This is a genomic window from Herbidospora daliensis (assembly GCF_001570585.1).
GTDB classification, from domain to species: Bacteria; Actinomycetota; Actinomycetes; order Streptosporangiales; family Streptosporangiaceae; genus Herbidospora; species Herbidospora daliensis.
Window position 1 is genome coordinate 1 of sequence record NZ_BBXF01000009.1, and the last position, 113709, is coordinate 113709.

The 113709-nt window shown below is 70.8% G+C and carries 102 protein-coding genes, 2 rRNA genes and 1 pseudogene (1 of these 105 only partly in view); 55 read left to right on the top strand and 50 right to left on the bottom strand.

Annotated elements, in window-relative coordinates; genetic code table 11:
* From AW274_RS33935 to AW274_RS33960, 6 genes are all read left to right on the top strand, one after another.
* A 23S ribosomal RNA gene (locus AW274_RS33935) occupies positions 1–317 on the top strand; the annotation flags it as partial.
* A gap of 53 nt (positions 318–370) precedes the next feature.
* Positions 371–487, top strand: a 5S ribosomal RNA gene (gene rrf / locus AW274_RS33940).
* Positions 488–2718: 2231 nt separating this feature from the next.
* Positions 2719–2991: a hypothetical protein gene (locus tag AW274_RS33945; RefSeq protein ID WP_062441520.1), complete on the top strand. Its 273-nt coding sequence runs from the start codon at positions 2719–2721 to the stop codon at positions 2989–2991.
* A gap of 2 nt (positions 2992–2993) precedes the next feature.
* On the top strand, positions 2994–3221 hold the full coding sequence (locus tag AW274_RS33950) for a hypothetical protein (RefSeq protein ID WP_062441523.1): 228 nt from the start codon (positions 2994–2996) through the stop codon (positions 3219–3221).
* 586 nt (positions 3222–3807) lie between these two features.
* Positions 3808–4008 carry a hypothetical protein gene (locus AW274_RS33955; RefSeq protein ID WP_198169543.1) on the top strand — a complete coding sequence of 67 codons (201 nt, stop codon included), beginning with the start codon at positions 3808–3810 and terminating at the stop codon, positions 4006–4008.
* A 497-nt stretch (positions 4009–4505) separates the two neighbouring features.
* Complete coding sequence (locus tag AW274_RS33960) at positions 4506–5390, top strand: phenylalanine 4-monooxygenase (RefSeq protein ID WP_062441529.1); 885 nt, start codon at positions 4506–4508, stop codon at positions 5388–5390.
* Here AW274_RS33960 and AW274_RS33965 read toward each other — a convergent pair.
* A complete protein-coding gene (locus AW274_RS33965; protein ID WP_232320611.1) occupies positions 5380–6693 on the bottom strand; it encodes a phosphodiester glycosidase family protein in 1314 nt (437 codons plus the stop codon). The genes AW274_RS33960 and AW274_RS33965 overlap by 11 nt on opposite strands.
* On the opposite strand from AW274_RS33965, the gene AW274_RS42415 reads away from it, so the two are divergent.
* Positions 6686–6871, top strand: a complete 186-nt coding sequence (locus AW274_RS42415; RefSeq protein WP_232320612.1) for a hypothetical protein — start codon at positions 6686–6688, stop codon at positions 6869–6871. The genes AW274_RS33965 and AW274_RS42415 overlap by 8 nt on opposite strands.
* A gap of 86 nt (positions 6872–6957) precedes the next feature.
* On the opposite strand, the gene AW274_RS33970 is transcribed toward AW274_RS42415, so the two are convergent.
* The 4 genes from AW274_RS33970 to AW274_RS33985 form a co-directional block, all read right to left on the bottom strand.
* Positions 6958–7179, bottom strand: coding sequence for a hypothetical protein (locus tag AW274_RS33970; protein WP_034382748.1), 222 nt, complete (start codon positions 7177–7179; stop codon positions 6958–6960).
* A 93-nt stretch (positions 7180–7272) separates the two neighbouring features.
* The gene (locus AW274_RS33975; RefSeq protein ID WP_062441534.1) at positions 7273–8307 is read right to left on the bottom strand and encodes a DmpA family aminopeptidase; all 1035 of its coding nucleotides are present in this window, start codon (positions 8305–8307) and stop codon (positions 7273–7275) included.
* A complete protein-coding gene (locus tag AW274_RS33980) occupies positions 8304–9902 on the bottom strand; it encodes a PucR family transcriptional regulator (RefSeq protein ID WP_062441537.1) in 1599 nt (532 codons plus the stop codon). Before AW274_RS33980 ends, AW274_RS33975 begins: the two co-directional genes overlap by 4 nt.
* Before the next feature lie 26 nt (positions 9903–9928).
* Positions 9929–10678 carry a TetR/AcrR family transcriptional regulator C-terminal domain-containing protein gene (locus AW274_RS33985; RefSeq protein WP_062441541.1) on the bottom strand — a complete coding sequence of 250 codons (750 nt, stop codon included), beginning with the start codon at positions 10676–10678 and terminating at the stop codon, positions 9929–9931.
* Between the two features lie 54 nt (positions 10679–10732).
* Between AW274_RS33985 and AW274_RS33990 the strand changes: the two genes are divergently transcribed.
* The 3 genes from AW274_RS33990 (at position 10733) to AW274_RS34000 (ending at position 15010) form a co-directional block, all read left to right on the top strand.
* Positions 10733–12202, top strand: a complete 1470-nt coding sequence (locus tag AW274_RS33990) for an MFS transporter (RefSeq protein ID WP_062441545.1) — start codon at positions 10733–10735, stop codon at positions 12200–12202.
* Positions 12203–12269: 67 nt separating this feature from the next.
* Positions 12270–13547: an aspartate aminotransferase family protein gene (locus tag AW274_RS33995; RefSeq protein ID WP_062441547.1), complete on the top strand. Its 1278-nt coding sequence runs from the start codon at positions 12270–12272 to the stop codon at positions 13545–13547.
* Positions 13544–15010, top strand: a complete 1467-nt coding sequence (locus AW274_RS34000; protein WP_062441550.1) for a CoA-acylating methylmalonate-semialdehyde dehydrogenase — start codon at positions 13544–13546, stop codon at positions 15008–15010. Before AW274_RS33995 ends, AW274_RS34000 begins: the two co-directional genes overlap by 4 nt.
* 658 nt (positions 15011–15668) lie before the next feature.
* On the opposite strand, the gene AW274_RS34005 is transcribed toward AW274_RS34000, so the two are convergent.
* Positions 15669–17105: an MFS transporter gene (locus AW274_RS34005; protein WP_062442131.1), complete on the bottom strand. Its 1437-nt coding sequence runs from the start codon at positions 17103–17105 to the stop codon at positions 15669–15671.
* A gap of 1077 nt (positions 17106–18182) precedes the next feature.
* On the opposite strand from AW274_RS34005, the gene AW274_RS34015 reads away from it, so the two are divergent.
* Together AW274_RS34015 and AW274_RS34020 are read left to right on the top strand one after the other, a co-directional pair.
* Positions 18183–19337 (top strand): type 2 periplasmic-binding domain-containing protein, encoded by a 1155-nt coding sequence (locus tag AW274_RS34015; RefSeq protein WP_157520888.1) that lies wholly within the window; start codon positions 18183–18185, stop codon positions 19335–19337.
* Positions 19338–19425: 88 nt separating this feature from the next.
* Entirely contained in the window at positions 19426–20628 is a 1203-nt protein-coding gene (locus tag AW274_RS34020) for a saccharopine dehydrogenase family protein (RefSeq protein WP_062441557.1), read from the top strand.
* Positions 20629–20982: 354 nt separating this feature from the next.
* On the opposite strand, the gene gabT is transcribed toward AW274_RS34020, so the two are convergent.
* On the bottom strand, positions 20983–22329 hold the full coding sequence (gabT, locus tag AW274_RS34025) for a 4-aminobutyrate--2-oxoglutarate transaminase (RefSeq protein ID WP_062441561.1): 1347 nt from the start codon (positions 22327–22329) through the stop codon (positions 20983–20985).
* A 99-nt stretch (positions 22330–22428) separates the two neighbouring features.
* On the opposite strand from gabT, the gene AW274_RS34030 reads away from it, so the two are divergent.
* Positions 22429–23814 carry a PucR family transcriptional regulator gene (locus AW274_RS34030; RefSeq protein WP_062441565.1) on the top strand — a complete coding sequence of 462 codons (1386 nt, stop codon included), beginning with the start codon at positions 22429–22431 and terminating at the stop codon, positions 23812–23814.
* Here the strand turns inward: AW274_RS34030 and AW274_RS34035 are convergent.
* Complete coding sequence (locus AW274_RS34035; protein WP_232320613.1) at positions 23783–24448, bottom strand: TetR/AcrR family transcriptional regulator; 666 nt, start codon at positions 24446–24448, stop codon at positions 23783–23785. The genes AW274_RS34030 and AW274_RS34035 overlap by 32 nt on opposite strands.
* A 193-nt stretch (positions 24449–24641) precedes the next feature.
* Between AW274_RS34035 and AW274_RS34040 the strand changes: the two genes are divergently transcribed.
* Both AW274_RS34040 and ppk2 read left to right on the top strand, forming a co-directional pair.
* Positions 24642–26072, top strand: a complete 1431-nt coding sequence (locus AW274_RS34040; RefSeq protein ID WP_062441584.1) for an aldehyde dehydrogenase family protein — start codon at positions 24642–24644, stop codon at positions 26070–26072.
* A 66-nt stretch (positions 26073–26138) separates the two neighbouring features.
* On the top strand, positions 26139–27062 hold the full coding sequence (gene ppk2 / locus AW274_RS34045) for a polyphosphate kinase 2 (protein ID WP_062441588.1): 924 nt from the start codon (positions 26139–26141) through the stop codon (positions 27060–27062).
* Here the strand turns inward: ppk2 and AW274_RS34050 are convergent.
* Positions 27059–27985 (bottom strand): trypsin-like serine peptidase, encoded by a 927-nt coding sequence (locus AW274_RS34050; RefSeq protein WP_063813838.1) that lies wholly within the window; start codon positions 27983–27985, stop codon positions 27059–27061. The genes ppk2 and AW274_RS34050 overlap by 4 nt on opposite strands.
* 51 nt (positions 27986–28036) lie before the next feature.
* Positions 28037–29050: a trypsin-like serine peptidase gene (locus AW274_RS34055; protein ID WP_062441591.1), complete on the bottom strand. Its 1014-nt coding sequence runs from the start codon at positions 29048–29050 to the stop codon at positions 28037–28039.
* Between the two features lie 157 nt (positions 29051–29207).
* Between AW274_RS34055 and dxr the strand changes: the two genes are divergently transcribed.
* Positions 29208–30386, top strand: a complete 1179-nt coding sequence (dxr, locus tag AW274_RS34060; protein WP_083975308.1) for a 1-deoxy-D-xylulose-5-phosphate reductoisomerase — start codon at positions 29208–29210, stop codon at positions 30384–30386.
* A 133-nt stretch (positions 30387–30519) separates the two neighbouring features.
* Here the strand turns inward: dxr and AW274_RS34065 are convergent, their stop codons facing one another.
* Positions 30520–31602, bottom strand: coding sequence for a lytic polysaccharide monooxygenase (locus tag AW274_RS34065; protein WP_062441595.1), 1083 nt, complete (start codon positions 31600–31602; stop codon positions 30520–30522).
* A 327-nt stretch (positions 31603–31929) separates the two neighbouring features.
* On the opposite strand from AW274_RS34065, the gene ispG reads away from it, so the two are divergent.
* The 3 genes from ispG to AW274_RS34080 all read left to right on the top strand — a co-directional run bounded on the left by ispG (position 31930) and on the right by AW274_RS34080 (position 35755).
* A complete protein-coding gene (gene ispG / locus AW274_RS34070; protein ID WP_062340816.1) occupies positions 31930–33096 on the top strand; it encodes a flavodoxin-dependent (E)-4-hydroxy-3-methylbut-2-enyl-diphosphate synthase in 1167 nt (388 codons plus the stop codon).
* 90 nt (positions 33097–33186) lie between these two features.
* Entirely contained in the window at positions 33187–34878 is a 1692-nt protein-coding gene (locus AW274_RS34075) for an alpha/beta hydrolase (protein WP_062441597.1), read from the top strand.
* A 34-nt stretch (positions 34879–34912) separates the two neighbouring features.
* A complete protein-coding gene (locus AW274_RS34080; protein ID WP_062441601.1) occupies positions 34913–35755 on the top strand; it encodes a GNAT family N-acetyltransferase in 843 nt (280 codons plus the stop codon).
* On the opposite strand, the gene AW274_RS34085 is transcribed toward AW274_RS34080, so the two are convergent.
* The 5 genes and pseudogenes from AW274_RS34085 to AW274_RS42830 form a co-directional block, all read right to left on the bottom strand.
* The gene (locus tag AW274_RS34085; RefSeq protein ID WP_062441604.1) at positions 35736–36122 is read right to left on the bottom strand and encodes a DUF3037 domain-containing protein; all 387 of its coding nucleotides are present in this window, start codon (positions 36120–36122) and stop codon (positions 35736–35738) included. The genes AW274_RS34080 and AW274_RS34085 overlap by 20 nt on opposite strands.
* Positions 36119–36877 carry a HipA family kinase gene (locus AW274_RS34090; protein WP_062441607.1) on the bottom strand — a complete coding sequence of 253 codons (759 nt, stop codon included), beginning with the start codon at positions 36875–36877 and terminating at the stop codon, positions 36119–36121. Before AW274_RS34090 ends, AW274_RS34085 begins: the two co-directional genes overlap by 4 nt.
* Positions 36878–36971: 94 nt before the next feature.
* The gene (locus tag AW274_RS34095; RefSeq protein ID WP_062441609.1) at positions 36972–38288 is read right to left on the bottom strand and encodes an alkyl sulfatase dimerization domain-containing protein; all 1317 of its coding nucleotides are present in this window, start codon (positions 38286–38288) and stop codon (positions 36972–36974) included.
* 48 nt (positions 38289–38336) lie between these two features.
* A complete protein-coding gene (locus AW274_RS43090) occupies positions 38337–40382 on the bottom strand; it encodes a helix-turn-helix transcriptional regulator (RefSeq protein WP_369408691.1) in 2046 nt (681 codons plus the stop codon).
* Positions 40383–40517: 135 nt separating this feature from the next.
* Positions 40518–40940 (bottom strand): annotated as a pseudogene (locus tag AW274_RS42830) (ATP-binding protein); the annotation flags it as partial.
* A 204-nt stretch (positions 40941–41144) separates the two neighbouring features.
* Here AW274_RS42830 and AW274_RS34105 point away from each other — a divergent pair.
* Positions 41145–42023 (top strand): hypothetical protein, encoded by an 879-nt coding sequence (locus AW274_RS34105; protein ID WP_062441616.1) that lies wholly within the window; start codon positions 41145–41147, stop codon positions 42021–42023.
* On the opposite strand, the gene AW274_RS34110 is transcribed toward AW274_RS34105, so the two are convergent.
* Together AW274_RS34110 and AW274_RS41620 are read right to left on the bottom strand one after the other, a co-directional pair.
* Positions 42011–43660 (bottom strand): CHAP domain-containing protein, encoded by a 1650-nt coding sequence (locus tag AW274_RS34110; RefSeq protein ID WP_062441619.1) that lies wholly within the window; start codon positions 43658–43660, stop codon positions 42011–42013. The genes AW274_RS34105 and AW274_RS34110 overlap by 13 nt on opposite strands.
* Positions 43661–43794: 134 nt before the next feature.
* On the bottom strand, positions 43795–46062 hold the full coding sequence (locus AW274_RS41620) for a serine/threonine-protein kinase (RefSeq protein ID WP_062441622.1): 2268 nt from the start codon (positions 46060–46062) through the stop codon (positions 43795–43797).
* Positions 46063–46420: 358 nt separating this feature from the next.
* Between AW274_RS41620 and AW274_RS34120 the strand changes: the two genes are divergently transcribed.
* The 3 genes from AW274_RS34120 to AW274_RS34130 are packed head-to-tail and all read left to right on the top strand — an operon-like array spanning position 46421 to position 48684.
* Positions 46421–47029, top strand: coding sequence for a response regulator transcription factor (locus AW274_RS34120; protein WP_062441625.1), 609 nt, complete (start codon positions 46421–46423; stop codon positions 47027–47029).
* A 40-nt stretch (positions 47030–47069) separates the two neighbouring features.
* Positions 47070–47471 carry a hypothetical protein gene (locus AW274_RS34125; RefSeq protein ID WP_062441629.1) on the top strand — a complete coding sequence of 134 codons (402 nt, stop codon included), beginning with the start codon at positions 47070–47072 and terminating at the stop codon, positions 47469–47471.
* Between the two features lie 4 nt (positions 47472–47475).
* Positions 47476–48684 carry an alpha/beta fold hydrolase gene (locus AW274_RS34130; RefSeq protein ID WP_062441632.1) on the top strand — a complete coding sequence of 403 codons (1209 nt, stop codon included), beginning with the start codon at positions 47476–47478 and terminating at the stop codon, positions 48682–48684.
* Between the two features lie 9 nt (positions 48685–48693).
* Here the strand turns inward: AW274_RS34130 and AW274_RS34135 are convergent, their stop codons facing one another.
* A complete protein-coding gene (locus tag AW274_RS34135) occupies positions 48694–49479 on the bottom strand; it encodes an MOSC domain-containing protein (protein ID WP_062441634.1) in 786 nt (261 codons plus the stop codon).
* 12 nt (positions 49480–49491) lie between these two features.
* Positions 49492–50688 carry an MFS transporter gene (locus tag AW274_RS34140; protein WP_062441637.1) on the bottom strand — a complete coding sequence of 399 codons (1197 nt, stop codon included), beginning with the start codon at positions 50686–50688 and terminating at the stop codon, positions 49492–49494.
* 64 nt (positions 50689–50752) lie between these two features.
* On the opposite strand from AW274_RS34140, the gene AW274_RS34145 reads away from it, so the two are divergent.
* Positions 50753–51316: a CGNR zinc finger domain-containing protein gene (locus AW274_RS34145; protein ID WP_062441641.1), complete on the top strand. Its 564-nt coding sequence runs from the start codon at positions 50753–50755 to the stop codon at positions 51314–51316.
* Between the two features lie 6 nt (positions 51317–51322).
* Here the strand turns inward: AW274_RS34145 and AW274_RS34150 are convergent, their stop codons facing one another.
* Positions 51323–52288 carry a LysR family transcriptional regulator gene (locus AW274_RS34150; protein WP_083975314.1) on the bottom strand — a complete coding sequence of 322 codons (966 nt, stop codon included), beginning with the start codon at positions 52286–52288 and terminating at the stop codon, positions 51323–51325.
* Between the two features lie 115 nt (positions 52289–52403).
* Here AW274_RS34150 and AW274_RS34155 point away from each other — a divergent pair, with 115 nt between their 5' ends.
* The 3 genes from AW274_RS34155 (at position 52404) to AW274_RS34165 (ending at position 55103) form a co-directional block, all read left to right on the top strand.
* Positions 52404–53486 (top strand): saccharopine dehydrogenase NADP-binding domain-containing protein, encoded by a 1083-nt coding sequence (locus AW274_RS34155; protein ID WP_062441647.1) that lies wholly within the window; start codon positions 52404–52406, stop codon positions 53484–53486.
* A gap of 14 nt (positions 53487–53500) precedes the next feature.
* Positions 53501–54337: a class I SAM-dependent methyltransferase gene (locus tag AW274_RS34160; protein ID WP_062441649.1), complete on the top strand. Its 837-nt coding sequence runs from the start codon at positions 53501–53503 to the stop codon at positions 54335–54337.
* 91 nt (positions 54338–54428) lie between these two features.
* Positions 54429–55103 (top strand): ThuA domain-containing protein, encoded by a 675-nt coding sequence (locus AW274_RS34165; protein WP_063813840.1) that lies wholly within the window; start codon positions 54429–54431, stop codon positions 55101–55103.
* On the opposite strand, the gene AW274_RS34170 is transcribed toward AW274_RS34165, so the two are convergent.
* From AW274_RS34170 to AW274_RS34185, 4 genes are all read right to left on the bottom strand, one after another.
* On the bottom strand, positions 55071–55718 hold the full coding sequence (locus tag AW274_RS34170; RefSeq protein WP_062441657.1) for a MerR family transcriptional regulator: 648 nt from the start codon (positions 55716–55718) through the stop codon (positions 55071–55073). The genes AW274_RS34165 and AW274_RS34170 overlap by 33 nt on opposite strands.
* A 10-nt stretch (positions 55719–55728) precedes the next feature.
* A complete protein-coding gene (locus AW274_RS34175; protein ID WP_083975316.1) occupies positions 55729–56547 on the bottom strand; it encodes an SAM-dependent methyltransferase in 819 nt (272 codons plus the stop codon).
* Between the two features lie 211 nt (positions 56548–56758).
* Positions 56759–57700, bottom strand: a complete 942-nt coding sequence (locus tag AW274_RS34180) for an SIS domain-containing protein (RefSeq protein ID WP_062441660.1) — start codon at positions 57698–57700, stop codon at positions 56759–56761.
* Positions 57701–57712: 12 nt separating this feature from the next.
* Complete coding sequence (locus tag AW274_RS34185; RefSeq protein WP_062441662.1) at positions 57713–58801, bottom strand: hypothetical protein; 1089 nt, start codon at positions 58799–58801, stop codon at positions 57713–57715.
* Between the two features lie 122 nt (positions 58802–58923).
* Between AW274_RS34185 and AW274_RS34190 the strand changes: the two genes are divergently transcribed.
* The 3 genes from AW274_RS34190 to AW274_RS34200 are packed head-to-tail and all read left to right on the top strand — an operon-like array spanning position 58924 to position 61581.
* Positions 58924–59778 carry an ABC transporter permease gene (locus AW274_RS34190; protein WP_062441665.1) on the top strand — a complete coding sequence of 285 codons (855 nt, stop codon included), beginning with the start codon at positions 58924–58926 and terminating at the stop codon, positions 59776–59778.
* The gene (locus tag AW274_RS34195) at positions 59771–60550 is read left to right on the top strand and encodes an ABC transporter permease (RefSeq protein ID WP_063813844.1); all 780 of its coding nucleotides are present in this window, start codon (positions 59771–59773) and stop codon (positions 60548–60550) included. The genes AW274_RS34190 and AW274_RS34195 overlap by 8 nt, the downstream gene beginning before the upstream one ends.
* Positions 60547–61581, top strand: coding sequence for an ABC transporter ATP-binding protein (locus AW274_RS34200; RefSeq protein WP_083975318.1), 1035 nt, complete (start codon positions 60547–60549; stop codon positions 61579–61581). The genes AW274_RS34195 and AW274_RS34200 overlap by 4 nt, the downstream gene beginning before the upstream one ends.
* Positions 61582–61853: 272 nt before the next feature.
* On the opposite strand, the gene AW274_RS34205 is transcribed toward AW274_RS34200, so the two are convergent.
* The gene (locus AW274_RS34205) at positions 61854–62543 is read right to left on the bottom strand and encodes a TetR/AcrR family transcriptional regulator (RefSeq protein WP_083975320.1); all 690 of its coding nucleotides are present in this window, start codon (positions 62541–62543) and stop codon (positions 61854–61856) included.
* 108 nt (positions 62544–62651) lie between these two features.
* Between AW274_RS34205 and AW274_RS34210 the strand changes: the two genes are divergently transcribed.
* The 3 genes from AW274_RS34210 to AW274_RS34220 are packed head-to-tail and all read left to right on the top strand — an operon-like array spanning position 62652 to position 66372.
* On the top strand, positions 62652–64019 hold the full coding sequence (locus AW274_RS34210; RefSeq protein WP_232320614.1) for an NAD(P)/FAD-dependent oxidoreductase: 1368 nt from the start codon (positions 62652–62654) through the stop codon (positions 64017–64019).
* Positions 64020–64030: 11 nt separating this feature from the next.
* A complete protein-coding gene (locus tag AW274_RS34215) occupies positions 64031–65422 on the top strand; it encodes an aminobutyraldehyde dehydrogenase (protein ID WP_062441671.1) in 1392 nt (463 codons plus the stop codon).
* 50 nt (positions 65423–65472) lie between these two features.
* Positions 65473–66372 (top strand): alpha/beta fold hydrolase, encoded by a 900-nt coding sequence (locus AW274_RS34220; RefSeq protein WP_232320615.1) that lies wholly within the window; start codon positions 65473–65475, stop codon positions 66370–66372.
* Here AW274_RS34220 and AW274_RS34225 read toward each other — a convergent pair.
* Positions 66299–67033 (bottom strand): GntR family transcriptional regulator, encoded by a 735-nt coding sequence (locus AW274_RS34225; protein ID WP_232320616.1) that lies wholly within the window; start codon positions 67031–67033, stop codon positions 66299–66301. The two genes, AW274_RS34220 and AW274_RS34225, sit on opposite strands and share 74 nt — an antisense overlap.
* Before the next feature lie 136 nt (positions 67034–67169).
* Between AW274_RS34225 and AW274_RS34230 the strand changes: the two genes are divergently transcribed.
* The 5 genes from AW274_RS34230 (at position 67170) to AW274_RS34250 (ending at position 73023) form a co-directional block, all read left to right on the top strand.
* Positions 67170–68435 (top strand): extracellular solute-binding protein, encoded by a 1266-nt coding sequence (locus AW274_RS34230; protein ID WP_062441675.1) that lies wholly within the window; start codon positions 67170–67172, stop codon positions 68433–68435.
* Between the two features lie 97 nt (positions 68436–68532).
* Entirely contained in the window at positions 68533–69489 is a 957-nt protein-coding gene (locus AW274_RS34235; RefSeq protein WP_198169544.1) for a carbohydrate ABC transporter permease, read from the top strand.
* The gene (locus AW274_RS34240) at positions 69486–70310 is read left to right on the top strand and encodes a carbohydrate ABC transporter permease (protein WP_062441678.1); all 825 of its coding nucleotides are present in this window, start codon (positions 69486–69488) and stop codon (positions 70308–70310) included. Before AW274_RS34235 ends, AW274_RS34240 begins: the two co-directional genes overlap by 4 nt.
* A gap of 15 nt (positions 70311–70325) precedes the next feature.
* Positions 70326–71597 carry a beta-N-acetylhexosaminidase gene (locus tag AW274_RS34245; protein ID WP_062441682.1) on the top strand — a complete coding sequence of 424 codons (1272 nt, stop codon included), beginning with the start codon at positions 70326–70328 and terminating at the stop codon, positions 71595–71597.
* A gap of 13 nt (positions 71598–71610) precedes the next feature.
* On the top strand, positions 71611–73023 hold the full coding sequence (locus AW274_RS34250; protein ID WP_062441686.1) for a cellulose binding domain-containing protein: 1413 nt from the start codon (positions 71611–71613) through the stop codon (positions 73021–73023).
* Positions 73024–73077: 54 nt separating this feature from the next.
* On the opposite strand, the gene AW274_RS34255 is transcribed toward AW274_RS34250, so the two are convergent.
* From AW274_RS34255 to AW274_RS34270, 4 genes are all read right to left on the bottom strand, one after another.
* The gene (locus AW274_RS34255; RefSeq protein ID WP_062441690.1) at positions 73078–74052 is read right to left on the bottom strand and encodes a CU044_5270 family protein; all 975 of its coding nucleotides are present in this window, start codon (positions 74050–74052) and stop codon (positions 73078–73080) included.
* The gene (locus AW274_RS34260) at positions 74045–74632 is read right to left on the bottom strand and encodes an RNA polymerase sigma factor (protein ID WP_062441694.1); all 588 of its coding nucleotides are present in this window, start codon (positions 74630–74632) and stop codon (positions 74045–74047) included. Before AW274_RS34260 ends, AW274_RS34255 begins: the two co-directional genes overlap by 8 nt.
* Before the next feature lie 66 nt (positions 74633–74698).
* On the bottom strand, positions 74699–75382 hold the full coding sequence (locus AW274_RS34265) for a DNA alkylation repair protein (protein WP_062441697.1): 684 nt from the start codon (positions 75380–75382) through the stop codon (positions 74699–74701).
* Positions 75379–76032 (bottom strand): TetR/AcrR family transcriptional regulator, encoded by a 654-nt coding sequence (locus AW274_RS34270; RefSeq protein WP_062441701.1) that lies wholly within the window; start codon positions 76030–76032, stop codon positions 75379–75381. The genes AW274_RS34265 and AW274_RS34270 overlap by 4 nt, the downstream gene beginning before the upstream one ends.
* Positions 76033–76096: 64 nt before the next feature.
* Here AW274_RS34270 and AW274_RS34275 point away from each other — a divergent pair, with 64 nt between their 5' ends.
* From AW274_RS34275 to AW274_RS34295, 5 genes are all read left to right on the top strand, one after another.
* Positions 76097–77398 carry an alkaline phosphatase D family protein gene (locus AW274_RS34275; RefSeq protein ID WP_062441704.1) on the top strand — a complete coding sequence of 434 codons (1302 nt, stop codon included), beginning with the start codon at positions 76097–76099 and terminating at the stop codon, positions 77396–77398.
* A gap of 73 nt (positions 77399–77471) precedes the next feature.
* Positions 77472–78959: a glycoside hydrolase family 3 protein gene (locus tag AW274_RS34280; protein ID WP_062442156.1), complete on the top strand. Its 1488-nt coding sequence runs from the start codon at positions 77472–77474 to the stop codon at positions 78957–78959.
* A gap of 170 nt (positions 78960–79129) precedes the next feature.
* Positions 79130–79387 (top strand): hypothetical protein, encoded by a 258-nt coding sequence (locus AW274_RS34285; RefSeq protein WP_030450924.1) that lies wholly within the window; start codon positions 79130–79132, stop codon positions 79385–79387.
* A gap of 45 nt (positions 79388–79432) precedes the next feature.
* Positions 79433–79693 carry a hypothetical protein gene (locus AW274_RS34290; protein WP_062441707.1) on the top strand — a complete coding sequence of 87 codons (261 nt, stop codon included), beginning with the start codon at positions 79433–79435 and terminating at the stop codon, positions 79691–79693.
* 169 nt (positions 79694–79862) lie between these two features.
* Positions 79863–80675, top strand: a complete 813-nt coding sequence (locus AW274_RS34295; protein ID WP_232320617.1) for an ATP-grasp domain-containing protein — start codon at positions 79863–79865, stop codon at positions 80673–80675.
* On the opposite strand, the gene AW274_RS34300 is transcribed toward AW274_RS34295, so the two are convergent.
* Positions 80672–81433, bottom strand: coding sequence for a glucose 1-dehydrogenase (locus AW274_RS34300; protein WP_062441714.1), 762 nt, complete (start codon positions 81431–81433; stop codon positions 80672–80674). The two genes, AW274_RS34295 and AW274_RS34300, sit on opposite strands and share 4 nt — an antisense overlap.
* Positions 81434–81647: 214 nt before the next feature.
* Here AW274_RS34300 and thrS point away from each other — a divergent pair, with 214 nt between their 5' ends.
* From thrS to gad, 3 genes are read left to right on the top strand one after another with little or no spacing between them, the layout of a single operon-like run.
* Positions 81648–82853, top strand: a complete 1206-nt coding sequence (gene thrS / locus AW274_RS34305) for a threonine--tRNA ligase (RefSeq protein ID WP_062441717.1) — start codon at positions 81648–81650, stop codon at positions 82851–82853.
* A 43-nt stretch (positions 82854–82896) separates the two neighbouring features.
* Positions 82897–84114, top strand: coding sequence for an aspartate aminotransferase type Ic (locus AW274_RS34310; RefSeq protein WP_062441720.1), 1218 nt, complete (start codon positions 82897–82899; stop codon positions 84112–84114).
* Between the two features lie 36 nt (positions 84115–84150).
* Positions 84151–85521, top strand: a complete 1371-nt coding sequence (gene gad, locus AW274_RS34315) for a glutamate decarboxylase (protein WP_062441725.1) — start codon at positions 84151–84153, stop codon at positions 85519–85521.
* On the opposite strand, the gene AW274_RS34320 is transcribed toward gad, so the two are convergent.
* Genes AW274_RS34320 through AW274_RS34330 form a run of 3 tightly spaced genes read right to left on the bottom strand, consistent with a single transcriptional unit; the run spans position 85515 to position 89412 of the window.
* Positions 85515–86177, bottom strand: a complete 663-nt coding sequence (locus tag AW274_RS34320; RefSeq protein WP_062441728.1) for a 2-phosphosulfolactate phosphatase — start codon at positions 86175–86177, stop codon at positions 85515–85517. The genes gad and AW274_RS34320 overlap by 7 nt on opposite strands.
* Positions 86178–86194: 17 nt before the next feature.
* A complete protein-coding gene (locus tag AW274_RS34325) occupies positions 86195–87538 on the bottom strand; it encodes an extracellular solute-binding protein (protein WP_062441732.1) in 1344 nt (447 codons plus the stop codon).
* Positions 87535–89412, bottom strand: a complete 1878-nt coding sequence (locus AW274_RS34330; RefSeq protein WP_157520890.1) for a vWA domain-containing protein — start codon at positions 89410–89412, stop codon at positions 87535–87537. Before AW274_RS34330 ends, AW274_RS34325 begins: the two co-directional genes overlap by 4 nt.
* 224 nt (positions 89413–89636) lie before the next feature.
* Here AW274_RS34330 and AW274_RS34335 point away from each other — a divergent pair, with 224 nt between their 5' ends.
* On the top strand, positions 89637–90074 hold the full coding sequence (locus tag AW274_RS34335; RefSeq protein WP_157520891.1) for a hypothetical protein: 438 nt from the start codon (positions 89637–89639) through the stop codon (positions 90072–90074).
* Here AW274_RS34335 and AW274_RS34340 read toward each other — a convergent pair.
* Positions 90035–90403: a winged helix-turn-helix transcriptional regulator gene (locus AW274_RS34340; protein WP_232320618.1), complete on the bottom strand. Its 369-nt coding sequence runs from the start codon at positions 90401–90403 to the stop codon at positions 90035–90037. The genes AW274_RS34335 and AW274_RS34340 overlap by 40 nt on opposite strands.
* A gap of 112 nt (positions 90404–90515) precedes the next feature.
* On the opposite strand from AW274_RS34340, the gene AW274_RS34345 reads away from it, so the two are divergent.
* Positions 90516–91346: an NAD(P)H-binding protein gene (locus AW274_RS34345; RefSeq protein ID WP_062441745.1), complete on the top strand. Its 831-nt coding sequence runs from the start codon at positions 90516–90518 to the stop codon at positions 91344–91346.
* Here AW274_RS34345 and AW274_RS34350 read toward each other — a convergent pair.
* Positions 91340–92647, bottom strand: a complete 1308-nt coding sequence (locus AW274_RS34350; protein WP_062441750.1) for a glycosyltransferase 87 family protein — start codon at positions 92645–92647, stop codon at positions 91340–91342. The two genes, AW274_RS34345 and AW274_RS34350, sit on opposite strands and share 7 nt — an antisense overlap.
* A 114-nt stretch (positions 92648–92761) precedes the next feature.
* Here AW274_RS34350 and AW274_RS34355 point away from each other — a divergent pair, with 114 nt between their 5' ends.
* Positions 92762–93871, top strand: a complete 1110-nt coding sequence (locus AW274_RS34355; protein ID WP_157520892.1) for a molybdopterin-dependent oxidoreductase — start codon at positions 92762–92764, stop codon at positions 93869–93871.
* A complete protein-coding gene (locus AW274_RS34360; protein ID WP_232320619.1) occupies positions 93868–94251 on the top strand; it encodes a hypothetical protein in 384 nt (127 codons plus the stop codon). The genes AW274_RS34355 and AW274_RS34360 overlap by 4 nt, the downstream gene beginning before the upstream one ends.
* Here AW274_RS34360 and AW274_RS40850 read toward each other — a convergent pair.
* Genes AW274_RS40850 through AW274_RS34375 form a run of 3 tightly spaced genes read right to left on the bottom strand, consistent with a single transcriptional unit; the run spans position 94170 to position 96165 of the window.
* Complete coding sequence (locus AW274_RS40850; protein ID WP_062441759.1) at positions 94170–94877, bottom strand: class I SAM-dependent methyltransferase; 708 nt, start codon at positions 94875–94877, stop codon at positions 94170–94172. The two genes, AW274_RS34360 and AW274_RS40850, sit on opposite strands and share 82 nt — an antisense overlap.
* A complete protein-coding gene (locus AW274_RS40855; protein ID WP_062441764.1) occupies positions 94874–95500 on the bottom strand; it encodes a TIGR04282 family arsenosugar biosynthesis glycosyltransferase in 627 nt (208 codons plus the stop codon). Before AW274_RS40855 ends, AW274_RS40850 begins: the two co-directional genes overlap by 4 nt.
* Positions 95497–96165 carry a glycosyltransferase family 2 protein gene (locus AW274_RS34375; protein ID WP_232320620.1) on the bottom strand — a complete coding sequence of 223 codons (669 nt, stop codon included), beginning with the start codon at positions 96163–96165 and terminating at the stop codon, positions 95497–95499. The genes AW274_RS40855 and AW274_RS34375 overlap by 4 nt, the downstream gene beginning before the upstream one ends.
* Before the next feature lie 101 nt (positions 96166–96266).
* On the opposite strand from AW274_RS34375, the gene AW274_RS34380 reads away from it, so the two are divergent.
* The gene (locus AW274_RS34380; RefSeq protein WP_198169545.1) at positions 96267–96953 is read left to right on the top strand and encodes a response regulator transcription factor; all 687 of its coding nucleotides are present in this window, start codon (positions 96267–96269) and stop codon (positions 96951–96953) included.
* On the top strand, positions 96950–98059 hold the full coding sequence (locus AW274_RS34385) for a sensor histidine kinase (protein WP_062441774.1): 1110 nt from the start codon (positions 96950–96952) through the stop codon (positions 98057–98059). The genes AW274_RS34380 and AW274_RS34385 overlap by 4 nt, the downstream gene beginning before the upstream one ends.
* Here the strand turns inward: AW274_RS34385 and AW274_RS34390 are convergent.
* The 7 genes from AW274_RS34390 to AW274_RS40860 all read right to left on the bottom strand — a co-directional run bounded on the left by AW274_RS34390 (position 98037) and on the right by AW274_RS40860 (position 109224).
* Positions 98037–99074 carry an NAD-dependent epimerase/dehydratase family protein gene (locus AW274_RS34390; protein ID WP_062441778.1) on the bottom strand — a complete coding sequence of 346 codons (1038 nt, stop codon included), beginning with the start codon at positions 99072–99074 and terminating at the stop codon, positions 98037–98039. The two genes, AW274_RS34385 and AW274_RS34390, sit on opposite strands and share 23 nt — an antisense overlap.
* Positions 99075–99138: 64 nt before the next feature.
* Positions 99139–100056 carry an NAD-dependent epimerase/dehydratase family protein gene (locus AW274_RS34395; protein WP_063813846.1) on the bottom strand — a complete coding sequence of 306 codons (918 nt, stop codon included), beginning with the start codon at positions 100054–100056 and terminating at the stop codon, positions 99139–99141.
* Between the two features lie 321 nt (positions 100057–100377).
* On the bottom strand, positions 100378–104472 hold the full coding sequence (locus AW274_RS42835) for a PQQ-dependent sugar dehydrogenase (RefSeq protein ID WP_063813848.1): 4095 nt from the start codon (positions 104470–104472) through the stop codon (positions 100378–100380).
* Between the two features lie 8 nt (positions 104473–104480).
* A complete protein-coding gene (locus AW274_RS34405; RefSeq protein WP_083975325.1) occupies positions 104481–105956 on the bottom strand; it encodes a glycosyltransferase in 1476 nt (491 codons plus the stop codon).
* Complete coding sequence (locus AW274_RS34410) at positions 105953–108196, bottom strand: glycosyltransferase family 2 protein (protein WP_198169546.1); 2244 nt, start codon at positions 108194–108196, stop codon at positions 105953–105955. The genes AW274_RS34405 and AW274_RS34410 overlap by 4 nt, the downstream gene beginning before the upstream one ends.
* A gap of 53 nt (positions 108197–108249) precedes the next feature.
* Complete coding sequence (locus AW274_RS34415) at positions 108250–108672, bottom strand: GtrA family protein (protein WP_198169547.1); 423 nt, start codon at positions 108670–108672, stop codon at positions 108250–108252.
* Positions 108673–109035: 363 nt separating this feature from the next.
* Positions 109036–109224 (bottom strand): hypothetical protein, encoded by a 189-nt coding sequence (locus tag AW274_RS40860; RefSeq protein WP_157520893.1) that lies wholly within the window; start codon positions 109222–109224, stop codon positions 109036–109038.
* A gap of 260 nt (positions 109225–109484) precedes the next feature.
* Here AW274_RS40860 and AW274_RS34420 point away from each other — a divergent pair, with 260 nt between their 5' ends.
* The 3 genes from AW274_RS34420 to AW274_RS34430 all read left to right on the top strand — a co-directional run bounded on the left by AW274_RS34420 (position 109485) and on the right by AW274_RS34430 (position 111817).
* Positions 109485–110240 carry a GntR family transcriptional regulator gene (locus AW274_RS34420; RefSeq protein WP_062441785.1) on the top strand — a complete coding sequence of 252 codons (756 nt, stop codon included), beginning with the start codon at positions 109485–109487 and terminating at the stop codon, positions 110238–110240.
* Between the two features lie 270 nt (positions 110241–110510).
* Positions 110511–111107, top strand: coding sequence for a GNAT family N-acetyltransferase (locus AW274_RS34425; protein ID WP_063813850.1), 597 nt, complete (start codon positions 110511–110513; stop codon positions 111105–111107).
* A 32-nt stretch (positions 111108–111139) separates the two neighbouring features.
* Positions 111140–111817, top strand: coding sequence for a copper homeostasis protein CutC (locus tag AW274_RS34430; protein WP_062441788.1), 678 nt, complete (start codon positions 111140–111142; stop codon positions 111815–111817).
* Here the strand turns inward: AW274_RS34430 and AW274_RS34435 are convergent.
* From AW274_RS34435 to AW274_RS34445, 3 genes are all read right to left on the bottom strand, one after another.
* Positions 111803–112150: a MerR family transcriptional regulator gene (locus AW274_RS34435; protein ID WP_062441793.1), complete on the bottom strand. Its 348-nt coding sequence runs from the start codon at positions 112148–112150 to the stop codon at positions 111803–111805. The genes AW274_RS34430 and AW274_RS34435 overlap by 15 nt on opposite strands.
* Before the next feature lie 16 nt (positions 112151–112166).
* Positions 112167–112598: an Hsp20/alpha crystallin family protein gene (locus AW274_RS34440; RefSeq protein ID WP_062441796.1), complete on the bottom strand. Its 432-nt coding sequence runs from the start codon at positions 112596–112598 to the stop codon at positions 112167–112169.
* Positions 112599–112682: 84 nt separating this feature from the next.
* Positions 112683–113709: the 3' portion of a DUF6986 family protein gene (locus tag AW274_RS34445; protein ID WP_062441799.1), read on the bottom strand. The gene runs 107 nt beyond the window's last position; 1027 of the gene's 1134 nt are visible here — the last part of the coding sequence; the start codon falls outside the window, past its right edge; the stop codon is at positions 112683–112685.

Consider the following 113709-nt stretch of genomic DNA (forward strand, 5'->3'; position numbering starts at 1 on the left):
GTTTAGAACGTCGCGAGACAGTTCGGTCCCTATCCGCTGCGCGCGCAGGAGACTTGAGAGAGGCTGTCCCTAGTACGAGAGGACCGGGACGGACGAACCTCTGGTGTGCCAGTTGTTCTGCCAAGGGCACGGCTGGTTGGCTACGTTCGGAAGGGATAACCGCTGAAAGCATCTAAGCGGGAAGCTCGTCTTGAGATGAGGTCTCCCACCCTTTGTTGGGGTAAGGCCCCCGGTAGACGACCGGGTTGATAGGCCGGGAGTGGAAGCACAGTAATGTGTGGAGCTGACCGGTACTAATAGGCCGAGGACTTGACCATAAATGTTCGCGTCGACTATGCAACTCTCGAACCACAAGCAGGTTCGCTAGAGTTACGGCGGTTATGGCGGAGGGGAAACACCCGGTTACATTCCGAACCCGGAAGTTAAGCCCTCCAGCGCCGATGGTACTGCACCGGGGACGGTGTGGGAGAGTAGGACACCGCCGGACAATCTTTATACCGAGGGCCCCAGCCAGTGATGGTTGGGGCCCTCGACGTTTCAGGGGTTGTGTATTGAGCCCGGCCAGTGGCGGTCGGGCTTTCGTCGTTTCCGCAGGTGGATAAGCCCCGGCCGGGTGCGGCCGGGCTTTCGCCATTTCATGGGTAGTGTTTGCGGGCCTGCGCGGTGGTAGCGCGGGGTCCACGCGGTGGTGTCCTTGGCCCGACCATGCCGGTCGGGCTTTCGCTATTTCACTGGTGTGGATTCAGCCCGGCTACTACGGCCGGGCCTTCTTCATTTCGGGGTAGTGGAATGAGCTCGGCTACTGCGGCCGGGCTTCGTTGCTTCGGGCTGTTCTGCGGGCCTGCGTCGGCGAGGGCGTCGGGTTCCGCAGGAGGGTATTCACTGCGGGTGGTCTGCGGTCGGGCTTTTGTCGTTCCTGGATTGTGTTCGCGGGCTTGCGCGGGTGAAGAGCGGGGTTCCACGCGTTGGTGCTCTTGGCCCGGCCATGCGGTCGGGCTTTCGCTATTTCACTGGTGTGGATTCAGCCCGGTTACTACGGCCGGGCTTTCGCTGTTCCCCGGGTGGCGTTCTCGGGCCCGTGCTGGTGATGGTTCCGCGGGGGCGTATGGTCTGCCAGCTGTGCAGCCGGCCTCCGCCGGTTCGAGGGTTGTCGAATGAGCCCGGTCGGCATGGCTGGGCTTCCGTCGTCTCCGGGGCGTTCGCAGGCTTGCGAGGGTGGAAGTCGAGGTTCCGTGAGGGTGTGTTCTTAGCTCGGCCATGCGGTCGGGCGTCGCTACTTCACGGGTTGCAGATGTGACCGGCTACTGCGGCTGGGCCCTCGTTGTTTCCAGGCTGTTTGCGAGCCGGCGCCAGTAATGACGAGTCCGCGTGAGCGTTGTCTACCCAGGTTTGCGGCCGGCCTCCGCCGGCTCGAGGGTTGTCGAATGAGCCCGGCCGGCATGGCTGGGCTTCCGTCGCTTCCGGTGCGTTCGCAGCCTGGCGTGGGTGGTAGGCGAGGTTCTGCGAGGGTGCGTTCTTGGCTCGGCCATGCGGTCGGGGGTCGCTACTTCACGATGTGTGGAGTGAGTCCGGCTACCGTGGCCGGGCTTACGTTTTTTCCGGGCCCTTCTGCGCGTCTACGCCGGTGGTGACGCTTCCGCGTGCGGGTGTTGTCTGCCCAGCCTTGCGGTCGTCTTTCGTTGTTTCGAGGGTTGTGGGATCAGCCCGGCCGGCATGGCTGGGCTTCCGTTGTTTCCGGGCTGTTCTGCTGGCCTGTGCCGGTGACTAGGTCGGGCTCTCCAGAGGTGTTTCTTACTCGGCTGCCGTGGCAGGGCTTTGCCGCGTTGGGTTTCCGTGTGGACCTGGCGTTGATGGGTGGCGTCGGGCTCCGTGCCCGCGTGCTGGCTGCTCGGCCTCGCGGCCAGAGTCCGTCGTTTCACTGGATTGCGGCTGGTTACTAGCGGTTGGGCTCTCGTCTTTCCGTAGTGGTGTCCGCGGGGCTTACGCCGATGGCGGCGGCGGGTTCTGCGCAGGCGCATTTGCCCGGCTGCTGCGGCTGGGCTTTCTGCATTTCATAGGTGATCATGGGCCCGGGCAATCGCGCCGGCAGTCCAGTCGAGCGTCGGCTTAGTCGTGTACTGGTTCTGCGGAGGTGGTGAAGCCTAGGCGCCATTTCCAGGAGCTCTGGTCGGCAGGCGGGGAGCGAGATCTATCCCGACTGCGGTGAGGAATAGAAAGTTCCACCGGGTCGATCTCATGACGCGTCACCCAATTTCTGGGGTCTTTGAAGACCAATCCCACGGAGCATCTTCAAGAAATGGAACCCTTGGCGCTGACATCACCGCCCTGCTCCCACTCATATCCACTGCATGGAAGCTAATCGAAGATCAAACGGGGCGCTGATCTATCCGAAGTCGCAGGGGCGAAGTCACGGATGTTTTGGGGTGAGGTGCCCCATACCTCCATCCTTCGGTCGTTTTGGATTGCAGGACTGCCGTTGCCTTTGTAGAAGCCCGCCTGTGCGCTCACCTCGCGGCGATCCCTGGCACCGATATGTCCCTCCTGAAAGTCAACCTTTCGTCCGCGACATGGCGTATGTTCGCACCAGATGACGTGCTAGAGAAGCAGCTCGACGCATTGCAGTAGCACGGTGTTTTCGACGTAGACATACCGTCAATTCTCTTTTCCGTGGATTGTCCGAAGAGATCTACTTTCTACTCAAGCTCAGGAGCCACGGCCATGAGCATCTACTACACCGGGGCCCGAGCACTGGTCCACGGAGAGATCGAGGTTCCGGTCCATGTCTTCCATCACCGTTCAGCGACCCGACGAGCGAGCGTCGGCACCTGGACCGTCGACGTGACTGAGGGATCGCCAGACGCCCCTTTCCACGTGCTGAGTGAGACCGTGACGCTCCTGCTGGGGAGCGACGCCGAGGCTGAAGTTGTCGTGCTCGGCCTCTCACCCATCTGGCTCAGAGCCGTCGGCCCGCCGCTCGGCTGGGAGGACTGATCGTGACCGAGGAGCAGGAACCGCCGAGAGGGATCTCTGACAACGTCGCCAGGCTGAGCAACATACTTGAGGCCCAAGCTGCCATGAACTGGGCTTACCGCGGGAACCTCCCCCGCCTGCAGACGGCGCTCGCTCGGATGACGCCGGAGCAGCTCCGGGAACTATCCTCGGCCGCTGCCATGCTCAGCAGCACTGCAGACCGGGTGCTTGGCGAGAAGGCGCATGAATGATCATTGTTCATTCTGGTCTTCCTCTGCGGGTCACAACAAGTTTCTGGAGCCCTGGTGAACTGGCTGCTCACATCACCTTGATCAGTTCGGGTCAGTTGCTAATCGGCCACCTCATCTCCGCAGAAGCTTACGCAGAAAGATTGGATGACCAACTCCGCAACAACCCCCGAAGTCCTATCTCCGGCACGCGGGAGTCGACGCGCTGATGTCTAAGAACCAGCGAGAAGGAAAGGTGCGCAGAACAGCACACGACGGTAGGGATAAGTAGGACTACCTTGCGTCTCGCCGAATCGACAGGAACTAGCTCTCAGACCACCTATGGTGCATCTCTGTAGCCGATATGAGCGCCTCGACCGTATGCGGCATCTACCGGCTCGGGCGTTCCAAGCCGACACTCGCAGATTGAAGGCACGGCCAACCCGACCCATTCGGTTTGCCGTGCTCGCCCTTCACGCTTTTGTCACCCTGAACGGGCTGGGTGTTCACGGCGACTTTGATCTGGGTGACGTCCTATCGAGAAGGGCGCGATGAACCGATGAGTAGGCTCCGCAGCCACTCTGACCCGATCCCCCCGGGCCACGCGCTTGTGCTGCTCAACGTCGGAGACGTCTCCGAACTCGTCACTTCGCGGCACCCTGCCACCGCGCCGCTGCGCGTCCCGTCGGCCAGAATCGCGCAGCAGGCCGGGTTGCCCACCGGGGAGTTGCCCGGACGGACCTTTCGGGTGGATGCCATCAGCCAGGACGACTCGAACGGCTTCACGCTGTTGAACGATCCTCGGCGGTAGCTTTCGGGGCCGGTCTGCCCGGTGTCCCGTGATCTCGCCTGTGGGGTCATCCCCAAACGACGCTAGAACTCGTGAGGCCGTCGACCGACTCTGAGACGTTTCCTTGGTCGCGAGCCTCAGACGGCGGTGCCTTCTGGTCTGAGCCGCGGCCGGCACCGCCTCTCACCTGCTGTCCGACCGGTTCAGGGCTCACCCCGCAGACGCGCTTTCACCAGTGCGGCTCGGAGGGCATGACAGCCAATCTCGTTCGGGCTCTGGCCTCTGACAGGATGCGAAGCCGTCGTCGCGACACATACATATCAGCGGTCACGCCAGTCCCAATCCAGGACCGTTCTCGCCGCCGGTCGGCCCCGCTCGGAGCCGGGGCAAACGCGATCCCCCGTACACCCCGCAATCTGTCTACTCCCCACCCGGATCCACCACGCAGATTGACCGGATTGTCTAGGTTGAGCTGCGGATACTTGCTCTTCTGCCTCCCCTCTTGTTGTCATTTGTAGATGTTTGAGGAAGCGCAGTACTTCGCTCCTGTCGCCGCCAACGAGGACGGGTCCGTCACCGTTGAGCTGGCCAAGAGCCATCCGGGGTTCGCCGACCCCGTATATCGGGCGCGTCGCAACGCCATCGCCGGGCTCGCCGTGGGTTACACGCGGGGGGAGCCCATCCCGCACGCCGAGTACTCCGACGAGGAGCACGAGGTCTGGACCCTGGTGACCCGGGAGCTGGCCGTCAAGCACCGGAAGTACGCCGTCAGCCAGTTCCTCGACGCCTCCGAGGAGCTCGGGCTGCCCAAGGATCGCATCCCGCAGCTCGAGGAGGTCAGTGAGCTGCTGAAGCCGCTGACCGGGTTCCGGTATCTGCCGGCCGCGGGGCTGGTGCCGTTGCGGGAGTTCTACGGCGTGCTGGCCGACTCGTTCTTCCACTCGACGCAGTACATCCGGCATCACTCGGTGCCGTTCTACACGCCGGAGCCGGACGTCATCCACGAGGTCATCGGGCACGGCAACACGCTGGCGTCCGAGCGCTTCGCGGCGCTCTACCGGCTGGCGGGGCAGGCGGCGCGGCGGGTGGAGACGGCCGAGGCGCTGGAGTTCGTGTCGAAGGTGTTCTGGTTCACCCTCGAGTTCGGGGTCATGCGGGAGGGACGCGATCTCAAGGCTTATGGGGCCGGGATCCTCAGCTCGTACGGCGAGATCGAGGAGTTCCGGGGCATGGACATCCGGCCCCTCGACGTCACCGTGATGGGGACGACGGCCTACGACATCACCCACTACCAGGACGTGCTCTTCGAGGCGGCCTCGTTCGACCACCTCGAAGAGGTCGTCGGTCAGTTCTGGGCGTCGTGCGATGACGAGATGATCGCCAAGCTGCGCACTACGGCCTGATCAGCAGGGCGTCGCCGACCGCGCGCTCCGCGCCGTCGCTGGGCTTGTTGACGACCTTGCCCTTGACGACCATGGCGCTGGAGCCGCCGCCGTCGAGGTTGATGGCGTCGCGGGCGCCGAGCCACTGCATGACGCGGGCGGCCTCGTGGAAGGAGGCGCCGACGGTCTGGCCGGGGGCGCGGCCGTCGACGACGGCCAGGATCAGCTTGCCGTTGCGCGTCACGCCCGCGAGGGTGCGCGGGTGGCGGCGGACGATCATGTTGATGTTCGCCATGCCGTCGGTCGAGGCGGTGATCCAGGTCTTGCCGTTCTTCACCAGGCCGACGCCGCCGCCCACGATGTGGGTGTCGGGGGTGAGCGGAACGGTCCGCTTCTTGCGCAGGTCGGTGACCGTCGTCTTGAGCTGGACCTTGCCGCCCTCGGGGGCGTACGCGGCGAGCCAGTCGGCGCCCACGCCGACGCCCTGGAGCACCCGCATGCCCTTCATGATCTTGGCGCCCGGCGAGCGCACCGCCGTGACGACGCCCGAGGGGTCGATGACGACCTCGGTCGTGCCGACCTTCGGGGTGCTGGCGCCGAACTCCTCGGTGTAGAGGACGAGTTCGCCGTCCTTGCCGACCCGGTTCACGCCCGCGACGGGGGCGAGCGCGCCGCCGGCGGCGACGTTCACCGCCGACTTCAGTTCGGTGATGCGGGCGGTGCGGCCCTTCAGCACGACCGCCGTGCGGCCCTCGACGGCCTCGCTGAGCAGTTTGCCGCCGACGACCGAGATGCCCGTGGGGTCGCCCCGGTAGGCGGCGCCCGTGTGGATGTCGAAGAAGCCGCCGTTGACGCCGGCGATGGCGCCCGAACCCTTGGCCATGTCGGTGACGCGCTCCCGGACGGCCGTCTTCTTGCCGAGGCTGGCGGCGAAGCTGCCGCGGAACGACCTCGGGTCGACCATCAGGATCTTCATCGACCAGGGGCCCGCGGTGACGAAGCCGTCGTCGCCCGTGTAGTCGGCCTTGGAGCTGATCCCGGCCTTCTTGAGCTCCTTGACGACCTTGTCGGCCTCCTTCTTCTCGCTCAGAGGCCACTGGCCGATGCGGACCATCCAGTAGTCCTGCGCCGGGTAGTCGGCGATCGCCGGCCGGGTGAACTTCACCACCACGGGTTCGAACCCGGCCATCTGCACGGCGAGAGCCTGCTTCTCCGCCGTGCGCTGGGTGTACGCGTCGTTCGCGCCGGCCAGCACGCTGACGGTGTAGCCGTCCTTGTTCGTGCCGTGGCGCAAGGTGATGTATTCGATGCCCGGTATGACCATCTTCGAGGTCGTCTTCGCCAATCCGGGAACCCCCAGCGGAAAGCTCGACGACGGCAGTCCCGTGGTCTTCTGGCTGTCGGCAAAAACCGGCATAACCGGCAAAACGGATGCCAGTGCGGTGATTGCGACGGTCAGACGGCCTCTCATATGGTCTCTCCCCAATAGTGGTCGTGAGTGACCATCGTGGCGAGATTGGCGCTTATAAGTGGGCGAAACACGCCAACCGGTATGAGAAATCTCGACCGAATTGGGTATTTCGCCTGGTCAATAGCCGGTCGTCGCCTGACGTACGAACTCCTGCGGGGAGAGCGCCTCGATGAAGCCGATTCGCCCGTCGTCGAATCGGCGCAGGCCCCAGTAGTGGCCGGTGGCGGAGCCGTACCAGATGCTCCAGTGGGGGAAACGCGCCGACAGGGCGCGCACGATCGCGCGGTGGTCGGGGGCCGGGAAGGCGCGAGGCGGGGTCTCGGACTCGGTTATCGTCACGTAGCGAGACAATCACGCCCCGGAGGGTGAACCCGGAATGCCCGGTTCGTGGGGTGGGGCAGGTTTTACACCTGGTGGAAACGAATCCTTATCTCACCTTGTCGTGCGGAGGAGAGACGCCAGCCGGGCGCCGTCGAGGCCCTCGACGGTCAGGCCGGTGAAACCCGTCATCGTCTCCCCGGCCACGAGCGCGTTGACGATCGCCTCCTCGGTGGCCTCGATGACGGCGTGGTAGAGCGGGTCGAGGTGGTCGTCGGCCATGACGGTCACCTGATAGGTCTCCGGCACCTTCGCGTCGAGCACGTTGGCCGGGAGGGTGCGGTTGCCGACGCTGAAGCACAGGAAGCCGTCGCCGCTGGAGTTCTCGCCCGCGCCGCCGGTGCGGCCGACGCCGAGCCCGGCGCGCTTGGCCAGCCGGCTGCACTGGTGCGGCAGCAGCGGCGCGTCGGTGGCGACCACGCCGATGATCGACCCGGCGCCCTCGTGGGGCACCCCAGAGGGGCCCAGGTGGCGGCCCACGTTGACGCCGTTCACGGTGAGCCGCTCGCGGTGCCCGTGGTTGGCCTGCACGTAGACGCCGACCGTGTAGCCGCCGACGACCCGCGAGGCCGTGCCCGCGCCGCCCTTGAAGCCGTGGCAGATCATCCCGGTGCCGCCGCCGACCGCGCCCTCGGCGACCGGGCCGCCGGACGCGGCCGAGAACGCCTCGACCACGTGCTCGGCCGTCACGTGGCGGCCGGTGATGTCGTTGAGCGAACCGTCCCAGGTCTCCCCGACCACGGGCAGCGACCAGCCCTGGCCGCCGGGGTCGAGGGCCGACAGGGCGTCGCGCACCACGCCGACCGAGCCGGTGCTGGTCAGGCCGATGGGGGAGGCGAGCATGCCGAGTTCGCGTACGTAGGCCAGGCCGGTCAGTTCGCCGTTGCCGTTGAGCCAGTGGTAGCCGGCGAACACCGGTTCGGCGAAGGTGTCGCCGTCGTGCGGCAGGATGACCGTCACGCCGGTCCGGACCGACGCGCCCGAGACGAGCGTCGTGTGGCCGACCCTGACCCCCGGCACGTCGGTGAGGGCGTTGTGCGGGCCCGGCGGGAAGGTGCCGATCACGATGCCGTGGTCGCGGGCTCTCATCGGGTCTCCCTGAACGACTCCAGCGCCAGCAGCGCGACGTGCAGCGACAAGCAGGAGTCGACGTCGTCGAGGTCGGTCGACAACACCCGCTCCAGGCGGCGCAGGCGGTCGTAGAAGGCCGGCCGCGATAGGTGGGCGCGCTGGGCGGCGACCGCCTTGTTGCGGCCCGCCTCCAAATAGATGCGCAGGATGCGGGTCAGGTCGGAGTTGCGCTGGGCGTCGTGCGCCAGCAGCGGGCCGAGTTCCCGTTCGGCGAAGGTCTGCAGCCGGGCGTCGTCGCGCAGCAGGTGCAGCAGGCCCCGCAGGCGCAGGTCGGGCAGCCGGTAGTAGGGGCGGCCGTCGTGCTGGCGCACGGCCACGTCGGCGACCTGTTCGGCTTCGAGGAAGCTGCGGCGTACATCACGAAGAGAATCGACCGTCGAACCGGCGGCGAGGACCGCCCCGGCGGCGCGGAGCCGCTCGGCCAGGGTCGTGAGCGCCGACTCCGCGCCGACGCGGGGCGGCAGCGGGAGCAGCACGCCGACGTGGGCCTGGTCGAGGGCGCCCACCAGGGCGGGCAGCCGGGCGTCGCGGCAGGCGGCGGCGGTGAGGTCGGCCAGGTCGGCGAGCCGGGCCTGTTCGTCGAAGGTGCCCTCGCCGGGGGTGGTCGGCCTGATCACGACGCTGACCAGTTTGCGGCCGGTCAGCGGCACGCCCACCGCGCGGGCGCGGGCGGCGGCCTCCTCGGGGTCGGCGTAGGCGTGGCTGAGGATGCCGGTGAGGATCGTGCCGTGGGCCTGGCGCTCCAGCGAGAGCTGGTGGCGTTCGAGGAGACGTCCAAGAGCGAGGGTGGTGGCGGCCCGTTCGGCCAGCACGATGTCGCGCGGCCCCGGCGGGCGGTCGGTGAGCAGGATGAGCCGGCCCCAGTCCTGGCCGCGCGCGCCGACCACGGTGACCAGCCAGCCGGCGGCCTCGTCGTAGGCGGTGCGGCCCTCGGGGGAGACCGCGCGCGAGCGGGTCTCCCAGCTGGCCAGCAGCGCGCCGACGTCCTGCCCGGCCGAGTCGCAGGCGAGCACCTGGTGGGCCAGGTTCTCCAGCATGACCGGGCGGCCGGAGAAGCGGGCCACCTGGGCGAGCACCTCGGCGGGGGAGGCGCCCTCGACCGAGAGCTCGGTGAAGATCTCGTGGAGCTGCTCGGAGGCGCGCAGCTCCTGGAGCTGCGAGTCGATGATCATGTTGTGCACCGACTCGGTGATCTGCACGAACGGCGTCTCGCGGGCGAGCGTGATCAGCGGCAGCCCGTGCTCTTCGGCCGACGCGACGACGGCGGCGGGCAGTTCGCTGACGAACCGGCGGCCCAGTTCGACGACCAGACCCGACGCGCCGACCTGAGCCAGGTCGGCCACGTAGTCGGCCAGCTTGTCGGGCTCGGGCGGCAGCGCGACGCCGGTGGTGAGCACCAGTTCGCCGCCGCGCAGCAGGGGGGCGATGTCGGTGATCTCGCCCACGTGGACCCAGCGGACCCGGCCGCTCAGCCGGTCGGCGCCCGCCACCACGGTGGGGTCGCCGCGCCGGACCGTGTCGAGGGAGAGCACGTCCGCGACGGTGGGGAGCATGTCAGCGACATTAGCCGCTCAACGTCTCACTTTGTCAGGTGGTCGGCCGACATATCAGCACTTCGGGGGAGCCGCATGGACAGGCCGTCGAGCATGGAGACCAGCCCGAAGTCGAACGAGAGCTGCCGGTGCGCGATCGGGTCGATCGTGCTCTCGACGGCCTCCTGGAACCGCGCGTGGATCTCGGGGTGGGCGCGGGCGGCCTCCTCGACCGCGGGGGCGAGATCGCGCTGGGCCTGTTCCATGGTGATGCCCCGGCTCTTCAGGGCCGAGGTGTAGGCGGCCTCGGGGGCGGTGGCGCCGATGGTGTACGACAGGATCGCCGCCCCGGCGTAGTCGATGTCGTGCTTCTGGAAGCCCGCGCGCGCCAGGGCGGCGCAGAGCGTGGCCGAGCAGTTCATGGCGTTGGGGCCGAGAGCGGGCAGCGAGCCCAGCACGAAGGTGAACCAGGGATGGGCCATGATCGCGGCGCGCAGCCCCCAGGCCACGTTGCTCGTGACCTCCCGCCAGCTCTCCGAATCGGGGATGCGGACCGCGCCGAAGACCTCGTCCATGGCCAGTTCGAGCAGTTCGTTCTTGTTGGCGACGTGCCAGTAGAGGCTGGTGGCCCCGGCCCCGAGCCTGGCGCCGAGTTTGCGCATGCTGAGCGCCTCCATGCCCTCGGCGTCGAGCAGCTCGACCGTCGCCCGCACGATCTGCTCGCGGCTGAGGCCCTGCTGCGCGCGGCGCGGCTTGTGCTCCCGCGTCCACACGCTGGTGAAGCGCTGTTCCGGCATCTGTCCACAGTAATTCGCTCGCACACTGTTCGAGAATCGTCGTACAGTGTGCGAGTGACCTCGAACACTGTACGAGACCCCCGTCGTTGGTGGATTCTCGTCGCCCTCTGCCTGGCCCTGCTGGTTCTCGTGGTGGACAACACCGTGCTGAACCTGGCCATCCCGGCGCTCATGCGCGACCTCGGCGCCACGCCCGCCGACGTCCAGTGGATCATCGACGGCTACATCCTCGTCTTCGCGGGGCTGCTGCTCACGGCGGGATCCCTCTCCGACCGCTACGGCCGCCGCAGGTTCCTCGTCGTCGGCCTGGTGATCTTCGGCGCGGCCTCCGGGCTGGCCATGCTCGCGACCGAGCCCTGGCACCTCATCGGGGCGCGGGTGCTGATGGGGGTGGGCGGCTCGTTCATGATGCCCTCGACCCTGTCGATCCTCATCACGGTCTTCGACGAGGACGAACGCCGTACGGCCATCGCCGCCTGGAGCGCCGTCGCCGGCGTCGGCGTGATCGCCGGGCCGACCCTGGGCGGTTTCCTGCTCCACCACTACTACTGGGGCTCGGTCTTCCTCCTGAACATCCCCATCGCGATCGTCGCGATCGTCGCCGCGCTGCTGCTGATGCCCGAGTCGAAGGGCGAGCCCCGCGGCTTCGACCCGCTCGGGGTGGTGCTCTCGATCGTCGGTCTGAGCTCCGCCGTCTGGGTCGTGATCATGCTGCCGCAGCACGGGTTCGACCCGCTCATGACCGCCGTCGCGGTGCTGGCGATCGGCGGGTTCGTGTGGTGGGAGCGCCGGGCCAGCCATCCGCTGCTGCCGCTGGAACTGTTCCGCGACCGCTCGTTCGCCGGGGCGTCGTTCTCGATCGTGCTGCTCTCCTTCGGCGCGGGCGCGCTCATGCTGGCCCTCACGCAGTACCTGCAGTTCGTCCTCGGGTACGAGCCCCTCCAGGCCGGCCTCGCCCTCGTCCCCTACGTGGTGGCTTCGTTCCTCTTCAGCGGCCTGGGGGCGGCCCTCGGCAAGAAGGTGTCCAACAAGACCCTGATCGTGACCGGCCTCACCGTGCTGGCGGGTGCGTTCGGCCTGCTCTCGACGCTCGACGTCGCCGACGGGTACGGCTTCCTGATCACCTGCCTGATCGTCATGGGCGTGGGCGGCGGCCTGGCCGGCCCGGCCGCGTACGCGACCCTGATGGGCGCGGTGCCGCCCAGGCACGCCGGGGTCGGTTCGGCGCTCAACGACACCGTCCAGCAGGTCGGCGGAGCGTTGTCGATCGCGGTGCTGGGGAGCGTGCTGGCGGCGGCGTACACGGCGGCGATGCCGGCCGACGCGCCGGAGCCGGCCCGGGAGTCGATCAACGCGGCGCTGGACAGCGGCGTGCCCGGCCTGGTGCTGGCCGGCAAGGAGTCGTTCCTTTCGGCCATGTCGATCGGGTCGTGGGTGGGGCTCGGGTTCACCCTGCTCGCGGCCCTGGTCGCGCTGGTCGTGCTGCCCCGGAAGGCGCCCGTTCCCGAGCCCGTCACTGTGTAAGGGAACACATGGATGGTCCGACATGCTGCGGGTATGGCCAGCAGTTATGAGCCGGGATACTCAAGGCATGTCGGACCTTCTTGCCCGCCACCGCGCGGTGATGCCCAACTGGCTGGCCCTCTACTACAACGAGCCCATCGAGATCGTCAGCGGTAAGGGCAACCGCGTCGTCGACGCGAACGGGAAGTCCTACCTCGACTTCTTCGCCGGGATCCTGACCAACATGATCGGCTACGACGTCGCCGAGGTCCGCGACGCCGTGGAGCGCCAGATCGCCACGGGGGTCGTGCACACCTCGACCGTCTACCTGCTGCGCGGCCAGGTCGAGCTGGCCGAGAAGATCGCCCGCCTGTCGGGCATCCCGGACGCCAAGGTCTTCTTCACCAACTCCGGCACCGAGGCCAACGAGACCGCGCTGCTGCTGGCCACCTACGCCCGCAAGACCGACCAGATCCTGGCGATGCGGCAGAGCTACCACGGCCGGTCGTTCGGCACCGTCGCGGTCACCTCGAACCGGTCGTGGAAGAACAACTCGTTGTCGCCGCTGAACGTGCACTTCCTGCACGGCGCCGACCGCCACCTGACCCAGTTCCGCGGCATGAGCGACGAGCAGTACATCGCCGCCTGCGTCGACGACCTCCGGCACGTGCTGGCCACCGCCGTCGGCGGCGACGTCGCCGCGATCATCGCCGAGCCGATCCAGGGCGTCGGCGGGTTCACCATGGCCCCCGACGGCTTGTTCCGGGCCTACCAGGAGGTGCTGGCGGAACAGGGCATCCTGTTCATCTCCGACGAGGTGCAGACGGGCTGGGGGCGTACCGGATCATCGTTCTTCGGCATCCAGAACCACGGCGTCACCCCCGACATGATGACCTTCGCCAAGGGCCTCGGGAACGGCTTCGCCGTCGGCGGCGTCGTCGCGCGCGGCGACCTGATGGACAACCTGCACGCCGTCGGCCTGGCCACCTTCGGCGGCAACCCGGTCGCGATGGCCGCCGCCAACGCCACCCTCGACTACGTGCTCGACCACGACCTGCAGGCCAACGCGGCCAAGACCGGCGCGATCATCATCGACGGCCTGCGCGAGGCCGCTCCGCGCCTGCCGGTCGTCGGCGACGTGCGCGGCAAGGGCCTGATGTTCGCCGTCGAGCTGGTCGGCCCCGACGGTTCGCCGTCGCCCGAGCTGGCCGCGAAATTCATGGAAGAGACGAAGAAGCTCGGCCTGCTCGCGGGCAAGGGCGGCCTCTACGGCCACACCATCCGCATGGCCCCGCCCCTCACCCTGACCGAGGAGGAGGCCCGCGAAGGCCTGGGCATCATCGTGACCGCACTGGAGTCGCTGTGATCACCCACTGGATCGACGGAACCCGCCACGAGTCCGAACGGACCGCTCCCGTCTACAACCCGGCCACCGGCTCGGAGAGCGACCGGGTCGCCCTGGCCTCGCCCGCCCAGGTCGACGAGGCGGTCGCCGCCGCCAGACGCGCCTTCCCGGCCTGGCGGGACGCCTCGCTCGTCAAGCGCGCCCACGTGCTCTTCAAATTCCGGGAGCTCCTGTACGCCAACCGCGACGCCCTAGCCGCCCTCATCTCGGCCGAACACGGCAAGGTGCACTCCGACGCCCTCGGCGAGGTGGCGCGCGGCCTGGAGGTCGTCGAGTTCGCCTGCGGCATCCCGCACCTGCTGAAGGGCGGCTTCTCCGAGAACGTCTCGACCAACGTCGACTCGTTCTCCATCCGCCAGCCCCTCGGCGTCGTCGCCGGCATCACCCCGTTCAACTTCCCGGCCATGGTGCCGATGTGGATGTTCCCGGTGGCGATCGCCTGCGGCAACACGTTCGTCCTGAAGCCGTCGGAACGCGACCCGTCGGCGTCCCTGCTGATCGCGGAGTTGTGGAAGCAGGCGGGCCTGCCCGACGGCGTGTTCAACGTCGTCCAGGGCGACAAGGTCGCCGTCGACCGGCTCCTGACGCACCCCGACGTGAAGGCCGTCAGCTTCGTCGGCTCCACCCCGATCGCCCGGTACGTCTACGAGACCGGCACCGCCAACGGCAAGCGCGTCCAGGCCCTCGGCGGCGCGAAGAACCACATGCTGGTCCTCCCCGACGCCGACCTCGACCTGGTCGCCGACTCGGCGGTCTCCGCGGGCTTCGGCTCGGCGGGCGAACGCTGCATGGCCATCTCGGTGGTGCTGGCCGTCGACCCGATCGGCGACGAACTGGTCGAGAAGATCGCGTCGAGAGCCCGCAAGATCAAGATCGGTCCCGGCGACGACCCCGCCTCGGAGATGGGCGCCCTGGTCACCAAGGCCCACCGCGACAAGGTCGCCTCCTACCTCGACCTCGGCGAAGGCAAAATCGTCGTGGACGGCCGCGAGAACCTCCCCGACGGCGACGGCTTCTGGCTCGGCCCCACGGTCGTCGACCACGTGCCCCCCGGCTCCCGCACCCACCGCGAGGAGATCTTCGGCCCGGTGTTGTCGGTGGTGCGCGTGGCCTCGTACGAGGAGGGCCTGACCCTGATCAACGAGGGCGAATACGGCAACGGCACCGCCATCTTCACCAACGACGGCGGCGCCGCCCGCCGATTCCAGAACGAGGTGGAGGTGGGCATGGTCGGCGTGAACGTGCCGATCCCCGTTCCCATGGCCTTCTACAGCTTCGGCGGCTGGAAGGCCAGCCTGTTCGGCGACACCCACGTGCACGGGGTCGAGGGCGTGCACTTCTACACGCGGGGGAAGGTCGTCACATCACGATGGCTCGACCCGTCACACGGAGGCGTGAACCTGGGCTTCCCGACGAACGGCTGACCCGGGCGGGACGGCAGGCCGCATGTCGCAAACGGCGGCCTGCCGCTGACCGGCGACGACGCCTGCCGCGGCCTTTACGCAGCTCGCTTGGTCGCGGCGTCGTCGTTCGGTTTGCACGGTGCTCAAATGCTCGCCGTGGCCTGTCGGTGGCTTGTATCGTCGCGGCGCTCTGAGGGGCACGACCAAGGCCCCAGTGATGGTGTTCGCCATCAGAACAGCGCCGAACAGGAACACCGCCGTGCCCGTCGCGGTCTTCTCCACGGCTGGCCTTGTCACGTCGTCGTCTTGTGTTACGAGGCTCGCCTTCTCCGCGGCGTGGTGGGAGGACGGCTGGGGCCACAGCGATGGTGTTCGCCGCCGGGCGGCGTGGGCTGGGAACACTGCGCCGGGGCTTGTCGCGTGCTCCTCCGTGGGCTCGCGTCGTCATCGCCTCTTCGTCCGGCTATGACGCTCGTCGCAGCCTTCCCACAGCTCACATCGTCGTGGCTCGACTACTGCGCCTGTTCGCGGCCTACCTGCGGCACGCCGCGACAAGGCGTGACCGCTCGGCTTGGACCCAGGACGACCCCCGCCGCGACCTTTTCATAGCCGGCCTGGTCGCGGCGACGTCGTGCTACGTGGACGCCTCCTGTGGCTTTTCACGGCGTCGGACTTCTGGTTACGAGGCTGTGCCGACGCTGGCCTTTTCTGCGGCTCGTCTCGTCGCGGCGCGGTTGGGGAGGACGACCAGGGCCACCACGATGGTGATCGCCATCAGGACGGCGCCGATCAGGAACACCGCGCCGTAGCCGGCCTCCGGGGTGGGCATGGTCGCCGCCACCGTGGCCAGGCCCGCCAGGCCCAGGGAGCCGCCGACCTGGCGGGAGGCGCCGAGGATGCCGGACACCAGGCCCGACTCCGACCGGGCCACTCCGTTGGTCGCCAGGACTACCAGGGGGGTGAAGGCCAGGCCTGCGCCGCCGCACATCAGCACGCCCGGGATCAGGAGGCCGAGCACGTAGCCGTCGAGCACGGCCGACTGGAGCAGCATGCCCGCGATGCCGACGACGGTCGCGCCGATCAGGAGGGTGCGCGGGGTCATGCGGCGCAGCAGCAGCGGGGCCAGCCTGCCGGTGGCGATCAGGGTGAGCGCGTGGGGCAGGAACGCCAGGCCGGCCGTCAGCGGGGTGTAGCCGAGGTCGCCCTGCATGTGCAGCGACAGGAAGTACCACATCGCGAAGAAGATGGCCCCGGACAGCACCTGGATGATCGTGGTGCCGGCGACCGTGCGGCCTCTCAGCAGCGCGAGCGGCACCAGCGGGCTCGCCGTCTTCGACTCGACCAGGACGAACAGCCCGAGCCCCAGGATGCCCAGGATCAGCGGCACCAGTGCGACCGGGGAGGCCCAGCCGTGTTCGTGGGTCTCGACCGTGCCGTAGGCGATGGCGGTGAGCGCGCCGGTGACCAGCACCGCGCCGGGCAGGTCGAGGCGGGCCGACCCTTCGGGGCGGTCGCGGGCGATCACCCGCAGGCCGGTGATCACGATGGCCAGTCCGATCGGCACGTTGATCAGCAGCGTCCAGCGCCAGGAGAGCAGCTCGGTGAGGGTGCCGCCGAGGATGCCGCCCGCCGCGCCCCCGGCCGCGCCGACGGCGTTCCAGGCGGAGATGGCGGCGGTGCGGCGTGGTCCTTCGGAGAAGGTCGTGGTGAGGATCGTGAGGGTGGTCGGGGCCAGCACGGCCGCGCCGACGCCCTGCAGAACCCGTGCCGCGATCAGCAGCGCCGGGTCGGCCGCCAGCCCGCCCAGCAGGCTGGCCAGCGCGAACACGGCCACGCCGGTGAGGAAGACGCGCTTGCGGCCGAACAGGTCGGCCGCCCTGCCGCCGAGCAACATGAGCCCGGCGAAGGTGAGCGCGTAGGCGTTGACGACCCACTGGAGACCCGTCTCGGTGAAACCGAGCTCGGCGCGCATCGCGGGCAGCGCCACGTTCACGATCGACACGTCGAGCACGACCATGAACTGGCCCAGGCAGGCCAGCACGATGACGGCGACGGCGGTGCGGTCGAGCGGCGCGTCTTCGGCGGCGCCGGAGGCCGCGGAAACGGGAGCGGTCACGACGTCCACCCCGCGGCGACCCAGTTGTCACGGTGGCCGGCCCAGGACGCGGCCGCGCCGACGATGGCGGCCTTGGGAGCAGTGCCCGGAGCCGGCGCGGTCTCGGCGGGAGAGGCCTGGTGGATCGCCGTCAGCCGTGGCGAGTTCCCGGCCAGGCCGATCGTGCTCCTTCTTCGCGAGGGAAGGGGCGGGTTCTTCGCGGGCTCCCGGTGAATCGCCTTCGGGCTGTGCGGCGGAAGGGCGACGGGCTCTCCGCGAGTGGCCTTCAGGCTTCGTGGCGGAAGCGGCGCGGTCTCGCCGGACCCTCGGCGAGTCGCCTTCGTGCTCCGTGAGGAGAGGGCGTTTTCAGCGGCTTCCCGGCGCGGTGCCTTCGTGCTTCGTGACGGACGGGCCGCGTTCTCGGCGGATCGCCGTCGAGCCGCCTTCGGGCTTCGTGACGGAAGCGGTGCGGTCTCGGCGGGCTCCCGGCGAATCGCCTGAGAGCCGCGTGCCGGAAGGGCGGCAGGTTCCCGGCGAGTGGCCTTCTGGCCTCGCGGCGGAAGGGCGAGAGATTCGCTGCGAGTCGTCTTCGCGCTACGCGGCGGAAAGGCGAGAGATTCGCTGCGAGTCGTCTTCGCGCTACGCGGCGGAAGGGCGAGAGATTCGCTGCGAGTCGTCTTCGCGCTACGCGGCGGAAGGGCGAGAGATTCGCGGAGAGCGGCCTTGGTGCCTCGGGGCGGTCGCGGTGCGGTTTCGCTGGGTTCCCGGCGGATCGCCGTGGAGCCGCGTGCCGGAAGGGCGGCGGGTTCCCGGCGGGTGGCCTTCTGGCTTCGCGGTGGGAGAGGCGTGTTCTCAGCGGGTTCCCGGCGGGTCGCCGCTGGAGCCGTTCGGCGGATGCCGGGGGAGACGGCCGTGGTCATGCGCCGGACCCCCGGTGGAGCAGGGTGGTGATCCTTGCCGTGGTCGAGCGAGGTCGGAACGGGGTGGAGCTCATGGGCTCGACTCTACGGAGTCCCACCGACAGAACTCACTCGGATATTGGTCCTAGGACCTGCGAGTAGGCTTCCGGGGAGTCCGGTTCCAGGCCGTGGAGGATCGTTGGCGTCGCGTCGTCTCACCGCCCTCGCCGGGGCCGCCGTTCTGCTGCTGGCCGCCTGTGGTCAGCAGCTCGCCTCCGCGCCGACCCCCTCCTCCTCCGCGACCACCTCGCCGTCCGCCACGCCTTCGCCGTCGCGCACCCCGTCGCCGTCGCCCACCGCGTCCGGGACGGGGGAGGGGGCGCTGACCGTGCTGGCGCCTCGGGGGTTCGTCGAGTGGGGCGGCAACGACCGGAAGGTGAACTGGGTCGCGCCGTTCGAGCGGGAGAGCGGGTGCCGGGTCACCTACCGGCCGTGGGAGTACGTCGCGGGCAATCCCGTCAACGTCGACACCTTCGACGTGGTCGCGGCCGGGCCCGATCTGGCCGGGAAGCTCGTCGCCGACGGCGGGGCGGCGCGCATCGACACCGGGAAGGTGTCGGGTTACTCCGGGTTGCCGAAGTGGGCGCGTGAGCTGGTCGGCGACCACGGCGTGCCCTACGTGTGGGACACCACCGTGGTGGCGGTGAAGGACGGCGCGAAGGGGTCGATCTTCGCGGCCGACGGGCCGGTGCTGCTGCGCGACACCCCGCTGACCATCGCCGACGCCGCGCTGTCGCTCGGGGTCGACGACCCCTACCAGCTCAGCGCGGGGCAGTTCCGCGAGGCCGTGGCGCTGCTGGAGAAGAAGAAGGACGGGCGGGCCTACTGGCGCGATCCCGTCCAGGTCATCGAGGGGTTCGCGGGCGGGGCGACGATGGCGCAGGCCACGCCCTATGTGCTGGGCGGCATGGCCGGGGCCGGGGTCGGCGTCACGCGGGCCGGGGGGCCGGTCACGGGGTGGGTGATGTCGTGGATGGTGTCCGCCCGTGCGGCGCATCCCTCGTGTGCGGAGAGCTGGCTGGAATGGTCGCTGCGGCCCGACGTGCAGCGGGAGGTCGCCTGGTGGACGGGGACCGCGCCGGCGAACCCGAAGGCGTGCACGTACAAGATCACTGAGGATGCGCCGCCCGGTGAGGCGGCCAAGCAGGCGCGCGTGAAGGCGTTGTGCGACGGGCACTCCGACAAGGGTGTGGTGTTCGCCACCTTCCCGGCCGCCGACTGCGGCGGCGACGCGGGGTCGTGCACGGCCTATGACGACTGGATCAAGGCCTGGACCTCCCTGAAGGAGGAGTAGGTCCCCTCACGAGTTCACTGATTGGTGGACCAGTCGAATTCGGCCATCTTATTGAATGGTCAGTCAGTCAGCTGTTAGCCTGCTCTGCATGCGGATCCTCCTTGTCGGCGCTGGTGGCGTGGGTTCGGCCATGGTGGCCATCGCCTCGCGGCGCAGTTTCTACGACCACATCGTTGTTGCCGATTACGACGTGAACCGGGCCGTTTCCGCATGTGCCCGGATCGAAGACCCCCGTTTCTCCGCGATCGGGCTCGACGCCTCGAACGCGGCCGAGGTCGAGGCGGCCCTGCGGGCCCACGAGTGCGACGTGCTGTTCAACGCCGTCGACCCGCGCTTCGACATGCCGCTGTTCACCGCCGCCCTGAACGCCGGGGTGACCTACCTCGACATGGCGATGTCGCTCAGCGCCCGCCACCCCCAGCGCCCCTACGAGATGCCCGGCGTGAAGCTCGGCGACGACCAGTTCGCCCTGGCCGACCAGTGGGAGCAGCGCGACCAGCTGGCCCTCGTCGGCATGGGCGTCGAGCCCGGTCTCGCCGACGTGTTCGCCCGCTACGCCGCCGACCACCTCTTCGAGACGATCGAGGAGATCGGCATCCGCGACGGCTCCAACCTGCGCGTCGACGGCTACGACTTCGCCCCGACCTTCTCCATCTGGACCACCATCGAGGAGTGCCTGAACCCCCCGATCGTGTGGGAGGACGGCCGCTGGCACACCACCGAGCCGTTCAGCGAGCCCGAGGTGTTCGACTTCCCCGAGGGCATCGGCCCGGTGGAGTGCGTGAACGTCGAGCACGAAGAGGTGCTGCTGGTGCCCCGGTGGGTCGACACCCGCCGCGTCACCTTCAAGTACGGCCTCGGCAACGAGTTCATCGAGGTGCTGAAGACGCTGCGCAAGCTCGGCCTCGACTCACCCGGCACCGTGAAGGTGAAGGGCCTCGACGTGTCGCCGCGCGACGTCGTGGCGGCCTCGCTGCCCGACCCGTCGACCCTCGGCGACCGCATGCGCGGCAAGACCTGCGCTGGCACCTGGGTCAAGGGCGTCGGCAAGGACGGCCGGGCGCGCGAGGTCTACCTCTACCACGTGGTCGACAACGAGTGGTCGATGCGCGAGTACGGCTGCCAGGCCGTCGTGTGGCAGACCGCGGTGCACCCGGTCGTCGCCCTGGAGTTGCTGGCTAACGGGGTCTGGAAGGGCAAGGGCGTGCTCGGCCCGGAGGCCTTCGACGCGGTGCCGTTCCTCGACCTGCTCACCGACTACGGCTCTCCTTGGGCGCTCCGCGAGCAGTGAGCTGCCGCTCGCCGCGCCGGGGCACGACGGGAAGCAGGGCTTCGGCGCACTCGTCACACGCGTGGACGGTGGTGTCGTCGGGCAACCGGCCGACTCGGACGCGGGGGCGAGGCCATTTCTTGTGGCAGACCACACAGGCGTCTCCGTCGCGCTGGAGCGAGGTGAGACCTGCCGGGTCGAACGTCAGCAAACCTGTCCGCCTCCTCGGTCATGTGTCGGAACCGTTATAACGCGACTACCTGGTGTGATCGACTAGCTCGACGCCAAGTCAGGGTTAAATGACTGGCATCCGACAGGGCGTACAACAACAAAAGGGGCACCCGGCCACAAGCCGGGTGCCCGCTTTGTTGTGAATCACACCTCGCTGACGGCTTTTTCGAGGATGGTCAAACCCTCGTCGAGCAGGTGGTCCGGAATCACCAACGGCGGGAGGAACCGGAGCACATTGCCGTAGGTGCCGGCGGTCAGCACCACGAGCCCCTCCGCGTGGCACCGCTTGGCGATCTCCGCCGCCGCGGCCGGGTTCGGGTCCTTCGTGCCGGGGACGACCAGCTCGATCGCCGTCATGGCGCCCCGGCCGCGCACGTCGCCGATGATCCCCGAGCGCTCCTGGAGGGCGCGCAGGCGCGGCAGCATCACGTCGCCGATCGCGCGGGCCCGCTCGACCAGGCCCTCCTCCTCGATCGTCTCCAGCACGCCCAGGGCCGCCTCGCAGGCCACCGGGTTGCCGCCGTAGGTGCCGCCCAGGCCGCCGGCGTGCACGGCGTCCATGAGCTCGGCGCGGCCGGTCACGGCGGCCAGCGGCAGGCCGCCCGCGATGCCCTTGGCCGTGGTGATGATGTCGGGCACGACGCCCTCGTCCTCGCAGGCGAACATCTGGCCCGTCCGGCCGAAGCCGGTCTGGATCTCGTCGGCGATGAACACGATGCCGTTGGCCTCGCAGAACTCCTTGATGCGCGGCAGGAAGCCCTTCGCCGGCACGATGAAGCCGCCCTCGCCCGCGATGGGCTCGATGATCACCGCGGCGACGTTCTCGGCCCCGATCTGCTTGGTGATCTGGTCGATCGCCTGCGCCGCGGCCTCCTCGGCCACGTTCTCGCCCGGCCACCGGTAGGGGTAGGCGAGCGGCATGCGGTAGACCTCGGGGGCATAGGGCCCGAAGCCCTGCTTGTACGGCATGTTCTTGGCCGTCAGCGTCATGGTCAGCAGGGTGCGGCCGTGGTAGCCGTGGTCGAAGGCCACCACCGCAGGGCGGCCGGTCGCCAGGCGGGCCACCTTGACCGCGTTCTCCACCGCCTCGGCGCCGCTGTTCACCAGGAACGTGCGCTTCTCGTGGTCACCCGGGGTGATCGTGTTGAGCTTCTCGCAGACGGCGACGTACGACTCGTACGGCGTGATCATGAAGCAGGTGTGGGTGAAGTCGGCCACCTGCCGCTGGACCCGCTCGACCACCTTCGGGGCGGCGTTGCCGACGTTGGTGACGGCGATGCCCGAACCGAAGTCGATCAGGGAGTTGCCGTCGGCGTCGACCAGCACGCCGCCACCGGCCTTCGTCACGAAGACCGGCAGGGTGGTGCCCACGCCGGCGGGCACCGCCGACTGCTTGCGGGAGAACATCTCCCGCGACTTGGGGCCGGGGATCTCGGTGACGAGGCGGCGCTCCTGGGGAAGCCCCGGGCCGCCGTGGGCTGTAGTGGTCATGTGCTCGACGTTACGTGCCCCGGTGCGAAGTCTCGATGCTCCGACGTGGCAGAATCGAGGATCGCCACGTGCCGGAATGGACAACGAGGGGGCCGATAGGTGGCGCCGTCCCTGCGCAGGATCACCAGCATGGCCGGGCTGCGCGTGCTGGCCGGGTCGGGCGCGCTCGACCGCCCGGTGCGCTGGGTCGCGGTGAGCGAGCTGGAGGATCCCACGCCGTTCCTGGAGGGCGACGAGCTGGTGCTCACCACCGGGATGCGGACGGCCTCGTGGCGACCGTACATCACCCGGCTCGTGGACCGGGGTGTCGCGGGCCTCGGCTTCGGCATCGGCCTCAGCCACGCGCGGGTGCCCGCCGAGCTGGTCGCGGCGGCGGCCGAGGCGGGGTTGCCGCTGGTCGAGGTGGCCAGGGAGACCCCCTTCATCGCCATCGGGAAGGCCGTCAGCGACCTGCTGGCCGCCGAACACTACGAGGAGATCACCGGGGCCTTCGAGGCCCAGGGCCGGCTGACCAGGGCCGCCCTGCGCGGCGACGGCGCGGCGTCGGTGGCCGACCGGCTGGCCCGCGAGCTCGGCGGCTGGGTGGTGCTGCTCGACGAGACCGGCACGGTCCGCCACGCCACCCCGCCCGAGGCGGAGGAGCGCGCCGCCGGGCTGCGCAGCGAGTTCGCCCGGCTCAGGAGCGGCGCGGCGGCCGTCGCGCTGGCCGGGCCGCAGGAGAACGTCGTGGTCCAGCCCCTGGGCGGACGCGGCTTCTTCGCCGTCGGCGCCGGCCACCCCTTCACGCCGATCGCCCACACGATCGTCAACGCGGCGGCCTCGCTGCTGACCCTGGCGCTGGAGCAGGGCGCCGCCCCCGAGCGGCTGCGCTCGGCGGTGCTGCGGCTGCTGGTCGCGGGGGAGACCGAGACGGCCCGCGCGGTGTTGTCGGACGTCGGCGTGACGCTGCCCGCCGATCCCGTCGTGGTGCTGGCGGTCGCCGAGAGCGGCCCGATCAGGGCCTTCCACGCGCCCTACGGCGACGCGACCGTCGTGATCTGCGGAGAGTCGGAGGTGCCGGGCCTGCGCGACGCCTTCGACGGCGACGTCGGGATCAGCCTGCCCGGCCCGCTGACCGGCGTCGCGGCCGCCGTCGACCAGGCGATGCGGGCCTACCGGGCCGGGCGCGGGAAGCTGGGCTTCGCCGACCTGGCGGGCCAGGGCCTGCTCGACCTGCTCGACCCCGAGGCGGTGCGCGCCTACGCCGCCGTGCTGCTGGCCCCGCTCGACGAGCAACGTGGTGACCTGCGGGAATCCCTTCAGGCGTACCTCGCCTGCAACGGCCACTGGGACGCCGCCGCGCAGCGGCTGGGCGTGCACCGGCACACCCTGCGTTATCGCATGAAGAAGGCGGCCGACCTGCTCGGCCGCGACCTCGACGACCCGGCCGCGCGGGCGGAGTTGTGGATCGCGCTCAGTGCGCCTGGGCCACCACGAACTGGTTGATCGTGGCGTTGGTGACCACGGTGTAGGTCTGGGCGTCGGGCAGATGCCCGGCACGTTCCAGTGAGATCGCCCCCTGGGCGGCGGCCCACAACGCGTCGGCGATCTTGCGGGGCTGGGTCGGGGTCAGGTAGCCCGCCGAGATGCAGTCGGAGATCACCCGGTCGAACAGGTTGAGCGCCGCGCGGGCGAGGGTGCGGGCCCGTTCTGACGGGACGAAGCCCGGGATGGCCCGCTCGAACATCAGGCTGTAGTAGCCGGGCTCGGCCAGCGCCGCCTCGCGGTAGGCCGGGCCGAGCGACAGGAGGTATTCGAACGGGTCGGTGCGCGCCGGCAGGGCGGCCAGGCGGCGGCGGAAACGTTCGAAGCCTTCGAGGTAGAGCGCCTCGGCCAGGCCCTCTTTGCTGCCGAACATCGTGTAGATGACGGTGGTGGCGCACCCGGCCTCGGCGGCGATGCGCCGCACGGTCAGGCTCTCGGGCCCCGCGCTGATCAGCAGTTCGCTCGCGACGTCGAGGAGTTTGGTGCGTAGCTCGTCGTAGGTACTCCGCTGGCCGAGAGCGTACGCGCCCTGCAATCCGAGCGGGACCGGCGTGGCCATGAGCGACGAGCCCTTCTCATCAAGGGGCCCTCGCATCGGACCCGAACCTTGACTTAACCACGCCACTCAGCGTTCAAACCGCACCGCAATGGAAAACATCCCGAAATTGCGGCGCAACCGTGACATGGGGTTGGAACATGGGGACTTGTCCGCAATGGCCAGAAGATTGCAGCCGATTGTGCGATGCGGAGTAAGGCCCGTTACACGATAGTGGCATAGCGTCGGTTGCATGAGCGTTGCCATGCCTTTCTGGATCGCCGGCCGTCCCGCGAAGGGAGAGGCCGAGCTGATCGTCACCAACTCCCACGACGGCCGGACCGTCGGGGTGACCTCCTTCGCGACCCCCGATCAGGTGGAGGAGGCGGTGGCCGCCGCCCACGCGGTGGCGCGTCAGGCCGCGGCGCTGCCGATCCACGTCAGGGCCGAGGCGCTCGCCCACGTGTCGCGGCGCATCGCCGAGCGGGCCGACGAACTGGCCCGGCTGATCAGCGGTGAGAACGGCAAGCCGATGTTCTGGGCCAGGGGAGAGGTGAACCGGGCCGTCTCCACCTTCCGCTTCGCCGCCGAGGAGACCCGCCGGTTCAGCGGCGAGGTGGTCCGCCTCGACACCGAGGCCGCCGCCGCGGGCCGCATGGCCTACGTCTCCCGGGTGCCGCGCGGGCCCGTGCTGGCGATCTCGCCCTTCAACTTCCCGCTCAACCTGGTCGCCCACAAGGTCGCCCCGGCCATCGCGGTCGGCGCGCCGGTGATCGTCAAGCCGGCCCCCAAGACGCCGCTGTCGGCGCTGGTGCTGGGCGAGATCCTGGCCGAGACCGACCTGCCCGAGGGCGTGTTCTCGGTTCTCACGGTGCCCAACGACCGGGCCGCCGCGCTGGTCGACGACCCGCGCCTGCCGGTGGTGTCCTTCACCGGCTCCACCCCGGTCGGGTACGCGATCATGGACCAGGTGCCCCGCAAGCACGTCACCCTCGAACTCGGCGGCAACGCGGCGGCCGTGGTGCTCGCCGACGCCGACCTCGACTGGGCCGCCACCCGGATCGCGCTGTTCTCCAACTACCAGGCCGGGCAGAGCTGCATCGCCGTCCAGCGGGTGATCGTCGACGAACTGGTCGCCGACGCCTTCGAGGGCAAGCTCGTCGAGGCCGTGAACGCCCTGGTCACCGGCGACCCCGCCGACGAGAAGACCCAGGTCGGGCCGCTGGTCTCGGTGGAGGCCGCCGAACGTGTCCAGGCGTGGGTCGACGAGGCGGTCGCGGCCGGCGCCAAGGTGCTGGCCGGCGGCACCCGCGACGGCGCGACCTACGCCCCGACCGTGCTCGCCAACGTGCGCAAGGACGCCAAGGTGGTCTGCGAGGAGGTCTTCGGGCCGGTCCTGGTCGTCCAGCGCGTCAACGGGCCCGACGCGGCCTTCGCCGAGGTCAACGACTCGGCGTACGGCCTGCAGGCCGGCGTGTTCACCCGCAGCCTCGACCTGGCGTTCCGGGCCAACCGGGAGCTGGAGGTGGGCGGCGTGATCATCGGCGACGTGCCCTCCTACCGGGCCGACCAGATGCCCTACGGCGGCGTGAAGGACTCCGGCGTCGGCCGTGAGGGCCTGCGGTCGGCAATGAACGACTACAGCTACGAGAAGGTGATGGTCCTTACGGGCTTGACGCTCTGACGAATTTTGGGTGACAAAAACGGGCATAGGGGATTGGGTCTCCCTGATTAGGTAAAGGCTTCGGCCATGAAGGCGGACGATGTCGTGGACCTCCTGGGCCGCACCCCGGGACTGTGGGTCAATGACGAAGACGGCGACGACGATCCGGTGCTGCTGCGTTCCGACGGCAGCCCGGTGGACACCTGGCGTGAGCACTACCCCTACAACCAGCGTCTCGAGCGCCCCAGCTACGAGCGCGACAAGCGGCTGCTCCAGATCGAGCTGCTGAAGCTGCAGTACTGGCTGAAGGACACCGGCGGCCGCCTGGTCATCCTGTTCGAGGGCCGCGACGCGGCCGGCAAGGGCGGCACGATCAAGCGCTTCATGGAGCACCTGAACCCCCGTGGCGCCACCGTGGTCGCGCTGGAGAAGCCCAGCGAGCGCGAACGCACCTCGTGGTACTTCCAGCGCTACATCAACCACATGCCGGCCGCCGGCGAGATCGTGCTGTTCGACCGGTCGTGGTACAACCGCGCCGGCGTCGAACGGGTCATGGGCTTCTGCACCGACGAGCAGTACGAGGAGTTCATGGTCCAGGCCCCGATGGTCGAGAAGCTTCTCGTCCGCGACGGGATCAAGCTGGTCAAACTCTGGTTCTCGGTGTCCCGCGCCGAGCAGCGCACCCGGTTCGTGATCAGGCAGGTCGACCCGGTACGCCAGTGGAAGCTCTCCCCGATGGACATCGCCTCCCTCGACAAGTGGGACGAGTACACCCAGGCCAAGGAGCGCATGTTCGTCAGCACCGACACCGACGAGGCCCCCTGGACGGTCATCAAGTCGAACGACAAGAAGCGCGGCCGGGTCGAGGCGATGCGCCACGTGCTGAGCCTGTTCGACTACGACGACAAGGACACCACGATCGTCGGCACCCCCGACCCCCTGATCGTCAGGCAGGCCGCCGACATCGTCGACGAGGACCTGTCGGACGACACGAACGAGTTCAGCCTCTAGGCCTTCTCGGCCATGTCGAACACCTGCTTGGCGGCGCTGCCGAAGTAGGGGCCGTACATCATCGAGTTGTCGTCGCTGTACTTGAAGCTGCTGACCGATGTCACCGTGCCGCGTCCCGTGGCCGCGTCGAAGCCGGTCAGCCACGGGCCGCCGCTCGCCCCCGCCGTCAGGTCACACCGGAGCCCCTGGTCGTGGGTCTGGCTGTGGGGGTCGGGCCGGGCCGACCCGGCGCAGTACATGAGGCGCTCGCCGTCGTAGGGCGGGTCGGCCGGGTAGCCGAATCCGTGGGTCTGCTGGCCGCGCTTCACCCCGAAGCCGATCTCCAGGGCGCCCGCGGCGTCGTTGACGTGCCGGCCCAGCTGGGGGTTGAGGGCGACCATGCCCACGTCGTAGCTGTCGTCGGCGGCCCGTGACCAGGGCCCGGCGACGAACATGCGGCGGGCCGAGAACGTGCCCAGCGGGCGGGCGCCCTCGTCGTAGCCGGGCACGAACACCCAGTTGCGGGCCCACGCGCCGGTGCCGTCCTTGACGCAGTGGCCCGCGGTGACCACGACGTCGCGGTTGGCCGACCGGACCGACCCGGCCGAGCAGACGAAGTCGACGCCGTCCATGGTCAGGAAGACCCGGCCGGCGGCCCGCCCCACCAGGCCACCGGACTGCCACCGCGCCGAGGACACCGGCGCCCGCCGGGCCTGGCGCGTCTTCGCCGGGGCCGCCTGGCGTTTCCGCTTCGGCCCGAGGTTCTCGGAGAGCTGCCGCACCACTTCCAGCAGCCCGATGGGCAGGGCCTTCGCCATGCGCTCCGGCGTCCAGTAGCCGGCCGGCGCGGCCGCGGCCCAGTGGTGGACGACGTCGGGCGGCGGCACGGCGGCCGGGTTCAGCGAGGCGAGGACGAGCGTCAGCGCGGTCAGGACGGGGGTCATGGCCCCAGATTGTGGACCACTATCCGTGTTCGTATGACTACTTTTGGTAAATCAGGTGAGCGAGGTGCGCTGGGCGGCGTTGTAAAGCGCCTGGGCCTCGCCGCCGAAGTAGGGACCGAACATCCAGAAGCTGGCGAAGTTGTACTTGAAGCTGTTCACCGAGTTCAGCATGCCCGCGCCGGTCTTCTCGTTGAAGTTCGAGAACCAGGGCCCGCCCGACGAGCCGCCGGTCATGTCGCAGTTCAGGCCGAGGTCGTCCGACAGCAGGAAGTCGTCGAAGACCCGCCCGCTGCAGTAGGTCAGCTTCGAGCCGTTGTACGGCGCGGCGGCGGGGAAGCCGAAGGCGTACATCTGGCGGCCGCGCGGCTGGTTGAAGGCGATGCCCTGGCCGCCGACCACGTCGGTCAGGTACTCCCCGTCGAGCGGGGCCACCACGGCCGCCGCGAGGTCGTGGTTCATGTCCTCGCTGCGGCTCCACTGCGGCGTGGTCAGCAGGTCGGTGGCGACCCAGGTGCCGAAGGGGCGCTCGCCGCTGTCGTAGCCCGGCACGAACACCCAGTTCTTGTGGAACGCTCCACCGAGGCGCACGCAGTGCCCGGCGGTGATGACGACGCTCTTGTTGGCGCTCGTCACGGCGTTGCCCGAGCAGGAGGCGTTGCGCCCGGCCCCGGAGCCCGCGGCGACGGTGAAGAAGACCCGGCCCGTGGTCTTCACCACGGCGCCGCCGCCGTTCCAGGGGGCGCCGTCGGAGGTGGCCGAGGCGGCGGCGGGCTGCCCGGCGGCGGCGTCGGCGGTGAGGGTGGGCTTGACCGAGGCGGGCTTGGCGTCGGGCAGGTCGAGGAAGGCGGCCGCGCCGCTGGCGAACCGCTGGGCGCTGGCCGCCGGGGCGTCGAGCGGCTTGGCGGCCTCCATCTTGGCCTCGGTCCAGAAGTTCTCCACCGCGCGCTGCTCGCTCTTGGTGTCGGCGGCCGCCACGGCCACCGGCTTGGGCTCCGCGCCCTGGGCGACCGCGGCGGGCAACAGCGCGGCCACGATCGGGACGGTGACTAAGGGGGCCAATCGCATGCGTACCTCCGTTATCGGATGTCCTGACGCGCGAAATTAGCGACCCCGGTGTCCTGCTTTCTCCTTTATGTACATATGGATATAGCGGGATACGGGCATAGATTGCCTGGAATAACCCGAGGCTCAGGCGTACCGGGACGTGGCGCACAATGGTGCGGTGAACCGACCGGAAATCCCCTCACGTTCGATCACGGTGCTCGGCTCGACCGGCTCGATCGGCACCCAGGCTCTCGACGTCATCGCCCGCAACGGGTTCCGGGTGGCCGGGCTGGCCGCCGGCGGGGGCCGTCCCGACCTGCTGGCGCGACAGGCCGCCGAGTTCGGCGTCCCGTCCGTCGCCGTGGCCGACCCGGCGGCGCTGCCCGCGCTCCGCGAGGCGCTGAGCGCACGGGGGGCCGCGCCCGAACTGCTGGCAGGCCCCGAAGGGGTGGCCGAGCTGGCCTCCCGGCCCTGCGACATCGTGCTCAACGGGATCACCGGCGCGCTGGGGCTGACCTCCACCCTGGAGACCCTCAAGGCGGGCACCGCCCTCGCGCTGGCCAACAAGGAGTCGCTGATCATCGGCGGTCCGCTGGTCAAGCGGCTGGCCGCGCCGGGGCAGATCCTGCCGGTCGACTCCGAGCACTCGGCGCTGGCGCAGTGCCTGTGGGCGTCCGGTCCCGGCGGTTACCGGCCGGAGGCGGTGCGCAAGCTGATCGTCACCGCGAGCGGCGGGCCGTTCCGGGGGCGGCGGCGGGCCGACCTGGCCGACGTGACGCCCGAGATGGCGCTCAACCACCCGACCTGGAACATGGGCCCGGTCATCACGATCAACTCGGCGACCTTGGTCAACAAGGGCCTTGAGGTCATCGAAGCGCATCTGCTCTACGACATCGGGTTCGACCGGATCGAGGTGGTCGTCCACCCGCAGTCGGTGATCCACTCGATGGTCGAGTTCGTCGACGGGTCGACGGTCGCGCAGGCCAGCCCGCCCGACATGCGGCTGCCGATCGCGCTCGCGCTCAGCCACCCCGGCCGCTTCCCCGGCGTGTCGTCGCCGGTTGACTGGACCCGCGCCAACACCTGGACCTTCGAGCCGCTCGACGTCGAGGCGTTCCCGTCGGTGCCGCTGGCCCGCCACGTGGGGGAACAGGGCGGCACCGCGCCCGCGGTCTACAACGCGGCCAACGAGGTGTGCGTCGAGGCGTTCATGAAGGGCGCGCTGCCGTTCCTGGCGATCGTCGACACCGTGGCCGAGGTGGTCGAGGAGCACGAGGTCGGCCGGGCCGAGTCGATCGAGGAGGTCCTGGCGGCCGACGCCTGGGCCCGCGCGCGGGCGGCCGAACTGACCGCTTAGACGTCGCGGGCTTGGACGTCGCGGCGCCCGGCCCGCGCGGCCGGTCGGCGCCGGGTAGGCGGAGCCGTGACGGGAGAGGGCGTGAAAAGGCCCGGGGTGGTCAGAGCCCCGGGCCTTCTCAGATCACATCAGGTCACGCTGCGGTGCAGGTGAGGGTCGGGATCGGGTTGGTGCCCGACTGGGAGGCGAGGAAGCCGAATGTGGCTGAGGCGTTCGCCGCCAGGTTGCGGTTGTAGCTCTCGGGCACGGCCGTCACCTGGCCGCCCGATGAGGTATGGGTCGCGCCCCACATCTGGCTGATGGTCTGGCCGTTGGCGAAGGTCCACCTGACCGTCCATCCCGAGATGGCGGCGTTGCCGGCCTTGACCGTCACCGAACCGTTGAAGGCCCCCGGCCAGAAGCTGGCGATCGAGTACGTCGCCGTGCAGCCGCCGGTGCCGCCGCTGGGCGACGGGGTGGGGGTCGGCGTCGGGGTGGGCGTGGGCGTCGGGGTGGGCGTGGGGGTCGGCGTCGGCGTCGGGTTGGGCGACGGGCTGGAGGTGCCGCCGATGCCGGTCACCTGGCCGTTGCCGCCGTCGAAGACGACGTCGGAGCAGCCGTAGAACGTCTCGTTGCTGTCGGAGCGCTGCCACACCGAGTAGATGATGTGACGGCCGCTCTTGCCCGACGGCAGGTTGGCGTTCCAGTAGTAGTAGGCGTTCTCGTTGCCCGGGTTGCCGACGCTCGGCGGGTTGGTCGAGGAGTCGAACGGGGTCGACTCGAGGTCGCTCCAGGCGAGCGGGCGGGTCGGGCTCCACGAGTCCTTGGTGATGTACAGGCGGAACGTGCCCGGGTGGGCGGCCCACTTGTTGTACCGCATCTGGATGTTGGCGCCCGAGGTCAGGTGCGTGACCGGCCAGTCGTTGCGGGCCAGGTCGAAGCCGCTGAAGTTGTAGACGACCGCCGCGCCGGAGCACAGGGAGCCGTCGGGGATGAACCCGGACATCCGGCCCGCGCCGTCGGAGCGGAGCGTCGCGAACCAGTTGTAGAGGGAGTTGGTGCCGCTCTGGGCGACGGCCGCGGCGCAGGCCGCGTTCTTGGGCTGGATGGCGCCGTTGCCGTTGAGGCCGTCCTTCCAGCACAGGTACGTACGACTGCCCGGCACCATCAGCGCACCGTGGGCCTGGGCGGGGCTGGAGACCAGCATGGTCACCGCCGTGGCCGCCAGCGCCACCATCGCGGTGGTTATGGCGGTGATCCTGAATCTGAGCGTTCTACTACGTGGTTTGACCACGGATGTCCCTTTCACCTGGCGATGGCTGCTGCCAGCCTCGTTATGGGGCGGCCAAACGCCGCACTGCTGCGGGAGCGCTCACGCGATTCGGAATGTAAATCGGGCTTTCCGGCCTGCCCAGGTCACAGGGGTCGTTCGCGGCTTTTGCCCAGGTCGGCGATGAATGATTCATCGGAAGCTGGGGCAGCGGGTGGGCGCGCGGGTTTGGCCGATCCGCCGCCTGCCTAGACTGATGGACGTCAAGGACGACTCTTAGCGCAAGGTGCTGAAATGTCTGTTGATCTTGGGATTCCCTCCCTCCCGGTCAAGCCGATCTCCCCCCGGCGCCGCTCGCGTCAGATCATGGTGGGCTCGGTGCCGGTCGGGGGTGACGCCCCGATCTCCGTGCAGTCCATGACCACCACGCTCACCGCCGACGTCAACGCCACCCTGCAGCAGATCGCCGAGCTCACCGCGTCGGGTTGCCAGATCGTCCGGGTCGCCGTCCCGTCGCAGGACGACGCCGACGCCCTCCCCATGATCGCCAGGAAGTCGCAGATCCCGGTCATCGCCGACATCCACTTCCAGCCGAAGTACGTGTTCGCCGCCATCGAGGCCGGCTGCGCGGCGGTCCGGGTCAACCCCGGCAACATCAAGAAGTTCGACGACAAGGTCGGCGAGATCGCCCGCGCGGCCAAGGACCACGGGGTGCCGATCCGCATCGGCGTGAACGCCGGCTCCCTCGACCCCCGCCTGCTCGCCAAGTACGGCAAGGCCACCCCCGAGGCGCTCGTTGAGTCGGCCCTGTGGGAGTGCTCCCTGTTCGAGGAGCACGACTTCCGCGACATCAAGATCTCGGTCAAGCACAACGACCCGGTCGTCATGATCAAGGCCTACCGGCTGCTGGCCGAGAAGTGCGACTACCCCCTCCACCTGGGCGTGACCGAGGCCGGGCCGGCCTTCCAGGGCACGATCAAGTCGGCGGTCGCCTTCGGCGCGCTGCTGGCCGAGGGCATCGGCGACACCATCCGGGTGTCCCTGTCGGCGCCGCCCGTCGAAGAGGTCAAGGTCGGCAACCAGATCCTCGAATCCCTCAACCTGAAGCAGCGCGGCCTCGAGATCGTCTCCTGCCCCTCCTGCGGCCGGGCCCAGGTCGACGTCTACACCCTCGCCGACCAGGTCACCGCCGGGCTCGACGGGCTGAAGGTGCCGCTGCGGGTGGCCGTCATGGGCTGCGTCGTCAACGGCCCCGGCGAGGCCCGCGAGGCCGACCTCGGCGTCGCCTCCGGCAACGGCAAGGGCCAGATCTTCGTCAAGGGCGAGGTCGTCAAGACCGTGCCCGAGTCGCAGATCGTCGAGACCCTGATCGAAGAGGCGCTGCGGCTGGCCGAGGAGATGGGCGTCGACGTCGACCTCGACGACGACGACGCTCCTGGGCCGCAGGTCATCGTCCGGTGATGATTCGGTAATCCGCTTCGGCGACTCCGTGTGATCGCCCCGTCACTTGGGGGAAGCTGGCCTCTGTCGTGTGAGCAGAGGAGAGAGCGCGTGAAGCGAGTCGTCGGGGTGGTCTCCGGGGTCACCGTCCTGTCCGCCGGGCTGGTGGCAGGGGTGGTGGCGGAGCCCGAGGGGGCCGTTGCCGCCCAGGTCGTGCCCCCGCAGCGGATCGTGTGGGGGGCGTGCGCGACCCCCGGCCCCAAAGGCACTCCGCCCGCCACGCTGGCCGAGATCCTCAAGGAGCTGACCGGGAACGGCGGCGGCCTGGGCCAGGCGGTGCCGGCCCGGACCGCGGCCGGTCCCGAGTGCGCCAACGTCCGGGTGCCGCTCGACCCGGCGCAGCCCGCCGGGCAGCAGATCACCATCGCGCTCAACCGCTTCAAGGGCAGCGCGCCCCGCGACGGCAACCACCTGGGGCCGCTGCTGGTCAACCCCGGCGGGCCGGGGGCCTCCGGGCTCGCGCTGGCCCGCCACGTCGCCGCCTCGCTGCCGGCCGACGTGGCCGCCCGCTACGACGTGATCGGCTTCGACCCGCGTGGCGTCGGGGCCAGCAAGCCCACGCTGAGCTGCGTCGACCCCAAGCGTTACTACGCGCCGCCGCGCGCCGACAACGTGCCGGCCGACGAGGCCGCCGAGCGGGTGCTGCTGGGCCGCGCCGAGACCTACGCCGCCGCCTGCGGCAACCGGTTCGCGTGGATGTTGCCGTACATGACCACCGAGAACGCGGCCCGCGACGTCGAGGCGCTGCGCCGCGCCCTCGGCGAGGAGAAGATCAGCTGGCTGGGCTACTCCTACGGCACCTACCTGGGTTCGGTGTACGCCACCCTGTTCCCCGACCGGGTCCGCCGGATGGTGCTCGACAGCGTGGTCGACCCCACCAAGGTCTGGTACGACGCCAACCTCGACCAGAACGTCGCCTTCGACGAGCGCCACCGCGACTTCCTCGACTGGGTGGCCGACAACAACGAGCTCTTCCGCCTCGGCGAGACCGAGGAGGACGTCTCCTTCGCCTGGTACGGCATGCGCAAGCGCCTGGCCGAACGCCCCGCCGGGGGCGTGGTCGGCCCGAGCGAGCTCGACGACACCTTTACCGTTGCCGGCTACACCGACGCGGTCTGGGCCAGCTTCGCCCGCGCCTTCTCCGACTACGTCCGCAAGGGCGACGTCACCGCCCTGGTGAACGCCTACCGCAAGCACGGCGAGAACGACGCCGCCGACGAGAACAACTACGCCGTCTACCTGGCCACCCAGTGCCGCGACGCCGCCTGGCCGCGCGACTGGGCCACCTGGCGCGCCGACGCCCGCCGCATCTACGCCCGCTCGCCGTTCATGACCTGGAGCAACACCGTCTACAACCTGCCCTGCGCCTTCTGGCCGCAGGCCGGGGGCACCCCGGTGGCCGTGGGCGGGAACCGGAGCTTCGCGCCGGTCCTGATCCTCCAGTCGCGCCGCGACGCCGCCACCCCGCTGCGGGGCGCGCTGACGGTCCGCGACCGGTTCCCGTCGGCCCGGATGATGCTGGTCGGGGGCGGCAACCACGGGGTCAGCTTCGGCGGCAACCCGTGCGTCGACCGGCAGGTGGCGGCCTACCTGAAGGACGGCGTGCTGCCCCAGCGCCGCCGCCCGGGGAGCGAGCCCGACCTCACCTGCCCGGCGCCGGGGGCGCGGACGGCCGCCCGGATGGCCTCCACGGGAGGCGATTCGACCCACGAGACGTTGACCCGACTCCTCCTCGGTCGCTGACCAATCGGGGGGTCTGGCGTAGGCTGGGCGGGTGATGCTGCGTACGTCGGCGTCGCGCGTGCTGGACGACAACGATCGCGACGAGGTGCTCCAGATCCTCGACGCAGATCCGGTCGCCAACGTCTTCGTCGCCTCCCGGGTCAGGTCGGTCGGTCTGAGTCCCTCCCGGTTGGGCGGCCAGATGTGGGGGTTCGGCCCGCGCGGCGGGCTGACCTCCCTCTGTTACGCCGGCGCCAACCTGGTGCCGGTCAACGCCTCCCGCGAGGCCGTCCACGCCTTCGCCGACCGGGCCCGCAAGCAGGGCCGCCGCTGCTCCTCGATCGTCGGGCCCTCGGCCGCCGTGGAGCACCTGTGGGAAAGGCTGGAGCCCCATTGGGGCCCGGCGCGGGCGATCCGCTGGGCCCAGCCCGTCATGTCGATCAGCTCGGCCCCGCAGGTGGCGCCCGATCCGCTGGTCAGGCGGGTGCGGCCCGAGGAGTTCGGCACCGTCCTGCCCGCCTGCGTGGCGATGTTCACCGAAGAGGTCGGCGTCTCGCCCGACAACGGCGACGGCGGCGCGCTCTACCGGTCACGGGTGGCCGAGCTGATCCGCATCGGCCGCTCCTACGCCCGCATCGACGAGGGCCGGGTGGTCTTCAAGGCCGAGATCGGCGCGGTGACGCCGCAGGCCTGCCAGATCCAGGGCGTCTGGGTCGACCCTCTCTACCGGGGGCGGGGGCACGCCTCGTCGGGCATGGCGACGGTGGTCGAACAGGCCCTGAAGTACTTCGCCCCCGTGGTGACCCTCTACGTGAACGACTACAACGCACCCGCCCGAGCGGCCTACCGCCGGGTGGGTTTCCACGAGGTCGACACCTTCACCTCGGTGCTGTTCTGACCAAGCGGTCGAGCAGCCGGTTCAGCGCGGCCTCCGGGTCTTCCGTGAGGCCCGCGTGGACCGGGCCGGTGCGGACGATGGTCGAGCGCGGGGCGGTCAGCCAGCGGAATCTGCTGCCCAGGGACTCCGCGTTCAAGGGCCCCTCCTCGGCTGAGCAGCTCAGTTCGTAGGCCATCAGGGAGTGCAGCACGCCGGGCAGGTTCGCCGACGGGCAGAGGGTCTGGAGCCTCGCGGCGTCGAGGTCGGTGCGGGCGCACAGGTAGTCGCGCGGCTGGCAGTAGACGATCACGCCGGCGTTGATCAGTTCGCCGCGCTCGATGTCCGGGACGACCTGGATCAGCGCGTACTCGTAGACGTCGCGGGTCATGAGCGCCAGAAGCCGCCGATCGTGTTGGTCCGCACGGGAGTCTTGGGTGCCGCGGTCAGGTCGGGATGCCAGGCGATCGAGGCGGCTCTCGTCAGCAGGTGGTCGACGTAGGCGTCGCGGGGGTCGTCGCCGAGCCAATCGCCGGGGACCTGGGAGACCGCGTGCCGCAGCAGGTCTTCGCTCACCGGGAGCGGGATCACCTCGGCCGCGAACCTCGTCATCACGTGGTCGCTCGCGTCGAAGGGGCGCAGCGGGTCGGCGCGCGGCCAGTTGTGGTGGAACCACAGGGCCGCGCCGTGGTCGATCAGCCAGATCGCGTCGTGCCAGACCAGCAGGTTGGGGTTGCGCCACGACCGGTCGACGTTGTGGATCAGGCCGTCGAACCAGATCAGCTTCCCGGCGAACTCCGGGTCGGGGTTCCAGACCGGCGGGTCGAAGCCCAGCGCGCCCGGCAGGAAGTCGATGGCCAGGTTGTCGCCCGCGCTGGCGTTCAGCAGATCCTGGATCTCCTCGTCGGGTTCGCGGCGGCCCAGCTGCGGGTCGAGGTCGATCACCTTCAGGTCGGGGGTGGCGAAGCCGAGGCCCCGGGCCAGCTCGGCGCAGATCACCTCGGCGACCAGCACCCGGCGGCCCTGCCCGGCGCCCCGGAACTTGACGACGTGGGTGCCGAGGTCGTCGGCCTCCATCACGCCGGGGAGCGAGCCGCCCTCGCGCAGCGGCGTGACGTAACGCGTCGCCGTGATCCGTTCCAGCACGCCGGACAGGTTACCCGGCTGGGCGAGGGGTGGTGCGCCGGGCCGCTCGTGGGGGAGCCGATCGGCCCGGCGGCAGCACCTGCCCGTGAGGCGGTCAGCGGTCGTGGGCGGGGATCCACCACATCCGGCCGTCGGACACCTCGTGGTAAACGTCGAGCAGGTCGCAGCCGGTCACCTTGCTGCGTGACTCGGCCGCGGCCCAGGCATAGACCCCCCTGGCCATGGCCCCGGGCTCCTGCTGGACGCGGAGGGCGTACACCCTCGCCCTTATCTCATGGATCTTGTGGTCGTCGGGCTCCGCCTGGACGGCGAGCTCGGCCAGCTGGCAGGCCAGCCGAAGGTCGCCCTCCGCCGCGGCGACCACCGCGCGCCCCGCCACGGTTCCGGCGCCCGCCGCCAGGTCGGCGATGGCTCTGGCGAAGACGGCGTCCGGGGCGGGCTTGAGGCTCGCCGGGTTGCCGTCGTGCCAGCCGCCGTGCAGGCGCCAGATGTTGCGCACGATGAACTCGGGCTCGTCGTAGTAGGGCTGCAGGTAAGGGCGCTGCGACAACTCCAGCGGTGGCTTCACGGTGTGCAGGATCTCGTCGAGGCGCGCCCCCGCGTTCATCAGGTCGAGCGTCTGCTCGACCAGACTGTCGAGGTAGTCGGCCGTGTCGATCAGGGCCCGGCGCACCCGCATCGCGCCGGTGATCGGCAGGCCGTGGCCGGGCAGCAGGATCTCCGCGTCGAGCGTGGCCATCGTCCGCAGCGCGACCGCCCACTCGTCGGGGTAGCGCTGCACCCGCTGCGGATTCCCGGCGCTGGGGGTCACCCAGACGAACAGGTCGCCGGTCAGCAGGATGTTGCGTTCGGGGATGTGCGCCCACGTCGCGTCGTCGGTCTCGCCGCGCGCGTGGTGGAGCTCGAAGGTGACGTCCCCGAGCGTCAGGGTGAACCGGTCCTGGTAGGTCAGGTCGGGCACCCGGTAGGTGGCCGGCCACTGCATCTGCCCGAACCCGAACTGCCGCTGGTTGATGACCGAGTTGTAGCCGGCGGTGCGGGCGTACCGGGCGAACCGGTTCGCCACGCCCTCATGCGCGACGACGATGGGCCGCGTCCCATCTTCGTCGTCGAAGCACTCCATTCCCCCCACATGGTCGAAGTGCCCATGAGAGAACACGGCGTAGCGAACCGGTTCCTCCGACCAGGCCCGGATGGCCTGGTGCATCGCCGGGGCGTCGATGGCGTTGCCCGTGTCGAACAGCGCCAGCCCCGCCTCCCCCTTGACGGCGTACACGTTGCCGAAGGCCGGCCACATGGCGACGCCCTCGGTGACCTCCTGCACGCCGTCGGCCCGGAGCTCGGCGAGCGGCACCTCGTGTGCCCGCACCGCTCCGCGCCACACCTTGTCGGCGTACTCCAGGATCCCCATGGAGCCGATGGTGCCGTGCTGGCTTCGTTTGTCGCAGTAGGGAGCTCCCTACAGCTCGCCGCGCTCCACCGCGAGGGCCACTTCGAGGCGGGAGCGCAGACCCGTCTTCGCGTAGACGCGGCTCAGGTAGACCTCGACCGTCTTGCGGCTGTAGTGCAGCTCGTCGGCGATCTGCGGGTTCGACCGGCCCTCGGCGACCAGCTCGATGACGCGGCGTTCGGCCGGGGTGAGGGTGGCCGAGGGCGCGGGGGCGATGCCGGCCTCGCGCATGTGCTGGAGGGTGCGGTCGCGCCACGGGACCGCGCCGAGCGAGGTGAAGATGGTGTGCGCCTTGGCGAGCTGCGCCGGGTCGGCGTACAGACCGAGCATGAGACGGGCGCGGGCCTCCTCGTAGGGGAGGCCGCGCGCCTTGTCCAGCGCGGCGTGGGCGCGGTCGGCGTCGCCGAACGCCCACGCCATGGCCAGGTCGGCGGCCACCTTGGTACGCGGGGTGCCGTTGCGGGCCGACTCGTCGAGCCGCTCGGCGGCCGGCCGCGCGCCCACGGTCTCGCCGGTGATGGCGTGCCAGATCACCTCCACCGCCAGCACCCGGTGCAGCACCTCGGGCACCCCGGTCGCCTTGGCCAGCTCGATCGAGCGCCACGACGCCGCGCGGTCGCCGGTGCCGAGGAACAGGCGCGCGTTGTACATGTGCCGCAGGCCCGTCTGGGTCGCGCTCGCCGGCGGCGGGTCGGCCAGGATCGCCCGCGCCTCGTCGTAGCGGCCCTGGTCGAGCAGGATGTCGGCCTCGACGTTGCGCAGCAGCGCGTGGTTCTCCAGCAGGCCCGCCTCGGTCAGCGGCCCGGCCGAGACGCGGATGTCGGCCAGCGCCTTCTCCCACTCGCCGCTCAGCCGGCGGACCACGGCCGTGGTGCGGGCGTTCTGCCCGGCGATGTCGTGCCAGCCGAGGCCGCGGTGGATGTTCTCGGCCTCCTCCAGCAGCTTCAGCGGACGGGTCAGCTCGCCGCCCGTCGCCAGCACGTGGGCGGCCGACTCCAGCGCGGCCAGCCGCGCGCCGGGCGGCATCGCGGCCGCGAACGTCAGCAGGAACGACACCGCCCGCTCGGTCTGCGGCCAGTCGCCCTCGACCAGCGCCCACATGGCCAGCGCCCCGGCCGTGATGACGCGATCCTCCGGCGGGCAGCTCGGCAGGCCCGCCCAGGCCAGGCGCGCGGCGTCGTCGGGCGGGCGGCGCAGCTCGCCGAGCAGCAGCGCCCGCTGGGCCAGCATCGCGGTCGGGTCGTCGGCGCGGGGGAGCTGCCGGGCCAGGATCGCGAGGGCGACGTCGTACCAGCCCATCGCGTGGGCGGCGCCGACGGCCACGTAGGAGGTGCGGGTGTGGCGGCGGCCCGGCGGCAGCAGCGCCAGCGCCCGCTGCGCCGAGTTGAGCGCCAGGGCCGGGCGGGAGCCCTTCCAGTACGACAGCGCCTGTAACGCCATCAGCTCGCCCTTGTGCTCGGTGATCTCGGCGGCCCGGCCGTACCAGTGGGCGGCCGACAGCGGGGCGGTCCAGCGGGTCACCTCGGCGGCCCGCAGCATCGCCGTCCGCGCCTCGTCGGGGGAGCCGCCCTCGGCCATGTGGGTGGCCCATTCGAGCACCCGGCGGGCGCCGCTGAGGCCCTGCCGCTGGAGCATCGCGGCGATGCGGGCGTGCAGGCGGCGGCGTTCGCCCGCGTTGAGGTCGGTGTGCAGCGCCTCGGCCACCAGCGGGTGGGCGAAGGCGTAGCCGTCGCCGGTGTCGACCAGCACCTCGTCGCGCACCAGCGCGACCAGCGCGCGTTCGGCGGCGCGTTTGTCGAGGCCGGCGAGCTCGGCGACCTCCTCCAGGGTGCCCGGCGTGTCGATCGCGGTGGTGTCGCGGGTGCGGCCCAGCGTGGCCAGCACCCGCGCCAGGTCGCGGCCGGCCTTGTCGCGCTGGAAGATGCGGCTCAGGATCGCGCCGCGGCGGGCGCCCGGGTCGGGGGAGCGCACCGCCCCGCCCTGGACGAGCGCGAGCACCGCCTCCTGAACGAACCACGGGTTGCCCTGGCTCTCGGCCAGCACCCGGTCGAGCATGCTGTCGCTCGGCGCCCGGTCGAGCAGCGAGGTGATCAGGTTCCTGACCTCGGCCCGCGAGAGGGGGTCGAGGCGTATCGACAGGTCGACCTCCAGCGACGGCGGCCGCCGCGCGGTCACCACGATCGCCAGCCCCGGGCAGCTGCGCGGCAGCGTCTTGAGCAGCCGCAGGGTGTCGGCGTCGGCGTGGTGGACGTCGTCGACGGCGAGCAGGGTGCGGCCCGGCAGGGCGGCGATCAGCTGCGCGGCCAGCGCTCCCGGCGAGGCCACCGGATGGCCAGACTGGTGCCCCAGCGCGGCGCGGTCGATGGCGTCGTACAGCTCCCACAACCGCTGCTGCGCCTTCGGTTCGCGGCCGAGCGACTCCAGGGCGTCGACGAGCGGCGCGTAGGCCAGGCCCTCGTCGAGCTCGCGGGCCCGTCCTCTGAGCACGCGGAAGCCCGCCGCCTGGGAGGTCAGCTCACCCAGCAAGTGGGTTTTGCCGAGCCCCGCGGCACCCGTGATCAGGATGGTGCGCGGCGTTTCCCGCAGAGCCGATTCCAGCTCACGCAGGAGCTGGGCACGGCCGAGGCCCCTGTTGACGGGACGTCACCCCCTTCACGTGCGTCACAGAGCTGACGCGGTGATCCGGTTGAACGTTCACCCGATGTGTGCAGAAATCGTAGATTGCCACGGCGGTCGTGACCAGACCGGCGGCCTCACCGTCAGATTCGGCGATTAGTGACATGGCGGTCGGGTGCGCCGGAACGTACATAACAGATCGTGGCTTACACCGATGAGCAGCTCGGCCTGGCCGCCCAGGTGAGGGCCGCCCTCCTGGCGCCGCCCGCCGACGCGCGGCTGCCCGGCTGGGACGCGCTCGCCGCGACCGGATTCCTCGGGTGTTTGGTATCGCCGGCGTCCGGCGGGCTCGGCCTGCGGTTCGCCGACACGGTGCCCGCGTTCGCCGAGACCGGCCGCGCCGCGCTGCCCGGCCCGCTGGTGGAGACGTGCGTGCTCGGCGCGCTGCTGCTGCCGGAGCGGTTCCACGGCCCGCTCGCCCGCGGCGAGCTGCGGGTCTCGGCCCGCATCGGAGACGCCGTGTACGCCCCCGACGCCGACGCCGCCGGCCTGCTCGTGGTGGAACGGCCCGGCGGGGTCCTGGAGGCCCTCCCGCCCGCCTCGGTCCGGCTGACGCCCCGCCCCGGCCTCGACCCGGCCCGCCGCCTGTTCAGCGTGGCGACGGAGCGTCCCGGCCTGCCCCTGGGCACCCGGGTGTCGGCCCTGCCGGCCCTGCGGATCGCGACCGTCGCGGTGGCCGCCCAGCTCGTCGGCCTGGCCCGGCACCTGTGCGCGGTCGCGGACCTGCCGCCCGGCGCGGCCGACTGCGCGGGCTCTCTGGTGTACGACGCCGCGATCGTCGCCGGCGACCACGAGTCGCGGGCCGAAGGGGAGGTCGTGCGCGCGGTGAGCGCGGCCAAGGCCGCCGCCGGGGAGGCCGCCGCGGAGGCGGCCCACGCGATCCTGCGGCACGGATCGCGCGGGCACGACCTCTGGGTGGCACGGGTGTGGTCGCTCGGGTCGGCGTACGGAGACACCGGTCTGCACCGGGCGCGGCTCAGAGCGGCGCGCCTGGGGATCCCGGAGCTCTACCGCCGGTGACGGCCCCGGTAGTCCTTCGACGCCGAGGGCGCCGGGCGCCGGTGGCTGGCCAGGAAGGCCAGCGCCAGGAGCACCACCAGCAACGGCGCCACGAGCCCCTGCGCGCTCAGCGCGTGCGGGACCGAGGAGGGCGCCGGCCGGCTCGCGGCCACCGGGAGGGTGCTGATCTCCGGAGCCGGTGAGACGTGCACGAGCGGCGACTCCGCCGCCATCTCCTTGAGCAGGATCACCTTGGGCGTGGGCCCACGGGGCGCCTCAGAGGCGGTCTGGGCCTCTTCGGCGGTGTCGGCCCAGACGAGCGGACCACGGTCCGGACAACCGTTCTCGTCGCTTCCGGTACACCCGCCGGGACCGACGTCGGCAAGGGAGCCGGAGTCGGACGAGATCCCAGGAGTGACGTCGGCGCCGATGCCCGACCAGACGTGATGCGATCCGGGACTGGACCAGGTGTCCGACCCGATGCCCGACCTGAACCCGTTCCCGTCCTCGGAACCGCCACCGAGCCTGGTGTCGGGCCGGGGACCGATCTCGATCCTGGGCAGCCCATGCGGTCGGGCCCCACTCTCGGCCCCGTCGCGGTCAGGCCCGCGGCCGAAGCCCGCACTGGTGTCGGATCCATCGTGGGTGCCCGCGCCGGTCCGGCTTCCGCTTTCGGCGTCCGATCCGGTGTGGGTCCCGGTCTTGCCGTCCGTTCCGGCGTCGGTACCCGGGCCGGTGCGGCTCCCGGTCTCGGCGTCGGATCCGGCGTCGCTCCCGGGGCCGGTGCCCGTGCCGGCGTGAGTTCCGGTTCGGGCGTCGGAGTCGGCGTCGCTTTCGGGACTGGTGCCTGCGGTGGTGTCAGGTCCGTCGCCGCCATCCGATCCGGTGTCGTTACGCGAACCGGTATGGGTTCCGGTTCGGTCTTCGGAGTCGGTGACCGAGCCAGGGCCGGTCTTCGTGCCGTTGTCAGATCCGGACTCGGTGTCCGTGCCGGTGCCCGATGCAGGCCCGGATTCGGTGTCCGAACCCCTGCCGTGGCCGGGGCGGCCGTCGAAGCCGATGCCTGGTTTGTCCTCGAAGCCGCCGCCGGATCTGGTGTCCGGCCGGTCCCACGGGCGTGGGTGGGGGCCCATGCCGGGGCGGGTGCCGGTCTCGGTGTCCGAGTCGGTGTCGGTCGAGGTGTCGGTGCCGGTCTCCGGTGGGCCGGCGGTCTTCTCCAAGAGTTGTTCCGGGTAGCCGAACCCGACGACCGTCCCCTCGTCGTGGGTTCGTTCCTGGACCATGTTGCTGGTGTTGCCCTCGATCGAGGTGAACTGCGATCCGTTCACCTTCGTCACGAGTCCTACGTGATCGATACCGTCGACGCTTCCTCCGCCGTCCCAGTCGAAGAAGACGACCGCCCCCGGCTTTGCCTCGCGGCCCCAGGCCCCCTGCGCCTGAAACCACTCCGCGTGCGCGACGGTGTAGGAGAACTCTCCGAACCAGTCGCTGTAGCCGAGCTTGTTCGCCCCCCATGACAGGAACATGTCGCACCACGGCTGGTACGAGTAGTCAGCGTCGGTCTCGACGGCGTTGTACCAGTCCCCGAACTTGGTGTAGCCGCCGGATTGCTCTTGGTATCCGATCTCCTTCCTCAACAACGTGATGAGCTTCTGCATCTCTGGGGTCATATGTGACATCCATTACGCTTCGGGGTAAACCTGCGTGAATGGGATGTTCAACGACCTTTAAGGTACAGGTCAACTCACTTTACTCAAACATGACCAAACGGAACATATAGGATCTTCCCAGGTCAGAGGGCTCGACCGGGCTCCGACTCCGACGGCGGCGGGTTTTCCGGCTCCTCCTCCACCGGACAGGCGGGCGCGTCGAGCGTCACCGTCTGCGCGGCCGTGTCTCCTCCCGGCGACGCCGTCACGCTCACCTGGCGGACGTCCCGCGCCCCGCACGGGGCCTGCCGGTAGCCCGTCTGGAAGTCGCGGGTGTACTCCTTGTCCCCGCTCAGCTCGGCCGACGCGGTCGTCACGATCGGGTTGGTCTCCCGCTCGCCGACCCGGACCGTCCGGGTGAACGTCACCGTCAGCGTGATCGCCGCCGTGCTCCCCGAGGTCACCCGCACGGTCGCCACCGTGCCGTTCCACCCCGTCAGGGCGACCGACGGCGGGGCGCACTTCGGCCCGGTGACCTGTTTGCGGCTGGTCTGGACGCCGTTGGCCGCCGCCGGTTCGGTGGTGATCTGCACGACGTACGTCGCGGTCTGGCCGCAGGCCGGTTCGCCCAGGTCGGTGCGGGCGGTGAAGGAGTACTCCCGGTGCCCCGACAGGGTCGTGCTCGACGACTTGGTGAGCTCGCCGTCGCGGCCGAAGCGGGCCAGCACCTTCACCCGGCCGAGGCCGTCGGCCTTGAGGCGCACCCCGGCGGCCTTGCCGTCCCAGCCGGTGATCGTGACGTTCTCGACCGCCGGCGGCGGGCACGGGCCGCCCTTGACCGAGACGGTCTTCGAGGCCGCCTTGCCCGCTGAGGGCGAGGTCTCGACGGTGATGCGCCGGTAGGAGGTCGTACCGCAGGCGGGTGGGGTGAAGGCCTGCTGCACGACGGGGGCGTAGGCGGTCGCGCCCGCGAGCGGGACCACCTGCGGCGGCAGCGTGTCGAGCGCCGACTTGTCGGCGCCCTCGGCGAACCGGACCGTCATCGTGACCTGGGCCGGGGTGGTCGCCGCGAGCCGGATCGTGGCCGACTGGCCGTCGAACGACTGGATGCCCAGGCCGGAGACCTTGAGCGGCGGCGGGGGAGCGGGGGTCGTCGGGCCGGCCGTGGCGGTCGCGGTGGCGGTCGCGGTGACCGTCGGCGTGGCGGAGCCGGGCGGCAGGACCGTCGACGGCTGCTCGGTGGTGGTCTCCTCCGCCGGCTCCTCGGTCGGCGGCTCCTCCTCCGGCGTGGCCGGGGGCGGGCTCTCCTCCTCCGGTACGGCCGTCGTCGGCTCCTCCTGGGCCGGGGTCTGCGTGGGCGGGCGTAACGTCGTGCCGCCCGCGACGGGGGTCTGGCCGTTGGCCGCCACCACGATCGCGATCACCACGGCCGCCACCAGCGACCCGGCGATGGCGAACCTCGGCGCGAACCGGGTCAGCCGCTGGCTCAGGATCGTGCGCGCCAGCGAGGTGTTCACCTGCGGCGGGGGCGACGACGACTTGGCCAGCGGGAACATCAGCGCCATCAGCGTGGCCAGCTCGGCGAGGTGCCGCCGCCCGCGCTCCTCCCAGTCGCGCCCGTAGGCCGCCAGCGCGGCGAGCTCCAGGTCGGCGACGAACTGGTCGGCGGTCGGCGGCCGGGCCATTGGATCCTTGGCCATGCCGCGCCCGACCAGCGCCCGCACCGACGCCGGCACCTCCATCGTCGGGATCGGCGCCCCCTGGTGCTGCCGCCGCAGGGTGCCCACGTCGAGCGAGTGGAAGGGCCGGTGCCCGGTCAGGCACTCGAAGAACACGCAGGTCGCCGCGTAGACGTCGGTCGCCGGGCTGGCCGGGTTCCCGGCCCACTGCTCCGGCGCCATGTACGACGGCGTGCCCGTCGCCTGCCCCGCCTCGCCGACGTGGCTGGCGATGCCGAAGTCGGCCAGCTTGCTGGTGCCGTCGGCCTGGACCAGCACGTTCTCGGGCTTGTAGTCGCGGTGCACCACGCCGTGGGCGTGCGCCGCCGACAGGCCCAGCAGCGACCCCTTCAGCACCACCAGCGCCGCCTCGGGCGAGGTGTTGCCGTGCTCGGCCAGGATGCTCCGCAGCGACACCCCGTCGACGAGCTCCATCACGATGGCCGCCTCGCCCCGGGGCGACTGCACGTATTCGTACAGCCGCACCACGTTCGTGTTCTCCAGCTCGACCATGAGCCGGGCCTCACGCTGGAAGCTGGCCAGGAAGCCAGGGTCACGTCGCAGCGTCTCGCTCAGATACTTGATGGCGACATAGGCTCCGGTCGTCTCATAGGTCGCCAGCACGACCCGGCCGCCACCCCCGGCGCCGAGTTCGCGTACCTCCCGGTAGCCCGGGACCGTCCACGTGCTCAACTGCGAAGCCCCCTCCATCGGGCACCCGGCGCGAAATGTCACCTAACGCCGCGTACTCATACGAAGGTCTCACCGCATCGTCAGCTTGTCACCGGACTAGAAATGTCACCTTGTCGCTGCAAACCGGTTGGGCATAGGGCGTAACCGACAGTGGCGAAGCCCTGACCTGCGTCGTTGCCCTGACCTTGGCGAACAGGGCGCGAGCATTGATGTCCGTTGGCAATACTGGAGGGCAGAGGTGACCGGTATGCCCGGTCCGTATCGCGGACATGCGTAAATAGCGAAAAAGTTCGTCCGGATATCCCCTTGTCCAGGGCCGTATCGCGTGTCCAGAATCTAATTTTGGGGGTGGGACACCATGATCAGAGTCGCCGTTGCCGACGATCACCCGCACGCACAGGCCGGGATCCGCCGCCTGCTGACCCGGATGCCCGAAGTGGGGTCGGTCGTCACCGCCCCGCCCGCCGACGCCGAGATCGACGTCGTCCTCCTGGCCCTCTACGGCGGCGACCGCCGCCCGGCCCTCACCGAGATCGAGGGGTGGGCGCCCCGGGCCCGCGTCCTGGTCACCGCCGCCGCGGGCGAGCCGGCCGACGTCGTCGACGCCCTCCAGGCGGGCGCGTCCGGCTATCTGCCCAGGAACACCACGCCCGAGGAGTTCCGGCACGCCGTCCTCCAGGCCGCCGCCGGCGGGTTCGCGCTCGGCCAGGGCCTGGCCTCGGTCCTGCGCGGCCAGCTCGCCTCGGCCACCTCGACGCTCTGCCTGCGGCCCGCGTTGTCGCCGCGCGAGACCGAGGCGCTGCGGCTCATCTCCACGGGCTGCACCCACCCCGAGGCGGCCAAGGCCATGAACGTCGAAGAGCTCTCCGTCGACCAACTGGTCGTCCGTATCCAGGTGAAACTGGGTTTCGGCAACCCCCGAGACCTCCGCCGGGTGACCGAAGACCTGGGACTCCAAAGGCTCTGAGGGTTGCGTGTGGCTCGGCGTCGGGAAGACGCTGGGCCCAGTGGAACCGTACGAGAACGAGGAGCAGATCCGCCTGCACCTCGCGGCGATAGCCAGAAGAGCGGCCGGCCCCGAAGTCGTCGACGCTCTCCTCGCGCACGCCCGGGTCGCCCGTTCGCCGGCCTCGGTCGACGGGGCGGTCCGCGCCGCGCGGCTGCTGTGCGAACACGACGCCCTCGAACACGGGGGCACGCTGGTGCGCGCCCTCCGATCGGGCGCCGACACCCTGATCCGCCGCCCCGCCATGGCGCTCCCGCTGGCCGAGGAGGCCGTCTCCCTGGCCCGCGGCCTGGGCGGCCCGCCGCTGATCGTCTCCCTGGCGACCCTGTCACGGGTGCTCCGCGCGGCGGGGAAGGCGGCCGAGGCCGACGCCGCCGAGGCCGAAGCGGAGTCGCTATCGTGACGCGGTGACCGTTTCGCTGACCGACCACGTCTTCACCGTCCCGCTCGACCACGCCGATCCGTCCAAGGGCCTCATCGAGGTCTTCGCACGTGAGGCGGTCGACCCGAGACGCGCGGGCGACGACCTGCCGTGGCTGGTCTTCCTCCAGGGCGGCCCCGGCGGCAAGGCCCCCCGTCCGCTGGCCGGCGACGGCTGGCTCGGCCACCTGCTGCGCACCCACCGCGTGCTCCTGCTCGACCAGCGCGGCACCGGCCGCAGCAGCCCCGTGACGGCCAAGTCCCTCCCGCACCCCGACGGCCCCGAACTGGCCGCCTACCTGTCCCACTTCCGCGCCGACGCGATCGTCGACGACGCCGAGCACATCCGCCGCGCCCTCGGCGTCGACCGCTGGTCGACCCTGGGCCAGTCGTACGGCGGCTTCGTGACGCTGACGTACCTGTCGAAGGCCCCCGACTCCCTGTCGGCCTGCTACGTGACGGGCGGCCTGCCGGGCCTGCACGCCGACGCCGACGAGGTCTACCGCCGCACCTACCGCCGCGTGGCCGGCAAGCTCGACGGCTACTTCGCCCGCCACCCCGACGACCGCGCCCGCCTCGACGGCCTGCTCGCCTTCCTCGACCGCACCGACGTCCGCCTCCCCGACGGCGACCGCCTCACCCCCCACCGCCTGAAGTTCCTCGGCATGGAACTGGGCACCGGCAGCGGCGCCGAGTCCCTGCACTGGCTCCTGACCGAGGCGTGGGTCGGCGGCGAACTCTCCGACGAGTTCCTCTACCAGGTCATGGCCGACACGTCCTTCGCCGGCAGTCCCCTGTACGCGGTCATGCACGAGTCCATCTACTCCCAGGGCGCCCCGACGAACTGGTCGGCCCACCGCCTGGCCCCCGACCTGCCCCTGACCGGCGAGATGATCTACCCCTGGATGTTCGACGAGATCCGCGCCCTGCGGCCGTTCAGGGAGACGGCCCACTGCCTGGCCCAGATGACGTGGTCTCCCCTCTACGACCCGGAGCGCCTCGCTTCCAACGAGGTGCCGGTCGGCGCGGTCGTCTACTACGACGACATGTACGTGGACGAGGGCCTGTCGGCGCAGACGGCCCGCGAGGTCGCCAACGTGACGACGTGGGTGACGAACGAGTGGGAACACGACGGGCTGCGGGTGTCGGGGGACACGGTCATCCGGAAGGTGATGGGCCTGATCCAGCCCAGGTGAGCGGCGGGGTCACGGTTCGGGTTCCCCCCAGACGTCCACCCGCACCTCGTCGCCGACCGCTATCGCGCCGGGCTTCAGCACACCGAACTTCACGCCGAAGGCGATCGTGCCCCGAGCGGTGCGCCGGTAGCCGGCGAGGGTGCGCAGCGGTTCCGGGCCCGCCTTCGTCCCGGACGTCTGCTCGATCATGGTGACGGCGCAGCGGATGGCCGGCTTCACGTAGAGCAGTTCGGTCTCCCCGACGCTGACGCGGCGCGCCCGGTCCTCGGTGTGCGGTTCGTCCCAGCCGTCGATCACGATGTTCGGGCGGAAGCGGTCGAGGGGCAGCGGGGTGGCCAGCTTCGTGTTGAGCAGCCGGAGGCTGGACAGGGAGAGGGCGTGCAGGGCGGAACTGTCGGCGTAGCTGAAGGCGCCGGCGAGCGGTACGCGGACGAGCCGGCTGTGGGCGCCGAGCAGCTCCGACAACCACCGGGCCGCCGCCTCGCCCTGGTCGATGCCCCAGGAGGCGGCGCCGAACAGGTCGACCCGGCGCCGCGGACCGCGGACGTCCACGCGCACCTCCAGCGTCCCGGCGTCCGGGGCCTCAAGCGTGAGCCGTTCGCCGCCGTCGCCGACGGCCGGACGGATCACGGCCAGTCGTGGGTCCCGGCGCTGGCTGCGGTAGACGCCCTCGTCGCTGACGACCATGAAGCTGCGGTCATGCTCCAGCCCGGTGCTCGTCAGCGTCGTCCTGGTGACCGACGTGGCGGCGCATCCCTTGACGGGATAGCAGAGCAACTCGGCGACCTCGGGCATCAGCCGCTCCTCTCACGCACGTCGACCGGGCCGATAGGCGACGGCGGCCACGATGGTGCTCACCGCCGCAGCCGCCGAGGAGGCGGTGAACGCCGCCGTGCCGTCGTCGGAGGGCCCGGTCAGGCGGCCCGCGACGGCGGTGCCCAGGCCGTAACCGGTCCACATGAAGGTGTTGAGCCAGGCGAAGACCTCCGTGCGATAGCGGGCCGGGGCGTGTTCCGCCAGCAGCACGGGATGGATCGCGTCGCGGGGGCCCGTCACCAGCCCGATCGCGGTGACGAGCCCGGCCAGCACCAGGAGGTTCGGGGCATGGGCCCCGGCCAGCATGAGGGCGCCGTCCGCCAGGGGGATCACGATGAGCAGGCGTCTGCCGGAGACGGCCCACTGCCGGGCCCCGTAGCCGAGGGCGCCGACGAGCGCGCCGGCCGACAGAAGCCCCATCAGCACTCCCGCCGCCGGCGGCGAGCCGGACACGGTGGACTCGGCCACCGTGGCGACGCGCAGACAGCCGAAGGTGAACGTGCCGAAAGCGGCCAGTACCAGCACAGCCAGGGTGCACTGATCGCTGAGCGGGCCGATCAGCCGTGCCGTCCTCGACCCGTTCCGCCTGGACGGCGTGAGGACCGGCGCCCGGCGTACGGCAGGAGACAGGAGCGCGAGGAGGCCGCCGGCGAGCAGTGCCGCACCCGCCGCGGCGACCACCCCGTGCGCCGGCGTCACCAGCATCAGCGGCGGGACGAGCAGCGGGCCGAGGACGAACATCACCTCGTTGATCGCGTTGTCCATGGCGTAGGCGGTGTTCAACGACCCGGCGGGCACCAACATGGGCCAGGCGCCCCTGATGACCGCCGCGACGGGAGGGGTGGTCGCGCCCAGCAGGACGGCGGCGCCACCCATCGTCGCCGGCCCGGCCCGGTGAGCGGCCAGAAGCAGGGCATAGGCGGCGGCGTGGACGGCGAGGTAGGCCGCGAGCGTCCGGCGCGGGCCGTTCCGGTCGGCAAGACGGCCTCCGAGCGGCGCGCACGCGGCCAGGGCGAGGGCGTGTCCGGTGAGGACCAGACCGGCCGTCGCGTAGGAGCCGGAACGGTCGAGGGCGGACAACATCAGTGCGAGGCTGAGTACGGGAGTGCTCAACCGCACGAGGACCTCCACGGACAGCAGAAAAGGCACCCCCGGGCTGGACAGCACGCGGCGATAGGACGCGATCACGACATCCCCGTTACCATCAAGTCGGATTTTGCTCATGACAACACGGAGGGGTGTTACCGGTCAATTGGAAATAGCCTGTAACGTCACCCGGCAGGTTCCCCTGATCGCCGATCTGGTCAACATGGCGACCTCCCAGCGACGAGGGGGCGTCCCGACGCCGTGCCCGCGCGACGCTGACCTGGTGGCGGCGTTCGCCGCCGCGGCCGGTGACCGCGCCGGGACGGACCTGCGCGACGACCCCGCCGCGGGCGCGCAGCTCGCCGAGCTGGCCGGCGAACTGCGCGCTGCGTTGCTGGCGGAGCATGCCGCCGACCAGGCGGCGCGCATCAACGCGATGATCCGGAGATACCGCGCGCAGCCCTACCTCGTCGAGGACGTGGGTCAGCCGTTCCACCTGCACTTCCATGGGCAGGGCGGCACCCGAGTCCAGGCGATGGGCGGCGAGTTCGCCACCGCGCTGGCACTGATCGTCGATGGCTACGGCACCGGCAGGTTCGGGCAGTGCGCGGCCGACCGGTGCGATGCCATCTACATCGACCTCACGCGCAACGGATCGCGCCGATACTGCGGCGCCGCCTGCACCGCCCGTGCCAAGACGGCCGCCTACCGCGGGCGTCGGCGGGGCTGAGGGAGATCAGGTTCCGCCGGGTTCTCCGCCCACGTCGGTGAGCACGTCGGTGAGCACGTCGAGCAGCGCCGTCACGGCCGGGAGCCGGAACGGCGGTGCGAGGGCCGCCGCGTACAGCGCGCGGGGCGGAAGCGGGGGAAGGGGCGGCCGCAGCACCACCTCGGGATGCGCGGCGCTCCGCGCCAGCGTGGGTACGAGCATCACGCCGGACCCGCCCGCGACGAGTGCCTGCTTGCCGGACCAGTCGTCGCAGAAGAACCCGATCCGAGGCGGGCGGCCGAGTGCTTCGGCGAGCTGGGGCACCGGGCCGAAGCAGTCGGGGAAGCCCCCCTCGATCCACACTTCCTCCCGCAGGTCCGACAGCCGGACGTGGTCGTGCCCGGCCAGGCGATGCCCGGCGGGCAAGGCGACCTGGAAATCCTCCTCCAGCAGGGGGAGCAGGTCGACCGTGGTGAGCTCGCCGGGGTCCAGAGGCTTGGCGGCAGGGTCGTGCCTGGCCGCGGGCACGTCGGCGTACAGGTTCCAGGCGGTGACCAGGGCCAGGTCGATCCGGCCGTCCTCGATCGCGGGCAGCGCCCCCATGGGGTCGTCCTGCACCAGGCTCAGGCTGACGCCGGGATGGCTTCGGCTGAAGCGCCGGATGACCTCCGGCATGAACCAGGTGTTGGCACTGGAGAACGCCGACAGGCGGAGATGTCCGGCCTCGCCGTTCGTGAAGGCGCCGACCCGCAGTTCCAGCGCCCGCAGGCGCGCCAGGATGTCGCGCGCCTGCTCGGCGACGATCTCGCCGGCCGCGGTCGCCTTGACCCCGCGCGCGGTTCGCCGGAAGAGCCCTACGCCGAGCCTGCGTTCCAGGCCGCCGATCTGGCGCGACACGGCCGGCTGGGTCATCGACAGGGCCTCGGCCGCCGCGGAGAAGGAACCGCGCTTCGCCACCTCGACCATCACCTGCAAAGTCCAGGGGTCAAGCATGGATGAATCGTCCCATGCAGTGCATGCATGTCAATCATGAAATATCTGCAGTTGTGTGCATATCTGGGCCGCGCAAGCCTGAGGACCTCAACGTTTTTCCCCAAAAGGAATTCTCATGATCGGCATCAATGGCGGCAATGATGAATATCGGGACCGGCCCGGCACAGGTAAGCCGATCGTCGTCATCGGCGGATACGGGGCCGTCGGCGGCACGGTCGCGCGGCAGCTCGGCGTCTGGTTCCCGGGCTGGACCGTCGCGGCGGGCCGCGATCTGGCCAAGGCGGAGAGCCTGGCACGATCCACCGGCCACGCGGTCGAGGCGGCCCGGATCGACGTCGCCGATCCCGCCGACGTCGACCGGATGCTCGACGACGCGGCCGTGGTGGTGATGTGCGTCGAGCGGGCCAACGCCGAACTGGCCCGCGAATGCCTGAGCCGGGGGGTGCACTACGTCGACGTCACCGCCTCGGCTCCGGTGGTGGAGGCCGTCGCGTCACTGGACCAGCTCGCGAGACGGCACGGGGCGACGGCCGTGCTCAGTGTCGGTGTGGCCCCGGGGCTGACCAACCTGCTGGCACGCCACTGCGTCGAACGGTTGCCGTCGGCGGAGACGGTCGACATCAGCCTGCTGCTCGGTCAGGGCGGCGACCACGGCGTCGACTCGGTGCGCTGGATCGTCGAGAACCTGGTCCGGCCGGGCCGTCGTCGTGGCGCCCGCCCACTGCGCGTGACGCTTCCCGACTGGGGACGCCGGACCGTCCATCCGTTCCCCTTCTCCGACCAGGACGCGGTCAGCGCGTCGTTACCGGTCCGGGCCACGACCCGGATCTGCCTCGACTCACGGGTCCTCACCTCGGCCCTCTTCGGCCTCAGGGCCGCCGGGTTCTTCGGCGCGGTGCGCCGGCTGAGCGCGGAGTCGGCGTTCGTCTCGGCCTTCTCCCGCCTCCGGCTCGGATCGGACCGATTCGTCGTCCACGTGACCGCGTCGGACAACCGTGGGAACGCGGTGTCGAGCACCGTCATGGGCCGTGACGTCTGCCGCGCCACCGGGCTCGTGACCGCGCGGGTGGCCCGCATCCTGTGTACCGCTTCGGTCCCTCCCGGCGTCCTGCACATCGACCGGCTCCGGCCGGCCGGAGCCCTTCTCGACGAACTCGGCGAATACCTGCTGGCCGTGGAACACCAGCCGGCGTACTGATGGGAAACGATCTCATGGGAACCCCCAACATCGGGCAGGCGAACGCGTGGAACGGACCCGAGGGAGCTCATTGGGCCGATCACCAGGACCGCATGGTCGGCGGGAACACCGCGTTGCACCGGCTGCTGTTCGGGGCCGCGGCTATCGCCGAGACGGATCGTGTGCTCGACATCGGATGCGGCGCGGGCGAGACCACGATCATCGCGGCGGGTCTGGCGGCCCGCGGGGAGGTCGTCGGCGTCGATCTCTCCCGGCCGATGCTGGAGCGGGCCCGTGCCGACCAGGCCAGGTGGGGCTTTCCCCACCTGCGGTTCGAGGAAGGAGACGCCCAGATCCATCCGTTCCCCGGCGACCACTTCGACGTGGCCGTCAGCCAGTTCGGAACCATGTTCTTCGACGATCCGGTCGCCGCCTTCGCCAACATCGGCCGTGCCCTGCGTCCCGGCGGCCGTCTCGTCTTCGTCTGCCCGCAGGAAGCGGCCCGATGCGCCTGGTACACCGTGCCGAGCGTGGTGCTGCTCGGATATCCGCCGGAGCCGCCCGCCGACGCCTTCGCACCCGGGATGTTCTCCCTCGCCGACCGGGCCCGGATCCACCAGGTGCTCGGCGACGCCGGCTTCCGGACCATCACCACGACGGCGGCCGACGTGCCCCTCTACTTCGGCCGGGACGCCGGGGACGCGGCCGACTTCATGGTCGGCACCGGTCCGGTCCGCGCGATCCTCGACCGGGACCCGACCCTGACGGCCGCCACGGCCCGCACCGTTCTGCGGGTCACGCTGGAGCGCTTCACGGGTCCCATAGGGGTCACGCTGGGCGGGGCGTCATGGCTGGTCACCGCTCAGTGGTGAGCCGCCCGGACCGGCCCGTCCGGCTGGCGCCGGTGGAGGTCACCCGCTTGGCCATTCCCCGATCCTAGGGACGTGTGATGCAGTTGCGGGTATGGCGCGAAATCTCATTCTTTCCGGAGGTGTGGCCCACGACTTCGCGGCCACGTCACGCACACTGGCCGAGGTCCTCCTCGAAGCGGGCGTCGAGTCGGAGATCACCGACGACATCGCGGGCGCCCTGTCCGAACCTCCGCAGGTCGACCTGATCACCATCAACGCCATGCGGTGGAAGAACCAGCGTGGTCACTTCGAAGACCAGCGTGACCAGTGGCACCTCCCGCTCAGCGCCGACGCCCGCGCGGTCCTGCTCGACCATCTCGACAAGGGCGGCGGCGTGCTGGCCATGCACACGGCGTCCATCTGCTTCGACGACTGGCAGGGCTGGCCGCGGGTGCTGGGCGCCTCGTGGAAGTGGGGCAAGTCGCACCATCCGCCGATCGGCTGGACCACCGTCCACGTCAACCGCGACCACGTCATCACCGACGGGCTGCGCGACTTCGACGTCGTCGACGAGGTCTACAGCGACCTCGACGTGCTGCCCGACGTCACGCCGCTGGCGACCGCGCTGGGGCAGCCGGTGCTCTGGGCGCGGAACGTCAGAAGGGGTCGGCTCGTGTACGACGCCCTCGGGCACGACACCCGGTCCTACGACTCCCCGATCCACCGCACGCTGCTCTGCCGGGCGGCGCAGTGGTTACTTCGGCAGCCCGTCGGCATCTGCGAGTAGCCGGGCCGACTCCGACTCCTCGGCCAGGCGGCGCACGACGTCCAGGACCCGGCCGTAGAGCACGGTCCCGATCACGTGGGCCTCGATCGCGGTCTCGCGGGGGCCGTCGAACGGGATGCGCGACATCTCGTGGTCGCGCACCAGGCCGCCGACCGCGGCGGCGTAGGGGCGCAGGTCGGGCAGGGTGACCTTCTGGTCGAGGCGGCGGAGGGTGACGATGGTCTGGGCGAGTTCGTCGCGGCCGGGGGCCGAGGGGGCGACCCGCCAGCCGCGTTCGCGGATGAGCTCGTCGACCATGGCGCGGGCGTCGGCCCACTCCTCGGTGTCCTCGGGTTCGGTCTTCGGCGAGAGCGCGTAGTGGGCGGTGCCGAGCATCTCGTGGACGCCCTTCGACTCGTCGTCGACCGCCTCGATCACGGCCCTGATGGAGGAGATGGGCAGTTTGCCCACTTCGAGGAGGGCCCTGATCAGGCGGAGCCGCCGCACGTGGGGGGCGCCGTACACCGAACGGGTCGCGGAGACCTGTTCGCCCGGCGGCAGGAGCCCTTCCCGCAGGTAGTACTTGATCGTCGGGATGGGCACGCCGGTCGCTTCGCTGAGCTGGGAGATGCGCACGCTGGATATGCTAGCTATCCAACCGGCCCACTCCGGCGAGCCCGACCGCTCCGCCCGCCGCCATCGACGCTGCCGGCGCGGCTGAGTCGTCGGGACGCCAGTCGGCGATCTCGACCAGTCCCGGCTCGTCGAGGGTGAAGCCGTCGAACAGCGCCAGCACCTCGTCGTGGGTGCGGAAGGCGAGGCCGCCGGCCGAGCTCTTCGAGTAGATCTCCCGGCCCGCAGCCAGGTCGTCGCCGTCGGCGTCGCCGGGGCTCATGTGGGAGATGACCAGGTGGCTGCCGGGGGCCAGGGCGTCGCGGAAGCCGGCGACGTGCCGCCTGACCTCCTCGTCGTCGGTGAGGAAGTGCAGCACCGCGACCATCAGGACCGCGACCGGCTGGGAGAGGTCGAGGTGGGCGCGCACCTCGGGGTCGCCGAGGATCCAGCCGGGCTCGCGCAGGTCGCCCTCGGCCACGATGACGTTCGGGTGGTCGGCCAGGATCGCGCGGGCGTGGACCAGCACCATGGGGTCGTTGTCGACGTACACGACCCGGCAGTCGGGCGCGTGCCGGAGGGCGACCTCGTGGACGTTGTCGCGGGTGGGCAAGCCTGCGCCGACGTCGAGGAACTGGCGCACACCCTGATCGATCAGGTGGCGGACCGCCCGGCCCAGGAACTCGCGGTTGGCCCGAGCCAGTTCCTTCGCGTCGGGCGAGATCGCGTTGATCGCCTCCGCGGCCTCGCGGTCGACGGCGAAATGGTCTTTGCCGCCCAGGAAGTAGTCGTACATCCGGGCCACACTCGGCGTGAGAGGGTCGACGCCGGGGGGTGCCTTTTCGAGGGTCACGCCGCGATCCTAAACCGCATCAGACTCACCGGTATGCCGAAATATCGGATCACCGCTACCGGCACTTGAGTGTGAAATCGTCCGGGATTAGCGTGATTTGTGCCCGCCGGGACGGATCGCGCCCCGCCCCGGTGGGCCTCTATGAATTGGTGTGGAATGTCACTATTGAGCCACTTAAGGTCCGGGCAGCGCCGGAACACCGGTAGCTTTCCTACCCGTGCGCCCACCACGACGCGGCGACCAGCTCGGCCACGAGCGTCTCCGTGAAGAGCGCGACGCCGGGATCGTCGTCATGCCGGTAACGCACGCTCCCGGCCTGCCCGGCGACCTCGCCGCCGACGGTGACGACCGTGGAGCCCCGTTCCCTGACCCACTCCATCGCCTGCTCGTCGTAGGGCGACCCGGGGAACAGCAGCGCGCGGTAGTCGTAGGTCTTGGTGAGGTAGACGTCGACATGGGCCCAGTCGCCGGTCTCGCAGGCGGTGGCCTGGCGGCGCGGCCCCTCGCGCACCATCAGCGCCGACTGGTCGGCCGACGACAGTCGCTCGACGGGGGCGATCGTGTAGACGCCGTGGGGACCGTCGAGCAGCTCCAGGACGCCCGGCAGCCACTCGCCGCGCCGGTCGAGCAGGTCCTGCGTCGCCTCGGCGGCCCGTCTGACCAGCGCCCCTCCCGCGCTGCGGTCGATCAGGGCCAGCAGCAGGGCGAGGGTGTGCTGGAAGGTCCGGCACGCCACCCCGCCCTCCTCGGGGCCGGCCAGCATCGGGATGACGTGGTCGGCGCCCTCGGTGATCGCCGAGCCCTCCTTGTTGGTGAGCGCGGCCACGAACGACACGCCCCGGTGCCGGGCGACCGCGTCGAGGGTCTCGCGGCTGCCCCCGGTGGCGGAGATCGCCACGACCAGGGTCGCCGGGTCGGGCGGGTAGCCCAGGCCCGCCGAGGCGTAGTCGGCCACCGCGTCGACCCCGAGGGCGCGCAGGCGCAGGGCGGCGACGCGGGCGGCGTACCGGGAACTGCCCATGCCCAGGAACAGCACCCGCCGCACGGTGTCGGGGACGCCGTCGAACAGGCCGCCCGCGTCGAGCGCGGCGGCCAGCCGATCGAGCGACTCGGGCTTCTTGAGCAGGTCGTCGAGGAACTTTCCGGCGTCCATTCCAGCAGCCTCTCAGAACCAGGTCCGCAGCACGCCCATGGGGGCGTAGCGCCAGCGCTCCAGGAACCGGCCCGCGTAGATGAGCTCCCGGCACAACTGCTCGGCCTCGAACGGCCGCAGCAGCGACCGGTCGAGCAGGTCGCCGCGGCCCGCCTCCTCCAACCGCCTCGTGTACGCCTGCTCCAGCCCCTCGCGCGCCCCCCACACCCAGGCCGAGATCGCCTGGGGGTCGGCGCCGCGCCGCTTGATCGCCACCTGCCCGGCGTTCTCGACGCTGATCACGAGCTGGGCCAGGTCGCGCGCGGCCGGCTGGTAGGGCGAGGCGTCCGGCACGGTCGGGTTGCCGTCGAAGTCGATCAGCGAGAAGCCGCCCTCCCATTCGATGATCTGGCCCACGTGCAGATCACCGTGGACGCGCATGACCGGGGTCTCCCCGGCGACCTGCAACGGCGCGAGCTCGCGCCGCAGGTCGGCGACGTGGTCGGCCAGCCAGGCCGCGTCGGTCTCGTCGGTCGTCAGCGCCAGCGCCTCGTCGAGCGCCCGCGCGGCCCGCGCCGCCCAGCCGTCGGTGACCGGCATCAGGCGCACCGGATCGGCGACGACCTCCGACGGCGTCGCCATCGCCAGGTGGAGATCGGCCGCCAGGACGCCGATCTCCGCCGCGAAGGCGGTCCGGCCGGCGGCAGCCTCCTCGGCGCACCACTCCCAGCCGTCGCGGGCCCCCGGCAGGTACGCCGTGGCCAGCCCGGCCAGCGCCGGCCCGCAGAAGATCGCCGCGTACGGCTCCGCCGTGCGCGTGAACCCCGTCTCGGTCAGGTGGGTCAGCATCTCCAGACCGGGATGCGGGCCCTCCTCCGGATGGGGGAACCACTTCACGATCACCTTCTCGCCCACGACCACCGAACGGTGGGTCTGGTCGACGGTGATCGGACGTTCTCCTGCCGGGAAGTCCGGCAGCGGGCGCATCGCGCGCACCGCGAAGGGCGCCGGTGCGGCGCCCAGGTTCCGGAGGACCTGCTCGGTCACCCCGGGCCCCGCCTCAAGCTGCTCGCCGAGGCGCAGGACGACGTTCCCCGGCAACGCCCAGTCTGCGGACTCCACCGCGCTCTCCTGAATGTCGGTTCAACTGGAAACACAAACTCAGAGCTCACCCCGCGCGGCACAGTCTTGTCTAATTTGATGTCTCCTGCAACACTCGCCAAACATCAGAAGGGGGGCCCGGTATGTCGCGTGGGCGAGGTTCGAACCTCGCGCGGTTGATCTTCCTCGGACCTGGGCTGATCATGTTGACGCTGCTGGCCGTGGTGCCGATGCTGCTCATGCTCAGCACCATGTTCTTCCAGCGCGGTCGTTTCGGTGGCGTGGTGTACGAATTCACCACCGCCAACTTCAGCAGGCTGTTCCAGCCGCTCTACCTGAACGTGATCCAGGACAGCCTGGTCGTCGCGGGCCTGGTGACGGTGCTGGCACTGCTGATCGGCTATCCGACGGCATACGCCATCGCGCAGCTTCCGCCGAAGTGGAAGACGATCGCGCTGCTGGCCGTCATGTTGCCGTTCTGGACGAACTTCCTGATCCGGATGTACGCCTGGACGATCCTGCTCAGCGGTCCGGGACTGGTCAACGAGGCGCTCACCGGCATCGGGTTGATCGACAAGCCGCTCGACCTGCTCTACAACCGGGGCACCGTGGTCGTCGGCCTGCTCTACGGCTATCTGTCGCTGATGATCCTGCCGATCTACTCGGCGGTCGAGCGGCTCGACCCGCGCCTGCGGGAGGCCAGCGCCAACCTGGGCGCCTCTCCGGTCCGCACGTTCTTCAGCGTCACGCTGCCGTTGACGCTGCCGTCCGCGCTGATCGGGGCCGTGCTCGTGTTCGTGCCCAGCTTCGGGAACTTCGTCGTGCCGGAGATCCTCGGCGGCGGAAAGGCGATCATGGTGGGCAACCTGATCCGCGACCAGTTCCTCAAGGCCCGCGACTGGCCCTTCGGCGCCACGATCGCGCTGGTCATGATCGTGGTCACGGTGGTGCTGCTGCTCGCCCAGGCGGTCGTCTCGCGGAGGACCAGAAGTGCGTAAGAAGTCGTCGCGTCTGGTCTACCTGCCGCTGTGGCTGGTCTACCTGTTCTTCTACGTGCCCATCGCGGTCGTGGTCTTCATGTCGTTCAACGCGGGCGACAACCCGTACATCTTCGAGGGCTTCAGCCTCGACTGGTACGGCAAGCTCGCGGGCGACGAGACAATCCTCGAGGGGCTCGGCAACACGCTCATCGTCGCGGTCGGCACCTGCCTGGTCTCGACGGTCGTCGGCACACTCCTCGCCGTCGGCCTGGCCCGGCACACCCGCTCGAAGGTGATCGAGGCCATCGCCACGATGCCGGCCATCCTGCCGGAGCTGATGCTCGCCATCGGCCTGCTCATCTTCTACACGGCGATCGACTTCACGCTCGGCCTGACCTCGATCCTGCTGGCCCACCTGACCTTCGGCATCCCGCTGGTCGCGGTCGTCGTCAGGGTGCGGCTGGCGTCGATGGACACCTCGCTGGAGGAGGCCTCGACCGACCTCGGGGCGAGCCCGCTGCAGACGTTCTTCCGCATCACCCTGCCCGGCCTGGCCCCCGGCATCGCGGCCGGCGCCCTGCTGGCGTTCACCTTCTCGCTCGACGAGTTCGTGCTGGCCTTCTTCTCGGCCGGCCCGACCGACCCGACGCTGCCCATCGTGATCTACTCGATGGTCAGGTTCGGCGTGACCCCCGACATCAACGCCCTGGCCACCCTCCTGCTGACCGTCAGCGTCGTCGCGGTGCTCGCCGTCCAGCGCATGACCCGAATCACGGAGTCCCTCAAATGACACTGCTTTCCATCGAGGGGGTATCCCGGAAGTTCGGGAACGTCACGGCCCTCTCGGACGTCTCGATCGACATCCAGCAGGGGGAGTTCTTCGCGCTGCTCGGCCCGTCGGGCTGCGGCAAGACGACGCTGCTGCGCATCCTGGCCGGGTTCGAGACGCCCGACAGCGGGGGAGTCCGTCTCGACGGCGGCGACCTGCTCAAGCTGGCCCCGCACAAGCGGCCGGTCAACCTGATGTTCCAGTCGTACGCGCTGTTCCCGCACATGACGGTCGCCAAGAACGTCGCCTACGGCCTGGAGCGGGAGAACCTCCCCAGGGCCGAGATCAAGGCCCGCGTGGGCGAGGTGCTGGAGAAGGTCGGCCTGGAGCCGATGGCGAACCGGCGCCCGGCCCAGCTGTCGGGCGGCCAGCAGCAGCGCGTCGCGCTGGCCCGCGCCATCGTCAAGCGCCCCCGCCTGCTGCTCCTGGACGAACCCCTCTCGGCCCTTGACAAGAAGGTCCGCGCCGAGATGCAGCTGGAGCTCAAGCGCCTCCAGCACGAGGTCGGCATCACCTTCGTCGTGGTCACCCACGACCAGGAGGAGGCCATGTCGCTGGCCGACCGCATCGCCGTCATGGACCAGGGCCGGGTCGAGCAGGTCGACGCCCCGGTGACGCTCTACGACCGCCCGCGCACCTACTTCGTGGCCGACTTCATCGGCGCGAACAACCTGTTCACGGGCGCGATCCGCGGCGGCGTCTTCTCGGCCGAGGGCCTCGGCCCGCTGCCGTCGAAGGCGACGACGGCCGACGGCCCGTCGGCCCTGGCGATCCGCCCGGAGCGGGTCAGGCTGACCGAGCCGACGCCGGGCATGGTCCAGGGCGTGGTCGTCGACGTGAGCTTCTACGGCGGCGTCTCCCACATCGCGGTCGAGGTCACCGGCCTGGGCCGCAAGGTCCTGGCCGCGACGCAGGGCTCGGCCCGCATCACGCCGGGGACCGTCGTGGGCGTCACGTGGCGCCCGGAGGACGCGGTCCTCATCGCGAACTGACGAGAGCTTCAGATCTCACCACCGCCGCGTTCCGGCCAGTCCGGGACGCGGCGGCGCCGTTCCGGGCACGGACGCCGACAGGGCGGATGCGCCCCGCCCTGCACGGCCGGGCGCGCGGCGGCGCGTTTCCGCGTAGGGCGGATGCGCCCCGCCCTACGCGGCCGGGCGCGCGGCGGCGCGTTTCCGCGTCTCGCGGATCTGGCCGCCCGGGTCATGCGGGCACGGCCCATCATGGGCCGGGCGTGTCGTCTCCCAGCGGACCGGCGGAGACGTCAGGAGGCGTTCGGGGTCGTGCCCCGGGACGGGCCGCCGCTTCTGGGGCGGGGGGTGCGGGTCGTCTTCGGGCGGGCGGCCGGGATCTCCTTGAGCGGGTGGCCGGTCGACATGCGGGCGAAGTCGAGGATGAGGCCGACCGCCTCGTCGGGGCCGATCGAGTGGTGGCGGGCGATGATGCGGTAGCCGTAGGCGTCTTCGAGGGCGACCAGGTTGCGGGCGATCTGCTCCGAGTCGCCGGCCAGGGTGAAGACCCCCTGGGCCGCGCCGACCTCCAGGATGGTCTGGTACATCGCGACCTGGCGGTCGTAGAGCGTGGTCAGCAGGGTGCCGTAGACGCGGTTGCGGCCGGCCGCGCCGCCGAGCTCGCACAGCAGGCGCACGCCCGCGTCGTCGGGGCCCTCGGGCAGGCCCGAGCGGATCGTGGTGATCAGCTTCTGGGCCGGGTCGGCGATGCCGCTGATCTTCTTGACCCGCTGCTCGTAGAAGCGCTCCATGCCCGCGTGGTGGGCCTCGATCAGCAGGTCGCGCAGATCGGGGTAGTGGTAGAGCACCGCACCCGACGTGAGACCCGCCTCTTCTGCGATCTGGTTCAGATGCACGCCCTCGGCGCCGTGCTGGATCATCGCGCGCCTGGCCGCGTCGATCAGCTCGACCCGCCGGTCTGCCCTGCTCTTTCGCTGAGTCATCGCACCCCGCCCCGTATGGAGGATCTCACAACTAGTGTCGCAGCTCTTGACGTGGTTGCTCGATAAGTATTTGAATCACGATTCAACAAATATCGGTCGGAGGGGATCGTGATTACGGACGCACTGCCGAGGGTCTTCTGGACCGACCGGCCCGCTCCGGCCGCGTATCCGCCGCTGACGGGGACCACGACGGCCGACCTGCTGGTCGTGGGCGGCGGCTTCACCGGCCTCTGGGCTGCTGTGCTGGCCAAACAAGAAAACCCCGCCTGCGACGTCGTTCTGGTCGAAGCCGAACGTATCGCGTTCGGCGCCACCGGCCGCAACGGGGGCTTCATCGCCGACTCGATCACCCACGGCCTGACGCACGGCGCGCACCGCTGGCCTGGGGAGATCGATCTGCTGCTGGCGATCGGCCGCGAGAACCTGGCCGCCATCGCCGATTTCGTGGTCCACCACGACATCGACGCCGACCTGCGGCTGATCGGCAAGACCACGGTCGCGGTTGCGCCCCACCAGGTCACCGAATTGCGGACCGCCGAAAAGCGCCACCGGGACCATGGCGAGGACGCCACATTCCTGGACGCCGACGACATGCGGGTCGACGTCCACTCGCCCACCTACCTGGGCGGGCTGCGGCTGCGCGGCACCGGCGGCCTCGTCGACCCGGTGAAGCTGGCCTGGGGACTGCGCCGCGTCGCCGAGAACCTGGGCGTGCGGATCTACGAGCACACGCCGGTGACCGGCATGGAACGCTCCGGTTCGTCGGTACGCCTGCCCACGCCCCAGGGCCGATTCGACGCCCGCCAGGTGCTCATCGCGACCAACGCGTTCCCGTCGCCGCTCCGCCGGCTGCGCAACTACGTCCTGCCGGTGTGGGACTACGTGCTGGTCACCGAGCCCCTCGACGCCGGACGCCGGGCCTCGCTCGGCTGGGCCGAGGCGCAGGGCATCACCGACGCGGGCAACCAGTTCCACTACTACCGGCTGACCGCCGACGACCGCCTGCTGTTCGGCGGCTACGACGCGGTCTACAACTTCGCGGGCGGCGGCACCGACCAGCGCCCCGCCTCCCACGCCCTGCTCGCCCGCCACCTGCTGGAGACGTTCCCCCAGCTCGAAGGCGTACGGGCGACCCACCGCTGGGGCGGCCTGATCGACTCGACCAGCCGCTTCACCCCGTTCTTCGGCACCGCCCTCGGCGGCCGGGTGGCCTACGCCCTCGGCTACACCGGGCTCGGCGTGGGCGCCTCGCGCTTCGGCGCCCTCGCCGGGCTCGACCTGCTGGCGCGGCGGGAGACGCGGCGTACCGGACTGAAGATGGTGCGCCGCCGCCCGGTGCCGTTCCCGCCCGAGCCCCTCAGGTGGCCGGTGGTCGAGTTCACCCGCCGGGCCCTGGCCCGCGCCGACGCGAACGAGGGCAGACGCGGGCCGTGGCTCCGGGTGCTCGACCGCTTCGGCATCGGTTTCGACAGTTAGAAGACCTGCACATGACGACTCTGATCAACCCCGCGACCGGCCGGGCCATCGAGGACATCCCCGACAGCACCGACGTCCCGGCGAAGGTCGCCCAGGCGCGGGCCGCCTTCGAGCAGTGGCGCGAGGCGACCCCGTCGGAGCGCGCCCGGGTGCTGCTGCGCCTGGCCGACCTGGTCGAACGCGACGCCGACGAGCTGACCCGCCTGGAGGTCGAGGAGACCGGCAAGCCCGCGGCCGTCTTCCGCGACGGCGAACTGCCCTTCGCGGCCGACAACCTGCGCTTCTTCGCCGGCGCGGCCCGCTCGCTCGACGGCACCGGCGCGGGCGTGCTCAGCGCCGGCTACACCTCGGTGCTGATCCGCCGCCCGATCGGCGTGGTCGGCTCGATCGCGCCGTGGAACTTCCCGTTCATCATGGCCGTCTGGAAGGTCGGCCCGGCCATCGCGGCCGGCAACGGCGTGGTCGTCAAGCCCGCCCCGCGCACCCCGCGCACCACGTTGCGCCTGGCCGAGCTGATGGCCGAGGCGGGCGCGCCCGAGGGCCTGCTGGGCGTGGTGACCGGCGGCGGCGACGTCGGCCAGGCCCTGGTGACCGACCCCGGCGTCGACATGGTGAGCGTCACCGGCTCGACCGCGACCGGCAAGGCCGTGATGCGCGGCGCGGTCGACGGCCTGAAGCGCGTCCACCTGGAGCTCGGCGGCAAGGCCCCGGCGCTGGTGTTCGCCGACGCCGACCTGGAGGCCATGGCCTTCGGGGTGACCATGGGGGCCACGTACAACACAGGACAGGACTGCACAGCGGCGACCAGGGTCTACGTGGAGCGATCACGCTACGCGGAGGCCGTGGACGCCCTTGCGGCCGCGCTGGAGAAAGTGCGTCCGGGCGATCCCTGGGCCGAGGGGACCGACATCGGCCCCCTCATCTCCGCCGAGCACCGGGACAGGGTGCACGGCTTCGTCGCGCGGGCGTCGGGCCGGGTCGTCCGTGGGGGCGGCCCGCTCGACGCTCCCGGCTACTACTACCCGCCGACCCTGGTCGCCGACGCCGACCAGTCGTCGGAGATCGTGCAGGGCGAGGTCTTCGGGCCCGTCCTCGTGGCCCTGCCCTTCGACGGCGAGGACGAGGCGGTGCGGCTGGCCAACGACACGCCCTATGGGCTGGCGTCGTCGGTGTGGTCGACCGACGTGTCCCGGGCGCTGCGGGTGTCGCACCGGCTCGACGTGGGGGTGACGTGGGTCAACGACCACCTGCCGATCGCCTCCGAGGCGCCGCACGGCGGGGTGAAGGGGAGCGGGTTCGGCAAGGACATGAGCCAGGAGGCGGTCGGGGAGTACTCGGTGACGAGGCACCTGATGATCAAGCACGCCGCCCCGGCGGCCAGGGACTCCTTCCGCCCGGCCTGAGCGGCGAAAACAAGCGGACAATTTCGGGCGTTCATGGCAACATCCGTCGAATGCCCACGTTCTCCGCATTCGACGGCACCGTCCTGTCCTTCCGCGTCACCGGCCAGGGCGACCCCCTGGTCGTGCTGCCCGGCGGGCCGATGCAGGACGCCGCCTACCTGGGCGACCTCGGCGGCCTGCCGGCCCACCGGCGGCTGGTGACCCTCGACCTGCGCGGCACCGGGAACTCGGCCGCTCCGGCCGATCCCGCGACGTACCGGTGCGACCACCAGGTCGCCGACGTGGAGGCGCTGCGCCTGCACCTGGGGCTCGACCGGATCGACCTGCTGGCCCACTCCGCGGGCGCCAACCTCGCGGTTCTGTACGCCGCCGCGCACCCCGAGTCGGTCGGGAGCCTGGTGCTGGTCACCCCGAGCCTGTTCGCCGTGGGTCTCGACGCGACCGGGGAGGACCGGCTGGCCGTCGCCCGCCTGCGGGCCGGCGAACCCTGGTATCCCGAGGCGATCGAGGCGCTGGAACTGCTCGTCGGCGGGTCCCCGGCCGACTTCGCGCTGGTCACGCCGTTCTTCCACGGCCGCTACGACGCGGCGGCCAGGGCGGCGGTCGAGGGTCCCGCGCGCAACGCGGAGGCGGCCCGGATCTTCGGCTCCGACGGCGCCTACGACCCCGCCGCGACCCGTGCGGCACTCGGCGCACTGGCGGCCCCGGTGCTGCTGTCGGCGGGGAGTACGACGTCAACAGCGTGCCGGCCAAGGTGCGGGAGTTCGCCGCGCTGTTCCCGGCGGCCGACTGCGTCGTGCAGCCGGGGGCCGGGCACTATCCCTGGCTCGACGACCCCGGTGCGTTCGTCGCGACCGTCTCGTCGTGGCCGGCGGCTCAGCCCGACTCGGCGTCGAAGTAGAGCTCCGACGTCACCCGGTACCGGTCGCCCCGGTAGATCGACCGGGTGAACTCCACGATCCGCCCGTTCACGTCGCGCGTCGTGCGCTCGACCAGCAGCGCCGGGAAGTGTTCCGGCACCCCCAGCAGTTCGGCCTCGGTCTCGTCGGTCACCGTCGCCTCGATGGTCTGCACGGCGCTGCGCACGTCGACGCCGAAGCGTTCGCGCAGGACCTTGTAGAACGACCCCGTCTCCATGTCCGCCGGCCGCAGGCCCGCGACCAGCTCATGTGGCAGGTGGAGGCGTTCGATCGCCATCGGGGCGTCGTCGACGACGCGCAGGCGGACCACCCGGAGGACGGGGGTCGCGGGGGCGAGCTGCAGGCGGCTGGTCAGTTGCGGGCCGGCCGGTGACGAGGCGAACTCCAGGATCGCGCTCAGCCATTTCCCCTCGGCGGGCGGCGCGTAGAACGATCCAGTCTGGGTCGCCGACAGCGCCTGGGTGACGCGCTGCGGGCCGGTGAAGGTGCCCCGGCCGTGTTCGCGGACCAGCACGCCCGAGCGCACCAGGTCGTCTATGGCCGCGCGCAGGGTCGGGCGGGAGACGCCCAGTTCCTTGCACAGGTCGCGCTCCGACGGGATGGCCTCGCCGGGTTTCTTGTCGGCCACGTAGTCGAGCAGGAAGTCGCGTACCCGGTCGCGCTTCAGCCCTGCCCGCATGTTGACAGTCACGTCCCAGACCTTACCAGCGTCTTACCAGTTGTCGAATGTAAACACTGAATAACGGGTCTTGACGGGTCTACTGGTTAAGACCACTCTAGCGCCAGCAGGCAGATTGCTTACCAATATCTGACCACTGGGAGAACCAATGGCCCCCCGGTTCCTCGCCGCGGCAGCGGTCCTGGCGCTCGCCGCCGGGCTCACCGCTTGCGGCTCTTCGCCCACAGAAAGCACCACTCCGGAAGCGCCCGCCGCGACCGCGCTCACCGTCTGGATCATGCGCGACAGCATGTCCGACGCCCTGCTCGGCACCTTCGAGCGCGACTTCGAGGCCGCGCACCAAGGGGTCACCCTGGACGTCCAGATCCAGGAGTGGGACGGCATCGGCCAGAAGGTCACCAGCGCCCTGGCCAGCAACGACGCCCCCGACGTGATCGAGGTGGGCAACACCCAGGTCGCCGAGTACGCCGCCAGCGGCGGCGTGAAGGACCTCACCGACAAGGTCACCGAGCTCCAGGGAGCCGACTGGCTGCCCGGCCTCGCCGACCCCGGCAAGATCGACGGCAAGCAGTTCGGCATCCCCTGGTACGCCGCCAACCGCGTCGTCATCTACAACAAGGACCTGTTCGAGAAGGCCGGCGTGACGGCCCCGCCCGCGACGCGGGACGAGTGGATCGACGTGACCACCAAGCTCAACGCCGGCGGCAACCAGGGCATCTACCTGCCGGGCCAGAACTGGTACACGCTGGCCGGGTTCATCTGGGACGAGGGCGGCGACCTGGCCCTCAACGAGGGCGGCACCTGGAAGGGCGGCCTCGACAGCCCGCAGGCGCTGGCCGGCATCGACTTCTACAAGCAGCTCCAGGCGCTCGGGGAAGGCCCGAAGGACTCCGACGAGGCCAACCCGCCGCAGGCCGACGTGTTCGCCAAGGGCAACGTCGCGCAGCTCATCTCCTCGCCCGGCGGCGCGGTGGCGATCGAGAAGGCCAACCCCGAACTGGCCGGCAAGCTCGGCTTCTTCCCGATCCCCGGCAAGACCGCCGACAAGCCCGGCGCCGTCTTCACCGGCGGCAGCGACCTGATCATCCCCGAGGCGTCCAAGAACCCCGATCTCGCGTACGAGGTCATCAAGGCCCTCGCCGGAGAGAAGTTCCAGACGGCGATGGCCACCGAGATGTCCTACGTGCCGAACCGGGTCTCGCTGGGCGGCGTGCTGACCAGCGAGGGCGCGTCGGCGATGGCCAAGGGCGCCGCCAACGGCCACGCCACGCCGAACTCGGCCAACTGGGCGGCGGTCGAGGCCAAGAACGTCATCAAGGAGTACATGACGACCTACCTGACCGGCACGAACGGCCCGGCCGAGGCAGCCAAGGCGTCCCAGGTCATCGCGGACATCCTGAACACCAAGTCCTGACGAGCCCCTGATCTCGGGCCCGCCCGTGCCGGCCGCGTCTCCCACCTCCCGGGGTCGCGCGGACGGGCCCGATCCGTACAGAAAAGGAAGGACTTCCGTGGTCACGCAGGCTCCCGAGCGGCCCGTCGCCGCGGCGGCCCCGCCGCCACCGAGACGGAGGCGCGGCCTCCCGGCCCTGTGGCCGTACCTGCTGGTGATCCCGACCGTCGCCGGCGCCGCCTACCTGCTGTTCTATCCGCTGATCCGCAGTGTGATCATCTCGTTCCAGCACTTCAGGACCGGTGAGCTCATCAGGGGCGGGGCCGCGTTCGTGGGGCTGGAGAACTACCACGAGGCGCTCGGCTCGGCCGAGTTCTGGGCGGTCGTGAGAAGGACCCTGGTCTGGACGGGCGTCAACGTGGTCCTGATCATGGTCATCTCGACCCTGGTCGCCCTGATGGTCGCCCGGCTTGGCAAGCGGTTGCGGCTCGCGGTCCTGGCGGGGCTGGTGCTGACCTGGGCGACGCCCGTCCTGGCGGCCACCACGATCTTCCAGTGGCTGTTCCAGTCGAAGCTCGGAGTGGTCAACTGGTTGCTGACCAGTGTCGGTTTCACCCAGTTCGACGGCTACACGTGGTTCGCGAACGGGACCGCCACGTTCGCCATCATGGTGCTGCTCGTCGTCTGGCAGTCGGTGCCGTTCGCGGCGCTGACCCTGTACGCCGGCCTGACCACCATCCCGCAGGAGCTGTTCGAGGCGGCCCGCATCGACGGCGCGACCGGCTGGCAGGTCTTCCGCGACGTCACCTTCCCGATGCTCCGCCCGCTGTTCGGCCTCATCACCTCACTGGAGATCATCTGGGTCTTCAAGTGCTTCGCCCAGATCTGGGCGATCAGCCAGGGCGGCCCGGACGGCGCGACCACCACGCTGCCCGTGTACGCCTACCAAGTCGCCCAGTCGCTGCACAAATACGACCTCGGCTCGGCCATCTCGACCCTGACCGTGCTGATCCTGCTGGTCGTGCTCGTCCCGCACCTGCGCCGCATGTACAAGCACGAGGGAGCGGACAAATGACGATCAGGCGCCTCCCCATCACGCTCGCCGCCCTGTCGGTGCTGGTCGTCTCGGTCTTCCCCGTCTACTGGATGGTCGTCACGGCGTTCAAGCCCACCCGCGACATCCAGGCCGACACCCCGCAGTTCCTCCCGCTCCATCCGACGCTCGACCACTTCGCGACCGCGATCGGCTCCGACGGCTTCGCGCTGTTCTGGCGCAACTCGCTGCTGGTGTCGCTCGGCGCGGTCGTGTTCAGCCTGATCGTGGCGCTGCTGGCGGCGTTCGCGGTGGCCCGGATGCGGTGGCGGGGCCGCAAGGCGTTCATCCTCATGGTGTTCATCGCGCAGATGGCCCCGTGGGAGGCGCTGCTGATCCCGATGTTCATCATCGCCCGCGACACCGGCATGCTCGACAAGCTCTCCATGCTGACGCTCATCTACTTCATGAGCACGCTGCCCTTCACGATCGTCACCCTGCGCGGCTTCCTCGCGGCCATCCCGGAGGAACTGGAGGAGGCCGCCCAGATGGACGGCGCCAGCCGGTCGGCCGCGTTCCGCAAGGTCGTGCTCCCGCTGCTCGCGCCGGGCCTGATGTCGACGTCGTTGTTCGGCTTCATCACCGCCTGGAACGAGTTCGCCTTCGCCAACGCGCTCATCATCAAGAACCAGGACGACCGCACGCTCCCCGTCTGGTTGTCGTCCTTCTCCAACGTCTTCGGCACCGACTGGGGCGCCACCATGGCCGCCGCCACGCTCTTCATGCTGCCGGTTCTGCTGATCTTCCTGATCCTCCAGCGCCGGGTGACCTCCGGGATCATCGCCGGCGCGGTCAAGGGCTGAGAAAGGAAACCCAACGTGATCATTCCGCGGCCACGTGACCTGGCCGTCCTCGGGGGCTCCGTCACGTTCTCCGAGGATCTCGTCCGGCACAGACCCGATCCGGGCCTGCCGGAGGAGGGCTACCGCCTGACCGTCGGCGAGGGCGGCATCGAGCTGGCGTCCGGGGGGCCCGCCGGGGCCTACTACGGACGGCAGACGCTCCGCCAGCTCGGCGAGCGGCTCCCGGAGGGGGTGATCGAGGACGCGCCCCGGTTCGGGTGGCGCGGGGTGATGCTCGACGTGGCGCGGCACTTCATGCCGAAGGCGTTCATCCTGCGGCTGATCGACCTGATCGCCGAGCTGAAGCTGAACGTGCTGCACCTGCACCTCACCGACGACCAGGGCTGGCGGCTGGAGATCCGGCGCTACCCGCGTCTCACCGAGGTTTCGGGCGACCACTACACCCACGAGGACATCCGGGAGATCGTCCGGTACGCGCAGGAGCGGTTCGTGCGCGTCGTCCCGGAGATCGGCCTGCCGGGGCACGTGCAGGCGGCGCTGGCCGCCTACCCGGAACTGGGCAACGACCCGGCGCGGTCCTACGACGTCTGGTCGAGCTGGGGGATCAGCGAGCACACCCTCAACCTGGAAGAGGACACCATCGCCTTCTTCCACCACGTGCTCGACGAGGTCTGCGACCTGTTCCCCGGCGAGTACGTCCACGTCGGCGGCGACGAGTGCCGCAACACCGAATGGGAGGACACCCCGCGCGCCCAGGAGCGCATCCGCGAACTCGGCCTGCCGGGCGCGCACGCGTGCCGGGCCTGGATCACCGCCCGGATGGCCGAGCACCTGGCGAAGAAGGACCGCAAACTCGTCTACTGGTACGAGAAGCCCGACGGCCCTCCCGGCGCCACCACCATGACCTGGCTCGACGAGGAGAGCGGCGAGCTGGCCGCCCTCGAAGGCCGCGACGTCGTGCTGGCCCCGCACCTGCGCACCTACCTCGACTACCCGCCCGAGCAGCAGGCCGGCCCGTTCTTCCCCGACCGGGTGTTGTCGTTGTCGAACACCTACCACTTCGTCCCCCCGTCGGCGCCGGGGATCATCGGCGTCCAGGCGCAGCTCTGGACCGAGTACATGCCGACCCCGGCCGACGTCGAACGCCAGGCCTTCCCCCGGCTGCTGGCCTTCGCCGAGGTCGCCTGGGGTTCGGCGGACGACTACTCCGACTTCCTGCGCCGTCTCGACCCCCACCTGTCCCGCCTGGCCGCGCAAGGCGTCTCGGTGGGTCCGCTCATCCCGTAACGAAAGGACAGATGTGTCCAGCAAGAAGTGGTTAGCCGGCGGACTGACGTCCGCCCTCGCCCTCATCGGCCTGGTGGCGCTGCCCGCCGAGGCCGCCACCGCCGTCAAGGTCCAGTACAAGACCAGCGCGTCGGGCGCCCAGGCCGACCAGGTCGAACCCTGGCTGAACCTGGTCAACACCGGCACCACCGCCGTGGCGCTGAACACCGTCAAGATCCGCTACTACTTCAAGGCCGACTCGGCCTCGCAGCAGTACCGCTTCGCCTGCTCGTGGGCGGTCGTCGGCTGCTCGACGGTCACCGGCACCTTCGGCACGATCTCTCCCGGTACGGCCACCGCCGACCGCTACCTGGAGATCGGCTTCACCGGCGGGTCGCTCGCCCCGGGCGCCTCGACCAGCGACATGCAGCTGCGCTTCTACCGGGCCGACTGGCAGCGCATCACCCAGAGCGACGACTACTCGTTCGGCGCGCAGAGCTCCTACGCCGACTGGAACAAGATCACCGTCTACCAGTCGGGCGCCCTGCTGTGGGGCAACGCCCCGGCCGGCGGCAACCCCAGCCCGTCGCCGTCGCCCTCGCCGTCGCCGTCGGGTTCGCCCAACAACCCGGGCGGCAACAACGGCGTCGTCTTCGACGACTTCAGCTACAGCTCCCACACCGACCCGAACATCACCGCGCACAACTGGACGATCCGCACCAACCAGGGCGGCCCCGGCATCCCCGGCGCGACCTGGCCGGCGTCCAACGTCACCTTCCCGACCGTGAGCGGCGCCAACAAGGCGCTCCAGCTCAAGTCGGTCACCGACGGCACCTCGTCGGGCACCCAGCAGTCGGAGGTGCTGCACCAGCGCAAGTTCCTGGAGGGCACCTACGCCGCGCGGGTCTTCTTCACCGACACCCCCACGACCGGCCCCGACGGCGACCACATCGTGCAGACCTTCTTCACGATCACCCCGCTCAACCAGGACCTCGACCCCAACTACAGCGAGCAGGACTTCGAGTACCTCCCCAACGGCGGCTGGGGTGAGCCCGCGAACATCATGTACGCCACCTCGTGGGAGACCTACCGCAACGAGCCCTGGCTCGCGGTCAACACCCACACCGCCAACCGCATCAGCTACGCGGGCTGGCACGACCTGGTCCTCCAGGTCTCCGGCGGCGAGATCAAGTACTACATCGACGGGCAGCTGTTCGCCACCCACGGCGGCGACTACTACCCGGAGACCGTGCAGTCGGTGAACTTCAACCTGTGGTTCATCAGCGGCGGCCTCGTCGGCAGCAGCACCCAGCGTCAGTGGATCCAGCAGGTCGACTGGTTCTACCACGCCAAGAACGAGGTGGTCGCGCCCGCCACCGTCATCCAGCGCGTGAACACCTACCGCACCGCGGGCACGAGCTGGGTCGACACCGTCCCGGCGAGCTGACCCTCCCCGGCTGACGACGGCTCGCGCGCATTCGGGGCGCGCGAGCCGTTCGGCCTATCCGGGCAGCTGCCCCGGCTCGTCGACGACGCCCGTCGCGACCACGGCGCTGACGAATTCGGTTCCGGCCCGCATCAACCTCGTGCCGATGAGTTCGTTCTTGAACCGCTCCACCCGCCGGCCGATGAACTCGTAGGTCGTGTCGTCGAAGATGAGATACGACCGCGTCGTCACCTGGCCGTTCAGGTCGCGCCGGACGCCGGAACCGGGCACGTCCCCCTCGAAGGCGACGCCGATGCCGGTCCGCCCCGCCGCGTCCCGCACGTCGGCGTCGACCCGCACGCCCGGGATCTCGGCCAGCGCCCGGAACATCGCCCCCCTCAGCTTGGGCGGCAGCGGAACCTCCTGGTAGAGGAAGACCGAGAACACCCGGAAGGCCCGCGCGTCCTCATGCTCGCCGTCGGCTTTCCAGACCGGGTCGTTCTGCACGCGGTCCAGCAGCCGGGCCGGGTCGGTGGCCAGCTCGGCGAACTCGGCCGCGAACTCGCGCGGGGTGAGCTGGTCGTCGCCGGGTTCCGGCTCGATGGCCTGGTGCTCCATTCCGCCCTGCGCGCGGCGGGAGGACTGCGCCGTGCCGTCGAATCGGTGCCAGTACTCCTCGGCGACCGGCGCGGGGTCGTCGCCGTTCTGAACGAGGAGCTTCCAGTACATCCACTGGTCGTCTCGCGCCGCCGGGACGGGCGCGCCCCGCTCAGCCACCCGCGCGGCCCGCCGCAGCACCACCTCCGCGTTCATCTGCCGGATCCCCGCGGTGACGACCGGCCGGGCCGTCGTCGGCGCGTCCGGGACCGGCGCGCCGACGCCGCCTGCCACCACGACGGCGACGCCCGTCGCGGCGGCCATCAGGAACAGGGGCGGCGCGAGCCGGGCGCGGCGGCGGCGCAGCGCGCGGGCGCGCAGGGCGTCGAGCCGGTCGAGGCCGGGCTCGGGGGCGTCGGCCCGCAGGCCGCCCAGCAGCTTCAGGTCATCCACGGCTGGCCTCCTCTTGGACGGCGGACGGGTCGCTCCCACCCAGGGCCGCGCGGGTCTTGCGCCGGGCCCGGTGGAGGCGCGAGCGCACCGTGCCGACGGGGATGGCCAGGGCCCGCGCCACCTCGTCGTAGCTGAAGTCGGCCCAGGCGACCAGCAGCAGGACCTCGCGGTCGCCCGGCGACAGCACCGCCAGCGCCTCGGCCAGCTCCCGGTGCAGCGCCGAGGCCGACACCTGGGCCTCAACCCGGTCGGCGTAGCTCTCGGCGACCTCGTCGACGCCCGTCCGGGCCAGCGCCCGATAGGCCCTGACCTCGGCCCGGCGATGCCGCCCGACGAGGTTAGCGGCGATCCCGTAGAGCCACGGGCGGGCGTCGCGGTGGGCGGTGTCGTAACGCCCGAGGCGGCGGAAGGCTGTCAGGAACGTCTCGGCCACGACGTCGTCGGCCAGCGTGTCGCCGAGCCGGCGGAGCACGTAGCGGTGCAGCGCGGGCGCGTGCCGGTCGAACAGGACGGAGAAGGCGGCGGGATCGCGCCGGGCACGGTCGATCACCGCCGCGTCGTCGGGGACATGGGTGACCAAGCGGGCGCTCCGTTCCTAGGGATCGATCACCCTGCACTCACCCGATGGGTTCCATCGGGTTCACGCTCAGCCGTTCCCCGGCACGTTCTTCAGCGCCTCGCGCCGCGACAGCCCGCTCAGCCCCTGGTGCTCGACGTAGCGCACGACCTCGCGCGGGTCGGTCTTGGCGTACTCGCGCAGCGCCCAGCCGATCGCCTTGCGGGCGAAGAAGTCGGTGTCGGACAGGCTCGGCTCGATGCACGCGTAGAGCAGCGCGCTGTCGGTGTGCTCCTTGAAGGTGTTCTGCGACAGGATCGCGGTGCGGCGTTTCCACAGGTCGGGGCCGTGGGCCCACTCGAGCATCGTCGGGCGCATCGTCTCGGGGAACTGCCGCAGCAGGCCGCCCACGCGGTGGACGGCCAGTTCGTCGACCAGGTCCCACCAGGCGCCGGTGACGATCATCTCCTCGTACATGGGCAGGGTGTAGAGGGTCTGCCACGGGCGGTAGAAGCGGAAGCCCGTCAGGTCGACCGCCGCGTAGCGCTCCTCGCGGTACTTGGCCTCGCGCCACAGTTCGAGCACGGCCCGCCGCCACACCGGCGCGGAGTCGAGCCGGTGGTCGGCGAACACCTTCTTCAGCGCCAGCCGGCGCGGGCCGCTCTGCACGCCGAGGAACGGCATCTCCGACTTCATGTACGCCCGCATGACCGGCGCCTTCTCCGGGTCGGCGAGGTCGCCGAGAGCGGCCCGGACCGCGTCGACGAGGCTCATCCCGGCTGGCCGGTCGGCTCTCCGGTCGCCAGGCCGTCGAACAGGACCGTGATGTAGTGGTCGGCCAGCGCGGTGGTGTTGAGCCGCCCGCCCGGACGGAACCAGCGCACCGCCACCCAGATCGAGTCGCGGAGCATGCGGTAGGTCAGCTTCGGGTCGACGTCGGCCCGTAGCTCGCCGGTGGCCTGGCCCTTCTTGATCTGCTCCATCCACATGCGCTCGATCTCGTCTTCGGCCTTCACGAGGTAGTCGAAGCGGTGGTGCTCCAGCGAACGCAGGTAGTTCCAGTCGTTCTGCATCACGGTGATCGCGGCCCGGTGGGGTTCGAGCGTGGCGAAGCCGGTGCGGACCATCTGGGCCAGCACCTCGGCCGGGCCCTTCCCCGAGTCGAGGATCACCCGGTAGCGCGCGGTCAGGTCGTCGAGGAACGTGCGCAGGACCTCGTCGACGATCGACTCCTTGGAGTCGAAGTGGTGGTAGAGGCTGCCGGACAGGATCCCGGCCTCGTCGGCGATGTTCCGGACGGTGGTGGCCTGGAAGCCCTTGCGCGCGAACAGTTCAGCCGCCAGTTTGACCAGGTGGTCGCGGCGCTCCGAGGCGGTCACCCCGTGGGTTCTGCGCGCCGTCGCGGTGCTCTTGCGCTGGTTCACCCACCCATTATGGTCCGTTGTCGCCGACGGACCATTCAGAGCGCGGAATCGGCGATGATCGAGGATGGCGAAAATCAAATTCCCGTTCACGCTGGGCGTCGCCTCGGGGGAGCCCGCGCCCGACGGTGTGATCATCTGGACCCGGCTCGCCCCCGACCCCCTGAACGGCGGCGGCATGCCCGCGAGCGCGTTCGACGTGCGGTGGGAGGTGGCCGAGGACGACACGTTCGCGAAGCTCACGGCCTCGGGCACGACCAGGGCCCAGCCTTCGGGCGCGCACAGCGTGCACGTCAAGGTCACCGGCTTACGCCCCGCTTCGGTGTACTTCTACCGCTTCCGCGCCGACGGCCACACCTCGCGCGTGGGCCGTACGAAGACCGCGCCCGCGCCCGACTCGACGGCGCCGCTGAGAATCGCGGTGGCGAGCTGCCAGCGCTACGAGCACGGCCACTTCACCGCCTACCGGCACCTGGTCGCCGACGACCCCGACGTCGTCCTGCACCTGGGCGACTACATCTACGAGTACGGCAAGCCCGCCGTCCCCGAACCGGGCCGCTACGTCAGGCCGCTGAAGGACTCGACCGCCGCCTGCGTCACCCTCAACGCCTACCGCGAGCGCTACGCCCTCTACAAGCTCGACCCCGACCTGCAGGCCGCCCACGCCGCCGCGCCCTGGATCACCATCCCCGACGACCACGAGGTGGTGAACAACTACGGCGGCCGCACCGCCGACCCGAAGCGCAGGAAGGCCGCCTACCAGGCCAACGCCGAGCACCTGCCCTACCGCGTCAAGCCGTCCGGCGACGCGATGCAGTACTACCGCAGCCGCCCGTTCGGCCGGGTGCTCGACCTGCTGGTGGCCGACGCGCGGCAGTACCGCGTGGCGGGCGACATCCTCGGCCCGGCGCAGACGACGTGGCTGCTCGACAAGCTGAAGAACTCGACCGCCCGCTGGACGGTGCTGGCCCAGGCGCTGTTCTTCGCGCCGCGCAACCCGCCGAGCACCGACGCCTGGGACGCCTACCCGCAGAGCCGCAAGAAGGTCCTCGACGCCGCGCCGGAGAACTTCGTGGTGCTGAGCGGCGACGTCCACAACGCCTGGGCGGCCCGTCTTGACAGGGGCGTGGAATTCGTCGCGACGTCCATCAGCAGCGCGCCGCCGGCCGTGCGCGACGACGCGCTGGAGCGCAACCCGCACCTCGCGTTCTTCGACGGGCGGCGCGGCTACCTGGTCGCGAACGTCTCGATGGAGGAGTTCACCGCCGACTACCGCGCCGTCTCCTTCGTCGACCGGCCCGGCGCCCCGGTGTCCACGGCGGCCTCCTTCCGTGCCGTCGGTAACAAGCTCGAACGAATCGACTTGTGAAATTGCAGGTAAGACCTCTAGCGAATAGGAAACTTTCCTATTAGATTTCGGGCATGCCCAAGTGCGGTGCCGCATGACGCGAAGCACGGAGCTGCTGCGTCTGGCTGATTCGGTCATCCTCCCCGGCTTCGTCGGGACCTCGCCCCCCGACTGGTTGCGCCGGCGTCTCGCCGACGGCCTCGCCGGAGTGGTCTTGTTCTCCCGGAACGTCGACACGCCGGACCAGCTCGCGGCCCTCACGGCCGCCCTGCGCGCGGAGAACCCCGCGCTGCTGGTCGGCATCGACGAGGAGGCGGGCGACGTCACCCGGCTGGAGGCCCGGACGGGCAGCTCCCGCCCCGGCAACTACGCCCTCGGCGTGGTCGACGACGTGCATCTCACCGAGGAGGTGGCCAGGGACGTCGGACACGACCTGGCCGCCGCCGGGGTGACGATCAACTTCGCCCCGGCCGCCGACGTCAACTCCAACCCCGACAACCCGGTGATCGGGCTGCGCTCCTTCGGCGCCGACCCGGGCCTGGTGGCCCGCCACACGGCGGCCTGGATCAGAGGGCTGCAGTCGGCCGGCGTGGCGGCCTGCGCCAAGCACTTCCCGGGCCATGGGGACACCGCCGTCGACTCCCACCACGGCCTCCCCGTGGTCGCGGTCAGCCGCGAGGAACTCCACGAGGTGGAGCTGTGGCCGTTCCGCGCCGCCATCGAGGAGGGCGTGCGGGCCATCATGACGGGGCACCTGGTCGTGCCGGCGTACGACGAGACGATGCCGGCCACCCTGAGCCCGCGCATCCTCACCGACCTGCTCCGGGGCGAGCTCGGCTTCGACGGCGTGGTGATCACCGACGCCATCGAGATGGCCGCCGTCGCGGCGGTCTACGGCATCGGCGGGGCCGCCGCCCGCGCGGTGGCGGCCGGGGCCGACTCGATCTGCGTCGGCGGCGAGCACGCCGACGAGGCGACCTTCGACCACATCCGCGAGGCCATCGCCGACGCCGTCGTGAGCGGCCTGCTGCCGGAGTCCCGGCTGCACGAGGCGTGCGCCCGCGTCGCCAAGCTGGCCGCCTGGCGTCTTCCGCTCCAGGACCGCGTGCTGAACGGCGGCCCGGTCGGCCTGGCCGCCGCCCGCCGCGCGATCAGGGTCGTCCACCACGACGGCGCCCGCCTGCCGCTCAGCACCGCCCCGCACGTCGTCGAACTGTCGCCCGACACCAACCTGGCCATCGACAAGGGCCAGCCGTGGGGCGTCGGCGAGCCGTTGGGAGCGCTCCTCCCGGGCACCACGGTGACCCGCCTCGGCGAGGCCGAACTGGCCGACGGCGTGCCCGCCGACCTGCTCGACCGGGCCGCCGACCGCCCGCTGGTCGTGGTCGTGCGCGACGCCCACCGCCACGCCTGGCAGATGGACGCCCTCGGCCACATGCTGGCCGCCCGCCCCGACGGCGTGGTGGTCGAGATGGGCCTGCCGGGACGCACCGACCTGGGCGCCGTGCACATCGCGACACACGGCGCGTCGCGGGTCTGCGGCCAGGCGGCGGCCGAGACCTTGACCGGCCGATTGCCGTGAAATCCCCATAAGCAACGGCCTCGCGGGCGCAGCCGCGGGGCCGTTTCCATTTCCAGACCAAAATTCTGATCACAGAGTGCTATCAAACAACTACGCAGAGCTATATGCTCGGCAGTGCTTTGACCGGCCAGTCAAACAGACCGTCAAGGAAAGCGCGAGAAGGAGCCGTAGTGATCAAGAAGATCTGCGTGACCAGTGCGATGCTCGCGGCCGCCGCGGGTGCGAGCCTCATCGCCACCCCGGCCCACGCCGACACGTGGTCCGACAACTGGAGCGCGAACATCGGTTCGGCTCAGTCGGGCAACAACTTCGGCTGGGTCGCGGCGCGCAACGCCGGCTCCGGCCGTTCGACGAACGTCAACACCATCAACGGCATCTCCGCTACCGCCACTGGCGGCAGCGTGACCGTGGTCTACATCTTCAAGTAAACCGCGGTCGCGTCCCCAGCACTCACCCCACCCGAAGGAGAGAACATGTTCAAGAAGCTCGCCGTGACCGGTGCCGTCGTCGCCGCCTGTGGCGCGACCCTGCTGGCCGCCGCCCCCGCCCACGCCGACACCTGGATCAGCAACGGCAGCGTGAACCGCGGCTCCGCCCAGTCGGGCAACGTGTTCGGCAACGTCGCCGCCACCAACATCGGAAGCGGTTCGTCGACCAACTCCAACACCATCAACGGTGTCTCGGTCACCGCCCGCAACAGCGTGGCGGGCCTCGCCTACCGCTTCGACGACTAGTCGTCGACTCCGGCGCGCGCCGGGCTCTCCTTCCGGGCCCGGCGCGCGCCGCCGTGCGTTGCGGCCATGATGGGTTCTTGTACGTCATGCCGGGCGCGAGACGCGGGCGGCCGAAGGCCGACCGTGGCTCGCGCTTTGAATCTGCCGCAAAGCGCAAGGGGAAATGTCGATGAAGGCCGCGTATGTCACCTGGGACGGCCCCGATCCGGAACGCGAGACCGTGCTCTCGGCGTGGCTCGCCGAGGGGATCGAGGGCGCACCCGTGCGCTGGGACGACCCCGAGGCCGACTGGTCGGAGTTCGACGCGGCCGTGGTCCGCTCACCGTGGGACTACGTCGGCCGGCGTGACGAGTTCATCGACTGGGCCTGGCGGGCCGAACAGCACACGCGGGTGCTCAACCCGGCGTCGGTGCTGGCCTGGAACACCGACAAGACCTATCTGAAGCACCTGGGCGTGCCGACCGTGCCGACCCACTGGAGCTCGCTCGCCCTGCCCGACTGGGCCGAGTACGTCGTCAAGCCGACCATCTCCGCCGGGGCCCGCGACACCATCCGCACCCCCTCCGCCGAGAAGGCCGCCGCGTTCGCCGCCTCTCTTGAGGCGCAGGGCCGGCCGATCATGGTGCAGCCCTACGTCGAGAGCGTCGAGCACGAGGGCGAGTTGTCCCTCCACTACTTCAACGGCCAGTTCAGCCACGCCGTCAGGCGCACCCCGCTGCTGGTCGCGGGCGTCGGCGACCTCGACGACGCCGGGATCAAGGCCACCCTGCGCGACCCCGACGACGACCAGTTCGACCTGGCCGAGGAGATCCTGGGCAAGGTGGCCGAAACGCTCCTCTACGCCCGCATCGACCTCGTGCGCATGCCCGGCGGCGAGCCGGTGCTGATCGAGCTGGAGCTCACCGAGCCGTTCCTCTACCTCGACGCCGAACTCGAGGCGCCGGGCCTGTTCGCCCGCGCGCTGAAGGAGATGCTCTCCTAACCGTGGGCGGTGATGCCGCCGTCGACCGGGATGACGGTCCCGGTGAGGTAGGAACCGGCCCGTGAGGCCAGGAAGATCGCCGTCCCGGCCATGTCGTCGGGACGGCCGATCCGGCCGAGCGGCACGCTCGCCGCGACCATCTCGCGGGCCTGCGGGTCGTCGAGCACGAACGCCATCATCTTCGAGTCGAACGGCCCGGGGGCGATGGCGTTGACGGTGATCGACTCCTTGGCCAGGCGGTCGGCCAGGTGCCGGGTCAGCATGTGGACCGCCGACTTCGTGGCCGAGTAGGCGTAGCTCTCCATCGGCGGGGTGCGCAGGCCGTCGACCGAGCCGATGTTGATGACCCTGGCCGGGTCGTCGGGGGTCGCGGCCTTCCTGAGCAGCGGCAGGAACCGCTGCGTCAGCGCGAAGACGCCCTTCACGTTGATGTTCCAGAGCTTGTCGAAGGCCGCGTCGGGATAGTCGTCGAGGGGCGCGCCCCAGGCCGCGCCGGCGTTGTTGACCAGCACGTCGAGCCGGTCGTGGCGGGCGGCGACCAGGTCGTACACGGCCTCGACGCCCTCGCGCGTGGACAGGTCGGCCTGGACCGAGCCGCAACCGAGCGCGGCGGCGGCCTCCTCCAGCTGGTCTTTCTTGCGGGCGGTCAGGTAGACGGTCGCGCCGCCGTCGACGAACCCCTGGGCGATCATCCGCCCGATCCCTCGGGATCCGCCGGTCACCACGACGATCTTGCCTTCGACCGAGAAGAGAGTCATGCAGCGAGGGTACCGACCGGTCGGTCTGTGCGAAACGCATGACGGTCTCCCCAGGGCCTCGTGTTAGCCTTGCCCCCATGCAGCGCGCCCATCTGACGACGACGCCGGACTCCGTCCCGGCGCGCTGACCACTGCCTTACTTCGAAGCCCGGGGCGCACCGCCCCGGGCTTCGGTGTGTCGTGTGCGTCCCTTCCTCATCAGGGAGACACGATCATGTACGACCACCGCAGGCTCGGCCGCGAACTCGACCTGTTCGACGGCGATCCGCTCATCGGCGCGGGGTTGCCCTTCTGGCTGCCCGACGGCGCGGCGGTCCGGATGGCGCTGGAGGACTACGTCCGCGACGTCGAGAGACGCAACGGCTACCGGCACGTCTACTCGCCGATCATGGGCAAGCGCGAGCTCTACGAGATCTCCGGCCACTGGGACCACTACCGCGACGACATGTACCCGCCGATGGCGATCGGCGAGGAGCAGGTGGTGCTGCGGCCCAGCCTGTGCCCGCACCACGCGCTGATCTACCGCGCACGCGGGCGCAGCTACCGCGACCTGCCGCTCCGGCTGGCCGAACTCGGCGGCATGTACCGCTCGGAGCTGTCGGGGGTGCTGGGCGGGCTGACCCGCGTGCGCGCCATCCAGCTGAACGACGCGCACATCTTCTGCACCGCCGACCAGGCGGTCGAGGAGGCCCGTGCGGCCCTCGAACTGATCGCCGCCGCCCACGCCGCCATGGGCGTCAAGCCCGTCCGCTACCGGCTCTCACTCCCGGGTTCCTCCGGGAAGTACGTCGCGGTCCCCGGTCTCTGGGAGCGCGCGGGGGAGATGCTGCGCGAGGTGCTGCACGACGTCGACTACGAGGCCGTCGAGGGCGAGGCCGCCTTCTACGGGCCGAAGATCGACATCCAGATCGCCGACAACCTCGGCCGCGAGTCGACCCTGTCGACCGTCCAGATCGACCTCTACCAGCCCGCCCGGTTCGACCTCGAGTACACCGGCTCCGACGGGGCCCGGCACCGGCCCGTCATGGTGCACCGGAGCATCGTCGGGAGCGTGGAGCGGGCCGTCGCCCACCTGATCGAGGTGCACGGCGGCGCGTTCCCGGCCTGGCTCGCCCCGGTGCAGGCGGCGGTGCTGCCCCTCGGCGAGGACGAGGTCGCCTTCGCCGACGAGGTGGTCCGGCGGTGCGCCGATCTCGGGCTGCGCGCCGACCTCGTGGGGCCGGAGAAGGGCGGCCTGGGGGCGCGGATCCGGGAGGCGCGGCTCGTGCCGTACCAGCTGATCGTCGGCTCCCGGGAGGTCGCCGCCGGCGAGGTGTCGATCCGGCTCCGCGACGGCCGCAAACTCGCCGCCCTGCCGGTGGGCGAGGCCCTGGCGAAGATCGCGGAGATCACCTCGCGACGGGAGAGCGGGTTGTGGTGACTAAGCTTTCGCTGACCGCCCATTACTACCGAGGGAACCCGCGATGAGCGACGTGCGTGCCGAGTACGAGGAGCTGAAGGCCAGGGGACTGAAGCTCGACCTGACCCGGGGCAAGCCCGCCTCGGCCCAGCTCGATCTTTCGACCCCGATGCTCTCGCTGCCCGGGACGTCCTACCGCTCCGCCGACGGCACCGACACCCGCAACTACGGCGGCCTCAACGGCCTGGCCGAGCTCCGGGCGCTGTTCAGCGGGTTCCTCCAGGTCCCGGCCTCGCAGCTGATCGTGGGCGGCAACTCCAGCCTCGCCCTCATGCACGACGCGATCGTCCACTGCCTGCTGGGGGTGCCGCTCGGCGCCGCCCGGCGGTGGGCCGACGAGGAGCGGGTGGCCTTCCTGGCGCCCGTACCGGGCTACGACCGGCACTTCGCGCTGTGCGAGCGCTTCGGCATCGAGCTCATCCCGGTCGCGATGACCCCCGCCGGCCCCGACATGGACGAGGTCGAGCGCCTCGTCGCCGCCGACCCGGCGATCAAGGGCATCTGGTGCGTGCCGAAGTACTCCAACCCCGACGGCACGACCTACTCGGCCGAGACCGTCGCGCGGCTGGCCACCATGACCACCGCGGCGCCCGATTTCCGGATCTTCTGGGACAACGCCTACGCCATCCACCACCTCTTCGACCAGGAGGCCGAGCTCGCCGACCTGCTGGCGCTGGCCACCGAGGCCGGCAACGCCAACCGGGTGTTCGTCTTCGGCTCGACGTCGAAGGTGACCCTGGCCGGGTCGGGCGTCTCGTTCTTCGGCGGCTCGCCCGAGACGATCGCCTGGTTCCTCGGCTACATGGGCAAGGGCACGATCGGCGCCGACAAGGTCAACCAGCTGCGCCACGTCGAGTTCCTGCGCGACGAAGACGGCGTGCGCGCCCACATGCGCGCCCACGCCGACCTGATCAGGCCCAAGTTCGAGACCGTCGACCGCATCCTGTCGAAGGAGCTCTCGGGCCTGGCGACCTGGTCGTCGCCGCTCGGCGGCTACTTCATCTCGCTCTCGGTGCCCGAGGGCACGGCCAAGGAGGTCGTGCGCCGCGCCGCCGAGGCCGGCATCGCGCTGACCCCGGCCGGGGCCACCCACCCCTACGGGCAGGACCCGGCCGACTCGGTCATCCGCATCGCCCCCACGTTCCCCGACACGGCGGAGCTGGAGGCGGCCATCAGCGGCCTGGCCGTCTGCGTGCGCCTGGTGGCGGCCGAGCGCGCCTGACCCCGGTGACCGCTCGGTGACTGATAGACATCGAGCATGGCGTTGCATTCCGGACACGCGCACCACAAGCACCCGGCGTCGCGATCGGTCAACCCGGTCACGGCGCTGGGTCTCGACCTGACCGCGCCCACCCACCGGCTGTTCGACACACCGGTGCCCGCCGAGGCGGCGTGGCAGTTCGTCCACGACGAACTGATGCTCGACGGGAACGCCCGGCTCAACCTGGCCACGTTCGTGACGACGTGGATGGAGCCGCAGGCCGCCCGGCTGATGGCCGAGTGCGCCGACAAGAACATGATCGACAAGGACGAGTATCCGCAGACGGCCGAGTTCGAGCGCCGCTGCGTCTGCATCCTGGCCGACCTGTGGAACGCCCCGTCCCCCTCCGACGTGATCGGCACCTCGACGACCGGGTCGAGCGAGGCGTGCATGCTGGCCGGGATGGCCCTGAAACGCCGCTGGTCGGGGCCGGGGAAACCCAACCTGGTCATGGGGGCCAACGTCCAGGTGTGCTGGGAGAAGTTCTGCCGCTACTGGGAGGTCGAGCCCCGGCTCGTGCCCATGTCGGGGGAGCGGTTCCACCTGACCGCCGAGGAGGCGGTCAAGTACTGCGACGAGAACACCATCGGGGTGGTCGCGGTGCTCGGGTCGACGTTCGACGGGTCGTACGAGCCGGTCGCGGAGATCTGCGCGGCCCTCGACGCCCTGCAGGACGCGCGCGGGTGGGACATCCCCGTCCACGTCGACGGGGCCTCGGGCGCGATGATCGCGCCGTTCCTCGACCCGGAGCTGGTGTGGGACTTCCGGCTGCCCCGCGTGGCCTCGATCAACACCTCCGGGCACAAGTACGGACTGGTCTACCCCGGCGTGGGCTGGGTGTTGTGGCGGCACACCTCGTGCCTGCCGGAGGAGCTCATCTTCCGGGTCAACTACCTCGGCGGCAACATGCCGACCTTCGCCCTCAACTTCTCGCGGCCCGGCGCCGAGGTGGTGGCGCAGTACTACAACTTCCTGCGGCTCGGCCGTCAGGGCTACCAGGAGGTCCAGGGCATCTCACGGGCGGTCGCCACCCACCTGGCGCGGAAGATCGCCGACATGGGGGTGTTCCGGCTCATCTCCCGCGGCGACGAACTGCCGGTGTTCGCGTTCACGACGGCCGATTCGGTGACGGCCTTCGACGTGTTCGACGTGTCGCGGCGACTGCGGGAGCGGGGGTGGCTGGTGCCGGCGTACACGTTCCCGAAGGACCGGGAGGACCTGGCGGTGCTGCGCATCGTGGTCCGGAACGGGTTCACCCACGACCTGGCCGATCTGCTGCTGGCCGATCTGGCGCGGGTGCTGCCCGACCTGGAGGCGCAGCCGCATCCGATGCACCGGGAGATGAAGGCGATGGGCTTCCATCACTGACGGCGCAGGACCGTGAGCGTGTCCTCCGTGCTCGCGGCCATGGCGAAGGGGAACCGGTCGAGTTCCAGGCACAGCTCGACGTCGTCGGGGTGCACCCCCAGCCGTACCCCCTCCGCCAGCTCCGCCGCCGCCCGCGACCGCCCCGCCCGGTCGAGGAACTCGGCGGCGTCCGTCTCCGGCTCGACGGCTCTGCGGGCGATGTACTGGGCGCACGCCAGGTCCTCGTCGGCCCGGCCGTCCTCGCCGGTGACCACGAACGTCACGTCGGCACGACCCCGCAGCAGCCGGGCGGTCGCCTCGGCCACGACGAAGCTCGCGCACAACACGAGCGGGGCGTCCCTGACCGCCAGGACGCCGACCGTGCCCGCCGTGGTCTTCTGCACGACGGTCCGGCCGGTGAGGTCGGCCGAGCGGAGCAGGCCGGGTGAGTTGACCAGGTCGAAGCCGGGTGCGGCCGGGCCGTCCTTGAGGGCCAGCCAGCCGGGGTTGGCGGCTTTCAGCGCCAGGGCCTCGTCGAGTGTGCCGGCCAGCACGATCTTCTCCGCCCCACGCGCGAAGGCCCAGGCGGCGACGGTGAAGGCGCGCATGACGTCGACCACGACCGCCACCTGCGGGGTGCCGGTCAGGTCGGGGATGGCGAGGAAACGGGGGTTCATTCCCGTCATGATCGCAGTCAGCCGCAGGCGGAGCTCTCCTCGGGCAGGCGGCCCGCCGCCGCCGCGCTGAGGCGGGCGGCGAACTCGTCGTAGAAGGCGGCGTCGCGGGGGGCGGCGGAGCGCAGGACGGTCAGGGCGCAGGCGCGGAACGTCTCGCTCACCCGGCTGTAGTAGGGGAGTTGGGGGCGCAGCAGTGCGCCGTCCATGGCCTGTCTGACCGTCTGGGCGAAGTCGGCGAACTCGGCGACGAGGGCGTCGGGTTTCTCCGAGTCGCCGCGCAGGCAGGTGAGCGCCTCGGTGAACCGGCGCGACTCGTAGTCGGCCACGTCGTAGGCAGCGGCCAGCACGGGGGCGTAGCTGCCGCAGGCGAACAGTTTCGCCTGGACCTCCGGGGTCGTCAGGTGCTTGATGAGGCTTTCGGCGGCGGGGCGGTTGCGGGCCTTGGGGGAGACGACCAGGACCGAGCCGCCCAGCACGCCGCCCCGGGGCAGCGGGCGGTAGGTGAAGGCGGGCTTGTCGTCGGCGTCGCGGAAGCGGTCGTCGAGCCAGAGGGCGCGGAAGACTGACGGCCAGTGGCGCATGACCAGCGGGGCCGACGGGTGGGCGCTGCGGAAGGCGCGCAGGGTGGCGTTCTCGGAGTGGTCGAGCGAGTCGCCGTCGATCAGGCCGGTCTTCAGCGCGGTCCGCCACGTCTCCAGGCGGGGCTCGACGACCCGGCGCAGTTCCGCGCCGGTCGGGTCGGAGAGCAGCGGCACGACCTCGGGGCCGATCGCCTCGATGAGGTTGACCATCGCGCCCTCGTAGTCGTCGAGCTGGGTCAGCGCCTGGCCCGGCGGCTTGCCACCCGGTGCGCCTTGGCCCCAGACCGCCGCCACGAGCGGGTCGGTCGCGCCCATCGAATAGGCGAGGGGCACGTCGGCGGCGAACGGGACGCCGTACTGGGTGCCGTCGACGCGTCCGGCGGCGACCGATCTGGACATGAAGCCCTGGTGGGGCAGGTCGACGGGGGAGGCGTAACCGTTCGCGACGAACTCGGCCAGGTGGGCGACGTCGAGGACGAGCACGTCGTAGGGGCACGGGCCGTCGAGGTCGGTGGCGGCCATCTCGGCGCGGGCGTCGTCGGGGATGCGGGAGATCTCGACGTAGCGTGCCGTCTGGCCGCGGTCCTGCCACGCGTTGATCACGTCGCGCTGGGTGCGGTCGAGGCTGTCGTCGTAGCCCGCGCCCACGGTGATCTCGTCGGCGTCGCCGGGGCAGCCGGTGGCGGGGGCGCGGGTCAGCAGCGACGGCGCCGTGCTCAGGCCGACGGTCAGCGCGACGCCGACGACGAACGGCCAGACCGGGTGCCTTCGGCGGGTCATCGGGGCTCCCTGAGCCGGTCGAGGGCGGTGGCGGGGTCGAAGCCGGCGGCGTCCACGCAGAAGACGCCGGCCGCGTCGCGGAGGGCGGGCGGGCACTCAGCGTCGCCGACGTTGACGATGTAGACCGGGGCGTCGCTCGGTTTGCCGGTCGCCTGCTCGACGACCTCTTCGGTGATCTTCCGGAGGTCGGCCTGCTTGCCGGGGCTGGTGTCGGTCACGATCACCATGACGTCCATGGGCCGGTTGCCCATGCCGCCGATGGTGGCGGCGACGTCGAGGTCCCAGTCGCGGGGTGTCCACTGCCCGAGGTAGTCGACGACCTGGTCGCCCTGGGAACCGGCCAGGTCGGAGGGGTAGGCGGTGGAGATCCTCGGCCGGGCGTCGCGGAACGGGCGGCGGGCGATGTCGAGCGAGACGCGGTCGGTGGGGCGCAGGGCGTCGACGATCTCCGCGACCGAGCGCAGCGTCACCGGCATGTGCCGCCGCATCGACCCCGACCCGTCGAGCACCACGGCCAGGTCGAGCCGCTGCTCCCGGTTCCTGATCGCCTCCATCGTCGCGGCCAGCACGTCGCCGCCCGGCGCCGGTTGCGCCTCGGGGGTGGGGGTGACGGCCCGCGCCCGCAACCAGGCGGCCAGTTCGTGGACGACCTCGCCGCGCCCGGCGCTCTCCCGGTCGGGCCAGATCGGCCGGATCGCGCGGTAGTCGAGGGTGGCCAGCGGCGGGACGTCGGGGATCCACAACCGGCCGCGGTCGCCGTTCCCGCCGGGGCAGAACCGCGCGGTCCGGTTGTTGTAGTCGTCCATCACGTGGCGCGGCAGCAGGAAGGCCGAACGGCGCAGCAGGCTGTTGCGCCGGGGTTCGTAGTCGCGCTGGAGATTGCACAGCAGGGAGACGGGGTCCGACTGGTCCTTCCAGAAGTCGTCGCCCATCTCCTCCGGCAGTTCCCGCATCTTGTCCTCGGCCGCCTCGGGATCGGGGAAGACCCGGTGCATGTTCAGCCCGGCCGTCGCCATCAGGCCCAGCCCGGAGGTCAGCGGCTCGGGCCGGGCGAAGTTGCGGCCCGGCTGCGCGTAGAAGCGCAGCACCGAATCGAGCGAGACCCCGCCGGTCTCCCGCTCGACCTGGTTGCGCAGCGTCTCCGGGACGCCGACCGCGATCTCCGCGTAGCCGATCGGGCCGGCGTCCTCGACGCGGTCGCCCGCGAGCAGGTCGGCGAGGTCGCGGCTCTCGACGACGACCAGGTCGGGCCGGGGGCCGATCAGCCGGGTCTCGTCGGCGGAGCGCCAGCCGCCGCGCAGGGCGGCGAGCAGACCGGAGACCGGCGGCGCGGCGACGACCTTGAGCCGGGTCTCGGCGCACCCGTTCACCGCCCGGCCGGCGGTGAACTCCGCGGCCAGCAGCTCGAAGCCGGGGACGTCGTACGACGGCACGCTGAGCACGATCTCCCGAGGCATCGGGCACTGCCCGAAGTACGCCTCGAAACGCTGCCGGGCGGCGGGCGCGAGCTGGGCCAGCGCGAGCACCATGCCCCCGGCCACGACGCCGGCCGCGCCCATCCGCAACCAGGGCCACAACGTGCCGATCAGCCGCCGCGCCGCGGCGAGCCTCGGCCACCAGCGCGGCCGCCGCCGGTCGCGTCCGGCGGCCCTGCGCCGCCACCGGTCGCGCACCGGACGGTAGACGGCGGCGACCAGGATGACGCCGATGGCGATCCGGACGACCCAGCGGGCCGCGAGCTCGGTGCCGGTCACCGCGAGCCCGATCTCGGGCAGGATGCCGAGGAGCGCGATCACGGCGGCGATCCGGGCGTCGGAACCGTCGCGCGCGCCCTCTCTGGTGCCAGCAGGCTCTGCGTCCCCTGAAGGACTCATGGACTCCGTCGCCCCTCGCCGGTCCGTGCGCTCCTGCGGAGAGAGCGTAAGCAGTATGCGTGCTTATTTCACGCCGGATGATGGAATCGAGACCTTTGCGGCAGGTGGCGGTGCGCCACCACGATGTCACCGCCCGCTTCCGAGTTCGGCCCCATTCGAGGTGAGGGCCGTTAAGGTGGCGCTAATCGAACCGTCGGGGGGCGCTTTCCATGAGGCCGGCAACAATGGCGATATTCGCCTGTGTAATGGGCGTCTCGGCCTGTAGCGCTGCCGATTCCGCCGTCGAGCTGCCGATAGAGCGTCCGAATTCAGCGCTTTCGTGTACGTCGTTCTTCTGTCATATCGGCTCCGATCCGGCCATTGTCGTCCACGACCTCGAACCGGCGAATCTCGGTTCGCTGAAAGCCCGGCTCACGTGGCTGGAGAACGAGTCGTGCCTCGTCGCCGTCACCCGTGACAAGACCGTCGTGCCGGTCTGGCCGAAGGACACCACGCCCTTCCGCGCCTCAGACGGACGGCGCGGGGTGCGGGTGCCGGGCAGGGGCGAGATCCTCGACGGCGACGCCTTCACCCACGGCGGGTCGTGGCTCGCCGGGGCCGACCTCGCCCCCGGGTGCGGCGGTCACGACGGGGTCTTCGCCGTCGACGCCTTCGAGTCGTAGGAGCCCCGGGCGGTCAGCACGTCGCCGATGTGCGTGTCGGCCCATGCCGTGATGGCGTCGACGACGCCTTCGAGGCTGCGGCCGAGCGGGGTCAGCTCGTAGTCGACCCGGGGCGGCACCACCGCGTGGACGGTGCGGGTCACCAGGCCGTCGCGTTCGAGGCCGCGCAGGGTCTGGGTGAGCATCTTCGGGGTGACGCCGTCGATCTTGCGGGACAACTCGGTGAAGCGCAGCGGGCCGCCGCGCAGATGGGTCACGATCAGCACGCTCCACGCGTCGCCGATCCGGTCGAGCACCTGGCGGCTCGCGCAGTCTCTCAGGCTGTCCACCTGCTCACTATCCTCCAGGTGAGTACCGCACTTCAAGGTGCCCTCTATCGATCGGGAAGCATGACCTGACCTGCCCGGTTGCCTCCGTTACACCGTAACGAGAGGGAGCAAGATGACCTACGTCGTCACCGGCGCCACCGGACACTTCGGGCGCCTCGCGATCGAGAGCCTGCTGCGCCGCGGCGTGCCCGCCGGGGAGATCCGGGGGATCGGACGCCAGATCGAGAAGGCCGCCGACCTGGGCGTGGAGATCCGGAAGGCCGACTACGAAGACCCCGCCTCGCTGCGCGACGCCTTCGCGGGGGCGGCCAAGCTGCTGTTCGTGTCGGGGTCGGAGCCGGGGCGGCGGCTCGCGCAGCACCAGAACGTCGTGGCGGCGGCCGTCGAGGCGGGGGTCGGGCTGGTGGCGTACACGAGCATCCTGAACGCCGAGACCTCCACGATGGACCTGGCCGCCGACCACCGGGCCACCGAGAAGCTGCTGGCGGAGTCGGGGCTGCGCACGGTGTTCCTGCGCAACGGCTGGTACTACGAGGTCTACACCGACCGGCTCGCCACCTTCCTGGAGCACGGCGTCGCGGGCTCGGCCGGAGACGGGCCGATCAGCGCGGCCGCCCGCGCCGACTACGCCGACGCGGCCGCAGCGGTGCTCACCCAGGAGCCCGGTCAGGGGGTGTACGAACTGGCCGCCGAGGTCTTCACGCTGGCGACCCTGGCCGAGCGCGTCTCCGAGGCCGCCGGGAAGCCGGTTCCCTACGTGCCGCTGACCGAGGACGCCTATCGCGAGGTGCTCACCGGGTCGGGGCTGCCCGGCGAGGTCGCCGACTTCGTCGTCGGCATCGACCGCGGCATCGCGGCGGGCCAGCTGGCGTCGTCGAGCGACGACCTGGCGAAGCTGCTCGGCCGGCCGCCGGTGTCGCTGCGGGAGGCGCTGGCTCAGTAGGCCAGGACGGGGTCGGTGCGGGCGGGGGCCCGCACCGACCAGCCGATCAGCACCGCCAGCGCGGCCAGCGCGTAGGCGATCGTGCCGAAGCCGGTCACGTAGGCGACCGCCCCGGCGGCGGCGACGCCGAGCCACTCCCAGCGCCCGTCGAGGGCGACCAGGGCGACCAGCAGCAGGGCGTACCAGGAGTAGCCGGGCGTGAGCAGCAGGAACGCGACGCCGGTCACGACCAGCCCGCCCTGCCAGGGCCGCGCCGGGTCGCCCTTCCAGACCGTGTACGCCGCCACCGCCCCCAGCAGCACCACGACCACCGGCAACGCCCACGCGTCGGGCACCAGCAGCCGGACCAGCCCGTAGCGCCCGCCGGACCCGGCCGCGTAGCCCTCCTCCGACGTGTAGCCGCCCAGGTAGCCGAACACCGACGCGTTCGACACCAGCACGTAGGGGAGATAGGCGACGGCCGCCACCAGGAGGGCGGGCCCCAGGATCGTCACGGCGTCGCGCGGGCGGCGTACACCGGAAAGCGCCCCGGGAAGCAGGACGGCGGGGAGGAACTTCGCGGCGACGGCCGCGCCGAGCAGCGCGCCTCCGGCAGCGCGCCGCCGGGTGAGCAGGCCGAGCGCCGCGACCGCCAGGAACACCGAGAGCGCGTCGGCGTGCGCGTTGTTGACCGCCTCGATCGGCACCGCCGGGCACCACGCCCACAGGCACGCCTGCTGCGGCCCCGCCCGGCGCACCAGCAGCAGCGTCGTCGCCATCGCCAGCAGCAGGCCGCCGACCTGCAACGGCTTGTGCCGGGACCCCGGCGGCGACAGGGTGTGCACGGCCAGGAAGTACGCCTCCGACACCGGCGGGTAGATGGTCGGCACCCTCGGCCGGTTGATGCGGGTGCAGCCGCCGCCCCACAACCACGACAGGTACGCCGTCTCGCAGACGGGACCGTCGAGGAACAACCAGTCGTCGCGCAGCCCGGCGAGCTCCTCGGCGACCGGCGGGTGGTCGTAGGGCGAGACGCCGGCCGCCTGCACCCGGCCGTCCCAGGCGTAGCGGTAGGAGTCGGTGCTGGTGCGCGGCACGTCCAGCAGCCCGGCGGCGGCCACCGCGAGCCCGCCCGCCACCACCAGCGCCGCCGCCCGCCGGGGCGGAACCCGGCGGAGCGACCATGCCGCCGCCGCGAACAGCGCCCAGCAGACCGCGTACCAGCCGATCAGCCCGGCGGGGTCGGCGAGCTGGCCGCGCCGGGTGACGGCGACGGCCAGCGCGGCGACCAGGGCGCCCACGAGGGTGACGGTGAGTTTCACCAGGTCAGGGTCTCAGCGATGGCGGCCCGCAGACCGGCCGCCGGGCCGGACGTCCGTGATTCGTAAGGTGTCGTAGCCCCTCCAGAGGGCCTCCGGCACGATTGCATGGGACCCATGAATCCCACGCTTCCCCAGTTCAGGGGCCGGTTGCACGACGCGCGGACGGCTGTCGCGATCGGGCGGTGGCTCGGGTCGGCCGTCGTGGTCTGCTTCCTGACCGGGTTGATCAGCCACGTGCTCCAGCATCCGCCCGGCTGGATGACCGGCCTGCTGCCGGTCCGGCCGGCCTGGGGCTACCGCCTCACGCAGGGGCTGCACGTCGCGTCGGGGCTGGCGGCGATCGTGCTGGTCATGGCCAAGTTGTGGGCGGTCTACCCGAGGTTGTTCGCCTGGCCGCCGTTCCGGTCGCTGCCCCATCTCGTCGAGCGGCTGTCGATTGCGCTGCTGGTGGCGGCCACCGTGTTCGAGCTGTTCACCGGGCTGATCAACATCCTCCAGTGGTATCCGTGGCCGTTCTCCTTCACTCAGACCCACTACGCCGTCGCCTGGATCGTGGCCGGTTCGCTGCTCCTGCACCTGGCGGTGAAGGCGCCGCTGATCAGGGAGAACTGGCGGAGGAAGAAGGCCGACGTCGACGCGGCCGACCGCCGGGCCCTGCTCGCGGGGGTCGGCGCGGCCGTGGGCGCGGTCACGCTCACGACGGTCGGGCAGTCGCTGTCGGCGCTGCGGGGCTTCGACCTGCTCGCGCCGCGCAGCCCGAACGTCGCGACGCAGGGCATGCCGATCAACCGCACGGCCGCCGCCGCGCAGGTCACCTACGCCTCCTCCGACGGCTGGGCGCTGGAGGTCGCCGGGCCGAAGCCCTTCCGCGTCACCCTCGCCGAGCTGGAGGCCATGCCGCAGCGGCGGGTGCGGCTGCCGATCGCCTGCGTGGAGGGCTGGAGCGCCGACGCGTGGTGGAGCGGGGTGCCGGTCCGCGACCTGCTGGCCCGCGCGGGCGCGCCGCCCGGCTCGGCCCTGCGGGTGGAGTCGCTGGAGGTCTGGGGCTACTACCGGGTCATGGAGATGCCCGCCCAGTACGCCGACGACCCGGACACCCTGCTCGCGCTGCGGCTCAACGACGAGGTGCTGTCGCTCGACCACGGTTACCCGGCGCGGATCATCGCCCCGAACCGGCCCGGCGTGCTGCAGACCAAGTGGGTGTCCCGGATGGAGGTGCGGTGAGCATGCCTCTGAGGATCACGCTGGGCGCGGCCGGGGTCGCGCTGATCGCCGTCGGGCTGTTCTTCCTGCTGCCGCTGCCGGGCCTGCTCGGGGTGGTGTTCTGGTTCGCCGGGGCCATCGCCCTGCACGACGCCCTGATCGGCCCGATCGTGCTGGTCACCGGCCTGCTGGTGGCCCGGCTGCCCGACCGGGCCGTGGTGCGGGGCGCGCTGATCACGATGGGCGGGCTGGTGCTGATCACGATCCCGGCGCTGCTGCGGCCGGGTCCCTCGCCCAACCCGACCGTGCTGGTCCAGGACTACCCCCGCAACCTGCTGATCTGCCTGGCGGCGGTGGCCGTCGTCGCGGTCGTGCTGGTGCTGGTGCGCCGCCGCCGCTGAGCCAGTTCCACGAAGTGGCGGCCGGTCACCGTCCACTCCGCGACCCGCGTCCAGCCCGCCCTCTCGGCGTGGCGGCCGAGCGCCCCCCGGCCCGCCCGCGCCCAGGGGAAGGCGGGGCCGGGGTCGCTCCGGCCGTCGTCGAGGACCACGTCGTGGCGTTCGTCGACCTCCTCGGGGTCGGCTTCGGCGATCAGCAGGCCGTGCGGGGCGACGACGTCGGCCAGCCGGGCCAGCAGGGCCGCCGGGTCGCCGCCGATGCCGACGTTGCCGTCGAGGAGCAGGGCCGTCGTCCAGCGGCCCTCGGCGGGCAGCGGCCCGAACACCGACCGGCACAGGGCCATGCCGCCCCGGCCCCGGGTGCTGCGCACGGCCGCCGGGCTGACGTCCACGCCCAGGATGCGATGGCCCTGTTCGGCCAGGGCCTCGACCAGGCGGCCGGGGCCGCAGCCGACGTCCAGCACCGCCCCCCGGCAGCGGGCCAGCACCGACCGGTCGGCGGCGTCGACCCCGGCGGACCAGCGCTCCACGTCGAGCGGCAGCCGCCCGCCGTCGGCCCGCCGCAGGAACAGCGGGCCGCGCCCGCTCCTGAGCGCCCTGGTGTACGGGTCGTCGAGCCAGGCCGTCACCGGTTCGCCGCCGCCGGCGCGAGGCGGGCGTGCAGATCGGTGAACGTGCTCCACGGCGCCTGGGCGGCCACGAATTGGGCGTCGGCGGCGGTGTCGACGTCGCGCAGGGCCGGCAGGTCGGCGACCGTCAGGCCCTTGTCGCTCAGCCGGGCCCGCTGGGCGGCGCCCGTCTCCGGGACCGACATGGGCACGCCGAGCAGCAGCGCCGGGTCGGGGTCGGCCAGGCCGAGCGCCCAGAAGCCGCCGTCGTCGGCGGGGCCGAACCAGGCGTCGCACCCGGTGAAGTCGAGCGCGGGTTCGAGCAGGTCGGGCGTGACCTGCGGGGTGTCCATGCCGATCAGCAGCGCCGGACCGGAACAGGCGGCGAACGCGGCGGCCAGCCGTTCGTCGAGGCCGCCGCCGCACTGCGGGCGGATCTCGAAGCCGGGCGGCGTCCAGGGGCCCGGAGAGCCGTCGAGGACCAGCACGCGCCGGTCGGCGGGGGTGGCGAGCACCGCCGCCAGGGTGTCGGCGAGCGCCGCCTCGGCCAGCGCGGCGGCCTCTCCGGGGGTGAACGGCGGGGTCAGCCGGGTCTTGACCCGGCCGGGCACCGGCTCCTTGGCGATCACGAGGAGGGTCGTCATCGGGCGGCTCCCTCGCGCAGCACCCCGCGCATGTCCATGACCGCCTGGAACGTTCCCTTCCAGGTGCCGGTGACCTTCGACTTCCCGCTGCGCGGCAGGTAGGGCACGTCGATCTCGCGCACCCGCCACCCCGCGTCGGCGGCCCTGACCACCATCTGGAGCGGATAACCGCTGCGCCGGTCGGTCAGGTCGAGCTTGAGCAGCGCCTCCCGCCGCGCGGCGCGCAGCGGCCCGAGGTCGTGCAGCCGCAGCCCGGTCCGCCGCCGCACCATCTTCGACAACGCCCAGTTCCCGGCCCGCGCGTGCACCGGCCACACCCCCCGCGACTGGGGCCGCCGCCGCCCGAGCACCAGGTCATCGCCTTCGGAGAGCAGCTGGACGAACTCCGTCAGCAACCCCGGATCGAGCGAGGCGTCGCAGTCGCAGAAACAGACGACGTCGGCCTCGGCGGCCAGGAGCCCGGCGTGGCAGGCCGCCCCGAACCCGCGCCGGGACTCCCGCACCACGGTCGCGCCGAGCGAGCGGGCGAGCTCCGCCGACCCGTCGGTCGAGCCGTTGTCCACGACCAGCGCCCGCCAGCCCGGCGGGACGCGCTCCAGGACCCACGGCAGGGCTTGGGCCTCGTTCAGGCAGGGCAGCACGACGTCCACGGAATTTTCGATCACCCTGCCACCGTAGGAAGGACCGGGCCGGAAGACGGCCATTGAGTCCTTACGAAACGCGGACGCCGTCCGTTATGCATGCTCTTCGGTGCCAGGCTGGGCACATGAGGATCCTGGTCGTGGAGGACGACCCGACCGTCGCCGGCGTTGTGGCCGACTATCTGCGGGTCGCCGGGCACACCGTCGACCGGGCCGCCGACGGGCCTGCTGGGCTCGACCTGGCGCTGCGCGGCAGGCCCGACCTGGTCGTGCTCGATCTCATGCTGCCCGGCCTCGACGGGCTGGAGGTGTGCCGCCGCCTGCGCGCGGCCAGCGCGGTGCCGGTGATCATGCTGACCGCCCGGGGCGAGGAGGACGACCGCATCACCGGCCTCGAAGTGGGCGCCGACGACTACGTGACCAAGCCGTTCAGCCCACGGGAGCTGGTGCTGCGGGTCGAGTCGGTGCTGCGGCGCAGCCGGGCCGTCCAGCCGGGGCCGCCCGGACCGTTGCGCGCGGCCGGGCTGACCGTCGACCCGGCGACCCACCGCGCCCAGAAGGACGGCGTCGAGCTGACCCTGACCCTGCGGGAGTTCGACCTGCTGGCCCACTTCCTGGCCCACCCCTACCGGGCGCACACCCGCGAGAGCCTGATGCGCGAGGTGTGGGGGTGGGACTTCGGCGACCTGTCGACGGTGACCGTCCACGTCAGGAGGCTGCGCGGGAAGATCGAGGACGATCCGGCCCGGCCCCGCCTCATCCACACCGTCTGGGGTGTGGGCTACCGCTTCGACCCGGGAGACGCCCGATGAGGGACCTGCTGCTCATCGCCCTGTTCGCGTTCGCCGGCGCGGTCTTCGCCGGGCTCGCGGGCGCGGCCGTGCTGATGCCGCTGCGGCACCGGTCGGTGACGGTCTCCCTGACCGTCGTCGCGATCGTGGCGGTCACCGCGATGCTGGCCGGCACGCTCGCCGTGGCCTGGGCGATGTTCCTGTCGCCCCACGACCTGACCGTGGTGACGCTGGTCATCACGATGGCCGCCGTGGTGTCGCTGGCGACCGCGCTGCTGCTGGGCCGCTGGGTGGTGGCCCGCAGCCACGACCTGGCCCGCGCCGCCCGCGACTTCGGCGACGCCGGCGACTTCGCCGCCCCGGCCGCCCCCGCGACCGCCGAACTCGCCGGCCTGGCCAGGGAACTGGCCGCCACCAGCGAGAAGCTGGCCGCCTCGCGGGCGCGCGAACGGGCCCTGGAGTCCTCGCGCCGCGAACTGGTCGCGTGGATCTCCCACGACCTGCGCACCCCGCTGACCGGCCTGCGCGCCATGGCCGAGGCGCTGGAGGACGGCGTCGCCGACGACCCCGCCCGCTACCACCGGCAGATCCGCGCCGAGGTCGACCGCCTGACGACGATGGTCGGCGACCTGTTCGAGCTGTCGCGCATCCAGGCGGGGGCGTTCCTGCCCGTGCCGGCCCGGCTCTCGCTGCGCGACCTCGCCGCCGACGCGCTGCTGGGCGCCGCCCCGCTGGCCGAGGAACGCGGCGTGCGCCTGGTCGGCGACGACCTCGACCACGTCCCGGTCGAGGTCGACGGCAAGGAGATGACCCGGGTGCTGGCCAACCTGCTCGTCAACGCGATCAGGCACACCCCGGCCGACGGCACGGTCGCCGTGAGCGCGGTCAGGCACGGGGAGAACGCGGTGCTGGCCGTCACCGACGGGTGCGGCGGCATCCCCGCCGACGACCTGCCGAGGGTGTTCGACACCGGCTGGCGCGGCACCGCCGCCCGCACCCCGCCCGCCGGGGCGGGGCTCGGGCTGGCGATCGTCCGCGGCATCGTCGAGGCCCACGCGGGCCGGGCCGACGTCCGCAACGTGCCCGGCGGCTGCCGGTTCGAGGTCACCCTGCCGCTGGTGACCTGAGCGGCGCGGCGGCGAACTCCACCACCCCGTCGGCGAACTCGACCGAGGGCTTCCAGCCCAGGTCGCGCCGGAGCCGCGCGGAGTCGGCCGTGATGTGCCGCACGTCGCCCAGCCGGTATTCGCCGGTCACGACCGGCATCGGGCCGCCGAACGCGGCCGCCAGCGCGGTCGCCATCTCGCCGACGGTGTGCGGGTGGCCGCTCCCGGCGTTGTAGGCGGCGTGCCGCCCCTCGGGCTGGTCGCCGACCGCGTCCAGTGCGGCCAGGTTGGCCGTCGCGACGTCTCTGACGTGGACGAAGTCGCGGCGCTGCCCGCCGTCCTCGAACACCCGGGGCGCCTCCCCGCGCTCCAGCGCCGACCGGAAGAACGACGCCACCCCGGCGTAGGGGGTGTCGCGCGGCATGCCCGGCCCGTAGACGTTGTGGTAGCGCAGCGACAGCGCCCGGCCGCCGGTCGCCCGCGCCCACGCGGCGGCCAGGTGCTCCTGGGCGAGCTTGGTGGTGGCGTAGACGTTGCGCGGGTCGACCGGGGCGTCCTCGGTCACCAGGCCCGGCGACATCTCCGCGCCGCAGAGCGGGCAGCGCGGCTCGAACCGGCCCGCCTCCAGGTCGGCCACGTCCCGGGGGCCGGGCCGCACGACGCCGTGGCCGGGGCAGACGTAGCGGCCCTCGCCGTACACGACCATCGACCCCGCCTGGACCAGCCGGGACACCCCCAGCTCCGCCATCACCGACAGCAGCACGGCGGTGCCGTGGTCGTTGCACGACACGTAGTCGGGCGCGTCGCCGAAGTCCGACCCGAGCCCGACCTTCGCGGCCTGGTGACAGACCGCCTCGACCCCTTTCAGCACGTCCGTGAGCGCCCCGGCGTCGCGGACGTCGCCCCGGACGAACGCGGCGTCGGGGACCTCGGGCTCCCGGACGTCGTACACGATCGGCTCGTGCCCGGCGGCGGTGAGCGCGGCGACGATGTGCGAGCCGATGAACCCGGCTCCTCCTGTGACGAGAACTCGCATGTCAGGGACGCTACGGAACACCACGCCCCGGCGGAGGTTCCCGCGCCGGGCCGTAAGGGTTCCGTCACACCCGCACGAAGCCGAAGGCGGGATGGTCGAGCAGGAAGGCGGGCTCACACCGCGCCTGCGGCCGCACGGCCTCCGCCACCCCCTGGGCGAAGCGCACCCGGGGCACCCACCCGAGCTCCCGCCGCAACCGCGCCGAGTCGGCCGTGATGTGCCGCACGTCCCCGAGCCGGAACCCCCCGCTCGCCACCGGCCTCGGCCGCCCCGCCGCGACGGCCGCCGCTCCCACCGTCCGGGGCTCGCCACTGCCGGTGTTGTACGCCGAATGCCCGCCCCGGGGCCGTTCGGCGACCAGCGCGGCCAGGTTCGCCGCCGCGACGTCCCTGACGTGCACGAAGTCCCGCCGCTGCCGGCCGTCCTCGGGGACCGCGGACGGGAGGTGACCCGGGCCGTAGACGTCGTGGTAGCGCAGCGTGATGGCGGTCCCGCCGGTGGCACGGGCCCAGGAGGCGGCGAGGTGCTCCTGCGCGAGCTTGGTGGCGGCGTGCACGTCGATCGGGTGGGTGGGGGAGTCCTCCCCGGTCAGCCCCGGGCGCAGCTCGGCGCCGCACCACGGGCACAGCGGCTCGAACCGGCCCGCGGCGAGGTCGGCGAGCTCGCGGGGCCCGGGGTGGACCACGCCGTGGGAGGGGCAGTGGTGACGGCCCTCGCCGTAGACCGCCACCGACCCGGCCTGCACCAGCCGCAGGACCTTCGCCTCGGCCATGGCCTTCAGCAACACGGCGGTGGCGTGACTGTTGCCCGCCACGATCGCGGGCGCGTCCCCGAAACCCGATCCCGCCGCTTCGGCCTGATGACAGACGGCGTCGACACCGCGCAGGTCCGCACCGAGAACGGGTTCGTGACCGGCGGCGGTGAGCGCGGCGACGACGTGGGAGCCGATGAACCCGGCTGCTCCTGTGACGAGAACTCGCATGCCAGAAAACTACGGAACCCGCAGGTCAGCGCCGTGTTCCCGCGCCGCTGGAAGGGTTTTGGTCAGCCGGCCGACAACATGTGGCGCTCGAACCGTGTCAGCTCGGTGTGGAAACGGGCCAGCAGCTCGTCGTCGGACGTCAGCTCCAGCTCAGAGCTTCGTCCCGCCCTGCCCGGCCGGTGTGCCGATGGTCGATGAAGGAGAGCGTCGGACGCAGCCCCGGTATCTCGGTGTCGTCGACACGCCGAAAGACTAAACCGGGGAACAAAGGGGCCGGGCGCCTTCCCCGGAAGGAAGGCGCCCGGCCATATATCGAGCGGTTCAGCTCACCAAGACCTGGTCGAAGACCGTCGTGTTGAGCTGTCCCGCCTCATGGGAGCAGACGAAGAGCCCGATCGTCGCCGGACCGGCCAGGGTCGCCGTGCCGATCGCCGTCCAGTCTTCGCCGTTCGCCGACCGGTAGGTGGTCACCGTCGACCCCACCCGGGACACCCGCAACCACACGGGTGCCGTGGCGGCTCCGCCGTCCGCGTCGGAGCTGAAGTTGGCCTGCTGGTGGATGCCGTGCGCCGGGGTCAGGAACACCCCGGAGTACGGCGACAGCGCCGTCGCCGCGGATTTGATCATCAGGCCCGACTTGGCCCAGTCGTCGGTGTTCTCCTGGCTGATGACGCGGGCCACGATCGTGCCGTTCGCCGGGAGGTCGCGGTGGACGTAGTGCATCTGGTCGGCGGTGCCCCACACGTCGCCGCCCGCGCCGGAGACGGTGAAGGTCCGGCCGTTGACGCTGGCGGTGCCGGCCAGAGCAGGGGACCCGATGTCGACGGAGTTCCAGCCGCTCGGCAGGCCGGTCGTGTTGGCCGGGGTCACGGTCACGTCGGAGAACGTCGCCGTGGTCGTCTGGCTGCCGTCGTGGGAGACGGCGAACAGGCCGACCTGGGCCGCCGCGGCCATGGTCACCGTCCGGGCGCCGACGCGGGTCCAGGTCAGGCCGTCGGCGGAGTCGAAGGCGGTGAACGTGTTCCCGGCCCTGACCAGTTTCAGCCACACGTCGGGGGGCTCCAGGCCGGAGCCGGTCACGTCGTGTTCGCCGGTCGTCTGGAGGTGGACGCCGTGGTCGGCGCTCAGCAGCAGCGCCGCGTACGGCGACCCGGACACGGTCGTCTCCTTGAACATGATCCCCGCCTTGGTCCACGCCTCGGCGCGGGTCAGCGAGTTCACCCGGGCGACGACGGCGCCGTCGCCCGTCAGGGAGCGCCGGACGAAGTGCATCTGGTCGGTCGCGCCCCACACGTCGTCGCCGCCCGCCGTGATGCTGAACACGCCGCCGAGCTCCCCGGACGAGCCGGGCAGCACCGGGTCGCCCACGTCGCCGCCCGTCCACAACGCGGGAAGTCCGTTGTCGTCGGCCGACTCGAACGTGACGTGGTCGAAGGTCGCCGTGCCGAGCACGGTGCCGTCGCGGTGGGCGGTCACGAACAGGCCGGCTGAGACCGTCTCGGGCAGGCCGGGCAGGGTGTGCTGGCCGACCGGGGTCCAGGTCTCCCCGTCGGGCGACCGGAACGCCTTGATCACGTCGCCCTCGCGCGTCAGGCGGACCCACGCGTCGGGGAACGTGAACGGGCCGCCGACCACCGACGACGGGTCGGAGGTCTGGAAGTGCATGCCGTTCTCGGGGGTGACGAACAGGTCGGCGTACGCCGACGTGCCCCTGATCATGAGGCCCGCCTTGGCCCACGGCGCGGTCTCCGACTGGGAGGTGACCCGGGCGGTGATCGAGCCGTCGCCGGTCAGCGGCCGGTGGAGGAACGAGTGCTCCTCGGTGTCGGCCCACACGTCGGTGCCGCCGCCGTTGACCGTGTACGTCCCGGTCGCCGTGTCGTAGGTCGCCGAGCCCGCCGGGGTCGCCCCGTCGACGTCGGCGCGGGTCCACGGCGAGGGCGCCGGGCCGACCGTCGACCCCTGGGTGACCTGGACGTTCTCGAAGACCGCCTCGCTGAGCGCGGTCATGTCGTGGGAGCTGACCCACAGGCCGATGGTCGCCTGGGCGGCCATCGGGAGCGTGGTGGTGCCGATCGCCGTCCACACGACGCCGTCGGCGGAGCGGTAGGCGGTGAACACGTTCCCGGTCCGGGTCAGCTTCATCCAGCCGCCCAGCGACGGGTAGCCGCCGCCGTCGCCCTGGAAGCCGTACTGGAAGTGCATGCCGTTCTCGGGCGTCAGGGCCACGGCCGCGTAGGGGGCCATCGGGGTGGCCGACTCCTTGATCATGATCCCGGCCTTGGCCCACGGATGGGTGTTCGTCTGGTCGGTGAGCTTGGCGATGACGGTGCCGTCGCCCTGGAGCGGCTGGAAGACGTACCGGAACTCGTCGGTCTGGTCCCAGACGTCGTTGCCGCCGCCCTTGATCGTGAACGACCCGGCGTCGTAATAGGTCGTCCCGGCGACCGTGCGCGGGCCGATGTCGGCGCTGGCCCACGGGGCGGGCGGCTGGGTCAGCTCCAGGAAGTCCGCGCCGTAGGCGGCGTCCTCGCCGGGGGTGACGATCGTGTGGGTGATCTCGCCCTCGTCCGACCAGCCCTGCCAGGCGTACTGCCTGCCGTTCCAGAACTGGGTCGCCGGGGCGCTCAGCACCCGCTCGACCCCCACGACCGCCTGCTCCACCTTGGTCCCGGTGAACGGCACGCCGTCGACCGTGTACGTCGGCCCGAGCGGGTCGGAGGTGAAGGTCAGCTCGACCAGGTTGGGTTTCACGTCGACGAACGAGGTGTGCTTGAGCCCGCCCGCGTCGGTCACCGTGAGCTGCACGCGATACCAGGTCGTGGCGACGTTGTCGGCGACGCGCGGGATCGTGAACGTGCCGCCGCGCACCCCGTTCACCGGCCCGAGGAACGGGTGCACGTGGTCGGCGTGGTGGAAGATCACCGACCACGAGAACGCCGAGGCCGGCAGCGTGCCGTCCTCGGGGTCGCTACCGGTGGCCGCGTAGGCGATGACGTCACCGGCGTCGTAGGTCGACAGCGAGACGGGCGCGGTGATGGTGCCGGTCGGCCGCCGGTTCCCGACGGTGACCCGCACCGCCGCCCGCGTCGACTTCGCGCCGTCGCTGACCGTCAGCGTGACGTCGTAGGCGCCGTTGGTCGTGTACGTGTGCGTCGGGCTCGCCTCGGCCGAGGTCGTGCCGTCCTTGAAGTCCCACAGGTACGTCACCTCGTCGCCCTCGTCGGGGTCGCCCGACCCGAGCGAGGAGAAGTGCACCTCCAGCGGCCCGAGGCCGTCGGAGGGCGTGGCCGCCGCCTTGGCCACCGGCGCGCGGTTGCCGCCCGAGGGGGCGATCTTGTAGAACGCGCCCGGGTAGATGTCGAGCTGGTAGAGGTTGCCGTCGGGGCCGGTCGAGAGCTGCACCGGCGTGCCGGCGTTCAGGTCGAAGTCGTTGACCGAGATGACGCTCTTGAACTCGTCATCCATCTTCAGGTACTTGATGAACCCGAGCGTGTAGTCGGCGAAGAAGACCGCGTTGTCGTACTCCTCCGGGAACGTGCCGCCGGTGTAGATCTCCAGCGAGGTCACCGACCCGGCCGCGGCCGGGGGAGCGGTGTGCGGGTAGGTGTAGACCGGGTTGGCGTAGCCGCACCCGGCGCAGAAGCCCTCCGCGAGGGGCCAGCCGTAGTTGGCGCCCTTCTCGACGAGGTTGATCTCCTCCCACTCCGAGCCGCCGACGTCGCCGGTGAGGATCTTCCCGGCGTTGGGGCCGCTCGGCACCACGTCCCATCTGAACGGGTTGCGCAGGCCGTAGGCCCAGATCGCCCGCTCGGCGCCCGGGGTGGCGGCGAACGGGTTGTCCGGCGGGATCGAGCCGTCCTTGTTGACGCGCAGGATCTTGCCGTGCGGGGTGCCGAGGTTCTGGGAGTTGGGGTTGTAGGTGTTCATCCCCAGCGACCAGTACAACTTGCCGTCCGGGAGGAACCGCAGCTCGCCGCCGTGGTGGAACACGTTCGACTGCTGGTTCGACTGGACGAGCACCAGCTCCGAGGCCGCCGCGATGGTGTCGCCGGTGACGGTGAAGCGGCTCAGCCGGTTGAAGTTGTCGCTGCGGGTGTAGGCGACGTACACGAAGTGGTTCGTGGCGAAGTCGGGGTCGAGCTCCAGCCCGAGCAGGCCGCGCTCGTCGGCGCCGGCCGTCGGGAGGGTGATCATCGGCGTCGTCTGGAGCACGCCGTTCTTGATCAGCTTGATGGCGCCGTTCTTCTCGCCGATGAGGATCCGGCCGTCGGGCGCGAACCGGAAGGCCGTCGGCATGTCGAGGCCGTCGGCGAGCAGGGTCTTGTCGAACTCCACCGGAGGCCCGGCGTGGGCCGCCGGCGCGGGCACGACGACGAGCGCGACAAGGAGCAGTAACGCGGTGAGGGTGCGCATGGTGGTGCCTAGTCGGTGAGGGCCGGCAGTGGGGCCGGGGCGGGCCGGGAGGCGGTCTCGTCCTCGTGGGCCGAGGCGTGGTCGACCAGGCCGTGCTCGGTGAGCTCCCAGTAGTGCCGCCGCGAGGGGCGCAGCAGCTGGAAGAACGCCTTGTACGCCGCGACGCTCATCAGGCCCCAGTAGAGCGGGACGGTGAGCATCGCCCTGACCGCCCGGTGCAGCCCGCGCTCCATGCAGCCGGTCATCAGGCAGTACATCATCAGGAAGTTGCCGAGGATCATCGTCAGCACGCCGAGGTAGAGCACCACGGCCGGGAACAGCGCCTCGATGTACTGGGTGCCGGTGAAGACGTACACCAGCGTCATCACCCAGAAGAACGGGTTGACCAGCGTGGTGAACGTGGAGAAGCCGAGCGTCAGGTGGAAGGCGATCCAGCGGCGGGTGCCGAGCTCGCGCCACAACTTGACGGGGTGGCGGGTGTGCACCAGCCACGTCTGGATGTAGCCCTTGATCCACCGCGAGCGCTGCCGCACCCAGTTGCCCAGGTGGCTGTTGGCCTCCTCCTCGGTGACCGACACCATCATGCGCACGTCCCAGCCGCGCCGGGCGATGCGGATGCCGAGGTCGGCGTCCTCGGTGACGTTGTAGGCGTCCCAGCCGCCCAGCGCGCGCAGCGCGTCGGTGCGGAAGTGGTTGGAGGTGCCGCCCAGCGGGATGGCCAGCCGGTGCCGGTCGAGGCCGCGCAGCGACAGGGAGAAGTTGGTGGCGTACTCGGCCGCGAAGCACTGGGTGAGCCAGTTCGTCCACGGGTTCCAGTACTGGAGCTCGGCCTGGACGCACACCACGCGGTCGGCCAGCAGCCGGAACGCCAGCACCGACTTGCGCAGCTGGTCGGGGTCGGGCCGGTCCTCGGCGTCGTAGATGACGCAGAACTCGCCGCGTGCCTTCTCCAGCCCGACGTTGCACGCCTTCGGCTTCGTCTTCGGGTTGGAGTGGGGGATGATCACGACCTCGAACTGCGGCAGCAGGTCGATCGTGGCCAGCGCGCCGCGGGTGGCGTCGTCGTCCTCCTCGATCAGCAGCAGGATCTGCAGCTTGTCGGCCGGGTAGTCCATCTGGGACAACCGCTTGAGCAGGTACGGCAGCACCTCCGCCTCCCGGTGCAGCGGCACCAGGACGGTGTAGAGGGGCAACATCTCCCGGGGGATGGTGTCGATGTCGGAGGGCTCGAAGCGGAGCACCGGCGAGCCCCACGCGCCGAACACCATGGCGAGCTTGAAGGCGATGACGGCGACGTAGATCGCGGTGACGATCGCGACGGCGGCCTGGCCGTACCAGATCGGGCCGGGGCCCCAGCCGGTGACGACGTGCAGCGTCAGCGCCCCGGCCAGCAGGGCGATCACCAGCGTGCCGGTGACCGCCTGGCCGCGGCTGAGCAGCCGGCGCGCGCTCAGTTCGTCGGGAATGACGGCGGTGGTGCTCATCGCACGGTCTCCGTTCGGATGGCGCGGTAGATCAGGCGGTCGGCGTCCTGGTAGAGGAGCTGGTAGTTCTCGTCGAGGACCGGCGTGCCGTGCAGCGAGGTGTAGACGCCGTCCTCCGCGCCGCGTGACGAGCGCATGTAGATCCAGCGCACCTTGCTGGTGACGGGGTCGGCGAGCGCCGGTTCCCACATCCGGAACGACCCCTCGTAGATGATCTCCCCGAGGGGCAGCTGCGACTGGAAGGTGACGAGCTCGTTGCCGAAGTTCTGCATCAGCACCCGGCCGCCGTCGTAGTTCTCCTTCAGCCAGGTGGCCGAGCCGACGTCGATCCGCCCGCCGGGGGAGTTGAGGTAGGCCACCGGTTCTTCCAGCGTCTTGGTGCCCGGCACCGCCAGCACCGTGGCCGCCACGGCCACCGCCACGAAGGGCCGAGCCTGCTTCATGTACGCGACCAGGAAGCCCGCGAACACCGCCGCGCCCAGCGCCATCACCATGCCGAACCGCACGTTGTAGAGGTCGCCGTGGATCTCGGCGACGTGCAGCGGGCGCTGCCCGGCGTACAGGGTGAAGACGTAGAACGGCAGGAACGCCAGCAGCGCGTACGGCGCCAGCGTGGCGGCGTGGATGCGGTGGCGGGCGAAGTAGAGGACCACGCCCAGCGCCGCCAGGCCCAGCGTCACGTAGCCGATGTCGTCGGCCATCGCGATCAGGTAGGTCTGGGCCGACACGACGATGTCGCCGACGGTCTGGTCGCCGGCGGTCACCCACAGAGACGGTTTGGCGTACTCGCCGACCTGCCAGTAGAGCGGGTGGCCGAAGATGATCCAGTTCCAGCCGCACCAGGCGGCGATGCCGCTGTAGGCGATCACCGAGAAGAAGATCAGGTTCGCCTCGATGTGGGTGTAGCCGCGCCAGCGGCGCAGCGCGGTGTAGCCCACGACGCAGGTGACCGCCAGGCAGAGCACCCAGCCCTCGTAGCGGGTCAGCGTCGCCAGGACCGTCCACATCGAGGAGAGGGCGATCTGGCCGTAGCGGCCGGTCCGGCACCACTCCTGCAGGTGGTAGACCGCGCCCGCGATGCAGGCGAACAGCAGCGACTCGGTCATCGGGGTGGCCTGCAGGTAGAGCGCGTTGGTGTTCAGCGCGAACACCGCGGCCGCCGCGACGCCCGCCCAGCGGGTGCCCGCCATGCCGTCGGCGATCTTGTACAGGTACCGCACCGTGAACACGAACGAGATCATCGACACGATGCTGGAGGCCATGCCGGTCGTGTAGAACCACTCGATCCACACGAACGGCACCGCCAGGACGTGCGGCAACGGCAACCACACGCCGCCGAGCTGGGCGACGCCCGCGGTCGGGCTGTCGACCACGCGGGCCGCGATCAGCACGTGCGAGACCGCGTCCTTGTAGCTGAGGACCACGCCCTGGTTGAAGTAGTAGACCGCCGCCACGACCGACAACACGGCCGCCAGGCCCGTCACCACGGCGAGCAGCGGGTCGTCGGGGGTCAGCGCCCGGCGGGTGCGCCGCCACTTCAGGCCGTCTCTGACCAGGTCGCGGTAGACGCCGGCGAGGCTGGTGAGCGAGCGCAGGATGACCCTGATCGACGCGCCGGTCTGGTGGCCGTGCCGGCGCGGGTAGTGGTTGACCGGGTGTTCGACGATGCGCGTGTGGCCCGCGCCGATCTTGGCGAGCAGCTCCGGCGAGATCGCGGCGGCTTCGCCGGTCAGCGTCAGGTCGTCCAGGAGCTTGCGGTCGAGCAGCTTGTACGCGCAGTCGACGTCGCGGCTGCGGGTGCGCAGCAGCACCCGGTTCAGCTGGGTCCAGATCCAGGCGTTGACCGTGCGCACGAACGGGTCGGCGCGGTGCCTGCGGTAGCCGATCACCCCGTCGGCGCGCTCGTCGCGCTGGACCTGGAGGAAGGTCAGCAGGTCGTCGGCCCTGAACTGGCCGTCGGAGTCGGTGAGGAGGATGCGCCGCATGTCGGTCTGGTCGAGGGCGGCCGCGATGCCGGTGCGGACCGCGCCGCCGTAGCCCTGGTTGACCTGGTGGTGCACCGCGATGACCCGGCCGGGGTGGCGCTCGGCGAGCTCGTCGAGCACCCGTCCGGTCCCGTCGGGGGAGCCGTCGTTGACGACGACGATCCGGTGCTCCATGCCGGCGAGCGTGGTGAGGAAGTCCTCGACCGTTGCCGCCAGGTTCTCCTCTTCGTTGAACGCCGGCATGACGACGGTCACGCCTTCGGTGTATAAGCGCGCGGCGCGCGGGGGCGCGCTGGGAATCTCGAGGGTCACGCGAGGGCCTCGGCCTTCTCTCGGGCCTTCTCACGGGTGGCGAATACGAACTTGTCACATATGAGATAGGTGACAATCGTGCCGATGAGGACACCGATCGCAGCGGAAATGAGAGTCGGCAGGAATGGATGTATGAGGGCGAAAACGCCGGTGTTGACGGCGAGGGACAGCAGTGCGGTGCCGTTGTAGCTCGACCACCTCTTGACGGTGAGCGGGAAACGGCGGTCCCCCCAGGTGAACTTCGAGCTCAACACGAAGTTGAGCTGGGCTGACAGCAGAAAACCGATGGCATCGGCGGGGGTCCACGGGACGCCGGCCGATGCCATTGCGGTCATCGCGAGGTACTGGACTCCGAAGCAGAAACCACCCACCAGGAGAAATCGCACCACACGTAAGTGATAATCCGGAACAATCGCCACTCGTCCCCCACGGCTTGTGCCTGGTGATCGCGGATTGGTACGTGCCAAGCGTCATGAAGTTTCATGACATGCGCGGAAGGGTGGCGTTATCACAGCGTGAACTATAGCTAGCGAGAACTTCTGTAGAGAAGTTAAGAATGTGAACTTCTGACACGGCCGAATGACAATGGCGTGTGGGCCGAATTCCCGTCTTGGAACGGTCCCGGCAGGTCAGGACAGACCTCCGCCGCCCGGCGCAGTCAATACGTGGATTAACGGTGGCGTGTCCTGGCGGGCGTGGGGGACCCGCCAGGACACGCACCGCTCCGCGCGGAGCGGCGAGGATGCCGACGACCCCGGCGAGGGATGGGGTCGTAGGCGCCGCTATTCGCGCGGAGTCACTGGGGCACCGTCGTCTTCTTCGAGCGGTGCGCGGTAGTGGCGTTCGATCAACCGGGCCGCGCCCACCGGGTCGTCGGACGGATGCGTCATCTCGTGACCATCCTCATTCCAGACGAACGACCCGTGCTTGCACCAAACGGTCAGATCGGCCGATACCGACAGAACGGACATCCCATTTCCGTTGCTCTGGTAGGTGTGGGTGAAGCCCTGACGATGCAGCGCGTACCTCAGGAGTCGCGTCGCCTCACAGGGATCGCGCCAGGGCAGGTAAGGCCTACCCGCACGGACCGCCAACACCGGCCCACCCCCATTGGATGGATTTGTACCAACGTTTGGATAATGCGGCGCTCACGCCGTGGGGTCAAGTGGTTGTTCCAAGTTAGACCGAGATCGTCTAGATTTGTTGGCACAAAAGGGTGGATTGAGGAAAGATGGCACGATCGTCGCTCTACCAGCAGGTGGCCGCCGAACTCCGGAAGGCCATCTACTCGGGTGAGTTCCGCCCGGGTGATCAGATCCCCACCGAGACCGAGCTCATGGACGGCCATCAGGTCAGCCGCAACACGGTCCGCCTGGCCCTGGGTGAGCTGGAGAACGAGGGCCTCATCCTCCGCATGCGCCGGCGCGGCACCTTCGTCCGTGAACGCCGCCCCCTGCTGATGCGCCCGCAGGACGAGCTGTTACCCCTCGGCGGCGACTTCCCGCGCTTCGACGCCTTCGTGCACGCCGTCACCTCCGAGGGGCGGGTGGCCGAGCAGAACATAGAAGTCCAGATCGTGCAGCCGCCCCACGACGTCGCGACCCGCCTCGAACTCGTCGAGGACGACGCCCTCACCGTGGTGCGCCGGCGGCTGCGTTACGTGGACGGCCAGCCGTACAACACGAACGACTCCTATTACCCCCTCAAGCTGGTCGCCGACTCCGAGATCGTGCGTCCCGGCAACATCACCCGCGGGGCCAACCGGGTCCTGGAGGAGCTGGGGCATCCCCAGGTCCGTTTTGTCGACGACATTTCGGCACGTATGCCAACTCCGGATGAATCGACACGTCTACAGCTAGAACCCGGTACACCAGTTCTCGTCTATGTCCGTGTCGGGTACGACCCTGACGAAGCACCAGTCAGGGTCGCCGTGTCGGTGCTCCCCGCCGACAAGCATCTGATCAGGTACGAGCTGGAACGTCATTGACCGAACTCAGGCCGTCCATCTAGGACCGCCTCACCTGTGGTCGCGCCGCGAGCGCCCCCCGGGCCGCGCTCGGGGCGGCGCTCGCCTGTGCGTGAAACGCCGCCACCGCAGGTATCAGGCCTGCCTTTTGGCATTGGGCCGTTAATTACGGGCTGTTAGCCCTCCCTTTCGTCCAATCAGGTCGTGCTTTAGGGGCGACGGACGCCGTGCGCACCTAATTGGTCACTCTCAGTAATCACACGTAAACCCGCAGCAACGAAGGGATCCCCCATGCGCATCGACACCCTCAACCTCTCCGCAGAACTTGTGCTTCGCCGGGCGGACGCCACCGACCTTCCCGACGTGCTCACTCTTCTCGCGGACGCGGCCAGGTGGCTGGACGGCCTCGGCGTCCGCCAGTGGCCGAGCGGCGGTTTCCCGGCCGCGCGCATCTCTCCCCTGATCGACGAGGGAGTCCTCTACGTCCTGACCGTCGGTGACGAAACGGCCGCCGTGATGGCCCTCGACGACCACGCCGACGCCGAGTTCTGGACACCGGCCGACCGTCCGGAATCGGCGTTCTACGTCCACAAGCTCGCGGTGAACCGGGCCCACTCGGGCCGGGGTCTCGGCGAGGTGCTGCTCGACTGGGCCGGCCTTCGGGCCCTGGCGGCCGGGCGGCGGCACGTGCGGCTCGACTGCTCCAAGGAGAACGACCGCCTCCAGGGCTACTACCTGGGGCAGCGCTTCCGGCACGTCCGCACGGTCGACCTCCCGCACCGCGCGTCGGGGGCGCTGTTCGAGCGTCCGGCGGGGCTGCGCGGCGGCCGCACCGAGGCGAGGGTGCGCGATCTGACGGCCGCCGGAAAGGTGCTGCTGACCCACTGAAGAGGCGCGATGGGACCCGCTACTGTTCCCCCATGACCGGACCGTTGCTTGAAGTCATCGCGCTCGACGTGCGCGACGCCGTGGCCGCAGAAGAGGGCGGCGCGGATCGCCTGGAGGTCGTGGCCGACATGTCCGTCGGCGGGCTCACCCCGCCGGCGGAGACGGTCGCGGCGATCGCCGAGAAGTGCACGTTGCCGCAGATGGTGATGGTCCGGCTCGACGCCGGTTTCACCGCGGGCGACGAGGAACTTGCCCGGTTGCGCGCCCAGGTGCGCGAGATGTCCGAGGCCGGCGCCGCCGGTTTCGTCTTCGGTTTCCTCACCGCCGACGGGGCCGTCGACCTGGCGGCCACCGAGGCGCTGATTCACGCGGCCGCCCCGCTGCCCTGGACGTTCCACCGCGCGGTCGACCACGCGGCCGACGTCCAGGCGGGGTGGCGGGCCGTGCGGCTGCTGCCCAACCTGGCCACGATCCTGACCTCCGGCTCCCCGCGCGGGGTGGGCGAGGGGCTGCCGGTGCTGCGCACCCGCGCCGAGGCGGGCGACGCGGCGCTGATCATGGCCGGGGGCGGGTTGTCGTTCGACCACGTGCCGGTGCTGCTCGACTACGGGGTCAAGGCCTTCCACATCGGCAGCGCGGCCCGCGAGTCGTGGTTGTCGGCGGTCGACCCCCGCCGGGTGGCCCGCTGGCGCGCGCTACTCGACGCCTAGCCCGCGCAGCCGCGCCGCGAGTTCGTCGCGTTCGCGGCGCAGCCGGATGACCTCGAACTCGAGCTCGATGATCCGGCGGACGGCCGCGAGGGTCATGCCCTCGCCCATCAGGACGACCACCTGCCGGATCTGGCCGATGTCGTGGCGGCTGTAGCGGCGCTGGCCGCCGGCCGACCGCTGGGGCGAGACCACGTGCTGCTGGTCGATGCGGCGCAGGAACGCGTGCTGCACCTCCAGCATCGAGGCGACCTGCCCCACGCTGAACATGGGGGCGAACTCGTCGTCCATGGCCGACAGGCCGACCGGGTAGGCCCCCGGCAGTTCGGCGCTCATCCGCCCCCTTTCCCGTTCAGCCGTTGATGGCCCGGTGGCCGGTGCTGATCACGATCTTGCGCGGCTTGGCCTTCTCGAGCACCGGGATGCGGACGGCCAGGACGCCGTTGTCGTAGGCGGCCTCGATGGCCTCGGCGTCGAGGTGCTCGGAGAGGTAGACCCGCCGGGTGAAGGTGCCCATGACTCGTTCCCGCACGAACAGGCGCTCGCCCTCGGCGAACTCCTCCGAGCGGCGGGCCGAGACGGTCAGCACGCCCCGGTCGACGGTGACCTCGACCGAGCCCGGGTCGATGCCGGGAAGGTCGAAGCGGAGGACCACGTCGTCGGCGCGGCGGATGCCGTCCATCGGCATGACCGCGGTGGTCTCGTCCTTCGTGTATTGCCGGGTCAGCTGACTGAACTGCCGCTCGAACTCCTGCACGAACGGGTCGATCGACGTCAGCAACATCGCGCATCACCTCCGAAGATCCGGGAGGCCCCTGTGGGCTCCCGTCAACCTGTCTCCTGTCAGAGAGAGAACCTACAAGCAGAGTTATAGGTTTTCTGCCGGAGGGCTGTCAAGTCCCAGAGCGAGATCGGCCCGGCGCAGCGCCGCGACCAGGGTCTTGATCGTGGCGGGCTCGTCGAGGATCCCGCCCTCCTGGCGGCTGGCCTGCCAGGCGTCCACCCGCGCTCTGTACTGGTCGTAGGTCGCCAGGTGGTGGGCGTACACCACCGCGAAGCGGCTGACCAGGTGAGAGGGGTGCATGTCCCAGCCCTGGTAGTAGCCGTGGGCCAGCGAGTGGCGGACCGTCTCGGCGTGCCGCCGCCACAGGGCCAGCACGTCGGCCTTGGCCCCCGAGGCGGGCGCGGCGGCCAGCGAGCCGTCGGAGAGCTCGACGCCCTCGGGGTGCAGCACGGTCTGCATGACGTGGCGGGCGTGGTCGCAGGCCGGGTGGTCGAGCCGCTGCTCATGCGGCGGCAGGCCACAGGCGGCGGTGTAGTCGAAGACGCCGAAGTGGGCCGCCTTCAGCCGTCCGCGCAGACCGGCCACCAGGTCGGGGGAGCGCTGGAGGAACAGGATCGTCTGCGGCGCCTCGACCTGCATCTCGAAGCCCAGCGCCGGCAGGCCCAGGTCGTGCTCGATCTCGGCCAGCGCGCGGGCGAACATGCCCAGGTAGGACTCCATCAGCACCTTGGGAAAGGTGATCACGAAGCCGCCGGGCAGACCGCCCTTGAGCTCGACGACCCGCGCCAGGAAGCCGCGCAGGGTGCGCAGCGACCGCCCGGGGTCGCCGTCGGCGAACGACTTGATTCGCAGGCCCCAGCGCCGGGGGAGCGCCGGCATGGCCGCCACCGCCTCGGCGGCCCGCAGCGTGTCGGCGTCCTCGTCGGCGCCGGTGTAGCCGTCTTCGAAGTCGATCCGCAGGTCCTGGATCGGCTCGCGGGCCAGCGTGCGCGCCACCCGGTCGTGGACGTCGCCGCCGAACAACTCGGCGAACTCCCCGGGCGTGGTCAGCGCGAGCAGGCCGGCGGCCTCCGCGCCCCAGTCGGCGACCGTCGAGGCGGTCAGCAGGTTG

What these genes read in the sequence shown, in the direction of transcription:
- AW274_RS34050 (WP_063813838.1), bottom strand. Translation starts at nt 27,985, where the DNA reads ATGACCCCCGTCCTGACCGCGCTGACGCTCGTCCTCGCCTCGCTGAAC.
- AW274_RS34055 (WP_062441591.1), bottom strand. Translation starts at nt 29,050, where the DNA reads ATGCGATTGGCCCCCTTAGTCACCGTCCCGATCGTGGCCGCGCTGTTG.
- AW274_RS34330 (WP_157520890.1), bottom strand. Translation starts at nt 89,412, where the DNA reads ATGAGTCCTTCAGGGGACGCAGAGCCTGCTGGCACCAGAGAGGGCGCG.
- AW274_RS34430 (WP_062441788.1), top strand. Translation starts at nt 111,140, where the DNA reads ATGACCGGACCGTTGCTTGAAGTCATCGCGCTCGACGTGCGCGACGCC.
- thrS (WP_062441717.1), top strand. Translation starts at nt 81,648, where the DNA reads ATGTACGACCACCGCAGGCTCGGCCGCGAACTCGACCTGTTCGACGGC.
- AW274_RS34435 (WP_062441793.1), bottom strand. Translation starts at nt 112,150, where the DNA reads ATGAGCGCCGAACTGCCGGGGGCCTACCCGGTCGGCCTGTCGGCCATG.
- AW274_RS34110 (WP_062441619.1), bottom strand. Translation starts at nt 43,660, where the DNA reads ATGCAGAAGCTCATCACGTTGTTGAGGAAGGAGATCGGATACCAAGAG.
- AW274_RS34280 (WP_062442156.1), top strand. Translation starts at nt 77,472, where the DNA reads ATGACGCGAAGCACGGAGCTGCTGCGTCTGGCTGATTCGGTCATCCTC.
- AW274_RS34295 (WP_232320617.1), top strand. Translation starts at nt 79,863, where the DNA reads ATGAAGGCCGCGTATGTCACCTGGGACGGCCCCGATCCGGAACGCGAG.
- gad (WP_062441725.1), top strand. Translation starts at nt 84,151, where the DNA reads ATGGCGTTGCATTCCGGACACGCGCACCACAAGCACCCGGCGTCGCGA.
- AW274_RS33985 (WP_062441541.1), bottom strand. Translation starts at nt 10,678, where the DNA reads ATGCCGGAACAGCGCTTCACCAGCGTGTGGACGCGGGAGCACAAGCCG.
- AW274_RS43090 (WP_369408691.1), bottom strand. Translation starts at nt 40,382, where the DNA reads ATGCTCGACCGGGTGCTGGCCGAGAGCCAGGGCAACCCGTGGTTCGTT.
- AW274_RS34215 (WP_062441671.1), top strand. Translation starts at nt 64,031, where the DNA reads ATGACGACTCTGATCAACCCCGCGACCGGCCGGGCCATCGAGGACATC.
- AW274_RS42415 (WP_232320612.1), top strand. Translation starts at nt 6,686, where the DNA reads ATGACCATCTTCGAGGTCGTCTTCGCCAATCCGGGAACCCCCAGCGGA.
- AW274_RS33965 (WP_232320611.1), bottom strand. Translation starts at nt 6,693, where the DNA reads ATGGTCATACCGGGCATCGAATACATCACCTTGCGCCACGGCACGAAC.
- AW274_RS34085 (WP_062441604.1), bottom strand. Translation starts at nt 36,122, where the DNA reads ATGACCCGCGACGTCTACGAGTACGCGCTGATCCAGGTCGTCCCGGAC.
- AW274_RS34135 (WP_062441634.1), bottom strand. Translation starts at nt 49,479, where the DNA reads ATGCCCGAGGTCGCCGAGTTGCTCTGCTATCCCGTCAAGGGATGCGCC.
- AW274_RS34325 (WP_062441732.1), bottom strand. Translation starts at nt 87,538, where the DNA reads ATGACCCGCCGAAGGCACCCGGTCTGGCCGTTCGTCGTCGGCGTCGCG.
- AW274_RS34265 (WP_062441697.1), bottom strand. Translation starts at nt 75,382, where the DNA reads ATGAGCCTCGTCGACGCGGTCCGGGCCGCTCTCGGCGACCTCGCCGAC.
- AW274_RS34155 (WP_062441647.1), top strand. Translation starts at nt 52,404, where the DNA reads ATGATCGGCATCAATGGCGGCAATGATGAATATCGGGACCGGCCCGGC.
- AW274_RS33995 (WP_062441547.1), top strand. Translation starts at nt 12,270, where the DNA reads ATGTCGGACCTTCTTGCCCGCCACCGCGCGGTGATGCCCAACTGGCTG.
- AW274_RS34035 (WP_232320613.1), bottom strand. Translation starts at nt 24,448, where the DNA reads ATGCGAGGGCCCCTTGATGAGAAGGGCTCGTCGCTCATGGCCACGCCG.
- AW274_RS34065 (WP_062441595.1), bottom strand. Translation starts at nt 31,602, where the DNA reads ATGGTGGCGCTGGCGGCCACGGCGGTGACCATGCTGGTCTCCAGCCCC.
- AW274_RS34380 (WP_198169545.1), top strand. Translation starts at nt 96,267, where the DNA reads ATGAGGATCCTGGTCGTGGAGGACGACCCGACCGTCGCCGGCGTTGTG.
- AW274_RS34390 (WP_062441778.1), bottom strand. Translation starts at nt 99,074, where the DNA reads ATGCGAGTTCTCGTCACAGGAGGAGCCGGGTTCATCGGCTCGCACATC.
- AW274_RS33975 (WP_062441534.1), bottom strand. Translation starts at nt 8,307, where the DNA reads ATGAGAGCCCGCGACCACGGCATCGTGATCGGCACCTTCCCGCCGGGC.
- AW274_RS40855 (WP_062441764.1), bottom strand. Translation starts at nt 95,500, where the DNA reads ATGACGACCCTCCTCGTGATCGCCAAGGAGCCGGTGCCCGGCCGGGTC.
- AW274_RS34395 (WP_063813846.1), bottom strand. Translation starts at nt 100,056, where the DNA reads ATGCGAGTTCTCGTCACAGGAGCAGCCGGGTTCATCGGCTCCCACGTC.
- AW274_RS34290 (WP_062441707.1), top strand. Translation starts at nt 79,433, where the DNA reads ATGTTCAAGAAGCTCGCCGTGACCGGTGCCGTCGTCGCCGCCTGTGGC.
- AW274_RS34345 (WP_062441745.1), top strand. Translation starts at nt 90,516, where the DNA reads ATGACCTACGTCGTCACCGGCGCCACCGGACACTTCGGGCGCCTCGCG.
- AW274_RS34240 (WP_062441678.1), top strand. Translation starts at nt 69,486, where the DNA reads ATGACGATCAGGCGCCTCCCCATCACGCTCGCCGCCCTGTCGGTGCTG.
- AW274_RS34425 (WP_063813850.1), top strand. Translation starts at nt 110,511, where the DNA reads ATGCGCATCGACACCCTCAACCTCTCCGCAGAACTTGTGCTTCGCCGG.
- AW274_RS34180 (WP_062441660.1), bottom strand. Translation starts at nt 57,700, where the DNA reads ATGGACGCCGGAAAGTTCCTCGACGACCTGCTCAAGAAGCCCGAGTCG.
- ppk2 (WP_062441588.1), top strand. Translation starts at nt 26,139, where the DNA reads ATGAAGGCGGACGATGTCGTGGACCTCCTGGGCCGCACCCCGGGACTG.
- AW274_RS34420 (WP_062441785.1), top strand. Translation starts at nt 109,485, where the DNA reads ATGGCACGATCGTCGCTCTACCAGCAGGTGGCCGCCGAACTCCGGAAG.
- AW274_RS34230 (WP_062441675.1), top strand. Translation starts at nt 67,170, where the DNA reads ATGGCCCCCCGGTTCCTCGCCGCGGCAGCGGTCCTGGCGCTCGCCGCC.
- AW274_RS34040 (WP_062441584.1), top strand. Translation starts at nt 24,642, where the DNA reads ATGAGCGTTGCCATGCCTTTCTGGATCGCCGGCCGTCCCGCGAAGGGA.
- AW274_RS34165 (WP_063813840.1), top strand. Translation starts at nt 54,429, where the DNA reads ATGGCGCGAAATCTCATTCTTTCCGGAGGTGTGGCCCACGACTTCGCG.
- AW274_RS34335 (WP_157520891.1), top strand. Translation starts at nt 89,637, where the DNA reads ATGGCGATATTCGCCTGTGTAATGGGCGTCTCGGCCTGTAGCGCTGCC.
- AW274_RS33980 (WP_062441537.1), bottom strand. Translation starts at nt 9,902, where the DNA reads ATGCTCCCCACCGTCGCGGACGTGCTCTCCCTCGACACGGTCCGGCGC.
- AW274_RS34160 (WP_062441649.1), top strand. Translation starts at nt 53,501, where the DNA reads ATGGGAACCCCCAACATCGGGCAGGCGAACGCGTGGAACGGACCCGAG.
- AW274_RS34320 (WP_062441728.1), bottom strand. Translation starts at nt 86,177, where the DNA reads ATGAACCCCCGTTTCCTCGCCATCCCCGACCTGACCGGCACCCCGCAG.
- AW274_RS34440 (WP_062441796.1), bottom strand. Translation starts at nt 112,598, where the DNA reads ATGTTGCTGACGTCGATCGACCCGTTCGTGCAGGAGTTCGAGCGGCAG.
- AW274_RS42835 (WP_063813848.1), bottom strand. Translation starts at nt 104,472, where the DNA reads ATGCGCACCCTCACCGCGTTACTGCTCCTTGTCGCGCTCGTCGTCGTG.
- AW274_RS34355 (WP_157520892.1), top strand. Translation starts at nt 92,762, where the DNA reads ATGAATCCCACGCTTCCCCAGTTCAGGGGCCGGTTGCACGACGCGCGG.
- AW274_RS34095 (WP_062441609.1), bottom strand. Translation starts at nt 38,288, where the DNA reads ATGGGGATCCTGGAGTACGCCGACAAGGTGTGGCGCGGAGCGGTGCGG.
- gabT (WP_062441561.1), bottom strand. Translation starts at nt 22,329, where the DNA reads ATGACCACTACAGCCCACGGCGGCCCGGGGCTTCCCCAGGAGCGCCGC.
- AW274_RS34020 (WP_062441557.1), top strand. Translation starts at nt 19,426, where the DNA reads ATGCGGATCCTCCTTGTCGGCGCTGGTGGCGTGGGTTCGGCCATGGTG.
- AW274_RS34200 (WP_083975318.1), top strand. Translation starts at nt 60,547, where the DNA reads ATGACACTGCTTTCCATCGAGGGGGTATCCCGGAAGTTCGGGAACGTC.
- AW274_RS33960 (WP_062441529.1), top strand. Translation starts at nt 4,506, where the DNA reads ATGTTTGAGGAAGCGCAGTACTTCGCTCCTGTCGCCGCCAACGAGGAC.
- AW274_RS34080 (WP_062441601.1), top strand. Translation starts at nt 34,913, where the DNA reads ATGCTGCGTACGTCGGCGTCGCGCGTGCTGGACGACAACGATCGCGAC.
- AW274_RS33945 (WP_062441520.1), top strand. Translation starts at nt 2,719, where the DNA reads ATGAGCATCTACTACACCGGGGCCCGAGCACTGGTCCACGGAGAGATC.
- AW274_RS40860 (WP_157520893.1), bottom strand. Translation starts at nt 109,224, where the DNA reads ATGTCCGTTCTGTCGGTATCGGCCGATCTGACCGTTTGGTGCAAGCAC.
- AW274_RS34150 (WP_083975314.1), bottom strand. Translation starts at nt 52,288, where the DNA reads ATGCTTGACCCCTGGACTTTGCAGGTGATGGTCGAGGTGGCGAAGCGC.
- AW274_RS34275 (WP_062441704.1), top strand. Translation starts at nt 76,097, where the DNA reads ATGGCGAAAATCAAATTCCCGTTCACGCTGGGCGTCGCCTCGGGGGAG.
- AW274_RS34205 (WP_083975320.1), bottom strand. Translation starts at nt 62,543, where the DNA reads ATGACTCAGCGAAAGAGCAGGGCAGACCGGCGGGTCGAGCTGATCGAC.
- AW274_RS34310 (WP_062441720.1), top strand. Translation starts at nt 82,897, where the DNA reads ATGAGCGACGTGCGTGCCGAGTACGAGGAGCTGAAGGCCAGGGGACTG.
- AW274_RS34385 (WP_062441774.1), top strand. Translation starts at nt 96,950, where the DNA reads ATGAGGGACCTGCTGCTCATCGCCCTGTTCGCGTTCGCCGGCGCGGTC.
- AW274_RS34190 (WP_062441665.1), top strand. Translation starts at nt 58,924, where the DNA reads ATGTCGCGTGGGCGAGGTTCGAACCTCGCGCGGTTGATCTTCCTCGGA.
- AW274_RS34405 (WP_083975325.1), bottom strand. Translation starts at nt 105,956, where the DNA reads ATGAGCACCACCGCCGTCATTCCCGACGAACTGAGCGCGCGCCGGCTG.
- AW274_RS34120 (WP_062441625.1), top strand. Translation starts at nt 46,421, where the DNA reads ATGATCAGAGTCGCCGTTGCCGACGATCACCCGCACGCACAGGCCGGG.
- AW274_RS34220 (WP_232320615.1), top strand. Translation starts at nt 65,473, where the DNA reads ATGCCCACGTTCTCCGCATTCGACGGCACCGTCCTGTCCTTCCGCGTC.
- ispG (WP_062340816.1), top strand. Translation starts at nt 31,930, where the DNA reads ATGTCTGTTGATCTTGGGATTCCCTCCCTCCCGGTCAAGCCGATCTCC.
- AW274_RS34300 (WP_062441714.1), bottom strand. Translation starts at nt 81,433, where the DNA reads ATGACTCTCTTCTCGGTCGAAGGCAAGATCGTCGTGGTGACCGGCGGA.